Source organism: Bacillus sp. ISL-57, from assembly GCF_018613135.1.
Taxonomy (GTDB): Bacteria; Bacillota; Bacilli; order Bacillales; family DSM-1321; genus Peribacillus; species Peribacillus frigoritolerans.
In genome coordinates this window covers 358,670-473,076 of sequence record NZ_JAGGQV010000004.1, presented here as the reverse complement: position 1 = coordinate 473,076, position 114,407 = coordinate 358,670, and the positions used below count along the sequence as shown (strand labels likewise).

Sequence of the window (114,407 nt, the reverse complement as noted above, 5' to 3'; positions counted from 1 at the left end):
GCCCATCATCATGCCTGGTTGACCTCCGTTTTGGCCGCCCATCATCATGCCTGGCTGGCCTCCGTTTTGGCCGCCCATCATCATGAATCCATCTGATTCTACTGACTCATCATCAAATTGATATTGCATATCCATTCCCATCTGAGACTCGTTAGGTGACATCCCAGCGTATGGGGCCTGTTGCTGTGATTGAACGGATTGATATTGGTGATAATCCGGGTGGTGATGTGCATTGGCATCCATCCCTTGGTTCCCTTGATACTGCCCCTTCACTTCCGGTCCATAAGTTCCAAGTAGGCCCTTATTACAGCCGCAATCTTCCTCTTCCTCACCGGCAGTCTGTGAAAACTGAGGGAAGTTTTGATTGTAGGAAGGTGATTCGCCTGGTGACTCATAATCTTGTTGCATATATGAACCTGCTTGAGGTTGTTGATTCATCCCTCCATAATAATGGTGCGGAACCGGTGCGGAGGCTTGATATGGATAGTATTGCTGGCTTGGTGCATTCATGCTCGCCCCTTGGACAAATCCATGATCCATCATTTGCATGTCAGAAGATTCTTCCCAAATATCAGAACTCTCTTCCATCATTTGATAACCATGCATTTCCGGAGCCCCCTGATACCCTTGAACGCCTTGGTATGGGGCTTGCATGCCTTGCATGTGCATATGCGCCCACGGTGGCGGTTGAATGCAATAGCCGCTTCCAGGCAAGATTGGCGTTACTGGAATACAGTCATCCACTGGCTCATCCTGAGCTGACTGTACAGCTGGCTTTTTCTTCTTCTTTTTAGTGACTGCAGGCTCTTCTTTTTTCTTTGGTAAAGGCGGTGGTGCAGGAGGCTTTTGCACACTCATATTGGTCATGTTGGCCATATAATAATTATTGACATCGATCTCCGGAATTACCGGCATAGGCACCGGCATTTCTTTTGGAACGACTTTTTGCTTTTCTTTAATGATAGGCTTTGGCTGAATGATTTGCTGCTCTTTTTTTGGTTTTTGAACGATTGGTTGCTCTTTTATAGGCTGTTGAAATTTCGGTTGCTCTTTTACCGGCTGTTGAAATTTTGGCTGTTCTTTCACCGGTTGTTGAAATTTCGGCTGCTCTTTTACCGGTTGTTGAAATTTCGGCTGCTCTTTTACCGGCTGTTGAAACTTCGGCTGTTCTTTTACAGCCGGTTTTTGCATGTTTTGCTGCTCTTTCATAGGTGCTGGCTGAGCCTGATACGGTTGAATTTGGGATTCTTTCATTCCCGGCTGAATATTCACGTTTGGTTTACCCGTTTCTTTTATTACAGCTCCGGATGTCCCTGGAATTTTAATTTTCATTCCGGGCATCATCATGTCCGGGTTGCTCAATTGCGCGTTAACTTTTTTAAGTTCTTCAAAACTGACGCCGTATTTTTTGGCGAGTTTCCAAAGTGTATCGCCTTTTTGGACTATATGAATTTTCACGCTGTTAACCCCTCCTGTGCATATGTCCATATATTCTATGAAGCAGTGGGTGAAATGCTATTATTTTTATCATGAAAACTTATGCGTGAAAAATGACTTTTATGATTGGTTCAATGATTTAGGGACATGGAAGCTACTTTTTGGAGAAGAAATAAATGATATGACATCTTAAAAAAGGAGATTCCATTGCATTCATCCTAGAAAGGAAGCAATGGTTTTTTAGTTATGTTCTGAAATCCTTCTTTCAAGCTTCTGTCTAAACTTAGTGAGATACGGGTATAAGAAAGTAAATGGCCTAAGGCTTTGTCTTCAGGTACTTATCTTACATTCCTGGGGGGAATAATAATGAAATGGAAAGGTAGAAAGGGCAGCTCGAATGTCGAGGACAAAAGAGGGATGACTGGAAAAGGCATGGCAGGAATCGGCGGAGGGGTCGGATTGGTAATTGTCTTGATCGTAACTCTCCTTGGCGGTAATCCAAGTGATTTACTGGGCAGCTTGAATTCTACTGAACCGAACAATGGCAACTCTTATGTCGAAACGGATGAAGAGAAGGAGCTTGCGCAGTTCGTATCTGTCGTCCTTGCAGAAACGGAGCAGGTCTGGACAGAAGAATTCCGTAAAAATGGACTGGAATATAAGGAACCTACCCTTGTCCTGTATTCAGGAAGTGTCGAATCGGCATGCGGGATGGCAGCTTCTTCGGTAGGGCCATTTTATTGTCCTGGTGACATGAAACTATATATTGATCTCAGCTTTTATCAAGAGTTGAAGCAAGAATTCCAGGCACCCGGGGATTTCGCCATGGCCTATGTCATTGCCCACGAGGTCGGACATCATGTTCAGACACTTTTAGGAACAACGGAAAAGGAAATGCCAGATCGGTCAATGGTCAGCGAGACTGAATATAATAGGCATTCTGTCCGTCTTGAATTACAGGCAGATTATTTGGCTGGAGTTTGGGCAAATCATGTCCAAGGAAAGAATTTGCTTGAAGAAGGCGATCTTGAGGAAGCCTTGAATGCTGCAAGTGGTGTGGGAGATGACCGTATCCAAAAAAAGGCTCAGGGGTACGTGGTTCCAGACAGCTTTACGCACGGTACATCCGAACAGAGAAAACGGTGGTTCAATAAAGGATTTAAATCCGGTGATATGAATGAAGGCAATACTTTTAAAGCGAATAACCTTTAAAAGTGCTTACTTGTTCCGAAACATAAAAAAAGGGGGAGCTTGTCCCCCTTCCGCCGACTGTCTGCCAAGCGTCTATGGGTCTCGGCTAGCCAGTTATTCGGCAGGAGTGTCGCAAATTTCTTCAATCCTGAGTTTCACTTTAAAAAAGTAAAAATTACTCGGTCTTGATTTAAAATCATGGCAATAATCCCATGATAAAATTGCATTCGGGATAAGACCATTCAATCCTCATTAGGCCGGCTTACCAAACAGGCGTTCCACCCCTCTGTTTCTTATGATTCAAAGTCTTTTGCACTGACTCAAACGCGTTCCAGCATTCTGTTTAATGCTAGGATGGCATTATCCGCAATGTTCTTCTCCACTTTTATCGGATTGATGATGATACCTTCTTCAATGGATTCAAGCGCCCATAGCAGGTGAGGCAGATCAATCCGGTTCATTGTAAGACATGGACACATATTCGGATTTAATGAGATGATGTTCTTGTCAGGATTATTGGCGATAAGACGCTTGACAAGGTTCATTTCCGTACCAATTGCCCAAGAACTACCTGGTTCGGCTTTTTCAATCATATTTATGATGTACGATGTCGAACCCGCATAATCTGACAGGGCGACTACCTCGCGGCGGCATTCGGGATGAACGATGATATTCATTTCAGGCTGCTCCGCTCTAAGCGTTTCAATATTCGCCGTAGTGAAATTTTCATGGACTGAACAATGTCCTTTCCAAAGAAGTACCTTCAGATCTTCCAGTTCCCCTTCATAGATCAATTCATCCTTATGCGGGTCCCAGACAGCCATTTCATTCAATGGGATTCCAAGGTCAAAGGCGGTATTCCTCCCAAGATGCTGATCGGGAAGAAAAAGGATTCTTTCTTTTTGCGAGAGGGCCCACGAGACCATCCCTTGTGCATTGGAAGACGTCACCGTCGCCCCGCCATTTTTCCCTACAAAAGCTTTGATGGCCGCAGTGGAATTCACATAAGTTAGCGGAAGGATCGTATCGCCAAAAAGATCCTGAAGCTTTGTCCACGCCCGTTCCGTTTGTTCAATATCGGCCATATCCGCCATGGAGCAGCCTGCACGCATATCAGGAAGGATAACCGTCTGCCCTTCTTCCGTCAAAATATCCGCTGTTTCAGCCATGAAATGCACGCCGCAAAACACGATATAATCCGCTTCACGATTTTGCGCGGAAAGCTGGGCCAATTGAAGTGAATCCCCCGTTGAATCCGAAAATTGAATGACTTCCTCCCGTTGATAATGATGGCCTGGGATATACAGACGGTTCCCCAGTCGTTTCTTGATGCCATGGACCCGATTCTCCATCTCTTCCTTTGTCATCGTTTTATACTTTTCAGGCAATGTATTTCCTGCTGTTTTAGCCATCTCCAATATGTTCATTTCAATATCCCCTCCTGCTCTTTGACCTTTGCGCTAATATCCAGTGCTCTGACACTGTGCGTCAAGCTGCCCAACGAAATATAATCTACCCCTGTTTCCCGATATGAGGCTAGATTGTCTAAATGGATTCCTCCAGAAGCTTCAGTAATGATGTGGGCGGGAACCAATTTGATCAGTTGCTTGATTTCTTCGGGACTCCGGTTATCGAACATGATGATATCTGCACCGGCTTCCACTGCTTCAAGCACCTGTTGTGGTGATTCCGTTTCCACTTCCACTTTAGTGGTATGTCCCAGTTTGGATTTTACCGTTTGTACCGCTTTCGTTATGGACCCAGCGAAAGAAATATGGTTGTCCTTTATCATGACTGCATCATATAAACCATAACGGTGATTGAATGCCCCGCCTGAACGGACCGCATATTTTTCAAGCATCCGCAGGCCTGGTGTAGTTTTCCTCGTATCACAAGCTCTCGTCTTCGTCCCCGCTAATATCATGGCCGCTTTATGAGCCTGTGTCGCAATGCCGGACATACGCTGCACCAAATTCAAAACGACCCGTTCCCCTTTTAAAAGGGAGGCCATATCGCCGGTCATTTTTGCAAGCTGCTGTCCTTCTTCGAATACTTCGCCATCTTGAACAAAAAGGAAAACCTCTATTTGCTCATCCAGCAATGCAAACCCCGTCTTGATGACGTCCCCTCCACTGAAGACCCCGCCTTCTTTTGCGATGAATGTCAAGGTTCCTTGTTCACCTTGATCAAAAATCGTATCACTCGTTACATCGCATTCCCCTATATCTTCCATTAAAAATTGTTGCAGCATCTGCTTAAGCTTCAATATATTCATATAGTTGTCTCCCTTTCACTCGGTTTTTTACATCCGTGCAAGCAAGGATAACCGAATTATCAAGCCATTGGGTGTCATCTTCGCTTGGATAGTCACTGCGGAAATGACCGCCCCTGCTTTCCGTCCTGGTCAATGCGGATTCTGCAATCAGCCACGCCACAATAATGGCATTGATTTTCGTTATTTCCTGTATCGGTAATGCCGTCACTTCCATTTGCAGCAATTTTTCGATATTAAACGTTTCAAGATAATCCTTCAGTCGAGTTAAACCCGCTTCATTTCGAACGATTCCCGCCTCGTTCATTAATTTTTCCTGCAATGTCGTGAAATCAGGTAAAAAGGAAATTTGGCTGGAACACTTGTACTGCTCTTTTTCTTGCGGTATCGACCTTGACGCCACTTTAGCAAGGAAACGGCCTAGCGTATTTCCAAAAACCAGTCCTTCGAGAAGGGAGTTGCTTGCCAATCGGTTTGCACCATGTACACCAGTGCATGCCACTTCACCAACTGCATACAAAGAGGGTACTGAGGTTTGACCCGATTCATCCACTTCAATCCCTCCCATTAGAAAATGGTTTCCAGGTGCAACCGGAATTTTACCCAATTCAAGGTCCAGCCCGCTTTTTTCACATAATGAGGTAACTGTCGGAAAACGATTTTTAAAATCCTTAATCATCGAAATATCCAAAAATACCTTTTCACCGCGCTGTATATAAGAAAAGATCGTCTGTGCAACAACATGCCTTGGTGCTAGATCCTTCAAGCCATGGACATCCTCCATGATTGGCTTTCCCATTTCCGTCACTAATCTCGCACCATCCCCGCGAACCGCTTCAGAAACCAGGCCTTTCGCTTGGCCATTTACAAAAAGCAGAGTCGGATGGAACTGTATGAATTCCATGTCACGAACTTTTGCACCAGCCTTGAATGCAAGTGCGATTCCATCACCTGAAACCGTTTGTGAATTTGAAGTGAAATGGTATAGGGAGCCACAGCCGCCTGTTGCCAAAACAGTCTGTTCAGCATGATAGGTTACGAGTTCCCCTGCCCTATCAAGTGTTTTAACGCCTATGCAAGAATCATCTTTCCCGATAATCAACTCCACTGCAGTAACATTCTCCATCACAGTAACCGATGATTTTTTCAAGCAGCCTATAAGATGTTCCATGATGTACTTTCCGGTAGCATCACCGTGACTATGGAGGATTCTTCGTTCACTGTGGGCGCCCTCCATGCCAAGCAATAGAGTTCCGTCATGATCATGGTCAAATTGCATACCCGATTCTATAAGTTCAGCTATAACCGAAGGTGCCTCTTCGACGAGCTTTTCCACTGCCTTCACTTTGTTATATCTCTGACCAGCCGCCAGCGTATCTTTTTTATGTAAGGATACTCTGTCACGATCAGATATTGCAGCAGCAATCCCGCCCTGAGCTAAATATGAATTACCATGACGAATATTCGATTTTGTGATGAGTATCACATGCTTATGCTCACTTGCTTCCAATGCCGTTTTCAAGGCAGCAATCCCGCTGCCTATCACGATGATTTCCGCTTTTACCATTATTTCATTCCTCCTGTTTATGACAGGTGTCTTGACAACTATATTTACATATTATTAAACTATTATCAAGAGTTTTTTAAGATTAAAGGATGGAAGTGATTTCTTGATTTATTTGGATTACGCCGCTACAACACCGATTGACGAGGAGGCTCTCGACGTATTCAGCCAAGCATCCCGGAAGTTTTTCGGGAATGCGAGCAGTTTGCATGATATTGGCTCTGAAGCGGCACGTTTATTGGATATGTCACGGCAGCAACTCGCAGAAATGCTGAACATAAAAAAGGAAGGAATCATCTTTACGAGCGGCGGATCAGAAAGCAACATGCTTGCGATAAATACATTCATCGCTTCGAAACCATCCTGGCAGAACCATTTGATTGTAAGCCGGACTGAACATGCATCTCTTGCCAATTTCGTCGAAAAGCTTGAACAAGATGGCTTCGAGGTTACTTATTTACGGCATTTGGAAGATGGCCGTGTTGATATTGGACATCTGCAGGAATCCATGTCGGAGAGAACATGCTTAGTCATTGTCCAACATGTGAATTCGGAAATCGGGGTCATTCAACCCATTGAGCAAATAAGTGAAATCGTTCGAAAACACCAGGCTTTTTTTCATGTGGATTGCGTCCAATCATTTGCTAAATTACCGCTTGGCAAGATAGCCGCCTCATGTGATGGACTATCCGTTTCCAGTCATAAAGTTTATGGTCCAAAAGGGACCGGGGCCGTCATTTTCCCGGCCATCCATCAGTTGAAGGCTTCGGTACCGAATATCACTCATGAATATGGTTTCAGACCAGGAACAGTGGACGTCCCCGCGATAGCTTCCTTCGTGACCGCTGCTAAGAAATTAGGAGACATCATGGAAGATGAACGAAAACGGATTTCCGCACTTAGGACGCAATTGATTCAACGGCTGACGGATTTGAAAATCGATTTTCAAATCATCGAAGCAAAATACGAGCAATTGCCTCACATACTGGCACTGACCTTCGCAGGATTGCAAGGACAGTACATCATGCTGGAATTAAACCAGAAAGGATTCGCCGTTTCGACGGGAAGCGCCTGCCAAATCGGTAAACAGGATCCTTCAAAAACGATGATGGCCATTGGAAAAAGCGAAGATGAAGCCCATCAATTCGTCCGCTTTTCCTTTGGCAAAAACACGACAACCGGCGACATTCACAAGTTGGCGGACTGCATCGAAGGAATAGCTTCCATTCGATAAACCCCTCCAATCTGTGTTAGAATGTTTGTAATTAAAGAGGTGAATGTTTATGGAAAGAAAGAAACTACTTGGGGAAGAAAGACGGACGAAACTCTTACATTTATTGCAAACAAGCACGGAGCCTGTAACGGGCAGCGAGCTTTCGCAAATAACGAATGTAAGCCGGCAGGTTATCGTTGGTGACATAACCCTCCTGAAAGCGCGGAATGAACCTATCATTGCCACAAGCCAAGGCTATCTGTACCTACAAACGGGGAGCACGCAGAAGCCGGAAAGGATCATTGCTTGCCAGCACGATCCTTCCCGGACCCAAGAAGAACTATATTTACTAGTGGATATCGGCATCACGGTGAAAGATGTCAAAATCGAGCACCCCGTATACGGCGACCTAACCGCTTCCATCATGGTCAGCAGCCGTAAGGAGGTCCAGCAATTCCTTTCAAGGGTGACGGCAACGAATGCATCGTTTTTATCGGAACTGACGAGCGGCATCCATCTCCATACACTGAGCGCATCATCTGAAGAACTGCTCGACGAAGCGGAGTGCGCTTTGAGGGATGCCGGCATTTTAGTCGATTGAATGAACGAAAAATCCTCAAAAGATAGGGCTTTTGAGGATTTTTTTTATGGACTCTCATGCTCACTCAGCATTGGAGTTGCTTTCATTTGAGCTTCCATTCCCGGAGTTTTCATCTTCGTTACTTCTCAACTGCCCTATAAGGCTAATGACGGAACCGACCGCCTGTACCCAGCCCCCCACCACTTGAATTAATTCTGCATCAGATGGCTTCTCTTCCAAATTAGGATATTGATATTTTTGCTGTTCCTGCTCCTTATCTTGTTCTTCTTGTTCTTGATCCTTATCTTGGTCTTTTTCCAGAATGCTATTTTTAAGTTCGGCAATTCCACCCATCGCTTGCATCGAATTCCCAATCGCCTGCAACAAATTTCCCGTAGCATTGAAGGCCTGTTCCGGTTCATCCGGATTTTCGTATGCCCCCGCCAAAGCGGTTCCTCCTCCCAACGCTTGAATCAGATTGCCTTTGATGATTAATTCCTGTTTCGTTATTTCATCAAAATCAATGACTAAGCCTAAGATAACAGTCGAATTTCCGATTGCCTGTATTATATTCCCGAATTTATCTAGAGACCAGGTTTCTTCCGCGTCGGCCAATAAGGCATTTCCTGTTGCTTGAAGTTCATTTCCAATCAAATCCAAGTTATTACGAAATTCTTCGTCCAAGACATAGGAGGGTGTACCCGCTATAGCAGAAATGACAGTTCCTATCGCTTGAATCCAAGAACCGAAAGTTTCTTTGAATTGATTATCCATCTCTGCTGACCACCACCCTCTCCCCGCATTTTTGATTAAAAAGGTGCATCCACTGAATTAGTTTTCATAATATGTATTGCCAGTTCCACATGTGGCCCACCGAGATTTACTTATTGTATTTGCTTCCAGCACAATCGGTGTTTGTTTTTCATCCAGAATCATAGGCACTTTTTATCATGAAAAACTTCGCACCTTCCCAAAATCCAATAAACCTGCCTATTGCTATATATTTCATCAAATGACAGCCCACCATTTTAGGAACTTGTACACAAGGGAAATACAAATCTTAACGAACACAAAAAATGCCCTGGAAATAATTCCGGGGCACCCTTCTTATTCATTGTACTCAGCTTTTAACATTCATCGTTGCGGTACACCAGTTTGGACTTTAAAGCATGTATAGCTTCCCATGATCGATACCGTACATCCTAAGGCCTCGAGCTCAGAGATCGCTCCTGGGATGAGGACATCGTCAAGGGACATTTCGATGTCGATGATGAAGAAGTAATTGCCCAATCCTGTTTTCATGGGTCTTGATTCAATCTTGGAAAGGTTAAGTTTCCTCCAGGAAAAAGCGGAAAGCACTTGGTGCAGCTGCCCTGAATGGTCGGCAGGCAGTTGAATCATCAAGGTCGTTTTCTTGTCCCCTTCAACGGTCAAATGCCCTTCATAGTCGACTTCACTGTTGGATATGACGATAAACTTGGTGTGATTATGTTCATAATCGTGAATATTTTGTTTTACAATCGTCAAACCGTACTCCTCCGCAGCCATATCATTTGCAATCGCAGCAATATTGATATCGGGATTCTCCAACACCATCTTCGCAGCGGCTGCTGTGGATGTCACATACTCATACGGAATGCCCCTTAGCTCATTATGTAGGAATTTGCGGCATTGAGCGATGGCATGGGAATGTGAATAAACCATGTCAGGTTTGAAACCAGGATATGCATGATCCGGGTGCACCATATAATGCTGTTGGATTGGAATCGTCACTTCGCCTTTCATCGGCAATGTGACTTCATGGACTAAGTAATCCATCGTTATATTTACCGAACCCTCCAAAGCATTCTCGATCGGCACGAGCGCGTGATTCACTTCCCCGTCCCGAACAGCATCAAGGCAGTCCGGAATCGTGTTCATCGGTATTTTTATATCATTAGGAAATAGTCGCGATACAGCTAAATCCGTGAACGTTGCTTTTGGTCCAAGAAATGCAATTTTTGCTGTCATATTATAAACTCCTTCTCACGGAAAATCTATTGTTTATGTTATGCCATTTTCTGATTTTTTACAATAGTTAATCGTTAATTTCCTCTTACAAATGAAAACAGCCTGTACATGTGTAATGTACAGGCTGTTTTCATGCGCCGTTACCAATGATTTCGACTTTTTCGACGAACTCCATTTTACGCAGTTTAGTGAGCAGTTCATTAATATCCATCGTCATCCCACCCGTATTCAGGGATAGGGTGACATTTGCACGTCCCTGTAAAGGAATCGTTTGGTGGATGGTCATGATGTTGCAACCGGATGAGGCGACGAGCCGTAAAAGCTCCGATAGAGTACCAGAACGATCTTCAAGATAGAAGAACAGTGTAATCAGCTTTTCCTTAACAACTGTATGAAACGGAAAAACCGTGTCACGGTATTTGTAAAAAGCACTCCTGCTTAGGTCCACTCGCTGTACCGCTTCCCAAACTGATTCCGCTTTTCCCCGTTCGATCATTTCTTTTGCATCCAGCGTTTTTTTCATCGCTTCGGGAAGGACATCCTCTCGAACGAGGAAAAATTTCTGATCGGACTTATTCAAACTCCGCACGCCTCCTTTTGCCTGCCATCATGGTCTCCAATCAATCAACAAATTCAAATTCATATTCAAGGATACGGACGATATCGCCGTTTGTCGCACCTTTTTGGCGAAGGCCTTCGTCGACTCCGAATGAACGAAGCTGTCTGGCGAACCGACGTATGGACTCTTCACGGGTGAAGTCAGTCATTTTGAATAGACGCTCGATCTTGAATCCTGATACGGCAAAGCTGCCATCGGGTTCGCGTTCAATGTTAAATTCATCCGACTGTGATGTATGTTTATATAGTACCCGGTGGATTCCAGTATTCTCTTCTTCATGTTCAAGAGGGAACTCAGGGGTCTCTTCGATTTTATCAGCGATTGCATAAAGAAGCTCACGGATCCCTTCACGCGTCACGGCAGAAATCGGGAAGACAGGATAGTCTTCTTCCAGCTTTTCTTTGAAAGCAGCTAAGTTATCTTCTGAATCCGGCATATCCATTTTACTTGCTACAATGATTTGCGGACGTTCAGTCAAGCGCAGGTTATACTCTTCCAATTCTTTATTGATTGTTTGGTAGTCTTCATATGGATCCCGGCCTTCAAGACCCGACATATCGATTACATGAACAATTACCCTCGTTCTTTCAATATGGCGCAGGAATTGATGTCCAAGTCCCACTCCTTCTGAAGCGCCTTCGATCAGACCAGGTAAATCGGCCATGACGAAGCTGCGGTGATCTTCCGTTTCCACCATTCCGAGGTTCGGTACGATCGTTGTAAAATGATATTCGGCAATTTTAGGCCTAGCTGCGGATACGACAGAAAGCAAAGTGGATTTCCCTACACTTGGGAAACCAACCAAACCGACATCAGCCAACAGTTTCAATTCCATGACGATATCGCGTTCTTGGCCGGGTTCGCCATTCTCCGCGATTTCAGGTGCAGGATTTGCAGGCGTGGCAAAACGGGAATTTCCCCGGCCTCCGCGGCCACCTTTGGCGATAACGGCGCGTTGTCCATGCTCAACTAAATCAGCAATGACTTCCTTCGTTTTATCATCGATGACAACGGTGCCAGGTGGAACCTTGATGACCATATCTTTTGCAGCCGCACCATGCATGTTTTTGGACATGCCATGTTCTCCGCGAGGTGCCTTAAAGTGACGTTGGTAACGGAAATCCATTAATGTACGCAAGCCCTCTTCCACTTCAAATACGACATTGGCCCCATTACCGCCATCTCCGCCAGCCGGTCCGCCTTTAGGTATGAATTTCTCACGACGATAAGCAACTATCCCGTTACCACCGTCTCCGCCTTTTACATAGACTTTCGTTTGATCGACAAACATGCTATCACTTCCTTGTTTTCTGCAAGTCAATTCTTGCTGTATACTTCTCTAAAAGTTAATATCCATCTTAAAAAATATTTCATCCTCATTACATTCAAGAATTTCAATTGATTGCTCGGCCGTTAATGAACTTTCCAAAAACTCGATCACTGGGGATTGATCAATGAACCTGCCTTGCATATGAAATGTACAGTGCATATCGCTCACTTCTTTTTTACACATAGAAACAGCCAGTATATTTTCAAAAAACGGATCCAGGTTTTTATCCAGAATCTTGAAGAAATCGCATGTCCAGCGATACATCAGCCCGTCCATCTCGGTTGAGCCTTCGAAAACATCAATGATTTCATATTCGCAATAAAATGATCCATTATTCCAATTCGACGTCAACAGCATCTCGGTGAACTTAGGTAAATTCAAACTGGAAAGTCGTGCTTCATTCTGGGTTTCAACAATGATTTCATCAATGATGCCCTTGACACGATCAATTCTGTTCAACTCCAGATTCCCTTTGATGATTTGAATTTTATTCAGCCAGTCATGCCTGGTTTGACGCAGAGTTTCAATAGTCGTCCAATTTTTATCCATTATTAACACCTTCAATTATGATAAAGAAACTTTTTTCAGCTCTATCATGTTGAATACTTCCATTTGTACAGTATATCAAAAAAACAACAAACAGGAAATGAAGCTCGATTCACATGCCTTCACATGAAAGCCCCCGTCCAAAAAATACAGCCGCACACCCTGAGTTCTTTGGACGATGGTAGAGCCATTTGAACTAAAAAAGAGAATGGGCCTTATTTATGCACCAATTGGAGATATTATAGTTGAATTGGAGTGTCTATTTGGTTTAACCAAATCGGATGGATGAATAATCTTGGATTTCCCCCCTGAAAGTTTAAGAAAGCCCGCCTATTGGCGAGCCTTTTGTAAGTCAGAGGTTGTTTCCTTATACTAATGACTAAAGTCTCCTGCAAAATGCTGGTTCGTTCCTATAGTATAAATAAAGGGCCGGACCCCTTCATCACTATATAGCATACCATTATTAAAAATGACGCGGTATATAGTGTCTTGTAGAAGGAATCAGACCCTTTTGAGTCAGCCTCTGTTCAAAGATGCCAATTATGCTTCTTGTGCAACTGGATATACGCTTACTTTTTTACGGTCACGTCCGAAACGTTCGAATTTAACAACACCGTCTACTTTAGCGTATAGAGTATCGTCTCCACCACGGCCTACGTTCTCACCTGGATAGATTTTTGTTCCGCGTTGACGGTAAAGGATAGAACCACCAGATACGAATTGACCATCTGCACGTTTAGCGCCAAGACGCTTGGAGATTGAGTCACGTCCGTTCTTTGTAGAACCTACTCCTTTTTTCGAAGCGAAGAACTGAAGATCTAATCTTAACATTTGTTCCACCTCCTATTGGTTGAGGATAATTTTCATGTATTTACCATAATCACGTTCGATGGTTTGCAGTGATATGAGCATTCCGTTCAAAAGCAGCTGAACCTTCTCTTCCGATTCCGGCGAAAGATTCCCCGGAATGGCGCAGCGAAGATAGCCGCCTTCTCGCCCTTGCTCAATCTCAGGCTCTACGTCCGTTAAGGACATGATGGCATTGACTGCCCCGAAGGAAACAGCCGATACACCTGCACAAACGATATCAGAACCTTTTTTAGCAAAATTAGCATGTCCGCTTAAGGTGAACGAAGCAATCCGTTCCTGCGGAGCATCAAATACAACTTTGATCATCTAGAATCAGCCCTTACGCGTTGATTGCTTCGATAACAACTTTAGTGTATGGTTGACGATGACCTTGTTTTTTACGATTGTTTTTCTTCGCTTTGTATTTGAAAACAGTGATTTTCTTTTGCTTACCTTGTTTTTCGACAGTACCTGTTACAGTAGCGCCTTCAACTAGTGGAGCACCGACTTTCACGTCTTCGCCACCTACGAATAAAACTTTGTCAAATGTAACAGTTTCGCCTGCTTCTGCGTTTAATTTTTCAATGTAAACCGCTTCGCCAGCTGCTACTTTAATTTGTTTACCGCCAGTTTCGATAATTGCGTACATACTTGCACCTCCTTAAATGTCTCAGACTCGCCAATCACAGGCGTTTTACCAAAAAGGCAAAAGCTTAAAACCTGATGTTGAGCGGTTGTAGCACGGGTGCTACAAACATAACATTAAAATCCTACCATGAAACAGGAAAGGCTGTCAATATATTTATAACAATTCCCGCTCTTCACTCGAAAGCGCGCCCGATTTCCTGAATGCTTCCGAATCGCTTGATGGAATAGGCATTCGTCAAACCTGGGATAAAAGACAGGAATATCTTTTTAGCGATCAATTCCTCCAATGCCGGCCGATATGATTCCTTTTCACCAAGCAGCACGTCCGCCACCGCTTTACTGACCTCCACCCATACCGCTTCATCATCCGTCTTCCTGTGTTCCAGCAGTTCACGTTCCAACCGGAAGGCCACCGTTTCCGGGCTCTCGATTTTACCGCTTCCACTGCACACAGGGCAAGGCACCGTCGTCATTTCACTTAAAGACGGGGAGGTTCGCTTTCTCGTCATTTGTAAAATGCCCAGTTCCGTAAAACCGATGACCTGGATTCGCTTCTCATCCCTCATCGCTTCCTTTTTGACGATTTCGATGATTTCCTGCTTATGCCGGGACTGGTCCATATTGATGAAATCTATCAGGATGATTCCGCTGATATTCCTCAATCTCAGTTGACGGGCGACCTCTTTCGCCGCAGCCTGATTAACCGCAAACAATGTTGCTTCCTTCGCCACCTTGCCGGTGAACTTACCTGAATTGACATCGATTACGGTGAAAGCTTCCGTTTCTTCAAAAATTAAATATCCGCCATTATCAAGCCAAACGATTTTCTTGGCCATTTTCTCAACTTGCGCTTCCACATTCCATTCGGAAAAAATATTCTTGGTACCCGCTACATGGGATATTTCCCACTCCTTACGGTTTTCCTGTATCCACTTTTTCAACTCGCGATAGGCCTCGAAGTCATCGATGGCAAGTTCCCCGGTCACCGTTCCCGACATTTCGGAAATGATCATATCAAGGTATGCGTCCCTTTCATAGAGAAGGGACGGGGCCTTAAGGGACGCAGCCTTGACTTCAAGCCCTTTATGGAGCTCCCGCAATCCAGTTAACCTGTCAAGGAAGACCGATTCACTTTCGTTCTCCATCGAGGTGCGGACAATCAATCCTTCATCAGGATTTTTATGCTGCATGGCCGTTTCCCGCCATTGCTTCTGAAGACCGTCGTTTTTGAATTTCTTTGAAACACCAACATAATCTATTCCATGTATGTATACGAGGGACTCCGTTGAAAACTCGATCAGCCCCGTCAATTTAGCTCCTTTTGTTCCCGTTTCATCCCGCGTCACCTGAACTAGCAGCTTTTCTCCCTGACGGACAAATTGACCGATGGATGCTTTCCCATCACTTTTTTTTGTAAGCTGGAAAGAGGGAATCTCGTCACGGTGTAAAAAACCATTCTTCTCTGCACCATAATCAATGAAGGCGGCATCCATTCCCGGCAGCACCTTCGTCACCTTCCCAAGATAAATATTACCGACCGTACTGCGCTTTTGAGGCGGCATGATTTCAAGTTTACGTAAAACACCATTCTCAAGGACGGCCACTCTTTTTTCGCGTGAAGCCAGGTTCGCGATCATTTTTTTCATCAAAAAAAATCCTCTCCTCAATTTGAAGAAAGGATAACATATTTAATAAGAATATAATAGGTCGCCGATTTTCCCGTTCGTCATTTTCTCCGAAAAATAGGCATGAAGGATTTCCGTTTCATCCAACGAGCCGCTCTCTTTCCCGTTTTTCATGATGATGACGGGGTGTTTACAGCCGCGTTGAAACAGTTCCAGCACTTTATAAATCGGTTCTTGTGAATCCACCGATATCGGCTTCAGTTTCGCCAAATCATTCGTATGCCCGTAATGGCGCTGCAAAAGAAAGCGGATGAACGCGTAATACCTCTGCCGCCATTCCATGACGAGTGAGAGACTTATGAAAAAGATGATGAGCCAGATGTTCAAATTGAGCGGATCCAGTATGATCCAGGTCAAAAAAGCCAGGACAGCGAATACTGCAGAAAAATGAAGGGTATGTTTCTGTGCTTCCAAAAAGGTGCAGTATAGGGAAATACCGATGAATAACAAGCGTCCCCCGTCCAAGGGCCAAATTGGCAGCAGATTAAAAATCAGCAGCATGAGATTCATATACAAAAAGGGCTGATACAGCTCATATGGGATAATAGTAAAGAAATAGAGCAAAAAAGCTGCACCAATGAGCCAAACATGTTGAAGCGGACCGGCAAGCACCACCGCCAAATCCTCCTTCAAACTCTTATTTCCATACTCCTCAGTCTCGACAGCCCCGCCAAAAGGAAGCAGCTGGATTGACTTTATCCGCCATTTGAAGTGCTGGGCACAGACAGCATGCCCCATTTCATGAATGAAGACGATGAGCAGCAGCATCATCATTTCAACGAAATGGGCAGTGAGGATGGCGATGCCAATGACAAACCACAGTGTCGGGTGCACCCTGATTTTAAACAGTAACTTCGCATATTCACTCAAAGGAAATCACCTTTTTGGGATCGACGAAAGCATCATTTTCTTTTATCGCTAAATAAAATCTGCCCTTGGATCCATCTTCACTTAGTGTAACCTGTCCGACTTCATTGCCCTTTTTAACGAACTCATACAATTTCACATCAATTTCTTTCAGCTGCCCATACCAAGATTCAGTTTTATTGGCATGCTGAATGACTACCGTCTTTCCGATCCCCTCCTTTTCACCGGCAAAAATGACGACCCCTTCATTAACGGCCTCTACTTTTGAGCCTTTGCTCGTTTCCAATATGATTCCCTCACCGTTCGTCTCGAAGTTTTGGGCAATCTTCGCAGAAGCTGGCATTGCATATTCCTCATTCGAATCAACAGTTTCCGTATTGGCTTCATTCGGTAAAAAAGCGATTGGTTTACCAAACGCACTTTCGTACCAATTGGAGATTGAAGCGAACTGAAATTCCTTGTTCATGTTCTCCGTGACAAAACTTCTGGCAGGGTCCAGCCGCACAGAAGGGTGTTTGAACATCACCGCAACTATCAGGAACAGGCATACACTGGCAAGGATTTTAAAGAAAAAATATTCTTTCTTGAAGAGTGGATGATCTTTCTCGGAATACCCGTTATAAGAATCAATTCCATATGGTTCCTCATTGTTGATTTCCGTCCAACTGCCGCTTCCTGCCGGCTTATCATTAAACTTGCGTCTCTTGGCAATACGATTTCGGATATCTTTCCTGCGATCATCCATTCCAGATTCCCCTCCCTGCTCATGTCAAAGCGCTATATTACAACGTATGAGCAACTTGTCCAGACTATGACGGGGAAAAGCTGCACATCCTGAAAAATTTTTCCAATGAAAAAATCATCAGGAAACTAATGAATTTCCAAGGTGTTTCTGTATCGATTAAGAAAATCTAATAATTGAGATTGATATTGTTCCCTGAAATTTGTTATAATAAAGTGGTTTTAACATTATTGAGGGGGAACATTTTTTTATGTCAATCGAAATAGGCAGCAAAGTACAAGGTAAAGTAACAGGTATCACTAATTTTGGAGCATTCGTAGAATTACCAGGAGGCTCAACAGGTCTTGTGCATATCAGTGAGGTAGCAGATAGCTATGTAAAAGACGTAAATGACCATCTTAAAGTAGGCGACCAAATTGAAGTAAAAGTGATTAGTGAGAAAGACGGAAAAACTGCCTTGTCCATCAAAAAGGCTATAGATAGACCCGAAGGGCAAACCTCTTCTTATACCAAACGCCCACCACGCCAAGGGGATAGCCGTTCTAAAGATTTTCGTTCAAAAGGTAATTTCCAACCAAAGGAAAATTTCGAAGATAAAATGGTGCGCTTTTTAAAGACTAGCGAAGAAAATTTATCGACTCTTAAACGCAGCACTGAATCAAAACGCGGCGGCAGAGGCGGAAGACGCGGATAACCCGCTGCATTTCAGCATATAGAACAGGCAAGCCGGGATACGGCTTGCCTTTTTTATTTTCATGAAGTTCCATGCAAAAAAAAGCGAGGGCATCAAATGCTCCCGCTTCTTGACAAAAGAATATGGATTTACCGCACGCTAAAGAATTTTTTCAACTTGGACATGAAGCCCTTTGGTTCGCTGCCAATTGGAGTCAAGGGCACAGATTCACCAAGGATCCTTCTGGCAATGTTCCGATAGGCTAGCGAGACTCTATTGTCCGGATTGTAGGCAATGGGTTCCTTTTTATTCGCTGCCACAATGACCTGGTCATCATCAGGGATGACGCCGATCAAATCAATCTTAAGAAAATCGGCAACTCCATCGATATCCATTTCTTCATCCTCATGAAGCAAATGTCCGCGAATCCGGTTGATGATCAATTGAGGCGGTTCAATATGCTCTTCTTTTTCAAGCAAGCCAATAATACGGTCAGCATCCCTTACAGCCGGTCTCTCTGCCGTCGTAACGATAATCGCCTTGTCTGCCCCAGCTATGGCATTCCTGAACCCCTGTTCGATGCCTGCAGGGCAATCAATGATGACATAATCATAGTCAGGCTTCATATCGCTTATGAGTTTCCTCATCTGCTCTTCATTCACCACTGTTTTATCACTATTTTGCGGAGCTGGAAGCAAATAAAGCAAATCCTCGAAATGTTTATCCTTAATGAGCGCCTGGTGTATCTTGCAGCGCCCTTCGACCACATCGACCAAATCATAGATGATGCGATTCTCCAATCCCATGATCACATCCAAATTCCGAAGACCAATATCCGTATCAATCAAGCAAACCTTCTTGCCTAGAAGAGCTAAAGATGTTCCTAAATTGGCGGAGGTGGTCGTTTTCCCGACACCACCCTTACCGGATGTTATAACTATTGCCTCTCCCACGATTAGAGACCCCCTTCTAATCTATTTAAATTAGGTCTATATTTCTTTAAAACTTGCAGTTTTTCTATAATGATATTTTCTTCTTCATCCATGAAGGCACATTCCAAGTCATGTCCCCATTTTGAATATTGATCAGGAGATAAGTTCACTTGTCCGGCAATGCGCAGCTGGGCAGGCTTCATGACAGAGGCAGCTATGATGGCCTCATTATTCCCTTTATATCCGGCATGGGCTATTCCCTTTAGCTGTCCCATGATATATATGTTGCCACCCGCTCGAACCGTTCCGTCGGGATTGACATCCCCAATTAACAGTAAGTCGCCGGGAACTTCAAAAACCTGTCCCGACCTTATCACCTTTGTCACGGTCGTCACTTGGTTTTCTTCTTTCCATCGTTTCGCTTCATCCTTCGACAGGACATTCGAAATCATCTCAACCACGAAAAGCTTCTTCTTTTTATGGATGACCTCTTTAATCTTTTCTTCTTGTTGTTCATCAAGATAGCGGTTCCCTGTATGTACTTTTACGGAAATGGACGGGTCATTTTCTTGAAACTGATAGTTTGCCGAAAGCTTCACTTCTAACTCTTTCAATAATTCGGAAAAGGAGCAAGAATCATCGAGATGAAGCATAAACCCGTCTTTTGTTCCCTTAATCATGACATTTTGCTGAATTCTTTTATTCATGACGTTTGTTTCACCTCAATGAAATATAATTCGACATAGGAAAACAAATTTCCTTTTTCTACGTACACGGAAAAGAGAAAATACATTTCCCACCTGCTTCTTAAAGACACAGGAACGTTATTCCGTTTCTCCTTGCAAATCAAGCATTTCAATCATTCTCTTTAAAGGATAGCAACTGATGATAATGAATGCGAGATTCAATAATAATGTCGGAATCAATCTCCGTTCCGCAAATTCACCAAATCCCATATCTGCAAATGATAGGATGATATTCATCTGAAAGATGACAACCTCTAAAACTGCCGTGAATAAAAGCGCAGTAAGGCAGGCAATCAAAATATTATTTTGCAGGATTTTCATGCTTTTCGATATCAGATAGGCAAGAAAAGGCAGCAGGAACATGTAAATTCCAAGGATTTCCGTATATACGACATCATAAGTCAACCCAAGAATCGCCCCATAAAGCATACCCATTTTCCTGGACCCGTACATGGTCAGGAAAAAAACGAATATCATCATGAAATGGGGCACGAGGATTTTATCGGCCCCGAATGCATCTCCAGCGAACATCTGGGCGAAGATGCTTTCAAAAACAAAAAAAACCAAGGCTATGAAAGAAAGGATGAAATATCTCACTCAGCTTCATCCTCCCCTTCACTTTCTTTCTGTACACCGTCCACTTCACGCTGAACGACCATGACATTATTAATATCATAAAAATCCGTCGAAGGTTCGATATATGCAGTCTGGTTCAATCCATATTGATCCACTTTGACATCGACAACTTTCCCGATCAGCAGACCTTTCGGAAAGATTCCTCCATAACCGGATGTGATGACCAATGAATTTTTCTTGATCTTTTTATCGTAAGGAATCCGTTTCATCAGCAAAAGGTTCTTCTTATCATCGAACCCTTCAATCAAGCCATATGCTTTATCATCACCCTGAACGATGGCTGAGACACGGTTGGCTTTATCGATCGAACTTAAAAGTTGAACCGAGGCCGTGAAATCCGTCGCTGATTTCACCTTACCGACTAACCCATTGGAAGTGATGACAGCCATGTTTTTTTCTACCCCATTACGCTTCCCTTTATTGATCGTCAGCATTTCATGCCAGCGGTCGGGATTGCGGCCGATGACCGTCGCCTGAGTGGGCGAATACTTCCGCAGGTCATCTTCTTTTTTGAGGTTGTCGCGAAGTTCTTCATTTTCTTCCTTTAAATCTTGGACTTGGGTTTTCAATAATACATATTCATCCAAGCGGGCTTTCAATTTTTTGTTTTCATCGTATGTATGTTGAAGGTCTTTTAAGCCCCCTACAAAACCTGTTATACCCGATACTGGCTTATTAAACACATTTCCGACCCAGCCTGTCGTATCTTTCAGGAATTGCTCCGGCCAGGTCAACTCTTCTCTCTCCCTTAATGAAAAACCGATCAATGCCACGAGAACGATAATACTAACGAGCAAGAGAAGGAGCTTTTTATTAAAAAACTGTGGCATGGTGATTACACCTCTATCTAAAATTTACTCTATGGTTTTTAAAATTACACTATGGATTTAATGAAATAGCAAAACATAAGAAAACCGGCTCAAAATTGCACCTTTTGTTGAGCCGGCCCTATTTGAGAAGTAATGCTTATCGCGAATCTCTTGATTTAGTCTTGAATAAATGAATGTGGTCCAGCGCTTTTCCCGTTCCGATCGCAACGCAATCCAGAGGATTTTCAGCGATGATCACCGGCATTTGCGTTTCTTCACTGATGACTTTATCCAAATTGCGCAGCAAAGCACCCCCGCCTGTCAGTACAATGCCTCTGTCCATGATGTCAGCGGCTAATTCAGGTGGTGTTTTCTCTAAAGTGTTTTTCACGGAATCCACAATTGCAGAAACGGTGTCGCTTAATGCTTTGGATATTTCCTCAGCTGTAATTTCGATCGTTTTTGGTAATCCAGTCAATAGGTCACGGCCGCGAATTTCCATGTTTTCGACGCCTTCCGTGTCTCCAGCAGAACCAATTTCCATTTTGATCGCTTCAGCAGTACGCTCACCGATCATCAAATTGTAGTTCTTACGGATGTAGACGATTATGGCATCATCCATTTCGTCACCGGCAATACGGATCGATTGGCTTGTAACGATTCCGCCAAGGGAAATGATGGCCACTTCCGTCGTCCCTCCGCCGATATCGACGACCATGCTGCCTGTAGGCTCCCAAACGGGAAGGTCCGCACCGATCGCTGCTGCAAACGGTTCTTCGATAGGATATGCGTCACGGGCTCCAGCTTGTCTTGCTGCATCGATGACTGCACGCTGCTCAACTGCCGTAATTCCAGAAGGCACACAAATCATGACATATGGCTTGTTGCCGAATACGCCCTTCTTTTGAGCTTCCTTCATATAATACTTCATCATGGTAGCCGTCGTTTCATAATCGGCAATTACTCCATCCTTCATCGGGCGCAGGGCAACCACGTTACCAGGTGTACGGCCGATCATGTTTTTCGCATCGTTTCCGACTGCAACGATTTGCTTTGTATCTGTTTGCACCGCTACAACCGATGGTTCACGTACTGCGATGCCTTTTCCCTTCACATAGACAAGCGTATTCGCCGTTCCTAAATCAATCCCTATATCTCTTGCTCCAATTCCAAACATTATGGTATCTCCCTTTCGTAAACAAAAATGCCTTTTTATAAGTTCAAATAATAATTTGTCGTTTTTTGACAATAAGAGTTTTGAAAAAGTTTCCTCTTTTAAAAATCATAAACAATATTATATCGTATCGTCAAAAAATTTGATAGTGTCATAAATAACCTTTTTCCTTCAAGCTAACATATTTATGTTCCCCGATGATGATATGGTCCAATACTTCAATCCCGATTATTTTACCACATTCGACTAACCTTTTCGTCACTTCAATATCTTCTCTGCTGGGAGAGGGGTCTCCGGAGGGGTGGTTATGAAGACAAATGATAGAGGCAGCTGACCTTTTGAAAGCCTCTTTAAAGACCTCGCGCGGATGCACGATCGAGGCATTGAGGCTCCCGATGAATACAGTAGTTTTTTGTAGCACTTGATTTTTCGTATTTAAATAGAGACAGACGAAATGTTCCTGTGATAAAAACCGCATTTCCTCCATGCAATAATTAGCTCCATCTTCAGGAGATCGAATCACATAACGGTCTTGGTCATTTAAATTGTTAATTCTCCTGCCAAGTTCGACAGAGGCCAGGATTTGTATCGCTTTTGCTTCACCAATCCCTTTAATCACGGTCAGTTCTTCCACTGAGGCTTCTTTTAGCAAGCGCAGGCCCTTGAAGGAATTCATGAGCCTGCCGGATAGTTGCAGGACTGATTCTTCCCTTGATCCTGTCCTCAATAGCAAAGCAAGCAATTCCTGATTGGAAAGACTTTGCGGCCCGTCCTGGAGAAACCTTTCGCGCGGCCTCTCTTCTTTCGGGTAATCCCGTATTAACATTTTTTCGCTCAAAAGATCAACCCTTCCTTAGAAAAGGGAAGATGCCAGGGGAAATCAGATTATCCTAACTCTTCCTGCATCGCTTTAAGTTCCCGGGCCAGTCTTGAGACCGGAAGCCCGACGACTGAGAAATAGTCCCCTTTGATTTGTTTGACAAGAAGAGATCCGTATCCTTGAATCCCATAGGCGCCAGCTTTGTCAAAAGGTTCCCCGCTATCCAGATATCGTTCGATTTCAGCTTCTGGCAGCTCCCAAAATGTCACTTCCGTTTTTTCTGCGAATACTCTGCGATGCTTTCCGAACAGGATGGCGACACCTGTGTATACTTCATGTGTCCGTCCTGATAACATTTCCAGCATTCTTTTTCCATCCGCCCTGCTTACCGGCTTACCCAAAATCTTACCATCAAGGACAACAACGGTATCCGAGCCGATTACCCAGCTTTCCTGAAATTTTGCTGCGATGGCTTCCGCTTTACGGGATGCCAGTTCTTTCACCGCTGCATCAGGACACATGTTTTCATCAATACTTTCATCAACATTGGAATTCATGCTTTCAAAGGGGATTTGAAGAAATTGAAGAAGTTCTTTACGACGTGGTGATGAGGAAGCTAAAATCAATGGATGCATAATATAAAAGTCACCTTTCTTTACATAGGGAGATACATATCTATCCTATCAAATAATGGTGCAATCCACAATTATTGTTTACTAGGAATCGACAAATCCCTGTAAGTATTTCCCGGAAAATAAAAAAGGTGTCACAGATGGTTTCATATTGGGAGGCTTGTCCCATTAGGCAGCCCCCCTATTTCACTACTTTTGGTAATTCAATAAAAAATTCAAAAGACTTTCTTGAGCCTGGAATAGCTTTTCTTCATTTTTGGAAGTCTCATATTCATCAATCGACTTTGCCGCAGCAGTCAGGTCATCGTTCATCTTTGAAAACGCCGGCGATAATTTCCCCGCCTTCAGTTCATCCATGTTTTTTTTCAGGGTTTCCCCGTTTACCGTCCCTGCCTTTCCGCGGAGCTTTGTTGCGGATGTTTCTGCCAACGAAGCATATACTGCCTTCATCTTGTCGAGGGTTTTTTCATCTTCTTGGCTTGTCCCTGCCGCTTCAAAATTGATTTCCTTCCAATATACATCCACATCATATGACTTTAAGAACAAGGCCAATTCTTTACTTGCAGCTAGACTCTCTGCAGATCCCAGAAATAGATAATAGCTTTCTTCCAATTTGAAGATTTCAGCAGGAACCTGCTTTTCAATGATTTTCTTTTGAATTTGCCTTGCCGCATCCTCGCTGCTGAATACTCCCCCCTGTACAAGGAATGTCTTCAGCTGGTTTCCCGGTTCGGTCACTGCCGCTTTTTTATCTTCAACTGTGGCTTCAGTTGGAATCGGGGTCTCGACCGAAGATACTTCGGCTTTTTCCTTTGTAATCGTTTTAACGGCGATCAAGCCAAGAATCGACCCAAAAAACACAGCACAAATGACTGCGATCATGAATGTCTTGATCGGTCTTTTATCCGAGCTTTTCAGTGACCCGGTACCAAAACCGATGAGCTTCGGCATTTTCTTCTTTGGCGGTGTGGGTACCAATACGATCTTGCTTTCATTTGAATCCTCAGGGAGTATCCATTCGAAACTCTCATCAGTTTGTTCCTGTTCCTGCTCCTTACTCGCCGCCTCTTGACTTTCAACTTTTTTATCGGCAAATACTTTTTCTTCCCCATTTATTTTAATCGTTACACCCTTGCTTTCTTCCGGCTTGCCCAATTTTTTTCCTCCCCTCCAGATCATTTTTTTCATCCTATCATAGAGGGAAAAAAAAATAACAAGACTTTTGTCGTCTTGTCATTAATAGGTTTCGTCAAATTTCCCTATTCATATATCGGTAACAAAAAAGGAATTCCAGGTACTGGTACTATTGCTTCATGAACCCTTCCATATCACCTCTCACCAATTACATACATCCCTCTATCATTTCATAATCTCTTGCCGTCAAATGGGGATGGTTCCCTACTGAGCTATTGTTCAGGTGATTTTTTGACAAATTCCTCTTGAATCAGGATGGCCCTTTAAGCTCATCTTAAAAATGTTACATACCAATGTAATAGCGAATCGCCCCAAAAATAAGCAGTCAATGTCCCAAAAACGATATACGGTCCGAAAGGAATAAGGGTTTTCTTTTTTAAGATTCCGGTCAGCAACCCGGTGATGCCAAGCAATGCCCCATAAAAGCACGCAAAAAGCAACGATAACAGCACCATCTTCATTCCCAATACGAAGCCAATCACTGCAAACAGCTTGATATCACCGCCACCCATGCCCCCCTTACTCACGACCGCGATTGATAACAGCAGGCTAAAACCAACCGCTGCCCCGACAATTGAATCCCACCAGGGCGTCAGTGGAAATGAGACTCTTAAAACAATAAAAATCACTATAAAGAAAAGCAGTATTTTATCGGGTATGAGCATATAGGCGACATCAGTCACGAAGATGATCATAAATAATGAAATCAATATCCAGCCAACCAAAAGTTCGCCCGACCAGCCAAGGAATATCGGAGCAGAGGCAAACAAAACACCGGTCAGCATTTCCACGGCCGGATAAAGGGGGGATATCCTTGCTTTACAGCCCCGGCATTTACCGCCTTGCAACATATAAGAAATAACCGGCATCAACTCGAAGAATGTCAATGTACGCCCGCAAGAAGGGCAGGCGGAGCGACGATTCGCAAATGAATGGCCAGCTGGAACACTTAAACCGACAACGTTAAAAAATGAGCCTAAAATTAAGCCAAATACGAAAAGATAGATATGGATAGCCATCATTTATACAAAGTGCATGTGGATTCGATTGCCTTTCTTTGAAACCCTGATATAAAAGTCCCTTCCGCTATGTAGTTAACCATTGGGTTCTTCATGCTCATTCCTCCCGTCATTTAATTAAGCATATCCTACTATTCAACATTCATATGGAATGCAATATATAAACATATTTTAACAAATAAATTGGCTGGTTTGTTATCAATCATTCTATTGGAGTTTTTTCTTTTCAAGAGGCTCTTTAACAAGAGAAAAGGACCTTCGTAAAGATCCTTTCGGACTGTAGACAAACTCGATGAAAATCGAGTTTGTCTACAGTTTTTTTTGGCTTGTACAGATTTCCACTTCAGGCACTCGCTTTCCGCGGGCGGTCCGGGAGCCTCCTCGGCGCACTTGCGACTGTGGGGTCTCCCTTGGACTCGCTATTCCCGCAGGAGTCTCGTACACCCGCTCCAATCAACTATGTTTAAAATTTCAGATGGAACTCCTTTTGCCTATAGTCTTTTTTGTTTTAAAATAGAACTATTAAAACCTGAGGTGACATTATTCTATTCAGCGAGACCAACTTGAAATGATTACTTAGACCAACTGGTGCCGGCGAATCAGTTGGTTCGTAAAATTGAGGCTGCCATTGACTTCACTTTCATTTATGATTTGGTGAAAGATATATATTCAGAGATAGGAAGCCCAAGTATTGATCCAGTTATATTAGCCAAACTGACTTTCATTCGATTTCCCCCTCGGTATTCGTTCAATGCATAAAGCAATTGAAGAAGTTGAAACAAATATGGCTTACCGTTGGTTCTTAGGCTTTGGTTTCCATGATAAAATGCCTCATTACGGTAATGCACATTATTTAGGCATCTTCCCTGATTAGGAACTCCCTCACAAGTGAAAGGAAATGAAGGGACCCTGTAATGACAAGGATCTCTTTATCCCCCGTTTTCCTTTTGCCTTCCGTTATCGCCGCCTGCCAATCCTTGTTTATACTTTTATTTGGATGACTGCATTTTTCAAAAAGCGTTTTCGCATCCGCCGCCCGTTCATGGTCGAATTCGGTAATGATGATTTCCATTGCCCCCGTTTCCAGTCCATGAAGCATCTCGGAATAATTTTTATCTTTAAATGAGCTGAATACGAATCGGTACTTATAGTCGGGGTAATGCACTTTTAGCGTTTCCTTCAGTACGTCGATGCCGGCAGGATTATGTGCACCATCAATGATCACCAATGGCTCATCCGATATTTTTTCAAAGCGCCCATCCCATTTCGCTGCCCCTATTCCTTTAAGGATGCTTTTTTCATCGATATTTTCCATTCCAACTGTGACAGCAGCAATGGCCAGTGCCGCATTCTCCATTTGATGACGGCCCAGCATCCGCATTTCCACATTTTCGATTGACCTGTCGGCAAGTGAAAATGAGAAACTTTGCCCACGTTCACTTCGCTTCATATTGCTAACATGAAAGTCTTTACCCAATTGGTAATAAGGTACGCCTAAAGCTGACGCTTTTTCTTCAATTACTTTTGCTGGTTCCCCGGCTGTGACTCCGCTGATGACCGGCGCCCCGCTTTTTATGATGCCTGCCTTCTCAAAAGCAATTTCCCCAAGTGTGTTACCCAGGATGTTCGTATGTTCCAAAGAGATCGAGGTAATGATCGAAAGAAACGGCTGGATGACATTGGTTGTATCAAGCCTGCCTCCCAAACCGGTTTCCATTAAAACCAAATCGACTTCCTTTTGGCTAAAATAAGAGAATGCCATTGCAGTCAAAATTTCGAACTGGGTGGGACCATTCCCCTTGCTGTCCATCTCATGTATGATCGGACTAAGCTTACGGAAGACATCGATGAAATCCTGATCACTTATTTCATCCTCATTCACCTTCAGCTGTTCATTCATCCGTATTAAATAAGGAGAAGTGAAGGAAGCGACCCGAATCCCTTGGGCAAGCAGAATTCCTTTAATATATTGCAGTGTCGATCCTTTCCCGTTGGACCCTGCAATGTGAATATACTTTAGCTCCTTGTGCGGGTCGCCTAATTCAGTTAACAATGTTTCCATCCGTGACAGTCCAAAATTCATGCCCAATTGAACTTGGCGCCGTTCAAAAAATTGATTGATTTCTTTCATGGTTGTAACCATTATCGTGGAGCCTCCTCTTTCTTTATACCGCTCTTATGCGTTAAGATTATTTTATCAATATATGTACGATTAACCTAGATGAAAGGTAGTGTTTTACCATGAAAACTTCAGATTTCCACTGTTGGATTGTCGTCAACGGCTATTTACAGCATGATAAGTTTTCCAGTTTAGCTTTTTTCATTAAAGAGGCGGCTGAAAGGAAAGATATCATGGCAACCCTTATCCGCAATTCAGATCTCATGCCCATAATCGAAAAAGGAGTGCCGCGGCTGAAAGGAACCTTTGATAAGCTGCCGGATTTTGTTCTGTTCATGGATAAAGACATTCATTTGGCGCGCCATTTGGAATTGCTCGGCATCCCCGTATATAACAGCAGTGCAGCAATCGATATATGCGACAGCAAAGCAAAAACACATCAAGCCTTAACAGGGCATGGCATACCGATGCCGAAAACCATATTTCCCCCTTTTACGTACGAAGGGATTGAAAGGGTCAATATGGATGCTTTTATCCAAATCGGCAATGAACTCGGTTATCCTCTAATCGTTAAGGAAGCATACGGTTCTTTTGGGGAACAAGTATATTTAATCCAATCAGAAGATGATTTACTGAAGACGGGCCGTGATCTTGGCCACAAACCATTTATCATCCAGGAATTCATCGAGCACAGTAAAGGTCGGGATATTCGCGTGAATGTCGTGGGCAATCAAGTCATAGCAGCGATGCAACGTCATTCCGAACAGGACTTCCGAGCTAATATGACTGCCGGGGGGCAGGCTGCACCATATATACCCACCAGTGAAGAAGCACAACTTGCCATTCGATGTGCACAAATTCTGGGTGCCGACTTCGCTGGCGTCGATTTGCTGTTTGGTGAAGAAGGTCCGCTTTTGTGCGAAGTGAATTCAAATTCGCATTTATTGAACATTTATGAATGTACAGGCATCAACATCGCCGATAGCATGTTCGATTATATCTTGAAAGAATTAGGAAAAGGAAGTGCATCTGATGAAAAAACAAGCAGGCTGGTTGATTTATAACCGTGAGGATGCCTTGAAAAATAAAGGATACATAGATTGGATGCTTGACGAAGCCAGTAAGCTTGATCTTGATTTACACTTTCACTTTCGGGAAGACCTTAGGATCGGTCATCGTTTCAACAAGTTGTATGTGGAACATGAGATGCAGCCAATTTCATTGCCGGACTTTGCCATCGTCCGGACCATCGATCCTTTTTTCACAAAGCAACTTGAGCAATTGGGGATTGCTTGCTTTAACTCCTCCTTCGTATCGGAAATCGCGAATGACAAAGCAAAGACGCATCAATATTTGTCCTCGCTGGGGATTCCAATGGCCGATACCGTTTATTGTAACGGAAGGCCGAGTGCCGATGACATGGAGCTCCCTTTCATTGCTAAAGAAACTAGCGGCCGCGGCGGGAAACAAGTATTTCTAATCGAGCATGCCGATGATCTTGCCCAACTGAATGATGGGAATTGGATAATCCAAAAACCTGGCTTATTCGGTAGGGATATCCGCGTTTTTGTGGTTGGTAATAAAGTGAAGGCCGCGGTACTCAGGGAATCCGCTTCCAGTTTCAAGGCAAATTATACGCTGGGCGGATCGGCTTCGCTATATGAGCTGACGGCATCTGAATTAGCCCTTGTTGAAAGGGTAATGAGTTCATTTGATTTCGGCCTGGTCGGTATCGATTTCATATTTGCCCAAGATGGCAGCCTCATGCTGAACGAAATTGAGGATGTCGTCGGGAGCCGGACATTAAGTGCACTAAGTGATATGAATATCGTATGGGAGTACCTTACATTCATAAAAGAAAGCATATCCTCTTCTTAAATAGCATGTAAACAGAAAAAGGATGAACCGGCTTCAAGCTGGTTCATCCTTTTGTTTTACAGTTGTTTCAGTTCGCTGATCCTGTGGATTACAGAGTCGCGTTTTTCGCTATAGTCTTTTTCCTTGGCACGTTCTTCTTCGATGACGCTTGCCGGCGCCTTTTTAACGAAGCCCTCGTTGCCTAATTTTTTCTGTACACGCTCAACTTCTTTATTAAGTTTGTCGAGTTCTTTTTCAAGACGTTTCACTTCTTCGTCAATATTGATCAGTCCTGTAAGCGGAAGGATTAGTTCTACGCCAGTTACCACAGCTGTCATGGCTTGAGCAGGCTCTTCTACTTCGATTCCGATCGTCAATTGTTCAGGGTTGCAGAAACGCTCGATATAGCTGCTGTTTTTCTGTAATGTCGCTAAGATGGCCTCATCTTTCGCTTTTAAAATCAAATTGATTTTTTTGCTTAGCGGTGTGTTCACCTCAGCACGGATATTACGGACGGAGCGGATGATTTCAACAAGCAGCTTCATTTCCTCGGCGGCAGCTGTATCTGTCAACTCTTCATTCACTTCCGGCCAAGCGGCAACAGTGATGGACTCACCTTGATGCGGTAGGTTCTGCCAGATTTCTTCGGTAATGAATGGCATGAACGGGTGTAACAATCTCATTGTGTTATCCAGTACATACGCCAAGATCGAGCGCGTCGTTTTCTTAGCCGCTTCGTCTTCTCCATATAGTGGAAGCTTCGCCATTTCAATATACCAGTCACAGAAGTCATCCCAAATGAAGTTGTATAGCACACGGCCCACTTCACCAAACTCATAACGGTCCGCAAGTCTGGTTACGTTGGAAACCGTTTCATTCAAACGCGTCAAGATCCATTTATCGGCAACAGACTTCTCACCGCTTAAATCGATTTCGTCATACGTCATGCCATTCATGTTCATCAAAGCAAAACGGGATGCGTTCCAAATCTTATTGGAGAAATTCCAAACTGCTTCGACTTTTTCCGTACTATAACGAAGGTCCTGGCCTGGCGAGCTGCCCGTAGATAAGAAGTAACGCAGGGAATCGGCACCGTATTGATCGATGACATCCATCGGATCGACACCATTGCCAAGCGATTTACTCATCTTGCGCCCCTGTTCGTCACGAACCAGACCGTGGATCAGCACATCTTCAAATGGGCGTTCACCTGTGAACTCAAGAGCTTGGAAAATCATCCGCGATACCCAGAAGAAAATGATATCATAGCCTGTCACAAGTGCCCCGGTTGGATAGTAACGTTGGAAATCGACACTGTCCTTATCAGGCCATCCCATAGTCGAGAACGGCCATAATGCCGAGCTGAACCATGTATCAAGGACATCTGTATCTTGTTCCCAGTTTTCAGCGTCCGCCGGCTCTTCATGACCTACATACACTTCACCTGTTTCTTTATGGTACCAGGCGGGAATGCGGTGTCCCCACCAAAGCTGGCGGGAAATGCACCAGTCGCGGATATTTTCCATCCAATGCAGGTACGTTTTCTCGAAACGGTCCGGTACGAAATGAACTTTTTCCTCATCTGTTCCTTTTTGAAGCTCAACGGATGCATCAGCCAGCGGCTGCATCTTAACGAACCATTGCGTGGAAAGATATGGTTCAACAACAGCACCGCTTCTCTCTGAATGGCCTACTGAGTGAAGGTGATCTTCGATTTTGAAGAGTACTCCTTCTTCCTGAAGGTCCTTGACGATTTGCTTACGGCATTCAAAACGGTCCATGCCTTCATATTTACCGGCCTTTTCATTCATCGAGCCATCTTCATGCATGACAAGGATGCGCTCCAAATCGTGACGGTTCCCGATTTCGAAGTCATTCGGGTCATGAGCAGGAGTAATTTTGACCGCACCTGAACCGAATTCCATATCGACATAATCATCGCCGACAATCGGGATTTCCCGGCCTGTAATTGGCAGGCGGACCTTTTTGCCGATCAAGTGTTTATAACGGTCATCTTCAGGGTGTACGGCAACAGCAGTATCGCCAAGCATCGTTTCTGGACGGGTGGTGGCAATTTCAATTTCACCCGATCCGTCAACCAACGGATATTTCATATGGTAAAATGCGCCCTGCACATCTTTGTAAATGACCTCGATATCGGATAACGCCGTTTTCGTTGATGGATCCCAGTTGATGATGTATTCGCCGCGATAAATCAAGCCCTTGTTATAAAGCGAAACGAACACTTCACGCACTGCTTTTGAAAGCCCTTCATCCAGAGTGAAGCGTTCACGTGTATAATCAAGTCCAAGCCCAAGCTTTGACCATTGTTCACGGATATGGCTCGCATATTCCTCTTTCCACTTCCATGTCTCTTCCACGAATTTTTCACGCCCAAGGTCATAACGGCTCACGCCATCCGCACGAAGTTTCTGTTCTACTTTTGCTTGAGTGGCGATACCGGCATGGTCCATGCCTGGTAACCATAAAACATCATAGCCTTGCATCCTTTTCATGCGTGTCAATATATCTTGAAGTGTCGTATCCCAAGCGTGGCCAAGATGCAGCTTACCTGTAACGTTAGGCGGCGGGATGACAATCGTATATGGTTCTTTTTCATCGTCACCCGTCGTTTCGAAAAACTTTCCATCAAGCCACCATTTGTAGCGGCCTTTCTCTATCGTCTGCGGATCATATTTAGTCGGCATTGAAATTTGGTTCTCTTCCATATCATTTCCTCCTTTTTGGGCATAAAAAAAACTTCCATCATCACAAAAGGACGAAGGAAGTTGTTCGCGGTGCCACCTTTTTTCCGAAAAAGAAAAAGTCTCTTTCGGCTCTCAAATCGGATAACGGCTCTTCACCGGCCTTCGCTACTAAAAAATTCACGAAGACTGCTCGCGGACGACTTCGGATGCTGCTGCCTGGAAACCTCGCACCAATTTGGTTTCCTCTCTGAAAAGTGCATTTCATCTTACTATTTCCGGTCTTTGCATTGATTTATATTCATATGTAAAAACATTGAATGCATATAGTATATAGTACAAAAAACATGGGGCTCTAGTCAATCATCTTTTCCCTTACTTTCTCAGGAATCATCCCATTTGATGCATTCAAGTCCATTTTCTTTATTTTATCCTCCAGGAACAGTGAATGTGACGGCTGTTTCACCTTTTTCCCTGCCCACCCATAGAATATAAGAAGTCCTAAAAAGGAAGGTAATAATATGAAACGAAGATATACTCCCTATACTTTACCGCCTTGGATGAAGAAATTCCGCGGTGTCTGCCAGCAGTTCATCGTTCCCTTTATCGTATTCCAAGGATTACGCACGCTGATTTTCCCGACTTTCTTCGATATGCTCCTGCTAATCGCGTTTATTTTCCTGGCCATGTCTTTGTATTTCGAATGGATTTAATTATTCCCTTACAGCAAAAAAATATACATGACTGGAGATGATCCAATCATGTATATTTAGCTTGGGGGTGATTGTTCTTCTTTTGCAGCCTCGGCAGCAGCCTTTTTCTGCTGTTCGATTTCTTCGATTTTCATCACCATATATTCAATATTTTTCAAAAGCCAAAATTGCCGCTGTAGTTGCGTGACATTATCAAGCTCTGAACGATGGCTCCTGCCATCGGAATAACCCTTCACTAATTCCAAAGCTGATCCAGGGAATGCCAGATAACTTTGCATGAGAAGCAATTCTTCTTCTTTTAACGGAAAATAACGAAAATAGTTATATAGCCAGTCAACACAGTCATCGCATTGGACAGGATAGGTCCTGGCCGATTTAACGAGAAATGGCAGTAAATCGAAATGCGGCGGAGCCATATTCGAATTCTCAAAATTGATGAAGTAGCCATATCCCCGCTCATCATAAACAAAATGCTTCAAAGAAACCTTTCCGTGCGTTACCACGGTTCGAACCTTTTCACTATCCTTCGTTTTTTCATACCAGGTTTCAAACTTCTTGATCGAGTACTTCAACGCCTGTGAAATATCAGTATAGAAAGAACAAACCGTCAGTTCGAATGGAGACATATACCACTTCTTTTCACAGCTGACAATATACTCTTCTATAAATTCCTTTTCGTTATTCCAGGCATCAAGCGTCCGCTCAAAATGGGCTTCCCGTTCCTCAATATCCACTTGTATTTCCTTAACGGAAAGTGAATGCATCCGAGCAAGCTCCCTGAACATTTGCTTATTCTTTTCATCGCGCTCCCCGTCCCTTTCATCATTAAGCCAGGGCATCAGGTAATACAAACGTCCTTTATGAAGAACGGCGTAACGCTGGTCCATCGTTTGATAAATGGGAACGATTCGATTAAAGCCGCGCTGGTACAGTTTTTGAACATTTTTGATAAAATCAATGCCGTTCTGCGGTAACATGGATTTCAAGGCAAATGTACCGCGATCACTGTATATTTTTTTTACACGCCCGAAGTCCTCAATATATTGAACATACATGGCATATTCCTTCAATACGGTCTCCGTGTCCCGATCCCGATTGGCAGGCTGCTGATTCTCGTTTTCCCTCACGAGACTCACTCACTTTCTCTAAAAAAACTAAACAATCCGATTCCTCCAGCATTTAAAAAACAGGAGCAGAGCAAATGCCCTGCTCTCTGTCCCGGTCAATTCTTATACGCAACCGCCTTCGGTATATAAATGACTTGCCCTTCATGGACGTTCTGATTCGACTCCAATTCATTGCTGAAAAGGATCGATTGAACCGTAACATCATATCGCTGAGCCAAGTCATCAAGCGTTTCCCCTTGCTGAACAATGCAAACCTTCATCCTTACCAGTTCTTCTTCTTGTTTCCGTCCGAATAAATCCATGATGGAAAGCTGCTTTTCATCATGATCGGCCGTTTCTTTTTCATCACGTTCCGCTGCTTGTTTCCTGCCTTTGAAATTCTTACCTTCCTTAGCCGGAGGCGCAGGTCTTTCCCTCTTTTTGAATAGATCGCTTATGGATGAATTGGATTCCTCTTCCTGCTCCACCTTAACATTTTCATTAAGGATAGGACCCGCTGTAACGGCATCGTCTTCCTGCCGGATGACATCCTCGGTTTCTAAATTTGAAACTGGGCTACTTTGATGATTGGTTGCTTTACTTGGCTCTTCTTCTACTTCTTCTATGAATGTCACACGAGGAGTCTCCATGGAATCCTGCCTGCTTGGTTCTTCCTCCAATTTTGCCTCTCCCATGAAAGGTACCTTTTCCGAGGAGTCAGGCGGATCACCAATCACTTCTTCCTCTACAGCCTCAGCTTCTTCCTGTCTATGCACTTCCGTTTCCCACTCCTCCTCTTCAGGATATGGTGAAACGGGAATTTCAAAAACGGGAGCATTATGCTGATCGCTTAAATAAATCGGTTCTTCTTCTTCTTCTTCTTCATTTGCTTCAGAAACCCGTTTTGACTCTGCAGAAAAAGGCGCATATAACTCTTCTTCCTCCTCATCACGGAAAACGGGCTGAAAATCCGGGATTGGCGGCACTGCAGCTGCATAAGGAATGTATGACTCATTTTCCCCATCCGTTTCTTCCTGATCCTCCGTTTCCCCAACTTCCTGCTCAGTATCAAACCGTTCTTCCACATATGAATCATTATAGATTCCGGTTATCAAAAGGTCCGCCTGCAATTTCAAGCAGTTATGCTCTGGCATGGCATAATCAAAGCTTTGAATCGAGACATCGACCTCATCCAAAGAGGCAATCCGATTATTCGGAATCGTTATATCAACCGGAAAACGGTGTGTGAACTCATTAAGTCCATTGAGATGCCTCTCGACCTTTTGAACCGCTTTTGGCAAAAAGGTCTGCGAAAACTCCTCTTCTTCACCATTTTGCGAGTCTTTGTATTCACCGCTTAAATCTAACGAGCCTCGTATAAAAACATATTGATCACTTTCTTGAATCGACACATTTGGATCAAGGGAAATCGAATATAGCTCAGCCACTTCCTGTCCCTTCTGAAACCAAACGGATTCTTCTAAAGAAAATCGTAAATACGATTCATTTTCTTGCGACAAGACAACTCCTCCTTTCAGCTTCATGAAACGGTACCTATACCAATATCAATCTATGAAGGAAAGAAGCTGTTTATTCCTTAATTTCATTTGCAGCGCACTCCTTACATATTCCCTGAACCTTTTAAAAGAAGGGGGTTCAATTTTCAGGCTATATCAAGCGGGATTATCAAGCAGCATGAAAAATCCGACATGAAAACCATATATTCGGCCTACGGCCATATTAATTCCCCAACAGCCTATTAATTCTGCTTTCTACCAATTATTTAGACCTACCTCCAATTAATTCGGACGTGAACGTTAGATTCGATTCTTCCACGTACGGATTGAATTCAAAAAAACTGGCTGCCTTTCTCCAAAAGTTTTTGGAGAAATGGCAGCCAGTTCAAATTTATCATTATCGAATATCGCGGTAGCTCATGAAGCTTTGAATCATTTTTTTAATTTGGCAAAAGCCTGTTCTGCCGCTTCAATGGTTTTTTCGATATCTTCATCACTATGTGCAGTGGAAAGGAATAACCCTTCAAACTGTGACGGCGGCAAGTAAATGCCTTGATTCGCCATTTCCCTAAAGTAGGAAGCAAAGAACTCTAAATCGGATGTTTTTGCTGTATCATAGTTTACGACATCTTCATTAGTAAAGAAAAGTCCAATCATGGAACCGGCACGGTTGAATGTATGGGGAACTCCGTACTTTTCCGCTGCCGCTCCAATTCCTTTTTCGAGCATATCCCCTTTTCGGGTGAACTCATCATAAGATTCCGGAGTCAATTGGCTCAACGTTTCAAAGCCTGCCGTCATGGCAAGAGGGTTACCAGACAAGGTTCCCGCTTGATAGATTGTCCCACTCGGGGCAATTTGTTCCATGAATTCGCGCTTGCCTCCGAATGCTCCGACAGGCAAGCCGCCGCCAATTACTTTCCCAAGGCAAGTCAAGTCAGGTACGATGCCGAAATAGCCTTGTGCACAATTATAGCCGACACGGAATCCTGTCATGACTTCGTCAAAGATCAATAGAGCCCCATATTGGGTCGTCACTTCACGTAAACCTTCGAGGAAACCAGGTTGTGGCGGAACCACGCCCATATTCCCTGCAACAGGTTCTACTATGATACAGGCGATGTCTTCGCCAAATTGTTCAAACGCATATTTGGTTGCAGCAAGATCATTATATGCTACGGTAATCGTATTTTTTGCAATGCCTTCCGGTACACCAGGGCTATCCGGTAAACCTAATGTTGCAACGCCGGAACCCGCTTTGATCAGCAATGAATCGCCATGGCCATGATAGGAACCTTCGAATTTCAGGATTTTATCACGGCCTGTTATGCCTCGTGCCAGCCTTAGCGCACTCATCGTCGCTTCGGTTCCTGATGATACCATCCTGATCATTTCAATCGAAGGCACCCGTTCCATGACCAACTTGGCCAGCTCATTCTCAATCAGCGTAGAGGTTCCAAAGCTTGTACCTGACTCCGCTACTTTTTTCAATGATTCCACGACACGGTCATTCGTGTGACCCAGGATGAGCGGTCCCCATGAAAGAACATAGTCGATATATTCATTTCCATCGATATCATACATTTTCGAGCCTTTTCCACGCTCCATGAAAATGGGATCCATGTCCACAGATTTGAAGGCACGTACCGGGCTGTTCACGCCGCCTGGCATCAAATTTTTTGCTTCGGCAAACGCTTTTTTCGATTTTTCATATGACCGCATGATTCAATCCCCTTTTTCCATTACAGGTTATATTTTTTTATCATTGATTATCTTCGTTTATCCAGCGTGCTACCTCTTTTGAAAAATACGTGATGATCAAGTCGGAACCTGCGCGTTTCAAGCCTGTCAGCATTTCCATCACTATCGCTTTCTCATCAATCCAGCCGTTTTGGGCAGCAGCTTTGACCATTGAATATTCACCGCTGACATTATAGGAAACGATCGGAAGATTAAAGTTATTCTTAACGTCCCTGATGATGTCCATGTAGGAAAGGGCCGGTTTCACGATTAGGAAGTCCGCACCTTCAGCAACATCGGATTCAGCTTCACGAAACGCTTCAAGGCGATTGGCGGGATCCATTTGGTAAGTTTTCCTGTCGCCAAATTGCGGCGCACCATTCGCAGCATCACGGAATGGGCCGTAAAAAGCCGAAGCATATTTCACCGCATAGGACATGATCGGAATATCTTCATAACCCGCTTCATCCAGACCTGCACGGATGGCCGCAACGAAACCGTCCATCATATTGGAAGGCGCAATGATATCTGCGCCGGCCTCAGCCTGGCTGATTGCCGTTTTGGCAAGAAGGTCAAGAGAAGCGTCATTAAGGATTTTTTCACCTTCAACGACCCCGCAATGGCCATGGCTTGTATACTCGCAAAGGCAGGTATCCGCTATGACAATAACTTCGGGATATTGTTTTTTAATAAACCGGGTTGCTTCTTGCACAAGTCCGTTGTGATGAAATGCCCCTGTTCCCTGTTCGTCTTTATCATGATCAAAAGGGACACCGAATAAAATGACTGATTTAATGCCCAGACTCACGACTTCATCCATTTCGGCCCCCAGATTATCCATGGATAGCTGATAGATGCCTGGCATGGAGTTGATTTCATTTTTCACATTTTCCCCGTCGATGACGAAGATCGGATAAATCAAATCCTCTTTATGCAATTGTGTTTCACGGACTAAAGCCCTCATGCCAGCACTTGCGCGCAAGCGGCGGTGGCGATTGAATGGAATGTTTTTCATTTGAAAGTTCCTCCCTTTTTATTTCTTTTCAATATGAAGCGTATTAACTCCGCAACCATGGCATCCGTCGTATAAACATCTGGATAGACATCGACGGATAGCCCGTGTTTTTCTGCCGTTTTAGCGGCAATCGGCCCGATGCAGGCGATGATGATCCGGTCTATGTATGTATCCAATTCATGGCTTTTCATGATCTGTAAAAAATGATTGACCGTCGATGAACTCGTAAAGGTCATGATGTCGATTTCATGGTTCTTTATAAGCTGTACCAGCTTTTTTTCACTGCTTCGGGGAAGCACTGTATGATAAATTATCACTTCATCACAGATTGCTCCAGCTTCATTGATCGCCTCCGCAATAACCGCCCTTGCGAGATTTCCTTTTGCCAGCAACACGCGGGCACCCGGATCAAGCAGGGTATTGAACTCCGCCACGAACCCTTCGGCAACAAACTGAGCTGGAACGAAATCCGCCTTATATCCATGCCGTTTCAGGGCCATTTCTGTTTTGGAGCCGATTACGGCTATTTTCGGAAGCTTCAAAGGCGGGTTTCCAAGAAGCTTAAAGAAGAAATCCACCCCATTTTGACTGGTCAGAATGATCCATTCATATGTAAGCAACTCTTCAAACCGCTGTTGCACATCTTCCATATGATCTGGAAGAGTGAACTCAAGCAATGGCACAAGAAGCGGCGTTCCGCCATTTTTTTCGATCGACTCTTTTAAACCATCTGCCTGTCCTTTCCCTCTGGTGATTAATACCTGATAATCCTTAAGAGGTTGAACTGGGTTCATTACTGATCAAGCTCTTCTTTAACGCGATCGATCAGTTCTTTACCGCCCATTTCGCTAATCTGTTTGGCAGCGGCATGCCCAACCGCCACTGGATCAGCACCTTCAACCATTTCTTTATATATCACCTTTCCATCCGGGGCAGCGACCAAAGCCGTCAAGGAAACGGACCCATTATCTTTTGCCACCGCAAATCCGGCAATCGGCACCTGGCATCCGCCTTCCATTTTATCCAAAAAGGCACGTTCCGCTTCAACCGTCCTTTTCGTTTTTTCACATGTCAATTTCGCAAGTTCCGCAAGTAGTTCTTTGTCGTCTTCACGGCATTCAATGGAAAGAGCTCCTTGTCCCACTGCCGGTATGCAAATATCTTCATCTAAAAATTCCGTTACGATGTCCTGCTCCCAACCCATTCTTGATAGTCCTGCTGCCGCTAAAATGATAGCATCATAATCTTCCGTTTTCAGCTTATTCAGACGGGTATCGATATTTCCGCGAATCCATTTAATTTCAAGGTCCGGCCTTCTAGCCAAAATTTGCGCGCCACGGCGCAAGCTGCTAGTGCCTATGATGGAACCGGGCTTCAGTTCGGAAAGGGTTTCATGGTTCTTTGAAATCAAAGCATCCCGATGGTCCTCCCTCGGTGGTATGCAGCCAATCGTCAAACCTGGAGGCAGCACTGCCGGCATATCCTTCATACTATGTACGGCCATATCAATTTCTTTATCCAGCATCGCTTGTTCGATTTCTTTAACGAATAAGCCCTTTCCGCCGACCTTGGAAAGTGTTACATCAAGGATTTGGTCACCCTTTGTGACAATTTCCTTCACCTCGAACTCGTATGGGACCCCAAGTCCTTTAAGTTGATCGATAACCCAGTTCGTTTGGGTGATCGCTAATTTACTACGTCTTGAACCGACAATTATTTTTCTCATAGTTTCCTCCTATGTATTCCAAAAGTGGAATGTTGAAAGGCTTCCGAAAAGGAAAAAGTTAATTAACACAATCATGAAAGATCCAATATTCAGAAAGGCTAGCGTCCTTCCATACATTTGTTTCCGAATTTTCAAGTATAAAAACACACTGTAAGCAATAAGCAAAATAAATGAGCCGATGATCTTCATGTCCAGCCAGGATACTCCAGGGACTTTTATATAAGCCCATTGAATCCCCAGGATGAGGGAGACGACCAATAATGGAACACCTATAACTGCGAGGACATAGGACATATGCTCAAGCTTTGTTAAATCGCCGAGTCGAAGCAGGCGTTTTCCCCACTTCTTCCGTTTTAATAAATCATATTGAATTAAGTATAAAAGTGAAAAAACGAAAGAAAGAGTGAATGCCCCATATGATAGGATCGCAAAAGTGATATGTATGAGCAATAGCTCTGAAACCAGGCGCTGTGCAAGCACTTGAGATTCTATCTGAACAGGTGCAAAGGTATGGATGGCCATAACCATGAAACCTAATACATTCGTAAAAAAGACCGTAAAGTCGACCCTTAGCAATCGGTTAATGATCAATGATAGCGATATGAGGACCCATGCATAAAAATATAAGCCTTCAAAAATCGTCAATACCGGGAACCTTCCCGTTTTCAACACATACAGAAACAAAAAAATTGTTTGCAGCACCCAAACAATAGAAAGCAACCAGAAGGCGACCCTGTTCGCCTTCTGGTTATTATTAAGGAAATCAATAAAATATAAAAGCATACTGATGGCATACAGCAAAACAGTGGCTTCATGCAATCTTGTCATTAGTAATTCCATATCTACCTCATTACTGGACAGGAACTGGATTCAATAGGGATGACTTGGAGCTGTTCCGTTTTTTTTCATCCGCAACCAGCTGGTCTTCAATCAATTCCTCTAAATGGAAGATTTTCACGAAATTATTTAATTGCTCTTTTGCATTCGGCTCATCTGCCAGCTCTTTTGCATAAAGTATCGGATCTTTCAGCATTTGGTTGATGATGCTTTTCGTATGCTTGTTCAAGACTTTTTTATCACGTTCGCTCAAATGCGGAAGCTTTCTCTCGATGCTTTCCATCGTTTCCTTTTGTATCGATAGGGATTTTTCCCGTAAAGAAGAAATGACGGGAACCACACCAAGTAAATTGATCCACTGGTTGAAGTCCACGATTTCTGATTCGATCATCATTTCTATTTTCTCGGCAGCTTTTTTACGTTCTTCGATATTGGCTTGCACGATCCCTTCCAGATCGTCAATATCATACAAGAAGACATTTTCCAGCTCGGCCAATGTTGGATCGAGGTCACGCGGCACTGCGATATCGACCATGAAAATAGGACGGCCCTTACGAAGCTTATTGACGAATGACATCATTTCTTTTGTTACAAGAAGATCTTTTGCTCCAGTGGAAGTAATCAGGATATCGGTATCCACTAAAGCGCATTGCAACTCTTGCAGCTGTTTGGCCGTACCATTGAATCTCTCAGCCAGGTCGACCGCTTTCTGAAAGGTGCGGTTAATGACCGTAATGCTGTCGGCGCCATTGCTATGCAGATTTTGAATGGCCAGCTCACCCATCTTACCGGCCCCAAGAATCAAGACATTCTTGCCGTTCAGGCCTCCAAAGATTTTTTTTGCAAGCTCGACTGCCGCATAGCTGACGGAAACGGCATTGGTATTGATTTCGGTTTCCGAATGAGCTTTTTTAGCTAATGTAAGGGCTTGCTTGAAGAGATGGTTAAAAACGGTACCGATCGTATCTTCCTTCTGCCCTAACAAATAGCTTGAACGTACTTGTCCCAAAATCTGAGTTTCTCCCAGTATCATGGAATTCAAGCCGCAGGTAACTGAAAATAAATGCTCGACAGCCCCATCGCCTTCATAAATGAACAGATATTTAGAAAATTCTTCTTTATCGATGTTAAACCATTCCGAAAGAAATTCCTTGATATAATACCTGCTTGTATGAAGCTGGTCCCCGACCGCATAGATTTCCGTCCTGTTACATGTTGAAATAATAATATTTTCCAAGATGCTTTTTTTATTTTTAAGAGCTTTCATTGCCTCGGCAAGTTCGGCTTCGTTAAACGATAGTTTTTCCCGAATTTCTACAGGGGCAGTTTTATAATTTATACCAACCGCTAGAATATGCATCCTTTTGTTTTGCACCCCCAAAATTTTTCATGTAAATTAATTATACCATGTACTAAAATGGATTCACGCAAATAATATGAACAGTTTATGAAAACGTATGCTACCATGAAAAGACAGCCAAAACGCCTCAATGCTACAAAAGGTGTCTAAGCGGGATTTGTAAAGTTACATACATATTTCGACATTGTGTACAAAAGTACCATATCAAAAATGGCAAAAAACTTCAAGTAATCGAATTGCATAGGAGGATAAAATGAAAACGCATCGTATTTTCCCAGGAATCGTTTTAATCGGTTTCGGGCTCTATTTTTTTCTTGAACATTCCCAAATCGAAATCTTTCCGGGCTTTTTCAGCTGGCCCACTTTATTATGTATTGTCGGTGCCGCCTTCCTGATTCAGGCATATAGCGGTAATGAATATGAGTCCATCCTGCCAGGCGTCATCTTACTTGGGTTCGGGGCTCACTTCCACATCGCCGGGAACCTGGAGATTTGGCCGGATGATATAGGTATCTTTATTTTAATCATCTCACTGGGATTTATTCTCCGGGCACGTAAAACAAATTCTGGAATGTTTCACGGGGTGGTCATATTCATCGTCTCGATCACATTCTTATTCTATGATAAAATCACAACGTCTTTCGGGATTGTTGAAACAACCACCGCGACCTTCGAAAGGTTTTGGCCCTTTGCCTTGATGGCGATCGGCATTTATTTTTTGGTTCGAAAAAAGTGATGATTTTCGATTCCATAATGAAAAAGGGTATTCCAGATGCGGAATACCCTTTTCCTTTACATATATTTCTTAAGGACGCCCCATGCTTGTTCCTTACCTTCGCCTGTTTCACCAGAGAATAGAAGCAATTCATCTTCTTTTTCCATATTTAACGTTTGGCGCGTGATTTTCAAGTGTTTCTGCCATTTGCCTTTTGGAATTTTATCCGCTTTGGTGGCAATGACGATCCTGGGCAGGTCATAATGCTTCAGGAATTCATACATTGCGATATCATCCTTTGTCGGCGGATGACGCAAATCGACGATCAGAAGCGCAGCGCGGAGCTGGTCACGGGAAGTGAAGTACGTTTCGATCATCTTCCCCCAAGCATCACGCTCCGTCTTTGATACTTTTGCATAACCATAACCCGGTACATCCACAAAATGGAGTGCTTCATTTATGATATAAAAATTCAAGGTCTGCGTCTTACCCGGCTTAGAGGATGTGCGCGCCAAGTTTTTTCGATTGATCATTTTGTTGATGAAACTGGACTTCCCAACGTTGGAACGGCCTGCCAAGGCAAATTCCGGTATAGGAGTATTGGGATATTGTTCAGGCTTCACAGCACTGATGACAATATCTGAACTTGTTACTTTCATTCGTTCACACCTACCAATGCATGCTCAAGGACTTCATCGACGTGTGAAACTGGAACAAATGTTAATGCTTTACGGACACTTTCCGGGATATCATCAATATCCTTTTCGTTATTTTGCGGGATGATGATTTTCGTAAGTCCTGCGCGATGGGCCGCTAAAGATTTTTCTTTAAGCCCGCCGATCGGAAGAACCCGTCCGCGTAATGTAATTTCGCCTGTCATGCCTACCTCTTTTCTGATCGGCCTATTTGTAAGGGCCGATATTAACGCTGTTGCAATCGTGATGCCTGCAGAAGGGCCATCTTTTGGAACCGCACCTTCGGGGACATGAATATGAATATCATATTTTTCATGGAAGTTCGCATCAATCTGAAGTTTCTCGGTTTTTGAACGGACAAAACTGAAAGCAGCCTGGGCTGACTCTTTCATTACATCGCCAAGCTTTCCTGTCAGGATCAGCTTACCTTTACCTGGTGATAAGGAAACCTCGATTTGCAGCGTATCGCCACCTACCGACGTGTATGCTAAACCATTAGCTACACCGACTTGGTTCTCGACCTCCGCCTGTCCATAATGGAACATGGTTTTCCCTAAAAACTCCTCGACATTCTTTTCAGCAATGACGACCCGCTTTTTATCTCCGGACACGATGATTTTTGCAGTCTTCCGACAGATGCCTGCAAGCTGTCGATCCAGACTCCGAACACCGGCTTCCCGAGTATAGTAACGGATGATTTTTGTAAGAGCTTCCTCACGGACTTGCAATTGTGTCTTCAATAAACCATGGTTTTCAAGCTGTCTTGGCAGCAAGTGATCCTTGGCTATATGAAGTTTCTCTATCTCAGTATAACCTGCAATCGAAATGATTTCCATACGATCACGAAGCGGACCAGGAATCGATCCCAAATTATTTGCCGTTGCGACAAACATGACTTTGGAAAGATCGTAGGTTTCTTCAATATAATGATCACTGAAATTATGATTTTGCTCTGGATCGAGCACCTCAAGCATCGCTGCAGATGGATCTCCCCTAAAGTCATTGGACATCTTATCCACTTCGTCCAGTAAAAAGACCGGATTTATCGTTCCAGCTTTTTTCATGCCTTGAATGATCCGTCCCGGCATGGCCCCTACATATGTGCGGCGATGTCCGCGGATTTCTGATTCATCGCGCACCCCACCTAAAGATATACGGACGAAATTCCTATTCAGGGATGAAGCGATCGATTTAGCCAAGCTCGTTTTCCCGACTCCTGGCGGTCCCACCAAGCAAAGGATCGGTCCCTTCAATGATTTGGTCAATTGCTGAACGGCCAAATACTCAAGCACACGCTCCTTCACCTTTTCCAAACCATGGTGATCCCGGTTCAGGATTTTTTCGGCTTTATGAATATTCAAGTCATCTTTGGTCGCTTTGGTCCAAGGAAGAGAGATAAGCCATTCGATATAATTGCGGATGACAGAACTTTCGGCTGAGCTCGAAGGAACTTTTTCATAACGGTCCAATTCCTTTAATGCCGTTTCTTTGATATGCTCAGGCATATCCGCTTCTTCTATCTTTTCGTTCAGGACTTCAATTTCCCCTGTTTTTCCTTCTTTATCGCCCAATTCCTTTTGGATCGCTTTCATTTGCTCTCGTAAATAATATTCCTTTTGAGTTCGTTCCATCGAACGTTTAACACGCTGGCCAATCTTTTTCTCGAGAAAAAGAACTTCTTTCTCGTTATTGATGATCTCGATTACACGGCTAAGACGCTCTTTCATATCAATGGTCTCAAGCACTTCTTGCTTCTCCTTCAATTTCAAAGGCAAATGGGAAGCGATTATATCCGCTAATCGCCCAGGCTCTTCAATATCCGAAGTGGACGAAAACGTTTCACCGGTTATTTTCTTGGACATTTTTATGTATTGTTCAAAATAATCCAGTAGTGTGCGCATTAATGCTTGATGTTCAGCATCCTTTTCATCACTGTCTTCATATATTTTAATCTTGGCACCATAATGTGTCTCATAATCGTAAAATTCCATGACTTCTGCGCGGTTCAACCCTTCCACCAACACCCGGATTGTACCATTAGGAAGCTTCAACATCTGTTTTACCTTTGTTAAAGTTCCCATTGTAAATAAATCTTCTTCACCTGGTTCGTCCAACGAAACATCTTGTTGTGTCGTCAAAAATATAAGATGGTCTTCCACCATTGCTTTCTCAAGGGCTTGTACCGATTTATCTCGGCCTACATCTAAATGAAGCACCATCGTTGGATATACAAGCAGTCCTCTAAGCGGCAGGAGGGGGACGATGATTTCTTTATCAGTCATTTCCTGACACCTCCATCTAATTAGTATCGTCGTTGTAAACTATTTACCCATGTTCTCAACCTTTTAACAATTCTATCCTATTTATATAGAAGTGTCTATTCGTTTACCTTAACACGTTTCGACTGCTATTATTATCTCCAATATTAGATAAAAAAGCACGCCTGAATGCGTGTTTATTTTTTACGGCAGGCTTGCCGGGAACGCCAGTATGGTCCTTAAAATGCCCCGGTTCTATTTTTAGCCGGGGCATATCCTTTATACACTTTCTTTTTTTGATAGGTCCAAGGTTGTGAGGATTTGTTCCGACATCAATTCTTTCTTCAGTGCCTGATCGAGCACTTCTTTCACATTCGAAACAGGAATGATTTCTATATCCTTGATTTCTGATAGAAGCGGCTGCATGTTTTCGGCTGGGATGATTACCTTTTTTGCCCCGGCAAGTTTGGCTGCCTTAATTTTCGGAATGACACCGCCGATCGGTTTAACGCCGGCATGGATGCTTATTTCCCCAGTCATCGCCACAGTGTGGTCAACAGGGATTTTATATATGGCCGAGTATATGCCTGTGGCCATTGCAATACCTGCAGAAGGGCCATCCACTGGACTTCCGCCCGGAAAGTTCACATGGATATCGAATTGGTTGGCAGGCACTCCCATCGAACGTAATACCGTAATGACATTTTCAATCGAACCTTTCGCCATGCTCTTGCGTCGAACCGATTTGCCACTCCCGCCGCCGATACTTTCTTCCTCAACGATACCGGTAATGTTTATCGAACCTTTTTCATCAGAGGCAGCCATGACCGTAACCTCGATTTCCAGCAATGCCCCGCTGTTTGGACCATATACTGCAAGACCGTTGACAAGGCCTATTTTGGAATTCGATTCTATTTTCCTGTCCATTCTTTGAGTCAGCTGGCTGCTATGGGCCATCCAATCTATATCTTCTTCCCTGATGAAAGTCCTGTTTTCATTAATTGAGATTCCTGCAAGAGTCTGAATCATGTTGACAGCTTCCCTGCCATTTCGGGCATAATCCGATATCGATTGCAAGCCTTTATCACTGATGGTGATCCCTACTTTATCCGAGGCATTCTTGGCCACGGCGATTATTTCTTCCCGGTCCAGTTCACGGAAAAACACTTCTATGCATCTTGAACGTATCGCAGGCGCGATTTCATTTGGCGTTCTTGTTGTAGCTCCAATCAACCTAAAGTCAGCCGGCAGTCCATTTTTAAAAATATCATGGATGTGTGTGGGAATATTTTGATTTTCCTCTTGATAATAGGCACTTTCCAGAAATACCTTACGATCTTCCAATACCTTTAAAAGTTTATTCATCTGTATCGGATGGAGTTCCCCTATTTCATCTATGAACAGTACGCCTCCATGTGCATTGCTGACTGCACCCTGCTTTGGCTGCGGAATGCCTGCCTGTCCCATTGCCCCGGCTCCTTGGTAGATTGGGTCGTGCACAGAACCGATGAGCGGATCGGCAATCCCTCGTTCATCGAATCTGGCTGTGGTGGCGTCCAGTTCAACAAAAACGGCCGAATTCTTAAAAGGGGACTTGCCATTTTTCTTCGCCTCTTCCAAAACAAGTCTGGCAGCTGCCGTTTTTCCCACCCCAGGAGGACCGTAAATTATCACATGCTGGGGATTCGGCCCACATAAAGCAGCTTTTAAAGATTTAATCCCATCTTCTTGACCGATGATTTCATTAAATGTACTTGGTCTAACTTTTTCTGCCAATGGTTCTGTTAACGAAATCGATCTCATCTTCCGTAATTGGTCCATCTCCTTACGTGAATCACGGTCAATGGAAACCTTTTGTGTCCGCTGGCCTTTCAATAAGTTCAAAAAATACAATCCAATAATAATCCCAAAAAACAGCTGGATAAATAACGCCAATCCTGTCCAATTCATCGTATTCCCTCCTGCACTCTCCAAGTTTGTCATTTCTGTTAGTATCTCCTTTGGAAGGGCGATATTATCCAAGAAATTCGTGTTGAAAATTTTGGCGTTTTTATCCTAAATAACAACAATTAGAAAAAAGGGAAATGAAAAAAACTGCCCGGGTGAACTGGCAGTCTCTGACTGTAAACAAATCGATATTAACTGGTTTTACCTACTGTTTTGAGGTTTTAACGTTGATTTCCACTACAGGCACTCACTTTCCGCAGGAGTCCCATACCTTCCATTACAATCAACTTTGGTCTAAAAACAAAAAGACTGCCAGCATTAACTGGCAGTCTTTCTTTTCCTAATAAATCAAGCGGATGTTTTCTTTTCTTGTCCTTTGATGGTTGTACCGTCTTTAAGGACGAGCTTTGGAGATTCATTTTTCGAAATCGTGCTGCCTGTGATTACACATTTTGCAACATCATCACGTGAAGGCAGATCGAACATCACTTCAAGGATGATGCCTTCGATGATGGAGCGCAGACCACGTGCACCAGTTTTGCGTTCAATTGCCTTTTTAGCAATTTCACTTAGCGCTTCCTGTTCGAATTCCAATTCAACATCGTCAAGCTCAAGTAATTTTTGATATTGTTTAACAAGGGCATTTTTCGGCTGTGTAAGGATTTCAATCAAAGCAGCTTCATCCAATTGCTCAAGAGTCGCAATTACCGGAAGACGTCCGATGAATTCCGGAATTAATCCGAAACGAAGCAAGTCTTCAGGAAGGACTTTGGAAAGCAATTCTTTTTCTGCAATATCATCCTTTTTCACGTCAGAGCCAAATCCAATGACTTTTTGACCAAGACGGCGTTTGATGATCGGTTCGATGCCATCAAAGGCACCGCCGCAGATGAACAAAATATTGGTCGTATCGATTTGGATGAATTCCTGATGTGGATGTTTACGTCCACCTTGAGGCGGAACGCTTGCAACCGTTCCTTCAAGAATTTTCAATAAAGCTTGTTGCACACCTTCACCAGACACGTCACGTGTAATGGAAGGATTTTCCGATTTACGGGCAACTTTATCGATTTCATCAATATAAATGATGCCTTTTTCCGCTTTTTCCACATCATAATCGGCTGCTTGGATTAATTTGAGAAGGATGTTTTCAACATCTTCCCCAACATATCCAGCTTCCGTCAAGGAAGTGGCATCGGCAATGGCAAAAGGAACATTCAGTAAACGTGCCAATGTTTGCGCAAGAAGGGTTTTCCCGCTTCCCGTCGGTCCGATTAGGGCGATGTTACTTTTGGAAAGCTCAACATCGTCGACTTTGCTATTGGAATTGATACGTTTATAATGGTTATAAACAGCTACAGCCAAAGATTTCTTTGCCTGTTCTTGTCCAATTACATATTCGTCAAGAATTTCACGGATTTCCATAGGTTTAGGAACATCTCTGAATTCTACTTCTTCATCAGTTCCCAGCTCTTCCTCGACAATCTCCGTACAAAGTTCTATACACTCGTCACAAATATAGACACCTGGACCAGCAACCAGTTTACGGACTTGTTCTTGTGTTTTACCGCAAAAAGAACATTTTAACTGTCCTTTTTCATCATTAAATTTAAACATGTACGTTCACCCCTTTAAATACTCTTCCAACTCTATTACATAGCGGTACCTAATCGTAAAGAAAAAAAACTAGGTACACATCTGCTTAAACATTCCAAATTCCCTAGTATGTTTTGCATTTTATCATGTTCTTGGAAGTTTAGTAACAAAAATGCTCACGGTCCGAGTTGTTAAAAAAGTACAATAATCAATCAATATGTATTTGCCCTTTACCAGCATGCCCAAAACTCCGGATTTTTAAAAGCAGGATTTGCTGTATAAATATGTATATGCGGTATTAGAACTAATCTACACCGAAATCCAAAAAAAATCAATCAGGAAATAACCGATATTTAAAATTTACACTAATTCTCAATATGTATAAAACAAGGCACGATTACTCGCGCCTTGTTTTTTTAAGGAAATATTTAAATCTACTTATTTATAAAAATTATTTTGCGTCAACTGTTTTGCTGTTTTCTACCAAGAAGTCAATTGCTTTCTTAATTTTAAGATCGCCTTTGATTCCTTCCAAGTTTCCAAGAGCTTGTTTGATCGCGTCAACTTCCATATTGTACATAGTAGCCATTTGTGCAAGTTCAGCTTCTACATCTTCGTCAGTCGCTTCAAGTTTTTCAACTTCTGCGATTGCTTCAAGAGTTAGGCTCGTACGAACTTGTCCTTCAGCTTCTTCTTTCATTTGCGCTTTTAAAGCTTCTTCGTCTTGACCAGAGAATTGGTAGTAAAGTTCCAAATTAAGACCTTGAGATTGGATGCGTTGAGAGAACTCATTCATCATGCGGTCAACTTCGTTTGAAATCATTGCTTCAGGAACGTCGATTTCTGCACCTTCAACAGCTTTACCAATTACAGTGTTTTGGATGAAGTTTTCTTCTTCATGTTTTTTGTCATGCTCTAATTTATGTTTTGTTTTCTCTTTAAGTTCAGCCAAAGTTTCCACTTCGTCGTCGACATCTTTCGCGAACTCATCATCCAACTCAGGAAGTTGTTTAGTTTTGATTTCGTGAATTTTCACTTTGAATACTGCTGGTTTACCTGCAAGTTCAGCAGCATGGTATTCTTCAGGGAATGTAACTTCGATATCTTTTTCAGCGCCAGTTTCTAGACCTACAAGCTGCTCTTCGAATCCTGGAATGAAAGAGTTTGAACCGATTTCCAATGAATGGTTTTCTGAAGCTCCGCCTTCGAATGCTTCACCGTCAACGAATCCTTCAAAGTCAAGAACAACCGTATCGCCTTCAGCGACTTGTCCTTCTTCTTTAACGACAAGTTCAGCTTGACGCTCTTGTAAAGTTTTCAATTCGTTTTCAACATCTTCGTCAGTTACTTCAGTATTGAATTTTTCAACTTCAACACCTTTGTAATCTCCCAATTTAACTTCAGGCTTAACTGTTACAGTTGCAGTGAAGATCAGGTTTTCGCCTTTTTCCATTTTCTCGATGTCGATTTCCGGACGATCTACAGGCTGAATTCCAGCTTCTTCGACAGCATTTGCGTAAGCATCTGGAAGAATGATATCAAGCGCATCTTGGTAAAGTGATTCTACGCCGAATTTTTTTTCGAACATTTGACGTGGCATTTTACCTTTACGGAAGCCAGGTACATTTACTTGTTTCACTACTTTTTTGAAAGCTGCGTCTAAACCTTCGTTTACTTTTGCAGCGTCAACTTCAATTGTTAGTACGCCTTGATTACCTTCTTGTTTTTCCCATTTTACAGACATGTGTTTCCCTCCAAAAATCTATATACTTCAATAATAAGCATTGGATGATTATGCTTTGCAAGTGTTAACAAGTCATCCTTCAAATATACCCCCAAAATAATGGGGAAATCGTCAAAATTAGACGAATTATACATTACAACCACTACATTATACCACAGGATTAATCTGTTACAACAGCAATAGCTTAAATAATAGGATAAGAAATTTCTTCAATTTCTTTTATATAGGAAAGAATATCCGCAACGCTTTCCTCATCCGCCTGGTAAAGATCCGCTAAGTCCCTTACGGAAACCTCCCCGGTCATGTACTCTTCCGCCAAGGCATGGTAGGCAGCTGCCCATGCAGGCAAGCTTTCAGGCCCTGGTTCAAAAGGAAACAATAAAAAAGAATGACGTTCAATCAAACTATGGACCATTTCATATAAGCTCGGATTATCCTGACTGATTTCCTCTTCGGCCAGTCCGGTCACCCTCTTATAGAAGTCCGTCTCCTTCAAACTTTTCAATTCCCTTGGGATGACCGACTTCGATTGATTGAATTTCCTCACCGTCATTTCCTCGTTATACTCCTGGTCGATAAGGATGTTAAGGAGCATCGTTTTGAAGAAAGGATGTCCCTCATCTTTTTGTAGAAATTCTTCGATTTGAGGGCTAAATGGTCGAATATTGATATTCGTGAGTTTTGAAATGACCATAAGCATTTCATTATCCGTTTTCCCTTCAAAAAGTTCATCCTCCTGCATTTCCTCTGAAAGCTGTTGATCTTGCCTTTCTTTCTCTTCCTTTTTATCCTCAAGGGCCCTTTTACTGAACTGAAGCATCTTTTCGAAATGTTCCTCTTTATCAAAGGGAATTTGGTTTTCTTCAAATAGCAGTTCGATCGTCGTGACCATTTCCTGGTGCTCGCCTATTTGCAGCAGTACCATCAAATAAATATTGATCAGTTGAAAATAGTCGCCGATGCCTTTATTCAGCATCTCTATACACAACTCTTTTGCCTCCTGGTAATACTCAAGTTCAACTAGTGAGACCACCAGTCCCATGCAAACTTCATCATTTTCGGGCTCATACTCCCTGGCTTGGCTGAAAAGCTGTGCAGCCGCTTTAAAGTTCCTGTCGCCAAGCTCATCCAGTCCTCTTACAATCAGCCTCTCACCGAGATTCGGAAAGGCGATAATCTTTGTTTCTCCGGCCTTCTTTTGGTTGTTCTCATCATCCATCCTATTTTCCGCCTCACCGTTCGCTTTTTGAGAAACAGTTTAGCATGTAATAGCTGGAAACACAAAATTTATTCGGGCGGATTCTTTCTTCCCCGATAAAAAAAATCCCGCATCCTTTCAAATAAGAAAGGAGAACGGGAAATGACTTTTTTCTATTAAATACTCGATACAGCCTTTTTTTGAGATTCATAGGCAGAAATCTCTTTATCATATTGAAGCGTTATCGAAATTTCATCCCAGCCTTTGACGAGCATTTCCTTCCAATATGGATGAATTTCAAAGCTCGTTTCAAACCCTTGACCATCTTTCAATGTCTGATTGGGAAGGTCGATAGTCAGCTCATAATCAGGTGCCGACACTCTCTCCATTAAATAGTTTACTTCAGTCTGGGTCAAAGCGATGGGGACCATGCCATTTTTCATGCAATTACTTTTAAAGATATCAGCATAAGACGGAGCGATGATGATATCGAACCCGTAGTCTTTCAAAGACCAAGGGGCATGCTCACGGGACGAGCCGCAGCCAAAATTTTCACCTGCTATTAATATGGACGTGTTTTGATTATGGGGCTGATTCAATTCAAAATCAGGACGTTTCTTTCCAGTTTCATCAAAACGCCAGTTATAGAATAAAAATTCACCAAATCCGCTTCGCTCAATCCTTTTTAAAAATTGCTTTGGAATGATTTGGTCCGTATCCACGTTTTTACGGTCAAGTGCCGCAGCTCTTCCTTTATATATAGTAATGGGTTCCATTTTCTGCACCTCCGGTTAATTCATATTCTTATTGGACTTGTTCAGTTCTTTTCAAATTCCTAATATCGACAAATTTCCCATGAATGGCGGCCGCGGCAGCCATGGCCGGACTAACCAGGTGTGTTCTTGCTCCAGCTCCTTGCCTGCCTTCGAAGTTCCGATTGCTTGTGGAGGCACAATGCTCGCCGGCCGGAACCACGTCAGGGTTCATGCTCAGGCACATGCTGCAGCCCGACTCGCGCCATTCGAAGCCTGCAGATTTGAAAATTTCATCCAACCCTTCATCCTCCGCTTGCCTTTTGACGCTTTGTGAACCGGGAACGACCATCGCCCGAACCCCTTTTTGAACAGTTTGGCCATCGATCATTCCTGCGGCTTGCCGTAAGTCCTCAATGCGTGAATTGGTACACGATCCTATGAATACATGTTGTACGGGAATTTCCGTAATCGGCATCCCTTCCTCAAGGCCCATATACTCAATGGCTCGATTCAGTTCCTTAGGATCCATGATATCCTCTGCTAGGGTAGGTACTTTTCCGTCCACTCCACTAGCCATTCCAGGATTTGTCCCCCAGCTGACCATTGGTGAAATCAGGCTGCCATCAAGAATGATTTCTTGGTCATAAACAGCATCCTCATCACTGGAAAGTGACTTCCAGTCCTGAACACATCGCTCGAACTCTTCTCCTTTCGGCAAATATTTACGGCCTTTCAAATAAGAGAACGTTGTTTCATCAGGAGCTACAAGCCCTGCTCTTGCCCCGCCTTCAATCGACATATTGCAGACCGTCATTCTTTCTTCCATTGACATATCCCGGAAAACTTCCCCGCAATACTCAATGATATGTCCCGTACCGAAATCGACGCCGAATTTGGAAATCACATATAAAATGACATCTTTCGCCATCACGCCATGACCAAGCTTGCCATTAACCTCAAGCTTCAATGTTTTGGGTTTTGTTTGCCATAGGGTTTGTGTGGCCAAAACATGCTCGACCTCGCTCGTACCGATTCCAAATGCAATCGAGCCAAACGCACCATGCGTGGAAGTATGACTGTCTCCGCAGACAATCGTCATCCCTGGCTGTGTAAGTCCTAATTCAGGCCCGATAACGTGAACGATACCTTGATCAGGACTGTCTAAATCAGCAAGGCGGATACCGAACTCCTTACAGTTTTGCTCAAGCGCCTCTAGTTGTTTCCTTGCAATATCATCCTCGATGAAATAGCGATTAACGGTTGGCACATTATGATCCATTGTCGCGAAAGTACGATCTGGTCTCCTGACTTTGCGTCCTTTCAATCTCAATCCTTCAAATGCTTGCGGTGAGGTCACTTCATGAATATATTGAAGGTCTATATAAATTAAATCCGGTTTATTCTCCTCTTCATTTACAATATGGCGATCCCATATTTTCTCTATTATCGACTTACCCATCACTATCCCACCTCGATCAATCTTGTATTTTTTTTAAAAAACACGGCCTAAAGTTAGGCCGTGAAAGAAGTTTATGCGTAAGCTCCCATGATGTTGGAAATGGCTTCCTGGTCTAAAAGATTTGCTTTTATTTCTGCAATCATCTCTGAGGTAGAGGTAATTGTCGCTTGGCCATTTGCGATATCGCCTGTTCTCAAGCCATATTCAAGGACCGTTTCCACCGCCTGCTCAACTGCTTTCGCCTCATCTTCCATCCCAAAGGATAGACGCAGCATGGAAGCCGCCGATAAAATCGTCCCAATCGGATTAGCCAGGTTTTTGCCTGCGATATCCGGGGCAGAGCCATGAATCGGTTCATATAGATTAGGACCATTAGTTGAAATGGAGGCGGAAGGAAGCATTCCAAGCGAGCCAGTCAATACCGACGCTTCATCGCTTAAAATATCACCGAACATATTCTCCGTCACGATAATATCAAATTGTTTCGGGTTTTTGATCAATTGCATGGCTGCATTATCAACAAGCATATGTTCAAGGATTACATCCGGATAGTCCTTGGCAATTTCTTCAGCCGTCTCACGCCACATCCTGCTGGATTCAAGAACATTCGCTTTATCCACGGAAGTTACTTTTTTCTTGCGCTCCGATGCTAATGAAAAAGCAAGTTCGATGATGCGCTTCATTTCGCTTTTCTGATAGAAAAGTGTATCGACGACCGCTTCTTTCCCTTCTTTTTCAACGCGCTCACTTGGCTTTCCGAAATAAAGGCCGCCAGTTAGTTCCCTGACAATCACGAAATCCACATCTTCAATGAATTCCTTCTTAAGAGGAGAAGATTCCGACAAGCTGGAATAATAGCTGATTGGACGGATGTTAGCATAAAGGTTCAAATCTTTTCGGATTTTCAACAAACCTCGTTCCGGTCTTAGGTGCGCAGGCTGGTCATCCCACTTAGGTCCTCCAACGGCCCCTAATAATACCGCATCGCTGTTTTTACAAATCTCCACTGTTTCATCCGGCAGGGGTGAACCTGTGCTATCGATGGCCCCTCCGCCAATCTCACCATATTGAAATTCAAAATCGTGTCCATATCTTTGGGCAACGGCTTCGAGGATTTCTACAGCGCCTCTTGTTACTTCTTTCCCGATGCCATCTCCTTGAAGCACCGCAATATTCCTTTTCATCGAAATCTCCCCTTCCTATTGTAATACTGCTTTTTCTTCCAGTTCCTTCATGATGATCACACGGTTCACAGCGTTCAAATACGCTTTGGCGGATGCTTCCAAGACGTCCTGATCAAGACCCCTGCCGCTTGTTTCCACACCGTTATAATCAATTTTCACAAAAACCTGTGCGAGTGCATCCATTCCGCCACCCACCGATTGAATTCGATAGTCCAGCAAGTTGATCTCTTTGCCCAAACATCTCTCAAGCGTGTTATATAGGGCTTCTACACTTCCTGCACCTGTAGCCGCTTCCTGAATCTCTTCATTATCGCCTTTTTTCAGCGTGACCGTCGCAGTCGCCGTCTGATGGGTACCATGGGAAATCTGCAAGGAAATCATGTCATAGAAACTGATATCCGTCGCTTTCTCTTCAAGCACCAGTGCAACGATATCTTCATCCGTCATGGTCTTTTTATTATCGGCCAATTCCTTGAATTGGACGAATAATGAGTTCATTTCCTCATCCGTTACCGTAAAATTCAACTCTTGTAATCTTTCTTTGAAAGCATGGCGTCCTGAATGCTTTCCTAAAACGAGTGAATTGGACGAAACCCCGACGAGTTCAGGTGATATGATTTCATATGTCGTTTTTTCTTTTAACACGCCATCCTGGTGAATGCCTGATTCATGTGCGTAAGCATTGGCACCAATAATGGCTTTATTAGCAGGAACCTGCATTCCCGTAAGGCGGCTGACCAAATCACTGGTCCTTTTAATTTCATTCAATACAAGACCCGTTTCCGCTTGATAGAAATCTTTACGGATGTAGAGTGCCATGGCCACTTCTTCAAGTGCCACGTTACCGGCACGTTCACCAATTCCGTTGATTGTTCCTTCGACTTGCGTAGCCCCGCCTTCGATGGCCGCCAATGAATTGGCCGTCGCCATTCCAAGATCGTCATGGCAGTGTGCGGATAAACTAACTTTATCAATAGAAGGAACATGCTCACGAAGGTACCTGAAAATGTTCCCGTACTCGATTGGAGCTGCATACCCTACAGTATCCGGAATGTTAATGACCTTGGCACCAGCTTGAATGACCGCTTCAACGATTTCAGCCAAATAGTCAAGTTCCGTACGGCTTGCATCTTCTGCAGACCATTGTACGATCGGAAAACGCGCTGCTCCGTACTTAACCATTTCAACCGACCTTTCAATCACTTGCTGCTTAGACATTTTTAACTTATATTCACGATGAATGGGCGAAGTGGCGATGAACGTATGCAATCTTGGTTCTGCGCCGCCCCTTAATGAATCCCAAGCCGCATCGATATCTCCTTGTACAGCACGCGCCAGCCCTGTGACAGAGCTGTTTTTGATTTTGCGCGCGATTTCCTGTACGGAGTTGAAATCCCCTTTGGATGCTGCCGGAAAACCGGCTTCGATTATATCAACACCCAATCTTTCAAGCTGATATGCGATTTCAAGTTTTTCGGTAAAATTCAAATTTACACCAGCGGATTGCTCCCCATCTCGAAGTGTGGTTTCGAATATATTAATTTTTCGCAACGGCTACCACTTCTTTCTCTTTTTGTTGAGGTTTCACGAATGGCATCATTTTTCTTAATTCACGGCCAACCACTTCGATTTGATGCTGGTTTTCACGATTATTGATCGCATTGAAGACCGGACGATTCGCTTGGTTTTCCAAGATCCATCCTTTAGCGAACTCACCGTCTTGGATGTCTTTCAAGATCGCTTTCATTGCCTCTTTCGTAGTTTCCGTCACAACGCGTGGTCCAGAAACGAAATCTCCCCATTGAGCTGTGTCAGAAATGGAATAGCGCATGTTTTCCATACCGCCTTCATACATAAGGTCGATGATTAATTTAAGTTCATGCAAACACTCGAAATATGCTACTTCCGGTTGATATCCAGCTTCTGTCAAGGTTTCGAATCCAGCTTTCACAAGGGCAGTCAATCCGCCGCAAAGTACAGCTTGCTCTCCAAATAGATCCGTTTCCGTTTCTTCCTGGAAAGTGGTTTCCAAACCGCCAGCCCTTAAAGAACCGATTCCCCGAGCGTACGCAAGTGCCAATTCTCTTGCTTCACCCGTAACATTTTGATAGATGGCGAACAATGCCGGCACCCCTGCCCCTTGTTCATATGTACGGCGAACAAGATGTCCCGGACCTTTTGGAGCGACTAATAAAACATCTACATCTGCCGGAGGAACGATTTGATTGAAATGGACGTTGAATCCGTGTGCGAACATTAACGCTTGACCTGCACGCAATACCGGTTTGATTTCTTCTTGATATACTTTCGGCTGAGTTTCATCCGGTAATAGGTTCATGATCACGTCTGCCTGTTCAGCTGCTTCCTTCACTGTGTAAACATTAAAGCCGTCTTCCACCGCTTTATCGAAGGATTTACCTTTTCTGATTCCGATGATTACATCTACACCGCTATCACGTAGGTTTTGAGCGTGTGCGTGTCCTTGGGAACCATATCCGATGACTGCTACCTTTTTATTGTTGAAGAAATTCTCGTTTGCTTCTGCGTTATAATATACTTTTGCCATAATAATTACATCTCCCTTTTCATCATTGTTTTTGTTTTTGTTTTTGTTTTTGTTTTTGTTTTATACGATTGTCGCACTCTTTGCGTGTGCAATTTGCATTCCACGCGGGATGGCGGCAGTCCCTGTCCTTGCCAATTCCTTGATGCCATATGGCTTGATCAGTTCAATGAAGGCTTCGATTTTATCCGATTCCCCTGTGATTTGGACGGTCACGCTATCTTTACTGACATCAATAACTGAAGCTCGGAAGGGTTCGATGACTGAATAAATCTCGGCTCGGGTTTGTGTAGTCACCAATATTTTGATGAGTGCAAGTTCCCTCGCCACAATCGATTGATTCGTAATATCATATACTTTCAAAACATCAATCTGCTTATTCAGCTGCTTGGTGATCTGTTCAATGACAGCTTCGTCATCGACATCGACCACAAAGGTCATCCTTGAAATGCCATCCTGTTCGGAAGGTCCGACAGTCATGCCTTCAATGTTATAATTTCTTTTCGTGAACAGGTTCGTAATCCGATTAAGGACGCCTGGCCGGTTGTTCACGGTGAGGCTAAGAATTCCCTTCATTGATTAAACTCCTTCCATTTCATCTAGCCCTTTTCCTTGTGCTACCATCGGAAATACATTTTCGTTTTGTTTTACCCGGAAATCAATCAACACTGGACCATCAGTCTTTAACGCTACATCCAGACAGTTGCTTGCTTCTTCCTCCGTCGTCACCTTGTATCCCGGAATTCCATAAGCATCGGCCAATTTCACGAAGTCCGGATGCGATTGGAAAATACTGTGTGAGAAACGGTTATCATGAAAGAGTTCCTGCCACTGTCTTACCATCCCTAGTGCACCGTTATTGACGATGATGATTTTGATTGGCAGATTCATTTCGGCAATGACCGAGAGCTCCTGCAGGCACATCTGGAATCCACCATCCCCCGATATGGAAAGCACCGTCGCTTTCGGATTCGCCAGCTGCGCTCCGAGAGCCGAAGGTAAGCCAAAGCCCATCGTCCCCAATCCACCGGAAGTGACCCATGAATCCGGTTTGTTAAATGGATAGTATTGTGCTGCCCACATTTGATGCTGTCCAACATCCGTCGTAACAATGGCCTCCCCATTCGTTTTTTCATGAAGCATCTGGATGACCCGCTGAGGTTTCAATACGCCTTCTTCATGGGTATAACGCAATGGGAACTCTTCATTCCATGCAGTAAGCTGTGTTGTCCATTCATCAATTTCCGGCTTCTTGCCATTTTGCACAATCAATTCCGAGAGTGCTTCTTTGGCACTTCCGACGACTGGAATTTTTGTCGGCACATTCTTACCGATTTCCGCTGGATCAATATCGATATGGGCAACCGTTGCGTGCTGTGCGAATTTCGCTAGATTTCCAGTCAATCGATCATCGAACCTTGCACCGATATTGATTAATAGATCACATTTCGCTAATGCCATGTTTGCTGCATAGCAGCCATGCATACCACCCATTCCGATAAAGAGTGGATGTTCCGCCGGAAAGCCCCCAAGACCCAGTAAAGTGTGGACGACAGGAATGCCTTGCTGCTCGACATATTCCTTTAATAGATGGGAGGCCTTTGCATGCAGGACACCTGCCCCTGCAAGAATGACCGGTCTTTTCGCCCCGCTTACGGCTTCAACAAGCTTTCTGATCTGCAAGTAATTCGGCTTGGTCGTCGGCTGATAGCCGGGGAGATTCATTTCTGGCTCCTCATCCGTCGATACACCTTCCAAAATGGCCATGTCCTTAGGTATATCGATCAATACTGGACCGGGCCGGCCGCTGGAAGCGATATAAAACGCTTCTTTTATGATGCGCGGAAGGTCTTCCGGCTTCCTTACCTGATAGTTATGTTTTGTGATCGGGGTAGTAATCCCCAGTACATCCGCTTCCTGGAAAGCATCCGAGCCGATTACACTGGTAGCTACCTGACCCGAAATTACAACTAGCGGTAAAGAGTCGATCATTGCATCTGCCAAACCAGTGACGATGTTCGTTGCCCCTGGACCGGATGTGACGATGACCACCCCCGGCTTGCCGGTAATCCTGGCGTATCCTTCCGCTGCATGAATCGCACCTTGTTCGTGCCTTGTCAAAATATGAAAAAGTTCTGAACTGTAAAGCTTGTCATAAATCGGCAATACAGAACCTCCTGGATAACCAAAGATGACTTCAACATTTTCCTTTTTCAATGCTTCCAGCAGAAATTCGGCACCACTATAATGTGTCTTTCCACTTTTCCGATCAGCAACAACTGACTTTTGTGTCATTTTGTAAAAAACCTCCTTCGCTTTCCTAATTGAATGTTTTCTCAAAATTCAGAATTTTCAGCCTTTTGAGCATACAAAAAAGCCTTTTCACCCCAAATGTACTTGCACTCGGCAAGTTAAAGGGGTGAAAAGGCTTGATGAGCCACTCCACGGTACCACCCTTTTTCGCATGAAACTCCATGCGCACTTTGAATAGACTACACTATTCTCTGTTTTGGTAACGGGTACTGGTACGCACCCGTTCAGCTCTACTAGTCTGACGTTCAAGCTGAAACTCCAAGGTGAGTTCATCTTTCGGGACAATACCGGCTCTCAGCTACCCGGCTCTCTGTGACTGCCTTTTTAAAAGACTACTTATCCTCTTCAATGCTTTTCGCATTATTCATATTTTTCGAAACGCTTATGTTTGATGTCTTGTATTTGTGATTATCTTACGTGTATTTCAGGTAGTAGTCAACAGGTTTTTTTAAATTTTTTGATAATTCCAAATTGAAAGATTTGTTGTATCCGCTTACATACCTATCATGACCACATTTTATAAAATAAGTTTTTTCAATTTTTAATTTTTAAAAACATCGGATATCCCAATTAAATGATTGTCACGCATTACCCACTTGATGGCAGTCACTAGTATCGGGTTCCTAAAAAAGAATCATCCATTTTCCCTTTCAGCTTCATTTCACTGATTGAGGACGCCACTCTTGGTACAAGATTCGGCCGCCATCCCTTTTGAAGATCTCTCGTTGATAAACCGCCTGACATTCCAAGGTGCGGAAAATCACGGAACAATTCAAAATCCCCTCCCCAAACGAATCCCAGGGATTTTGCGATGGCTGCCACCCTTGTCCACTTTTCGCCCTCTGTCCACAGTGCCCGCCTGCCGTCATCACTAACGATGACAAAATCGGCTGCAAGGCCATAGTTATGCAAGGATTGCCCCCCTCTGGCATAAGTCACGATTGGCTTGGATTTATTCGTTCTGCCTCGTTCATACAGTTCATTTTGTTCTCGGAAACTTCGATAACCAGCCGTTATTTGAACAAATATCCCCGCTTCATAAGCTAATTTCACCACTTCGAGTATCGTCTCGTTCACGACCGGGTTCATACCGCTTCCCATATTTTCCTTTGCGCGATTCAATAGGGTTTGTAATTTGATGGCCATCCCAGCACCTCCCCTATATTTAATGCGAACATAACTGCAGGAGGAAAGGCTTTACCATTATTTTATTGGGGGTATAAAGATTATCTGAAAATGAAAAAGGGCTGAACATAGGTGATATTAATCATCCCCTAAGTCAGCCCTCCGGTTCATTTAGCCAATACATCCCCGTATTCTGCATTTTTTTCAAATTGTTTTTGAACGAACGAACATACCGGAACAATTTTCAGGTTTTCCTCCCTTGCGAATCCTATCACCTTTTCAACAAGGGCATTTCCTACCTTTTGCCCGCGAAGCTTGTCAGAAACAACGGTATGATCGACCGTGATCTCCTCATCACCTGATTTAAAGAATGTAATTTCCGCTAATTTCTCACCAGATTCTTCGACAAAAAAAGAACCTTCACCTTTTTTGATATCCACCATCACGATGACCTCCTTTTAATTCCTCTTTATCATATCTCACAAAAAAGGAAAATAAACAAATATTTAAAACGTGATTGAAATTGAATAAAGCAAGTACTTTCAAGGGTTATAAAGTTAGCATTACCCATGTGAAGTTTATTTACAAACCGATGATGGTTTATATTTTTTTAAGGAAGGCAAAAGACAAAATACCTTTAACTCCCTTAGTATCGATTCCTTGAATTTTATAACGAAGTTGATTGTAGAGAAGGTGCGAGACACCACAGGCGCACCCAGGCCGTCCGCGGAAAGCGAGTGCCTGGATCGGAAATCCACGGCCAAATTGTAACCGCCATAAAATTACAGGAAAACTCGTTTTCTTCGAATTTGTCTACAGTCTGAATGATTCTTTCATAACCTGAAATACAGTGTTTTTCAAGCTTTCGTTTTTTGATGACAATGAATTAATGGAATAAAACTTTCCGTAACAATGTAAGAATAAGTATATAATAGCAGAAACAGAAAAAACTGCCCTATTCAGTTTAGGACAGTTTTAAATGAAAACAAAATATAAAATGATCAACGATAACAATATGACCATAAAAACAGCGATTAGAATTACGTGAGCACTTGAAGGCTGGAACGTCCCTTCATTGATTTGCCGTTTCTTCTGAAGATAACCGATTGTCGCCAGTACGGTAATCACAAGTCCCAATGCACACGCAAACATCCCCAGCACGATGCTGATCAAGTCAATCCGGGCATCCCGATGCACACCAATCGTAAAATGCAGGCTTGTCGCAAGAAAACCAACTCCCACTATTGCAATCACCGTTCTTATCCACGCCAAGAAGGTGCGTTCATTAGCCAGGTGCTGCTGGGCATATTTCAATTGGTTTTTCTCCATGTCATCACCTTAATCGATCGTTTTTATCAAACGTAAAATCAGTCATCTTTTCAGGAGCGAAAAGGCCCTGAACATTGAACCGACAAACATTAGCCCTGCACCGCCGAACAATAAATATATACATAGAGTTTTATCAATAACATTCAAAGGATAAAGCAAGGCCCCCAGCGCCATGATTGCCCCGATCCCCGTTATGGTCCATCCTATTTTTTTCATTCGCGACTCCTAAGATTAATTTATTATTTAGTGAAGGTCCTTCACGGGTTTCCCCCTTTTTATAGATAGGCCCCCCATTACTAGCTTAAACCATTTAAAAACTTACAACAAGTGAGATCCACCGATTATTTTCCCACAAAAAAAGAGCCACAAATGACTCCCTGTTTTGAACACGCCCATTTCAGCCGTTCTTTTTATCCTTTTCCATATATTCTTTTATTTTTCTTTCTTCCCACTCAGACCCGAAGTTTCCTTGTGCAAGAATGGTAATTCCATGTATCAGAACACCAATCCCCCACCCTCCAAGGGGATAAAGGAACCACCAATAACCAGGATCCGTCAATAGATTAATCGCAATCAACATAACATTCACCAATACATACACCATTAGATGAATGTAGAATGACTTAAGGTTTTCAACCCTTTTTTTCGCCCGTAGATATCCATCTCCATTTTCCATCCCAGCACCTCCTAATCATTAACATTAAAATAAATTACCATCCGCTTCCATAATACCTTATTTTTCATAAAGAAATAAGAGTGAAATGCTTCAAAGGTAAATCGGCAGCTGGGAATCAAGGAGAATCTCTAAAGACCACCTACAAGTCAGCGGGTTTCATTCTATTGTATCCCCGTTCTTCGTAAGGCTGTATTTTTTCCAGCCACATTTCTTCAAGTTTTTTCAATTCCCGTTTAGCATCAAAAAATCCTGTTTCTTTTGGCTTCAATACCTCCAGTACCTCAAAAGAAAAAGCATCTTTCCCATATTGGTTCCACTCACTTTGCAGCACTTTATTGGTGTTTGTCCCGACTTCCAATTCAAATTGTTTCCCCTTCAACGTCTTTAAATTCCTGGTGCTTCCGATAAAGACTTTATTATTTACCGTATTTCTGATTTGGTATACCCCTGCTTCAACCTTCGTTTCTTTATATAATTGCTTCAATTCTTTTTTACGATCCATCTTTCTTGCCCCCAGTCATCATTTCTTCAGCCAATATTGGCTCCCATCAGGCTTTCTATCCAAGAATCCATATTCTATTAAGTATCTTCTCAAAAGAACATGATCATGATAAACGGCACCCAATATTTGATTGATTTCTTTTTCTTCGTATTTCCGCTCATTTTCAAAACGGTTCATAATTTCTTGGAGAATGATCAGCCTTTGTTTTTCCTTTGGCGGAAAAGATTTTAATGCATCCTGACTGCCTTTAGGGAAGTATTTTTTCAGTACAGTCATCTTTTCATCTTCAGTAACGTTATAACGATCATCGACCATCCTTGCTTTTTGATGAAGCGGGATAAATGCCGGCGCGTGTTCATCTTTATCTTTCAACAGTTCCATCAGGGCTAAAAACAACTTAGCCTGACGCTCTTTCTCTTTCAACACAAAACGATGGTTCCGAATGGTGGAAGGGCTGCCAATTCCGATTTCCTCCTGAACCTCCGCATCATTCTTCCCTTGGTAAAAAAGTCGAAGAAGACGGTTTTGATGGTCGGTGAGACCTGTAAGTTTTTTATCGAGGTCAATCAAGTATTCAAAAACCGAGCTGTGTGCATGTTCAATATGAATGCGCATATACCTCTCCGCTTCATAAAGAACTCCATCTTTCGGGTATACTATCCCCTTTTCAACTGCATTTCCACACAGCAAACAAACATATTGATTTTCACCTTCGATGTACCCTTGTTTAAGCTCATCCTGAGATGCGCTCCAAAATATTTCTGCGTCCTTCATTAAACAAACACTTCCCTATAAAGTTTACAATATAATAAACATAATATTAATTTGTTTGTATTATGTCAATGTTTTTTCTGTTTTTTTATAACTCCAGCAAATTATGCTTAGTAAGAGGGACTTCATGACATTAAGCTGACAAGGGATTTCACCTTCCATTAAACGGTCCCCATGGCACTATGCCGATATAGTATCCTGAATAATAAGCGGAAATTCCCCTATAATATGCTTTATAAACGTGAATAAGCTTTAGAGGGGATATCTTTATTGAAAGAGGAAAACGAGGCGATTCCATCAATCCATAACACCGATTACACAAGGCCTTACAACATATATCCGAATAATTCAAGGTCTCACTGCCAGAATTACGCGATACGATTGAATCACTTATACAAAAACAATCAATGCAGCTGAGTGAAGCAGATGATAAAAATTCGCCTGTCCAAGAATTAAATACGGCAATAATCAAAAACCGTGAATCATTAAAAATAATCTCCAAACCTTAAATAGAAAAAGGCATCCACGAATGGATGCCTCAGACTGTAGACAAAATTCGATGTAAGTCGATTTTACCTACAGTTTTTTTAGCTTGTACAAATTGAACGTTGCCTCCAGGCCCTCGGCGCACTTGCGCCTGTGGGGTCTCCCTTGGACTCGCTATTCCCGCAGGAGTCTCGCACACCCGATCCAAACAACTATGTTTAAAAATTCGGATAGAACTCCTTTTGCCTACAGTTTTTTATTTGAGAAAGTTGGAGTTGATTTCAGAAATCCGCTCCCTTTCCGCCGACTGTCTGCCAAGCCGCATCAAAGCAAGCATTTTTGGTATCTCGGCTGCCAGTTATTCGGCAGTAGCGCTGTGCAAATTTCTTCAATCCAGTGAGGATTACAGTTAAAACTATAAAGATCGGAGCAGTTCATCGACCTAAACCACACAATATTCGACCGTTCATGAATTTTTTTAACCCTCACCTCACCGTTCGGTCTCCGATTCCCATTTTGTCGCGAAGAATGTTTTATGAAATTCCTTATAAAAATCCTTCGCAGAGTTCATTAAGTATTAGCTAGGCACAAACTTAAGTATTCCTTCCAGATAAACACCTTTTTCTTTTCGTTTACATTCCCTCAACTTGATTCTTCCTTCTTTTTCTAACTCTTTGGCTAATTGGACCACTTCTGTTCCATCTTCGGTTATTTCGACTGAGAAGAAATTTCCCCGAGTGGAAGTTTGAATGAACTTGAATAATCTATCTTTATTCATTTAAACATCTCCTTATTTATTACAAGTTCGACATAAATGGTCATCCACCTGCGATAAATATGAAATAAAAAATTTCATGGTTAAAAGGATGCAAATCGAAATGACCCTCGTTAGCTTAAACAACCCAAAAAAGTAAAAAAGCCAAAACCTTTAGAAGGTTTTGGCTTTTTAAGTTAGTGTCCCAGGAGAGATTCGAACTCCCGACCGACGCCTTAGAAGGGCGTTGCTCTATCCAGCTGAGCTACTGAGACGTTTATGATATAAGTTGCGGTAAAACTTATGTATTACCTTAACTGTTCCCTTAGGACACTTCTTATTATAGTAGGATATCAAAAGGAAGTCAACGGTTTTTCAAAAAAAGTTTTTTCTTTTTTTTTAAGAACCAGGAAGCGGGGAAAAACGCTTCCTGTTCATTATACATGAAGTCATTCCATTTGATAAGCATTTTTTAGATCCTCAACGATTTTTCCATCAAGGTCATAATAGATGATTTCAAATTGGTCATTTCCAATCTCCAAAATGGCATAGGTTTTCTCTTTTCGTCCCCGCGGCTGCCGTATGCTTCCCGGGTTGATGAAGAGCTTGCCGTCAATCCACTCTGAGCCTGCAGCATGGGAGTGACCAAAGCAAATAATATCCGCCCCTGTCTCCTCACTTTTATAAGATAGGTTCATCAAGGTCATATTTATATTATAGAGGTGTCCATGCGTAACGAAGAAACGCTTGCCTGAGATGTTCTCCACAATATCATCCGGATATGCCGAATCATAGTCGCAATTCCCGCCAACGGCCAAAAACTCCGACATGTGAGGGTCATTTCTTTCCAACTCTGAATCACCGCAATGGATCATGGCGGCGACCTCTTGTTTATGACGGTCGGCAATCATGCTGATTTCATGAGTTAAGCCATGACTGTCACTCATTATTAGCACCTTCATCGTCACATTCCTTCTTCCCTTTTTAGAAATAGATCAAGTTTTTCATCTAGAGCCCTCAATGCGTTGGCACGGTGGCTGATTTGGTTTTTTTCCTCTTTTGTCAATTCAGCGTTTGTTTTGCCTTGTTCCTCTACAAAAAAGATGGGATCATAACCAAATCCATTCGTTCCTGAAGGCTGTTCCGTGATCAAGCCTTCCATCGTTCCCGATACCGTAATCGTTTCCTGGTTGGGTGACGCTAGTGCCAAGGCGCAATAAAATCTCGCCGTCCTAGCATCCTTTGGCACGCCTTCCAGTTCGCGGAGGACTTTTCCCGTGTTTGCTTCATCACTCTTGGCCTCTCCAGCATAGCGGGCAGAATATACGCCTGGACGGCCCTCCAATGCATCAACAATCAATCCGGAATCATCAGCAATGACAAAATGGCCTAGCTGATGGGCAATGGCCTCTGCCTTCAGGATCGCATTTTCTTCAAAGGTCGTGCCTGTTTCCTCCACATCAGGGGCATCCGGTACATCGAGAAGTGTTTTGACTTCATAACCTTTAGCAGAAAATAAGCTTTCGAACTCCTTGGCTTTCCCTTTATTTTTCGTTGCAATGATAACTGTCTTCATTTTTCATTTCACCCTTTTTCATTTTATCGGCACAGGGGCCCTTTTGGGGCTGGAAAGAATTTGCTGTCATTCGTCATATGTAAAAGCCGCTTCTTCTCCAGTGCCAACGGACGGATTCAGCCCTGCCTATCATGATCAACAACAGCCGCTGAATTTTCCAGATAAGTTAAGTCTAACACAACTCCCCCATCTGCAATAACCTGAAACTTATTAACTAACGTTTGTAATTTTCACTATGTTCAATATGGATTTTAACTTTTATGTTATTTATTGAAGTTTTATCAAAAGAATTAATAATTTTATTATCCCACTTATTGACATGGTATCTGTATGCCTTTTCACTTATGTTAAAAAGGTCTGTATTAATTTTTTCCCCCGTCTCCAATGTCTTCAAAATATCTTGCTTAATTTTTATTTCTACCTTTTTTTCGATTTTTTCCATATCCAAATTATCTATATTTTGTTTCAATATCCCATTTGCTTTAACATTTAAATCATATAAGGGTTTCTTTTGTTGTTCCAATACTTTGATGTTTGTTTTGGGCTCCATGATTTCAACACTTACCTTTTGTTTATTCAAGGAAAAAAACATGACTGTCGCCTTATTTTCAACCCATTTCATACCAATCAAATCTTGCTTACTTACGAACCCTTTATACTGTTGTTTTGATAAAACATAGCCGCCATTCAACGTCGGTATCTTTTTTTCTACCCCCTTCTCTGAGTAGTGATGCTCATTTATGACCATGGAGGGAATCAGAATGGAACCAACCGGTTGATAAAATTTCGAAACCAGTTCATTGAATTTTAACGGGGAAATGAAATAGTTCTCATCAATAACGGTCTCTGGCCTTTGAATGATCGTGAATAAGTTAGGAAGGTTAAAGAAACTATCACTGTCAAACACCTTTCTAATATCTTCGTTTGTAACAAACAGCCATGAATTGTATCGCAATAAGGGCTCTTTCCCTACATATTCAATGAAATCCTTCATTTTCTTCTTGATTACATTCTCACTTAAAACGAAGGAGTTAATATGCCCGATATAAAGTGGCAATGCTGCATTTTGTTCTAATTCAGTAAATGCCTCTTCGATACTTTCCCCTTTACCTTCCCCAATCAAAACTGAAGATTTTTCTTGTAATGCAGCAGCCCCCTCTTGTTTTGCTATATCCGCAAAATTCAATGCCTCAAAGTATAAGATGAATTCACCATCTTTATAATCGATCCCTAGAGCGGATCCATATGTTTGAGCTTGAATTTCCTTCATTCCCCAGCATCCTGTCGTCAGTAAAAGTTGACAGCCAATAACCAAGACTATAATTAGCTTTCTCATTCGTCCGACTCCTTTTGCGGTTCATTATCACTCGACTGTAGGGCTTGATTCCGCTGCCTTATCACCCCATACGGAAGCTTGAATAAGACTTTTAACATGTCGGATTTATTTGGTTTGGAAAATGGATTCACAAAAGGCTGTCCGAAACTTTCCAAGGAAACCACAACAATCAAGATAAGAAATAGTCCCATGAAGAATCCAAACAAGCCTAGAAAAGCTGAACATGCAAATATGAATAACCTTATAAGAACGATATTCCCAGCGATATTCTGATTGATCAAGGTATAGCTTGAGAGAACTGTAACAGCTATTACTACGAGCATGGAGGGTGAAGTCAGCCCTGCCCGAATCGCTGCATCACCTATAATCAATCCACCCAACACAGAAACGTTCGGACCTACAGCTTTTGGCAGGCGAAGACCAGCTTCTTTAAATAGTTCGAACAATATGATCATCATGAATGCCTCCAAAGAAGCAGGTATGGGTAATCCCTGTCTCGTGATTGAAATCGTAGCAAGAAGCGAAAAGGGAATTTGATCGAATTGATAGGAGACCAACGCTATAAAAAATCCCGGTAACGTAACCGTTACAAATAAGGCAACTACACGAATGATGCGCATGAAACTAATGTAAAAAAAGCTTGCATGTGCGTCATCAGCAGAATAAAGCAACTGATTAATACTCGTTGGCCCGATCAAGCCTGTGGGATTCCCGTCTACCAGGATGGCAAAGCGCCCTTGATTCAAGGAATCAACAACATAGTCAGGCCGACCGATATAATCCATTAAGGGGAAGATGGCAAATTGATTATCATATAAGAGTTCTTCAACTTGGTAGCTGCTTACTATGATATCAGCCTTTAATGAATCCAATCGTTTTTTAATATCCAAAAGAATCGAGGGATTGATAATGTCATCTATATAAAGCAGCAATATTTTAGTTTTACTTCTTTTCCCGATTGTATATTCTATACATTTAAGTGATGCCGTTTTTAACCTTTGGCGAATTAAAGACATGTTATCCGATATATTCTCAACAAATCCATCCCTAGGTCCCCGAATCGAAGATTCTATATTGGATTCTTCCGGACTGCGCTTAGGGGAATTGGATAATGGGGTATGGTAAATTTCATTGGAAGATTCATTAATGATGATCAGGTCTCCAGAAAAAAGAATGCTTTCCACTTCCTCTTTTAGATTGGAGCCCCTTTTTAGTGTACTGATCTCCATAATATTACTTAATTGATCAATTGTTAATTCCCCATTTTCTTGAACCGCATTTGATATTGTAGGCAGAATCATTTCATTGATGAATGGCATATCCACTAAGTTCGGCGCATATAAAAATCCCAACAGATAACGACCTTCATTATCAAAGGTTTTTGTTCTTAAAACAACATCGGAAGAATGTTCAAACCATTTTTGGATTTGGTCAATGTAAGAAGGAGTTCCATTCAATTTTCCCTTCTTCATAATGTTTCACCTTTTCCTTTCCCCTTTTTAAAAACAAGAAATAACAGGACAATTGCGGCACTCAAAAGAAATAGACTGCAGATTGGAAAGAAATATTTGTATATAAAATAATAAAATGAAGTAGCATCCCAATGGATTAGTGTTCCAATAACAATTAACAAGTATAGTGAAAGCAGTATCCACTTTTGATGTTTTGAATTTGAGATTAACTTATAGCCAATAAATAAACATAAACTTATTCGAATCACGGCACCTGAAAGCCATTGGAAAATGGAGAGGAAATCGAGTCGAGTAATATAATAGCCAAACCTTAACAACTTCCACTGTTCATAAGCAGGATTCCTCATTTTCACTGCTTCCGCCGAACCAAATTCTGCAATCGCTCCCATGAGGGGGCCTAACGTCAGCATGATTAAGATAATACCTACCAGTAAAAGCCACTTGGCTTTTAGCTTATTTTTGAGGTAAGGAGTTAAAAATAAAAAAACGATGATTTCTAAATATCCTGCACTCATATACATCATTCCATTTAAAGTATTGCGATACCCGCTTTCAAATACCGGGAACAATAATTCGTAATTCTTATTACTCGTGTTCCCCAGCCCTACAAATATCCCGAATAAAGTGACGGCCGGAAGAAATAGGAGAGCCAAAGTACTTATGGTGCGTATACCTTTATAACTTGCAAAAATACAAATAAAAGTGAATATGCTGACGACTACGATGTTTGGTATATCATGAGTATAATTGGCTTTTGCCCAAATCACTGTGAATTTAACGGTAATGAAGGCGTTAATTATAAAGTACAAGCCAAATGCTATCGTGAAAATAAATGTAACAAAAGGCGTAGACCATTTTTTCAGAAAAGTGATTATATCTTCTTTATCTAGTTTTTTATAAATATAATAAATAAATAGTGTCCAAACGATACAAGGAACAACACTTATTATGATACTTATCCATCCGTCGCGTTGGGATGCGGATAAGATATTGGGAAGGAGCAGGACATGTACCATGAACCCTGTATTCATGATGATTAAAACATAGATGTGTAAAGCCTGAATTACCTTTTGATCCATAATGCCCCCCCATTAATTACATATTTAAAAGTAATTTCCCCTTTTAAAAATTTATTTATGTAAAAACTTTCCCAAAACACGGGAAATTGCTTAGGGGTGGTATAGCTTTCAACTCTCTATCAGCGTGGTCATTCACTGGCGGAGGCAAAAAAATAAGAGGCAGCTGCAAGCTGCCTCATTGTTCTATTTCTAGATATATTTAAAAACTGCCTGTGTTGACTTTCTCTGGACGGACCACTGGTTCGGATAATTTTTTACCTTCTTCATTAAGAACATCTGCGCTGCCCTGCACTTGCACTTCAACGCTTTCAATTCCTTTCTGTTCCGTCAAGGAAAGGACCAAGGCATCAAGGACCTCCTGTGATACCTTTTTCTCTTTAAAGCTTCCAAGGATATTTTCGTTAAAATTCAGGCTGACCTTACCTTCTGCAACTTTAGGCTCGTCAAGTAAAGCTACATCACTCATGAACCCTGTTTGCAGGTTAGAACCTGAAGGGCTCTTCGTTAATTCCTGAATGACTGCTGTTACATTATCAGACACCGTTTCGCTGATCCTGCGCGTCACCGGAACATAATAAGTGTACTCCTCATCTCCGCCTACATAATAAACGGTCAGTGCTTTGGTATTGGATATGTCGACTACATCACTTGTATCGATATTGATTCCTGACGACCTTGAGATATTTTCATCTATCGGTGTGCCATTGACCGGCATTTCAGAAATATCTTCCCCATTGATTCTCATTTGAATTTTATCGACCGAGTCGAATTGTGTCAGGGTCCATGTGATGGCTTGAAGGATTTTAAGTTCATCCTCTTTCTGATAGTTTTTGAATTCCGGCGAAAAGTCCGCCACAGCCACCCCGTCTTTAATGTTCACGCTTATTTGGGTATCGGCAGGAATGACGGCCCTGAACCCATTTGGAAGTTTATCCGTGACTGGTCCGTTATTGACAAGGTAATCAAGGGCTTGTTTAGCGACAGCTTCCGATTTAGGAAGTTCCAATGTCTGTGGAACCACATACCCGCTTTTATCAATTAAATATAACTCCGTCTTCACCGTTTTCGATTCTACAGCGCCTTCTTCTCCCTCAGTCGCTGGCTTTTCCTCACCATTCGTTTCTGTTTCTTTTAATGAAGATTCATCCTCGACTAATGAAACATCCTTCGGGGGATCAATTTCCTTTTTCTCTTCACCGCCAAATAATCCGCAGCCTGAAAGCCAAAAAGAAGATGCCAGAATGGTCACAGCCATTGTTACTTTTGATTTATTGGACATAAAATCACTCCTAGGACAGTTTGTACTCCTATTTATACGAGCCCTAGGGGAAAATAGACCAATTATTTTTCCCTCCGATAATGGAGCTGGGCAATTTGCCCGTACTGATGCATCTTTTTCAGCTTCATAGGATTTGGGGAGACACTCGACTCCCACCCAAAGTATAACCGGAATGAGGGATAGGGTCATTTCATCCACCTGCGGGGAAAAGAGTGCCTCACGCTCCAAACATCGGCCAAATGTACAAGCCCAAAAAGACTGCAGACAAACTCCATTTTCATCGAGTTTGTCTGCAGTCTGAAATTTCCAAATGGAAGTCTTATAAGTGATCGATTTTAATTGTTTCGATGGTATTGGCATGAATACCGAGCCAGCTTGATGCGATGGAACCAAACATATCTCTTGAACCGGTTGTGTAAAAGCGATGAACTGGACGGAGCTTGCTTTTATTGATTAATTTATAGTAATCCAAAATGACACTTGCCTCCCGGGCCGTCTCTTCTCCAGAGGAAATGACTTGTACATCTTTCCCCATATAGGAAGAGATTACAGGCCCCAGCAGTGGATAATGGGTACAGCCAAGGATCAGTGTATCGATCTTCGTTTTCTTCAACGGGTTCAAGGTTTGTGCCACGACCCGATTGACGATCCCCCCTTGAAACTCCCCGCTTTCTACGATTGGGACAAATTTCGGGCATGCTAAACTATCTACTTTCACATCGGAATTGATGGAGGCAAGTGCATCGTCATAAGCTTTGCTTTTTACCGTGCCTTCCGTACCAATAACTCCAATATGCAAGGAATCGGATACTTTCAATGCCGCCCTTGCCCCTGGGTGAATGACACCCAACACAGGAATCGGAAGTATAGCCCTGATTTCATCCAAAACAGCTGCAGTCGCTGTATTGCAAGCAATGATCAGCATTTTTATATCCTTCTTCATCAAAAACCTCGTCATTTGCCATGTGAAGGTTTGGACATCTTTTTTTGTCCTCGGCCCATATGGGCATCTTGCTGTATCACCTAAGTAAATTATATTTTCATTTGGAAGCTGACGCATGACTTCTTTAGCTACTGTCAAGCCGCCTACCCCTGAATCAATGATGCCTATCGGTTGTTTCAAAAAACTCGCCTCATTTTTCTTTCATTTCTTGATGTAGTTTTACTAGAATCCCTTTGAGGGACATGATGTCAGATTCGTTAAAATTGACTAACACGCCATTCAAGTACTGCCTCCGTTTATTAATCACTTCTTCGATTATCCGTTCGCCTTCTTCAAGAAGGTGAATTCGAACCACACGCCGATCCTTTTCATCCCTGACACGCTGGACAAGCTGATGTTTCTCCATGCGGTCAATCAGGTCCGTCGTTGTACTGAAGGCGAGAAACATCTTCGTGGACAATTCGCCAATCGTCATGTCGCCTGATTCAAAAAGCCATTGCAAAGCCACGAATTGAGGAATGGTAATTTTATAATCATGGAGAATTTCTCTCCCCCTTTGCTTAAGCCATGACGATACATAGCGCAATTCCTTCTCGATATCGGCTACATATGCCGCCTGCTTCTCTTCATCCATAAACACAGCTCCCCACTTCATGAAACTTATCATACTACCATTTTGGATGAAAGTGAAATGATTTTCAAGATTGATTGACTGGAATCATAATGAAACCCCACCATAAAAATAAGCAGCATCCAAAGAAGTCAAAACACCCAAATTGTTTTGCCCTTCCTTATATGCTGCCAATGAACGGGAGAGAAATTATTTATAAGGCTTACGTATTAAGAGTTAACACTTAAAGCTTAAGTTCTCCCATACGAAGGAGTTCTATGACTGCCTGCGAACGTCCTTTAACTCCAAGCTTCTGCATCGCATTCGAAATATGGTTTCGAACTGTTTTTTCGCTAATAAACAATTCACCTGCGATTTCTTTTGTTGTTTTGTCTTGTACTAGTAACTCAAATACTTCTTTTTCTCTTTTGGTGAGTAATGGCTTATGAGTGAATTCGTTCTCCTTCAAGTAATGTTACCCTCCTTGCCTTCACCAGCATAAAACCCGGAGTGGGTGTCTATTTAGTCAAGATATAGTATGTCGGCTGGGGCAATGGAGTGACTCTTTTACTTGTCTAAATGGAAATATTTTTAGGAATGTTCCAGCACAGTATGCAGCATCGAACGCTTCATGTCTTCCGTCCAAGGTACCGGCTTCCCAGTGGCCTTGGACACTTGCACAATCGTCCCCCTGCCCGTTAAACAAATTGAACCATCTTGTTTAGTCCCCATATAGTGTAGATCCACTGAAGAATTTCCGATATGGTCAGCTTTCACATGGATTGTCAATTGATCATTGAAAAACATCTGCTTAAGGTAATCACACTGTAAATTGGCAACAACCGGCATCTCACCACATTCAGACGAGGTCCAATCCTTCATGAACCCCATACTGTTGAAATACTCAATCCGAGCTTCCTCAAAATAAGTAAAAGGAATCGTGTTATTCAAGTGCCCAAACATATCAGTTTCTGAAAAACGGACCTTAATCTCATGTTTAAAAGAAAAATCATTGATCCACTCCGTTATATTATCGATATATGATATTCTGCCCATCTTGGCACACCCTTTCTGAATTGAATGACTATTCACTCATTTTATAAGAAAACAACGATATTGAAAAGGATTTTATACTTATTACAGGTTAATTCGCTTATTGCTCACTTCATTAATCAAATCCTTCAGCCTTTTTGCTGGGTGCCTCAATTCCATTTCGCTTCGATCCCAGTTATCATCGGTGCCCGACCAAGTCTGCGTATGTAAAACATGAAAAAAAGAACCCATATCATAAGATACAGGTTCTTTCATGTTCATGATTAAACTTCATCACTGCCGAAGAAGTTACGGAATTGTTGGATCGTAGTATCACGGTTCAACGCTGCAATCGAAGTCGTTAATGGAATACCTTTAGGGCAAGACTGCACGCAGTTTTGTGAGTTACCGCAGTTTGCAAGTCCTCCATCACCCATGATCGTATTTAAACGTTCAGCTTTGTTCATTGCACCAGTTGGATGTGCATTGAATAAACGGACTTGTGATAATGGTTGTGGCCCAATGAAGTCTGAATTGCTGTTTACGTTCGGACAAGCTTCCAAACATACACCGCAAGTCATACATTTAGATAACTCGTAAGCCCATTGACGTTTCTTTTCTGGCATACGCGGTCCTGGTCCAAGGTTATACGTTCCATCGATTGGAATCCATGCTTTTACCTTTTTCAATGAGTCGAACATACGGCTGCGATCGACTTGCAGGTCACGAACAACAGGGAATGTACGCATTGGCGCTAGACGAACCGGCTGCTCCAATTGATCGATGAGAGCTGTACATGATTGTCTTGGTTTACCATTGATAACCATTGAACAAGCACCACATACCTCTTCAAGACAGTTCATGTCCCATGCGATTGCTGTAGTGTGCTTGCCTTGTACCGTTACTGGATTACGACGAATTTCCATTAGAGCGGAAATTACGTTCATATTCGGACGGTACGCTAATTCGAATTCCTCATCATAAGGAGCTGAATCCGGTGTATCTTGACGAGTGATTATAAAACGGACTGTTTTAGTCTCAGATTTAGTTTCAACCATTTTTTTGCTCCCCCTCTTTAGTGTTTCGTAGTGTAGTCACGTTTACGCGGTGCGATCAGTGATACATCAATATCTTCATAATGGAATTCAGGTGCTTGATCCAAGCCTTTGAATGTTGCCATAGTAGTTTTCATGAATTCCTCATCATTACGTTCTGGGAAATCAGGTTTGTAATGCGCTCCGCGGCTTTCATCACGGTTTAACGCACCAATTGTGATTACACGGGCCAATTGCATCATGTTTTGCAGCTGTCTAGTGAATGCAGCTCCTTGGTTACTCCATTTTGCCGTGTCATTGATGTTAATTTTCTTGTAACGTTCCATCAGCTCAAGAATCTTGTTATCCGTTTCTTTCAGCTTGTCATTGTAACGAACTACAGTAACATGCTGAGTCATCCACTCACCAAGTTCTTTGTGAAGGATGTACGCATTTTCGTTACCATCAAGAGACATGACTTCATTCCATTTCTCTTGTTCTTGTTTTTCGTACCCTTCATACAATGAAGAAGGAATGGATTCTGAAGTTTTAGCAAGGCCTTCAATATATTTAACGGCATTCGGTCCAGCGACTGAACCACCATAAATTGCAGAAAGAAGTGAGTTGGCACCAAGACGGTTACCGCCATGTTGTGAATAATCGCACTCACCTGCAGCGAATAAACCTTTGATGTTAGTCATTTGGTCATAATCAACCCAAAGTCCGCCCATAGAATAGTGAACGGCAGGGAAAATTTTCATTGGAACTTTACGAGGATCTTCACCCATGAATTTCTCGTAGATTTCAATGATTCCGCCAAGTTTAATATCAAGTAATTTAGGATCTTTATGTGATAGATCCAGGTAAACCATGTTTTCACCATTAATGCCAAGCTTCATGTTCATACATACGTCGAAGATTTCACGAGTCGCGATATCACGAGGTACTAGATTACCATAAGCAGGGTATTTTTCTTCAAGGAAATACCAAGGTTTCCCGTCTTTATATGTCCAGATACGTCCACCTTCACCACGAGCGGATTCACTCATTAGACGAAGTTTGTCATCGCCAGGGATTGCTGTCGGGTGAATTTGAATGAACTCACCATTAGCATAATTTACACCTTGCTGATAAACGATGGAAGCTGCTGAACCTGTATTGATCATTGAGTTCGTTGATTTACCGAAAATGATTCCAGGGCCGCCGCTCGCCATGATGACTGCGTCTCCAGGGAATGATTTGATTTCCATTGAAGTCAGGTTTTGTGCTACGATACCGCGTGCTGTTTGCTCATCATCGATAACAGCTCCAAGGAATTCCCAGCCTTCGTATTTCGTTACAAGGCCTTCAACTTCATAACGGCGAACCTGCTCGTCCAAAGCGTAAAGTAATTGCTGACCAGTTGTTGCACCCGCGAATGCTGTACGGCTATGTTGAGTACCACCGAAACGACGGAAATCAAGAAGACCTTCCGGAGTACGGTTGAACATAACACCCATACGGTCAAACATATGAATGATTGATGGTGCTGCTTCGCACATCGCTTTAACCGGCGGTTGGTTAGCCAAGAAATCTCCGCCATATACTGTATCGTCGAAGTGGATATATGGAGAATCCCCTTCACCTTTTGTATTTACTGCCCCGTTGATTCCGCCTTGGGCACAAACTGAGTGAGAGCGTTTAACAGGCACTAAAGAAAATAAATCAACCTGTTGTCCCAGCTCTGCTGCTTTGATCGTAGCCATTAAACCAGCTAGACCTCCACCAACGATAACTATTTTACCTTTACCCAATTCTGTCACTCCCTTATTTCCATTAGCCAAGCTATGTTTTTCCTAATTCTTATAAATGAACTCTATCTTCTTATACGAATGCGAAAATTGCGCTGATTCCGATATAAGTAAGAAGAACGAAAACGATCAATGTAAAGTAAGTCATGATTCTTTGCGATCTTGGTGAAACTGTAAGACCCCAGCTCACAGCAAATGACCATAATCCATTAGCAAAATGGAAGATTGCCGAGGTAACACCGACAATATAGAACACAAGCATGAATGGACTAGAGAAAATCTCTGCCATCATGTCAAAGTTAACTTCAGCACCCATGGCTGCTTGAATTCTAGTTGCCCATATATGCCAAACAAGGAAAATCAACGTTATGATTCCAGTTAGGCGTTGTAGCATGAACATCCAGTTACGGAAGAAACTGAATCGGCCTAAATTGTTTTTTGCTGTAAAGGCAATATAGATTCCGTACACAGCATGGAAAATGAGCGGTAGATAGATGACGACCCATTCTACCAAAATCTTCACGGGCGTAAACTCAATTAAATGAACTGCCCCATTAAAAGTTTCTTCTCCTTTTGTTGCCATAAAGTTTACCGATAAATGAAAAATTAGGAATAGACCAATTGGAATTACTCCTAGAAGTGAATGAAGCCTGCGATTCCCAAACTCACGATTTTTTGCCACTAAGTGCCCCCCCTTAATTTGTGAAAAATCATGCAAAGATAAACTGGTGGCTACCTTTTATCTCCGCGTGAAAATACAGTATAGAGTCAAAAAACTCCTCTATACTTCCTTTACAATTATGTGACATGTCCATTTTACTCCTGACTTCTATGTGCGTCAAGAAAACGGATACAAGAAATCTCTTTTTCAGAATAGATTTTTTTGGATTATATTGGGTATTTTTTGTTTGTCAAGATGATATTTTGAATAAATTTCTAATTTAACTATTAATATCTCGGTATAATTTCTCATTTTTTTCCAATTGCGATTTAAATATATAAAAAACAGTATAATTTGCAAAAGAAATACGTTTATAATAGATTTACAGAAAGAGGCGATAAATTATGAAAAAAAATATTGCTGCTGCGATAGAAGAAGAGATTCAAACTGAAGAAATTCAAACTGAGGAATTCCAAGTTCCAGCTTTCGGATACGAATTAATCAGAGAAGTTCTGTTGAACGATATTCTCGGAAAAGACTCTAATCAAATCCTCTATTGGGCAGGTAAACAATTAGCAAGAAAATTCCCATTGAATGGCGATCAGGAAGTGATTGAATTTTTCCAAAGCGCTGGATGGGGCAATCTGGAAATCTTGAAGTCTACGAAACATGAGATGGAATTATCCCTGACAGGTGAAATAATCAGCCGCCGCCTGGATTTACACCCAGATTGTCACTTCCAACTTGAAGCCGGTTTCCTTGCAGAGCAGTTTACACTGCAAAAAAAATTCCTCAGCGAATCAACGGAAGAAATCAAACGCCGCGCAAAAAAAGTGATATTCACCATCCAATGGGATCCCAGAGATCCAATCTAATGAGCCCTGAAAACAGACTTACCCTTTTTACCGGAAGTCTGTTTTTTTATTGGACTCCTGACACTTAAGCTAGCACATTAGCATGCTGACCGAGTTTAAATGCTTCATGAAGGGATTCAACCGCCTTCACCATTTCCTTTTCATTGACGACGGTCGAAACTTTAATCTCCGATGTGCTGACCATTTTCACCTGGATGCCTGTATTGGCCATCACTTCAAACATTTCGGCAGCCACTCCCGGATTGGATACCATACCAGAACCGACGATGGACACTTTGGCCAACCCGCTCTCCGTTTCGACCCGGTCGAACCCCAATTGTTCTTTATTATTTTCCAGCACGATCAAGGCCGCTTCCGTATCTTCACTTTTTGTGGAAAAAGATAGATTCGTCGTATCCTCGGCAGTCATGCTTTGAATGATGATGTCCACATTGATCCGGTTTTTCGCAAGCGTCGTGAAGATTGTGGATAATGCACCAAGTGATTGGGGCAAACCATATATTGTGACCCTCGTAATACTGTCTTCAAAAGCAATGCCGCGTACAATTAAGTTTTCTTCCATAGTTGCTTCCTCCTCTATGATCGTACCTGATTCTCTCTCCATGCTTGAACGGACTTCAAGCGGAATTTGATAATTCTTTGCATATTCGACAGCCCTTGGGTGAAGGACGCCCGCCCCCAGGTTGGCAAGTTCCAGCATTTCATCGTAAGAAATGGATTGGAGTTTTCGCGCGCCTTTTATGTAGCGTGGGTCCGTTGTGAAAACACCCGTTACATCTGTATAAATATCGCATCTATCCGCATTCAGCGCCGCAGCGATGGCAACTGCCGTCGTATCGGATCCGCCCCGCCCTAAGGTAGTGATTTCCCCATTTGCATCGTTACCCTGGAAACCGGCTACGACCACTATTTTCTTCTCCTGAAGCTGAGCTTGGATCCTCGTGGCATCGATATTTAAAATCCGGGCATTCCCATGAACGGATTCCGTTTGCATGCCAGCCTGCCAGCCAGTATACGAAATGGCTTCATGTCCTTCTTCAATCAATGCCATCGTTAACAGGGAAATCGTTACCTGTTCCCCAGTCGTCAAAAGCATATCCATTTCCCTCTTGCTCGGGGATCCGGAAATATCACGTGCCATGGAAACCAATTGGTCCGTTGTTTTCCCCATAGCTGAGACAACGACGACAACCTCATTTCCATTCTCCGCTTCCTCGATTACCCGATTGGCAACATTTTTGATTTTTTCTACGCTACCGACGGACGTTCCGCCGAATTTTTGAACGATTAATGCCATCCTCATGCACCCTCTCTACTTTTTAGGCAATAAAAAAAGCAATGAGAAATATCTCATTGCTGTGGTCACATATCTTAATACTGTAATCACAGTGAGATAGCTCTCCAAGGTATAAACCCTGACAATCCGCCATTTATTAAATGTCGGACCAGGAGGACAAGGTATGAGTCTTGTCTTCCTTCGGCGGCGTCCCCTTTCAAAACCTTTCATGGAAGCTCATACTTCTCCAGGTTTTTACTCTTGAATTCCGCACCTCTATCAGCACTTTTAAGTTGTCTAGTTAAAAATTCCTTTTAATCATAGCATAGAGATTTATCGGTAGCAAGATTATTCTTGTAATTTTCTAACGATTCCCTCGGCTACCCCTTTTGGCATGCCAGCTTCCATGATTTCCTCGGCCGTCGCCTCTTTGATTTTCTTCAATGATCCAAAATGCCTTAATAATTGCTTCCTTCGTTTTTCCCCGACTCCTGGAATATCATCAAGCTGGGAGTGAACCGCATTTTTCCCGCGTAGCTGGCGATGGAACGTAATCGCGAACCGATGCACTTCATCCTGAATTCTTTGCAATAGGTAAAATTCCTGGCTCCTTGAATCAAGAGGTACAAGTTCAAGCGGATTTCCGATCATCAATTGCGAGGTCCTATGCTTTTCATCCTTAATGAGGCCTGAAAGTGGAATATCCAAGCCTAATTCATTTTCCAGAATATCCCGCACCGCTTCGACATGTCCCTTTCCGCCATCAATGATGATCAAGTCCGGAAGCGGCAGTCCTTCTTTCAATACTCTTGAATACCTTCTTCTGACCACTTCACGCATCGATTCATAATCATCCGGTCCCTGAACCGTCTTGATCTTATATTTTCGGTACTCCCTTTTTTCCGGCTTCCCATCAATGAACACGACTAAAGCGGAAACGGGGTCACTTCCCTGGATATTGGAGTTATCGAAAGCTTCAATTCGATGCGGGGTGTAGATACCCAGTTGTTTCCCGAGGTTTTCCACCGCATTGATCGTTCTTTCTTCATCCCTTTCAATCAAAGAGAATTTTTCCTTAAGGGCGATGGAGGCATTTTCATTCGCCAATTTAAGCATGTCTTTTTTCGCTCCCCGTTTTGGGTGAATCGTTTTGACACCAAGCAGCCCTTCGGCCATTTCGGCATCCACAGATTCAGGCAGCAAGATTTCCTTTGGTTTAAAGTGGTTCGTAATCTCGTAAAACTGACCGAGGAATGTAAGAAGTTCCTGTTCGGGTTCATCGTAGACCGGAAAAAGCGAAACATCCCTTTCTATCAATTTACCCTGCCGGACAAAAAATACCTGAACGCACATCCAGCCTTTATCATAGGCAAAGCCAAATACATCCCTGTCGATGAAATCGGTCGTCATCATTTTCTGCTTCTCCATCGTAATATCGATGTGGGCAATTTTGTCACGGAACTCCTTAGCCCTCTCGAAATCGAGTTCTTCCGATGCCTCCAACATTTTTTCAGTCAGTTCTTTTTTTATTTCAGTATGCCCGCCGTTCAAGAACCGGTTGATATCATCGACCATTTTTTTATATTCCTGTTCCTCTACATCATATACACATGGGGCCAGGCACTGACCAAGGTGATAGTAGAGACAAACGCGATCCGGTAACGTATTGCATTTTCTTAGGGGATAGATGCGGTCGAGCAATTTTTTCGTTTCGTTAGCTGCAAATGCATTCGGATAGGGACCGAAATATTTCCCTTTGTCTTTTTTGACTTTTCTCGTAATGATTAGACGCGGGTGGCGTTCCGCAGTCAGCTTGATGAAAGGATACGTCTTATCATCCTTTAGCATGACATTATATTTTGGGTCATGTTTTTTGATTAAGTTCAACTCTAAAATAAGAGCCTCGATATTGGAGGAGGTGACGATGTATTCGAAATCCTCAATCTCGTTCACGAGTCGAAATGTTTTCCCATCATGAGATCCCGTAAAATAAGAACGGACACGGTTTTTCAACACTTTCGCTTTGCCTACATATATGATCGTTCCCTGACGATCTTTCATTAAATAACAACCAGGTTGATCGGGAAGAAGGGCAAGTTTATTCTTTATTTGTTGATTCATGCTTTCAGCCTCCTGTTCTCCCATTTTTACAATCATTATATATCAAGATAGCGAAAAAAGCTTCAAGTCCGCAGACTTGAAGCTTTTTTTAGCTAACTTACTATTACGCGTGTTTTGCAATAAGTTCAGCAAGTGCTTCTTTAGGTTGGAAACCAACAACCTTATCGACCACTTCACCGTCTTTAAGGACGATTAATGTCGGGATGCTCATCACACCGAATTTCCCAGCTGTTTCTTGGTTTTCATCTACATCCACTTTTACGATTTTTGCTGTATCGCCAATTTCAGTATCAAGCTCTTGAAGAACAGGAGCGATCATTTTACAAGGTCCGCACCATGGAGCCCAAAAGTCTACAAGAACGACACCTTCGCTAGTATCTGTTGTGAAAGTTTGGTCAGTTGCATTTACAATAGCCATATATATTTCCTCCTAAAATTTACTCAAATAACTAAAAACAGTATACCACTGTTGCTCAAATCGATGCTAATATTTTGCTTCAGTGGTAGGATGTCCAAAAAAAAAGTAACTATGCAGGCAAAAAAACCTCCACATTAGCGCAAACAAAGGGGCAAGACATGTATCGGCTTATGCCGAATGTCTTGCCCCTCATCTGTATTATTTCTATTACGCGTTAACTTTAAGTTTTTTGAATTCTTCCGTAAGTAATGGAACGACTTCGAAAAGATCTCCGACAATTCCATAATCAGCCACATTGAATATGTTAGCTTCCGGGTCTTTATTGATGGCAACGATAACCTTGGAGTTGGACATTCCCGCTAAATGCTGGATCGCACCGGAAATTCCGCAGGCGATATAAAGATCAGGTGTTACGACTTTACCCGTTTGCCCGATTTGTAATGAGTAATCGCAATAGTCTGCATCACATGCTCCGCGGGAAGCTCCTACCGCTCCGCCAAGAACCTGTGCCAGTTCCTTTAATGGTTCGAAACCATCTTCACTTTTCACGCCACGGCCACCCGCGATGATTACTTTCGCTTCTGAAAGGTCGACCCCTTCACTGGCTTTTCTAACAACATCCTTAATGATTGTCCGTAAGTCCTTAATATCCACACTTAAAGTAGAAACATCACCAGAGCGTGACTCATCTTTCGCTAATGGTTCGATATTGTTCGGACGGATTGTCGCGAAAATAACGCCATCTGTAACGATTTTCTTTTCAAATGCTTTACCAGAGTATATCGGGCGGGTGAAAACGATATTTCCGCCCTCTTCTTCAATGGATGTAACGTCGGAAATCAATCCTGATTCAAGTTTTCCAGCCAATTTAGGTGCTAGGTCTTTTCCTAAGGCTGTATGTCCAAAGAAAATCCCTTCCGGTTTTTCCTGCTCGATGACGGCAAGCAAGCTTTGCGCATATCCATCAGAAGTATATTGTTTCAATTGATCATTTTCGACTGCAATAACCCGGTCTGCACCATACTGAATCAATTCATTACCGAAATCCTGAACACTGTCACCGACTAAAACACCAACGATTTCCCCGCCATCCGCTGCAAGCTTAGCCGCACCGATAGCTTCAAATGATACATTTCTTAGTGAACCATCACGAACTTCGCCCAATACAAGAAACTTTCTAGCCATTATAAAAACCTCCTGTGCACTATTTTTCTTTTTGTCGTGTGTTGTTGTTTTGAAAAGTACCGTTTCGATTAAATCACTTTTGCTTCACTGCGTAATAATTGAACAAGCTCGGTAACTTGAGCACTGATTTCTCCGTCCAAAACTTTTCCAGCTTCTTTTTTAGCAGGAAGGTAAATTTCAATCGTTTTCGTTTTGGCCTCAACATCGTCCTCTTCCAAGTCCAGGTCATCCAATTCCAATTCCTCAAGCGGTTTTTTCTTCGCCTTCATGATTCCTGGCAATGAAGGATAACGTGGCTCATTTAGCCCTTGCTGCGCTGTCACCAATAATGGAAGAGAGGCTTCGATCGTTTCGGAGTCCCCTTCGACATCACGGATAACGCTTACATTTCCATTTTCTATGTCCAATTTAGTAATGGTTGTAATATAAGGAATTCCTAAAATTTCGGCAACGCGTGGTCCAACTTGACCAGAGCCGCCATCGATTGCAACGTTCCCTGCAATGATTAGATCGGCATTTTTATCTTTTAAGTATTCGCCAATAATTTTGGCAGTCGTGAATTGGTCGCCATTTTCTATGTCGTCTTCTATATTGATCAATACAGCTTTGTCAGCACCCATTGCCAGCGCTGTGCGTAATTGCTTTTCAGCCTCTTCCGTTCCGACGGATATAACCGTCACTTCGCCGCCTTGTGCATCACGCACCTGGATTGCTTCTTCAACTGCATACTCATCGTATGGATTAATGATGAATTCTGCTCCATCCTCATTGATTTTCCCGTTGGATAGTGTAATTTTTTCTTCTGTATCAAATGTTCTTTTCAGCAGTACATAAATGTTCACGATAATACCTCCCGAATAATTTGAGTTTTGAAGATTATGAATTTTATTGATATATAGTAATGTTCTACAGATTTCACCAAAATCCTGCATGATATATAAAAATAGTTATTTAAACCGAAACATCATTTCCCTTTGAATACAGCTTCCCTTTTTTCAATGAAAGCGGCGATTCCTTCTTGTGCATCAGCAGTATCGAAAGCCTGGCCAAAGAGGGCAGCTTCCCTTTCCACACCTTTATGGTAGGAATCATGCTTGGAATAATTCAATAACTCAATGGCCGACTTTAATGCCAGTGGGCTCTTCTTGGCAATTTTATTAGCTAGATCCTTAGCTTTTGGAATCAGTTCTTCATCCGTGAAGGCATGATTCGCCAATCCGCATTGCACGGCTTCGGTGCCTGAAATCGGTTCACTTGTAAACAGCATTTCAGCTGCCTTTGCCATGCCTACGTAACGAGGAAGACGTTGGGTCCCAGCAAATCCGGGGATCAATCCCAACTGCAGCTCAGGCAAACCAAGTTTAGCCCTTTCGGTGACTAAGCGGATGTGGCAGGCCATAGCCAGCTCCAATCCTCCGCCAAGCGCCGCTCCATGGATGGCTGCAATGACCGGTTTTGGAAAAGATTCGATTTTCTCAAATACAGATTGACCATTCTTGGTCAGCTTCTCGAAAGCTTTCCCGTTTTTCACTTCCGTAAACTCTTTAATGTCCGCTCCTGCAGAGAAGAATCTTCCTTCACCATGAAGAAGGACAACCCGTACGGCTTCGTCTTTCACAATTTGATCGAATGCCTGTGAAAGCTCTCCGATGATAGCCGAGGAAAGTGCATTTGCTGGTGCATGATCAATCGTTATAAAAGCCACATGATTTTCGACAGAAAGCTTAAGATATTCCATATCAATCCCTCCAGGCATGCTAGTCAAACTTTTTTGATAATTCTATATGTATCACTTCCGGTTAAAGCTGGAAGCTGAATTAACCGATTCTTTCGAGGATGGCTAGCCATCCTCTATTTAAATCGTTAACTTTTAGAGGCCACAGCCGCCAATCAGCAGGCGGTGAACGTCTGGTGCAAGGTCAGGAAGCGAATACTTTTGCTCATTCATGACCCAAGTCGTCACAGTTTCATCAATCGTTCCAAAAATCATCTGCCTGGCAAGTAAATTATTTAAATCAGGCAGGAATTCGCCGTTCTCTTTTCCTTCTATAATGATCTGATCGATTAAATTTAAATACCCTCTTAACACATCATTAATCCTAAGGCGCAATTCTTTATTCGACTGTCTTAATTCCAACTGAGTGACAATTGCTAAATTCACGTCTTCTGAAAGGTTTTGAAAATGTTTTTGGATGAGCACATGCAATTTTTCCGAAGCAGTGGTCTTTCCTTTTATCTCTTCTTCGATCTGTTCCACAAAATAGCCCATCTTTTCATGGAATAATGATATTAAGATATCTTCTTTATTCTTAAAATAAAGATAAATGGTGCCATCCGCTACGCCTGCCTGTTTGGCGATTTTGGATACTTGGGCTTGATAGTAACCGTTTTGGGCAATGACGATAACGGCCGCATCAATAATTTGATTATACTTTGGTCTGTTGCTTTTCACTGGATGTCCCCTTTCAGAAAAATGAATGAACCATCATTCATATTTCTATCATAAAATGACGACCCTTTACTGTCAAGCAAAACCTTATATAAGGCTCCTGACATTTCACTTCTGTTCATTGTACAGCCACCATCCATAGCTTGTCCAGCTGTTCTGCAAAACGGAGCCCTCTTCCGCTGCTCCGTTAAAAGGGGGTGCTTGTTTAAGCTTCTTTTCTTTCCTCGGATATTTTTTTCTTTTCTTCCTCGATAAGGACTCTCCTCAGGATCTTTCCTATCGTCGTTTTAGGAAGTTCATCCCTGAATTCATAGCTTCGCGGAACCTTATACGAAGCCAGGTTCTTTCTGGCAAATTCATTCAATTCCTCTTCAGTGACCCTGGCATTCTTTTTCAGGACGACATAGGCCTTGACGGTCTCTCCTCGATATGGGTCAGGGATGCCTGCCACAACTACTTCCTGTATGGCCTCATGCTCGTATAGCACCTCTTCCACCTCACGTGGATATATATTGAAACCGCCTGCAATGATTGTATCCTTTTTCCTCTCGACGACATAAAAGAACCCCTGCTCATCCATATAACCCAGATCGCCAGTAAGCAGCCAGCCATTTTTAAAGGTTTTTTCCGTTTCATCCGGACGGTTCCAATAACCTTTCATTACCTGCGGTCCTTTTATGGCAATCTCGCCTATTTCATTCGGAGGAAGCTCTTCATCGGTTTCCAGGGACAGAATCGCCGAGTCAGTGTCCGGCCATGGCAGTCCAACGCTACCTTTTACACGCGGCTGATCCCAAATGAAATTAGCATGTGTCACAGGTGAGGTTTCTGAAAGTCCATAGCCTTCAACAAGCTTCCCGCCGGTAATTTTCTCAAACTGCTCTTGAACCTCCAAGGGCAATGATGCAGAACCGCTAATACAGGCATTGATGGAAGATAGATCATATTTAGCGATATCCGGATGGTTCAAGAGGCCGATATACATCGTTGGCGCTCCTGGAAACATCGTCGGTTTCTGTTTTTGGATGGTTTTAAGCGTCGCTTCGACATCGAACTTCGGCATGATGATCATGGTGTTCCCTTCCATGACGGAAAGAACCAAGACCGTAGTCATACCGTACACATGAAAGAAAGGCAGAATCGCAAGGATCCTTTCCTCACCGCGCTTATTTTTATAAAGCCATGCATTGCACATTTTCGTATTGGCCAGCAAGTTCTTATGAGTAAGCATGACCCCTTTGGGAAAGCCAGTTGTCCCACCTGTATATTGCAAAAGGGCAAGATCATTATTGACATCGATCGATACGGTGCCGACTTCTTCAGTGATCTTCCGTTTCATGATTTCGGAAAATAAATGATGATTCCCTTCATGCTCCACATTGATGACAATGCCGTATTGCTTTTTTTGAATAAAAGGATAGATAAGATTTTTCGGGAATGGCAAATATTCCTTGATAGCGGTTACAATTATATGTTCTATATCCGTTCTTGATGCCACTGCAGAAACACGGGGGAATAAAATATCCATCGCTAAAATCATTTTCGCTCCGGAATCTTTCATTTGATATTCTAATTCACGTTCTGTATAGGTTGGGTTCGTTTGAACCACGACTCCTCCGGCCATCAATATCCCAAAAAAGCTTATGACACCCTGAGGGCAGTTAGGAAGCATGATGGCAACGCGTTCACCTTTTTGAAGTCCGATACTTTTTAAATAGGCTGCAAACTTTAAAGCAGATTCATGCACTTCCCGGAAAGTTAATTCTTTTCCCTGGAAATGAATCGATACTTTATCAGGGAATTCTTCGGCTGATTCCTTTAAAAAAGAATAAAGAGGTTTATCTTCGTACGACAAAACAGCTGGTATCTGTTCCGGATAAATAGCTTGCCATGGCTTATTGCTCATTTGCCCCCTCCTTCTGAATATTCTCAATACTCTTAATCATTATAATACAATCGGGATTTTCTTACAATTGCCGAATTTAAGAGTATAAAGACCTTATGATGAAAAGCTGGATAGTATATATATCTTATCCAACTACAGGGAATGTTGGATGAAACATATAAAAAGGGAAACAAAAAAAAGAGTGGTTATACTCCTTTCAGAATGTAGACAACCCTTTTATCATCATTTTTTTCTTTTAAAAAAGTTCCAGCTGATTTCAGAAATCCGCTCCCTTTCCGCCGACTGTCTGCCAAGCCTCCTCGACGCAAGCGCCTGCGGGGTCTCGGCTAGCCAGTTATTCGGCAGGAGTGTCGCAGATTTCTTCCATCTAGAGAGGTTCATTCATTTAATCAAGTAAAAAAACATAAAGGATATTCAAATTTTCTTTATGATTACTGATCGGGGTGAGAGCATTCCGATCCTCCTTTTGTCGTCTACTGAAAAGAGGCGTTCTACTTCTTGGTTTTAATTCTATACCAATACTTATATTTTTCTTCAAATCCTAATTTCCCGTACAAGCTTAAAGCAGGTGCATTCGTTTCTATCACCTGAAGTTAAGCTTTTTTTTGCTCCATTTTCTTTACCCCAATGCAATAGATTACGAATGAGAATTGCACCATTGCCTTGATTTCGAAAATTATCATGGGTAATGATATTGTACAGGCCTATGTATTCGTCTTCCAATACACCCAGTCCACTTGCTGTCACGGTTCCACCTTCATAGAACCAAATAAAAGAAGCGGCACACTGGCCGCTTCAGTTGAACAATGTCATATAAATGATTCCAAACAGAAAAAAGATTCCGCAACAAACGATTAAGACTTTTGCAAGTTTCTCCACAGCTTACTCCCTCTCATGAAGGGCATCAAGAAATTCCGGCGCCGATGACAAAAGATAATGCGATTGATATGATCATCGATAGGAATCCAACTGCCCGATTATCTTTTTGTATTTCTTCATCTATTTTAAATCCAGGAGTCATAAATTCAAAAATGAAATAACCGATCAACAGCAGGACAAAACCGTAGACGCCCCAGCCAATCATGGTAAGAAGCGAATTCTGATGGAGAATGGACTGTTGGAATACATAGGCGATCCCAAAAATTTTACCACCTGTTGCCAACGCGACAGAAAGGTTTCCCTGTTTGATCTCCTCCCAGTTCTTGTACTTTGTGACAAGTTCAAAAATGGCTAAAAAAACAATCATGCACAGAATAACGACACTGTAACGAGCAGCTATATATACATATTCATTTTCCCACATATTCTCCATGGTCCAACTCCCGAATGGTAACTAGCCACCCGGCTTGGCTGAATTGCCGGAATGACCGCTTTCCTTTATTTAAATTCCACCACCGTAACACCTGTTCCGCCTTCACCGGCTTCGCCGAAGCGAATCCTTTTGACAGAGCGGTGATTTTTCAAGTATTCCTGGACCCCGGACCGAAGAGCACCCGTCCCTTTACCATGAATGATGGAGACACTCGAATAACCGGCCAAAAGAGCATCATCAACGTATTTTTCCACTCTTGATATGGCATTTTCGAAGCGTTCTCCACGAAGGTCAAGTTCGACGCTAACATGATAATCGCGGCCTTTGATCGTGGTAAGCGGCTTTGTTTCTTTTACTTTTGTGCTCTTGATGAATTCCAGGTCAGACTCCTTCACTTTCATTTTCATGATGCCGATCTGAACCTGCCATTCATTATTTGAGACCTTCTCAATCAAGTGACCTTTTTGACCAAAGCTTACGACCTTTACTTCATCTCCAGGTTTCAAGCTTTTATCCAGCGGCCTCGCAGCTTTATTCGTTGTTTTTTTCACTTTAGGCGCTGCTTCTTCAAGCCGTTTTTTGGCATCGATCAGTTCATGCTCTTTAACATCGGCATGCTTTTCAAGTCGCAGTTTACGTAAGTCTGCAATGATCGCTTCCGCTTCCCTTTGTGCATTTTCAACGATTGCCGCTGCCTCTTTAGCTGCCTTTTCAACCATGGCATCCCGTTCTTGATGGTACTCATCAATTTGCTTTTGAAGGTCTTTATGAAGAATTTCCGCCTGTTTCAGGTGATTCTTGGCTTCCAATTCCTCTTCTTCAGCCTTCTTGCGGCTGTCTTCAAGGGACGCTATCATATTTTCAACTTTATTCGTATCCTCGCCAATATGGCTCCGGGCGTTGCTGATCACGTTTTCTTCCAAACCAAGGCGCTTGGAAATTTCAAACGCATTACTCCGGCCTGGTACACCAATTAATAGTTTATAGGTGGGACTCAAGGTTTCCACATTAAATTCGACGCTTGCATTAATGACGCCTTCCCGATCATATCCATACGCTTTTAATTCCGGGTAATGTGTCGTTGCAATCACACGTGCTCCGCGCTTATACACTTCATCCAAAATGGAAATGGCCAGAGCTGCACCTTCCTGTGGGTCAGTTCCCGCTCCAAGCTCATCGAATAAAACAAGACTGTCATAATCGACATGCTTAAGGATATCGACAATATTGACCATATGCGAAGAGAATGTACTTAAGCTTTGTTCAATCGACTGTTCATCGCCAATATCGGCATAAACAGAGGAAAACACAGCCGTTTCGGAACCATCCAGCGCAGGGATCTGCAGACCGGACTGGGCCATTAACGTACAGAGGCCAATCGTTTTCAGGGTAACCGTCTTACCACCTGTATTCGGACCGGTGATGACGATTGTCGTAAATTCATCACCAAGAAAAATATCATTGGCCACGACGACATCATTCGGAATGAGCGGGTGTTTCGCTTTGAATAATTTTACGCGCCCCTCATTATTCAGAATCGGCTTGGATCCTTTTATCGCTTTCGCATATTTTGCCTTGGCGACAAGGAAATCGATTTGTGCCAGCACTTTGATATTATGAAGCAATTCAGGGGTGAACGCACCGACTTTTTCCGATAGTTCGACCAATATCCGTTCTATTTCCTGCGTTTCCTTCACTCGGGTTTCCTGCAGGACATTATTCAGCTGAACGATTGCCTGCGGCTCAATGAACAACGTCTGCCCTGATGATGATTGATCATGAATGATCCCGCCATACACACTGCGGTATTCCTGTTTAACCGGGATGACGAATCGGTCATTCCGGATGGTGATGATGGCATCGGATAACATTGTTGTTGCATTGGAAGAACGGATCATACTTTCCAGTTTTTCCCTGACGCGACTTTCGTTCGTCCGAATTTGGTTTCTTAGAGTACGAAGCTTGTCGCTGGCAGAATCCATCACTTCGCCATGTTCGCTTATTGCATACGTAATTTCCTGCTGCAAATCAATCAATGGATGAAGGGAATCGATATATTCGGCTAAAAGCGGAACATCAATCTCCTGCTCTGCCAGTTCTTCGAAGAAGCGGCTGAGGATCCTGCCGGCACGAATCGTGCTCGCAAGTTCCATCAGTTCCATCGGTGAGAGCATACCGCCAATCTGTGCCCTTTTTGCATGTGGTCGGATATCGAAAATTCCGCCCAATGGCAAGTTACCTTTCAACCGGACGATTTTGGCTGACTCATCCGTTTCTTCCTGCCATCTCGACACTTCTTCAAAATCCGTGGAAGGCATCAATTGCTCTGCCTTCTCTTTTCCTATGGATGAGGAAGCGTGTGAGATTAATTGTTCTTTTATTTTATGAAATTCCAATGTCTTTAAAGCTTTATTATGCATGGAGTGAAAGCTCCTCCTTATTTATGGGCAAATAGTTAATCATTTCTCTTTAAAAATGCTAATAATCCATCCGTGTCCCTTGCATTAAGAACCGTGGATTCTTTAATCCAGCCCTTTTTGGCTGATGAGACCCCCACAGGCATATGTTCAAGCATGTCGATGCTGTGGGCATCCGTATTGATCACGATCGGAACGCCTGCTTCCTGAGCCTTGCGCAGATGCGGAGGTGCCAAATCCAATCTGTTCGGATTCGCATTCAATTCCAAGGCCGTATTCGTTTCGCGGGCCAGTTCGATCAGCATTTCTATATCCACATCATATCCGGTGCGTCTGCCGATGATCCTTCCCGTTGGATGGGCGATGATATCTACATGCGGATTATTCAGAGCCGTTTTTAAGCGCTCCATGATCGTTTCCCGAGGCTGTGAAAAACTTGAATGAATCGATGCAATCACCAAATCCATCTCTGCAAGCAGCTCATCGTCATAATCAAGTGTCCCATCAGGAAGTATATCCATCTCTATCCCGGAAAGAACGGTAAAGTCAGTGTATTTTTCATTAAGTTCATGGATGATCCGTTTTTGTTCACGTAAACGTTCAGCGGTCAAGCCGTTCGCCACTTTCAGATATTGCGAATGATCGGTGATGGCCATATATCGATACCCTTTTGCACGGCATGCTTCAATCATTTCTTCAATTGTATGAGCACCATCACTCCATGTGGTATGCATATGCAGATCACCTTTAATGGCCTCTAAAGATATGAGAGGTTCATTAGCATCATAATGCTCCACTTCCGTTCCGTCTTCACGCAGTTCTGGCGGGATGAAAGGAAGGCCAAAATGATTATAAAATTGTTCTTCCGTTTCAAACGTCAATACATCACCGGTTTCAGTCACTTCCACCCCATATTCGCTGATTTTCTCTCCGCGATCTTTGGCAAGCTGGCGCATCCGCACATTGTGATCCTTCGAACCTGTAAAATGATGAAGTGTCGTGATGAATTCCTTATCCTTAACGATTCGGAAATCGACGGAAATGTCATATTCATAATCAAGCACGACCGATACTTTTGTATCACCGGCCGCAATCACCTGTTTTATCCCTTTTATTGCAAGCAGTTGATTTTTAACCTCTTCGGGATGATCTGTCGAAATAATGAAATCGAGGTCCTTGATCGTTTCCCTCATACGCCGGATGCTGCCGGCCCTGGATGAACGGATGATGTATTCCATGTTAGCAAGGGCCGTTTCAATATCAGCCGCAATCGGTCTCATGAAGGCAAGGGGAAGTCGATCGGGCCTTGAACCCGCCTCAGCAATTGCAGAAAGGATCTTCTCTTCCGTTTTTTTGCCGAAACCGGCAAGCGCCGCGACCCTGCCTTCTTCACAGGCGATTTTAAGATCATTCACATCTTTGACATGCAGCTCTTTATGAAGCTTGGCAATTTTCTTCCCGCCCAAACCTTGAAGCTGCAGGAGCGGAATCAATCCTTTTGGCACCTGCTCCTGAAGCTCTTCAAGTACAGTCGATTTCCCCTCATTTATATACTCTTCGATGACGGATGCCGTTCCTTTCCCGATTCCATTCAAAGCGGTAAAATCTTCAATCTCCGACAAGCTCCGGTCATCCGTTTCCAAGGCGCCTGCTGCCTTTCGGAAAGCTGAAACCTTGAACGGGTTCTCTCCTTTTAATTCCATATATATTGCAATTTTTTCTAATAATTTAATGATATCTTTTTTATTAATCGTCATTTAATTCACCGCCGAAAAAATTAGTAGGGTGTCCCATGTTCACTTTCTTAAAGATACCTTTCTTGGAGGTAAAGTACAAGCAGTCAGATTCTTAACCTTCGAATCAATTAGAAGGAAGTTACATGCCGCTACATAAAAAGGGGCCTCCCCCGTGTTCAAAGTATAGGAATCCAGGACTTTGAACACGGGAGGCAGGCCCTCTTATACTGACATTAAGATTGTTTTACATCATGAAACCAAAGTTCCTTCACCTGCTCGGAAAGGAACGGCGTATGTTTCACGATCGATTCTGCCAAAAATGAGCCAGTTAATGGTTTCTGGATGGAATCCATTGGCAGCATGGCAGCTATATATAATATAATAAACATGATAAGATAGACTTCGAGAAAACCCAATATCCCTCCGCCCCAGCGATTCAGCTGTTTTAATATCGGTAGATGGGTAATGAAATTGAGCATGGATCCTATCATTTGCCAAAGAATCTTGGCAGCAAAGAAAATGATTGCAAAGGCAATTGCATTGTAATACGCCGTATCAAGCCCGACTGTATCAAAAAACATATTAAGGGTCGAGGAATCACCCATCGTTGGGAACGGAATCCATAATTTCAAATTGGGAGCAAGATCTCCGTAAAATACATAGGCGGCGATGAAGGCTACAATGAACCCAGTCATATGAACCGCTTGTAAAATGAAGCCACGCTTTAAACCGATTAATAAACCGATTAAAAGAATGGCCAGAATTGCTAAATCAAGCATGTACTCAGTCCTTCTCTCTCTTTAATTCCAGTTGAAGCTGGTCTAGTTCATCTTTTAATTTAATATATTCATGGATGGTATTCACGGCCGTTAACACCGCTAGCTTGCTTGTATCCAAGTATGGATTTTTCATCCTGATCTCTCTCATTTTTTCGTCAACCATCGAAGCGACCAGGCGCATATGACTTGCGCTTTCTGTGCCGACAATTGTATATGGCTGTCCGTATATATCAACTGTTGTTTTATTTCGTTTATCGTCTGACAAAATGATGCCCCCAATCTAAACAATCCTAATTCTATCATATCATGAAGTTTTTCGTCATGAAAGAGAGTACATCGTCATTTCTTGCATTAAAATTTCAATAATTTGTCAAACGATATCGAATTCAGGAAGAAGATTACCTAATAAACAAAATGAAGTTAGGAGCTAACCCATTATGTCCCATGTTGTTTTACTTATCAGTCCTGAACAAATAAAGGCGATGAAGTCCCATTATTCTTCATCCTTGGCCGCCAAGCAGCCGCCGGGGAGCATCTTTTCCGCCAAACCGCCGCTATGTACGGTGACGGCCTATAAATCCGGGAAGGTCCTTTTTCAAGGTAAGAATGCCGAAATAGAAGCGGTAAAATGGCAAAAAGGTACCACTGCTGCGGCTCCAAAGAAAAAAGCGGCAGCCTCTGCATCGGTCAACGTCCATCGATATTCACCGCCTGCAAATATCGGAACCATGTCAGTGATTGGTTCAGACGAGGTCGGAACAGGAGACTATTTCGGCCCGATGACCGTCGTAGCCGTATATGCCAAGAAGGAGCAACTCGCTCTTTTAAAGGAGCTTGGTGTCCAGGATTCCAAAAATCTGAAAGACCCACAGATCATCGACATTGCCAAACAGATTAAGGATGTAGTGCCCTTCAGCCTGCTCACCTGCGACAACCCGAAATATAATGCGCTGCAGGCAAAGGGAATGTCACAAGGAAAAATGAAGGCACTCCTCCATAACCAAGCAATCAAGCACCTCATGCAAAAAATCCAGCCAGAACAAGCGGAAGCCGTCCTTATTGATCAATTCGCTCAACCAGAGGTATTTTTCAATTACCTAAAAGGCCAAGAACTATTCCAAGCTAATGCCACCTATCTATGCACAAAAGCGGAAGGCATTCACCTTGGAGTGGCAGCCGCATCCATCCTGGCCCGATATGCATTCGTCAAACGCTTTGACTTGCTGAGTGAGAAAGCCGGATTCAAAATCCCTAAAGGTGCAGGATTTGCAGTCGATGAAGCGGCCGCAAGATTGATTCATGAAAAAGGAATCGATTCATTACACGAATTCACGAAAACCCATTTTGCCAACACAGAAAAAGCGAAGCGACTCTATCAACAGAAATATCATAAATAGAAGAAAGCGGCTGATCTTCCTGAACAGCCGCCTTTTTCTCGTGAGTTCACGCCGTTTACTCGTGAGTTTGCGCGGTTTACTCGTGAATTCACGCCATTTTCTCGTGAGTTTACGCCATTTTCTCGTGAGTTTGCACCTTTTACTCGTGAATTCACGCCATTTTCTCGTGAGTTTGCACCTTTTACTCGTGAATTCACCTTTTACTCGTGAGTTTGCTCCATTTACTCGTGAGTTTGCACCTTTTACTCGTGAATTCACCTTTTACTCGCAAAATCAAAAAAGACAGCTCCCCAAGATTCAGGGAGCTGTCTTTTTGGTTTTATCCTCTTAGCTCTGCGCCGGCGTTTTCTTTAACGGCTTCAAGCACTTTATCATGTGCTTTTGTAATGTCTTCGTCCGTCAGGGTACGTTCCGGGTCGTAGTATTTCAGTGAGTAGGCAATGGATTTCTTGCCTTCCTCCATTCTTTCACCTTCGTATAAGTCGAAGATGTTTACTTCTTTCAGCAGTTTGCCGCCGGCTTCTTCAATAATGTTTTGAATGTCCCCGGCTTTCGTGGCTTGATCCACAACGAGCGCGATATCGCGTGTGGTTGATGGATAGCGCGGAATCGTTTGGTATGCTATCGGCGCGACTTCTGCTTCGGCCAATGCTTTTAAGGATAGTTCGAAAATGTATGTTTCTTTAATGTCCAAGTCTTTTTGGACAGTTGGGTGCACTTGGCCGATAAAGCCAATTACTTCACCATTCAATAGTACTTCCGCTGTCCGTCCTGGATGCATGTCGTTGATTTCCGCTTGGCGGTAACTTATTTGATCGGCTAATCCAAGTGTGTCGAATAATGCTTCGATAACGCCTTTGGCTACAAAGAAATCCACTGGTTTCTTTTCACCTTGCCATAGATGTGACTCCCATAGGCCTGTGATCGCTCCAGCAACATGTTCTTTTTCTTCAGGAAGTTCTTGTTCGTCTCGCTTAAAGAATACCGAACCGATTTCATACAGTGCCAGTGAATCAATTTGGCGGGCATTGTTATATTTCACGACTTCCAGCAATTGAGGCACGATGCTTAAACGCAGCTGGCTTCTTTCCTCACTTATTGGCATTGCCAATCGAATGGATTCTCTTGCTTCCAATGCGAATTGGGACGCTTTTTCCTCGCTTGTCAGTGAATAGGTCACCGCTTGATAAAGGCCTGCGCCTTCAAGTGTACGGCGTGCCTTCCTCCGTTTAATTTGATAGTCTGTCAATTGTCCTGGTGTAGCAGAACCGATCGGCAGTGTAACGGGGATGTTATCATATCCATATAAACGTGCAGCCTCTTCGACTAAATCGGCTTCAATCGTAATATCACCACGGCGCGTAGGGACAGTGATCGTGAATGTTTCATTGTCAAGTTCCACGCCGAATTGCAGACGTTTGAAGATTGACTCCACAACCGATACGGTCATGCTTGTTCCAAGGAGTGTGTTGATTTTTTCAAGCGTGATGCTAATGACCGCAGGTTCCATTGACAATTCGTCAACTTCTGCTGCTCCTTGTAAGACTGTTCCGCCTGCATATTGTGCAATCAATTGTGCAGCACGTTCCCCTGCTTCACGAACACGTGCCGGGTCGACGCCTTTTTCAAAGCGGGCACTGGCTTCACTGCGTAATCCATGGTCCTTGGAAGCTTTGCGAACTACTGTACCTGCAAAATATGCACTTTCAATAATGATGTTCGTCGTATCATTTTTGACTTCGGAATCCGCTCCGCCCATCACACCAGCAATTGCAACTGGCTCACTGCCATTCGTGATCACTAAATGGTCAGGTGTCAAAGTGCGTTCCGCTTCATCTAATGTTACGATTTTTTCAGCATCCTTCGCTCTGCGGATGACGATTTCCTTCGAACCAAAGCGGTCATAATCAAAGGCATGGAGCGGTTGGCCGTATTCAAGTAAAATGTAGTTCGTGATATCCACCACATTATTATGTGGTCGGATACCTGCAGCCATCAACCTAGTCTGCATCCAAAGCGGTGAAGGTCCGATCTTAACATCCTTGATGATTTTAGCCATGTATATCGGGTTATCTTCTTTCGCTTCCACTTTGACACTGATATAATCAGTTGCTTTTTCAGCTGCCTCTTCTTTCTCGATTACCGGCCATTTCACTTCCCGTCCTAGAATGGCTCCCACTTCGTATGCTACTCCAAGCATACTCAAAGCATCGGAACGGTTTGGAGTCAGTCCAAGTTCCAGCACTTCATCACTTAAACCAAGTTCCTCCAATGCATCTTTCCCTACTTCCACATCATTGGGGAAGACGAAGATTCCTGTAGCATAATCCTTGGAAACGAGTTTGGATTCGAAGCCCAATTCTTGAAGCGAGCAAATCATTCCGTGCGATTCTTCTCCGCGAAGTTTCGCTTTCTTGATTTTGAAATTACCTGGAAGGACTGCGCCAACAGTAGCGACTGCGACTTTTTGGCCTTTATCGACATTCGGTGCCCCGCAGATGATCTGAACGGGATTTTCGGCCCCGATATCAACTTGGCATTTATTCAATTTATCCGCATTTGGATGTTGTTCACGTTCTAAGACATGCCCGATGACGACCCCTTTTAGCCCTTCACTTTTCTTTTCCACCCCTTCAACCTCAATGCCGCTTTTCGTGATTTTGTCAGCTAGCTCCGTCGCATTGATGCCTGAAAGGTCAACATAATCTTGTAACCATTTATAAGACACAAACATGGTAGGTCCTCCTTTTTAAAATAAAAATTTATGCTTCGTGATGGTTGAATTGTTTTAAGAATCGAACATCATTCGTATAGAAATGACGGATATCGTCCACACCGTACTTCAACATGGCAATCCGTTCCACGCCCATTCCAAATGCGAATCCAGAGTATTTCTTGGAATCGAAGCCAGCCATCTCAAGGACGTTCGGATGAACGATCCCAGCGCCAAGCACTTCGATCCAGCCTGTTTTTTTACATACGCTGCAGCCTTTACCGCTGCAGATTTTACAAGAAATATCCACTTCGACGGAAGGCTCGGTAAATGGGAAGAAACTTGGACGAAGACGGATTTCACGGTCTTGACCGAATACTTTTTTCGCAAATACGTCTAGCGTTCCTTTCAGGTCGCTCATGCTGATGTTCTCATCGATTACCAAGCCTTCAATTTGCTGGAATTGATGGGAGTGTGTCGCATCATCGTTATCTCGGCGATATACTTTTCCTGGGCAAATGATTTTTACAGGGCCTTGACCTTTATGTTTTTCCATCGTTCTGGCTTGAACCGGTGAAGTGTGCGTACGCATCAGGATTTCATCTGTGATGTAGAAAGAATCCTGCATATCACGTGCCGGATGGCTTTTTGGCAAGTTAAGTGCCTCGAAGTTGTAGTAGTCGCTTTCGACTTCAGGACCTTCCGCAACGGTATAGCCCATCCCGATGAATAAGTCTTCGATTTCTTCCACGATTCGAGTTAATGGATGAAGATTCCCCTTGTTTACCGGACGTCCTGGAAGTGTGACGTCAATCGTTTCAGTTGCTAGCTTGGCATTGACTGCCGCGGTTTCAAGCGCTTTTTGTTTCTCCTCGATCTTTGTTGCGATCGCTTCACGTACGTCATTGGCTAGTGCCCCGATTTTCGGGCGTTCTTCAGCAGATAATTTACCCATGCCGCGCAATACCTCCGTGATTGGCCCTTTTTTCCCTAAATAAGCAACACGGACTTCATTCAGTTCTTTTAATTCGGAAGCGGCGGCAACTTTTTGCAACGCTTCTTCCTGCAGTTCTAGTAAACGTTCCTGCATCATGTCTTCCTCCTTTATTTTCCTTTTGTAAAAATGAACACAAAAAAACCCCGATCCCTAAAGGGACGAGGTTTATGTATCGCGGTACCACCCTTATTAGTGCACAAACAAAAAAACTTCTGCACTCACTTCATTAAAAATAACGGCTCTTCACCGGAACATTTTTCAGACAATCTGTCTTCCCAATGCCAACTCGAAAGGTGAATTCACTTAAGCAGTGCCATAAAAATGCTTTCAGTCAAGGCATTTTCTCCCTGGATATGGTTAACTTTAAGCTACTACTCTTTGTCATCGTTGTTTTCATTATAAAATTCTGTTTTATTATATTATAATTCTTCGGCCGTTTCAAATCGATTTTCGTAAATGGTACATTAAAATCCCGGCAGCGATCCCCACATTCAAAGATTCACTTTTTCCGTAGATGGGAATATAGAGGTTTTTAGTCGTTTTCTCCAGTAATTCCTTCGATACTCCTTGGCCTTCATTACCGACCAGCAGGGCAAATCGGGAAGACTTTTCCACTTCTTCAAATGGCGATGCCCCTTCTAATGCCGTGCCATAAACCGGTGTTCCGCTTTGCTTCAGCTCATCGATGATTTCGGATAGGTTCCCTTTAATGACAGGCATATGGAAAAGGCTCCCTTGCGTCGAACGGACCACTTTGGGATTATACAAGTCAGCACACCCTTCCCCGAGGATGACCGCATCTATTCCCGCTGCATCAGCTGTCCTGATCATCGTTCCAATATTCCCAGGATCTTGGACGGCATCGATCAACAATAATTTATCCGGATTGATCGACGCCATGCTCGTTGATTTCTGTTCACAAACCGCAGCAATTCCCTGCGGTGCTTCGGTATCGCAAATCGCCTTCATAATATCATTTTTCACATAAATGAGTTCTGTGCCTTCCACCTTAAAATGGGCAGGCATTTCAGTTTCTTCATTGATGATCACTTCCAAGACGATTTCCTCTTTTAAGGCTTCTTCAACTAGGTGAAAACCCTCGACTAAATATTTACCTGTTTTATCTCGTTCTTTTTTGGTCAAAAGTTTTTTCCATTGCTTAACTTGCGGGTTTTTTACGGATTCGATATATTTCAAGGGTAAACGCTCCTTTAACTTCACACTGATTTTCCTATTATAACGCAATTCACATACATATTGCATGCGAGTTTGTGAAATGCTATTAATGTCAGTCATTATGTGTTAGAGGAGGAATAATTATGAATTTAAACTTACGTAATGCGATCATCCAAAATGTATCTGGAAATACGCAAGAGCAGCTGGAAGACACGATTGTCGATGCCATACAAAATGGCGAGGAAAAAATGCTTCCTGGTTTGGGAGTATTATTCGAGGTCATCTGGCAAAATTCATCCGAGCAGGAAAAACAGGAAATGATCACTGCCCTCGAAGCAGGATTAAAAAAATAACAGCCTTCAAAGGCTGTTATTTTTTTAATCTCGCTTCGCCAGCCTTCAGTTCTTCAATGGAGACTTCTTCATCAAGCAGCAAGATGAATTTCTTTGCTTTTACTTCTTCAAGCATCGCTTTTGCCTCAGCAAAAGAGTAGCCGTATTTCGTGAAAAAGCTGCGTAAATCTCCAGATCCTTCATCTGTGAAGTAATGGAAGATTTTCAAAAAAAGAGTGTCCTCCTTATCCTGATTGGCGATGATCAGTATATCCGTATGTTCATTTCCAAGCTGCACATAATTTTTTATATCAGCTGCCACTGTCATTTGGGTGCCAGATATGCCTTTTGCTTTTAAGTCTGAAATTGCAGCAAGTAGTTCCGGATTAGAGTCAAAAACACCATATACGTTTTTTTCCATGTTTCTCCCCCTCCTTGTTACTCTACTTAAAATAAAATTCCTTTGTCATTATACCTTGCCGCTTTATCAATAAACAAGCAAATAGTCCATGGAGACGCACAAGGGAACCCTCTGCCTAAAGGGTTTTTATAAAAATAAATAGCCTGTAGCAAACTCTTAGTTTTATTAAAAAACGTTGCAGTTGATTTCAGAAATCCGCTCCCTTTTCGCCAACTGTCTGCCAAGCCACATCAAAAAGCGGCTGCGGTGGCTCGGCTAGCCAGTAATCCGGCAGGAGTGTCGCACATTTCTTCAATCCAATAACGACTACAGTAAGAAAACAAACAAAAACAGCCCTATGCAGGCTGTTCTTGTTGTGTATTACAGATTGTCGGTATTGATTCGATTTTTGATGTATTCATCTTGTAAGCCTATCTCTTGCTGTCCGCTGCCTGCCGGTCTCGCGGTCCGATCCAGTGATCCTTGAACGTCAAGGTTTTCGTCCGTATCCGCATAAATCGGGTCTTCATGATTCCTTGATTTTTGCTTCTTGAATTTTTCTGTGGAGTTTCCCCAGATTTCCCTTTCTTGAGCTCGCTTCGCATCCATCTCTTCATTTTTATAGATGTTGGCGGAATTTCCATGAAGCTCTTCGCTTCTTCCTGGCTGTGCTTCCATTTCCCTTGTTTGAAAGGCATTCGCGGTTGTTTCCGGAAAAAGGTTCGGGTCCGGATTGTTCACCACACCTGTTTTAAGCGGATTCACTAAAGGTTCGTCCGTATCCTCGATGCGATTGGAAGTTGTGTTTTCACGTGCTGTTACGGTTTCCGATTCATCTAAAAGTATCAGGAATTTTCCGGCCTCCACTTCATTTATATAAGCGGTTGCTTCACTATCGGCAAGCCCTAGCTCACCTAGACGGTTCCTTATATCTTCGGAACCCTCGTTCAGGAAAAATTGTTTCATTTTATCAATGAAGGATTCCTCGTTATAGTTAGTAACGACGTCGACATCCGGATCATGCTTTTCATTGACGAAATCCAAATCTTCTTTCTTATCAGCCATTACCGTTATTTCCCCTTCATGAACGCCCTTTTCCTTGAGGGATTGTATAGCCTGGATCATTTCTCTTTCCGTATCAAAAACACCATATAATGTTTTTCCCATGCATCTTCCTCCTCCTTTTTCCGATATTTCTTCTTATGTGTATTTATACCCTGATGGATGCCAATTAAACAAAAAGGTTTGCCTTCCCTAAGCTCGGACCTTTAAACAGTCCTTATAACCAAAAGGAAACCTGCAGTTTTAAACTGCAGGCCATTTCCTTCACTCTTAGAAGCGGTCGGTTCTACGTTCAGCTGCCTTTTTCTCATTCACGATCGATTCATCTGTACTATCAAGCTGGATATCTTCCTTTTTAAGAGTATCCTGAACTTGTTCCGTTTCTTGTACAGCATGTTTCTTGATGACAATTTCATCTGTGACAACCGGTTTTTTCGAAACTTCCAGTTTTTCTTCAACAACCGGGATTCGTAATGTTTCCCCATCTTCAATGGTTCCGGTTTCCCGATTCGCTTCACGTCCTGAAACCGATCTATGCTCAACTGTCACTTCTTCGTGTTCAACCGGGACATTGATCGTTTTATGCTGTTCATTGACTTCTTTATTAATGACGACTTCTCCTGTCTGAACTCTTTCTTTGTCAATGTTCAGCTGTTCTTCCCGAAGTGTAAGTGTCCTTTCATCTTCTGGCAATTCACGGCCTTGTCCATTGACTCCATAAACATCTTCTTTATTTAATGGATCGGTTTTTTCCGTACCATTATATAGTGGGTTGGTGGAGTTAGTATCAAGCCTTGTACCGGCAGTGTCCATTGTTCCGGTCGTGAATTTATCTCTTGCCGTTCCAAGATGGCCTTCACCTTCTTCAACCAGAACCAGGACTTTTCCATTTTCTACATCAAAGACATGTTCAGCCGCATCGCTATTCGAAAGGCCTGCATTCGCCAATCTTGTTGAAAGGTCTGCCGTATCTTCCGGCATGAAGAAACGTGCCACCTTGTCCATAAACGATTCATCGTTAGGAACATTCGTCATTGTGTGAACATCCGTTTCACGTTGATGGTTCGTGAAATCCAATGTTTCTTCCTTATCTGCCACGACCGTAATATCGTCCCCTTCAAAACCCTTTGCCTTAAGTGCATTAATTGCTTGGATCACTTCTGCATTTGATTCATATACTCCATATACTGTTTTATTCATTTTACATTCCTCCTTAGGTTTTGTTGTTTCGTTTAGTGGATGCTATATATAAACAATACCCGCCATGTTCCTAAGTAAACGAGGAATCCATATTTCATTTTTGTTATATCATTTACAATTCGTTCTCAGCACAGAACGCATTTTTAATTGAGATCAAGCCTTTACAAGGGTTTCCCCCTTTATAAAAATGTAATGTTTAACCAAATCATGCCATTTCATTTTTTCATGAACTGCTTGTGATCTTTTTTCTTCTATTATAATGCCACAGCCTTTATTAGCAGGTCCGCAATATGCACCGCTTTTGTGCATTCCCCCAAGTTTTCCCGCTCGATCCCCAATTGCATTTGCAACAGGCAGCCAGGGTTTGCCGTGACAACAATATCGGCCTGTGTCGATTTCGTGTGCTCCATTTTAGAGTCGAGAATGTTCATGGACATCTCTGATTCAACAATATTATATATCCCAGCTGAGCCGCAGCAGCGATCGGCATCCTTCATTTCCCTGAAATCGATTCCTTCTATTGATTGAAGGAGGATTCGCGGAGCCGAGGAGGTGTTCATCACATTCCGTAAGTGACAGGAATCCTGGAAAGTTACGGATTGAGCTGGCAGTTTCAGGCGAACTTTTTCCTGAAAACGCAAATCAACAAGGATCTGGCTGATATCTTTCAACTTATTTTTAAATGAGATTGCTCGGTCGTGCCATTCCTGTTCATCTTGGAGCAGATGGTCATAATCTATGAGAAAAGCGCCACAGCCGCCGGCATTCGTAATGATATAATCAACTCCCTCCGTTTCAAAGGCTTCAATATTACGCTTGGCCAGTTGCTTTGCACCTGCTTTTTCACCACTGTGCCCATGCAGCGCCCCGCAACAGGCCTGGGATTTCGGAATGACGATTTCACATCCGGCCAGCTGAAGAAGCTTTAGTGTGGCCTTGTTCGTTTCCAAAAACATCGTATCCATCAAGCAGCCGGAAAAGAAAGCCACCGTTTTGAGCGGCGTTCCGATTGCAGGCAGCTCGGTTGGCCGATTTTTCATTTCTGCTTTTTTCGGGACTTTCGGCAGCACTTTTTCCATGGCTGCCAAATTATCCGGAAGCATGTTGAGGACTCCCGTTTTACGGGCCATGTATTGCAGGCCTGATTTCTGATAGAAGCCAAGCAAACTTGTCATGGTCTGCATTCGCTCCTGGTGCGGGAATAGTCCACTGAAAACGGCCTTGCGGATCGTTTTTACAGGGAAACTGTGTTTTTTATTCTGATGGATGATATCCCTTGCTTCTTCAAGAAGGTGTCCGTATTTCACACCTGAAGGGCACACAGGTTCACAGGCCCTGCAGCCGAGGCAAAGACTCAACGACCGTTCTACATCCCTATCTGGCTCAATCACGCCATCCGCCACCGCTTTCATAAGTGCAATCCGGCCCCTTGGTGAATGGGATTCCTTCAGGCCCGATTCTATGTATGTCGGGCAATGGGGTAAGCAGAAGCCGCAGCGCATACAATTCAACAATTCATCTTCATTCATTTTTTTCGCGAATTGAATGGCAATGGTTTCCCTTTCCTGTACTGTCGTCATGTAGAAACCACCACCCTTTTCCTGGTTTCCTTGGCAAATACTTTGCCGGGATTCATGATGTTATTGGGATCGAAAGCCTGTTTAATCGCCCTCATGGCATCAATCCCTTCTTTCTTCAGCTTCCATTCAAGATACGGGGCCTTCATCGCTCCTACACCATGTTCACCGGTTATCGTCCCGCCAAGGTCGATAGCTGCGGCAAAAATGTCGGCAAAAGCGAGCTCCACCCGCTCCATTTCCTCATGATCACGAGCGTCGGTAATGCATGTCGGATGCAGATTCCCATCCCCAGCATGACCGAACGTGCAAATGTCCACATTATGCTTGTCAGCGATCTCATTAATCGCTCTAACCATTTTGGCAATTTTCGAGCGAGGAACGGTGGCATCTTCCAAAATGGTCGTCGGCTTGAGACGGGCCAGTGCGGAAAGTGCTGTCCGTCTTGCCGTTTTCAAGGCGACAGCGTCAGATTCCGTTTCGGCAATTTCCACGGAAACCGCCTTTTCCTCTAGACAGATATCGGCCATTCTTTTCATATCACGTTCCACCACTTCAGGCGGTCCATCCTGTTCAATCAGCAGGACGGCTTCCACATTAGTAGGCAAACCGATTTTCGCGAAGTCCTCAACCACGATCAACGTCGGCCGATCCAGAAATTCCAATGTCACAGGAATGATTTTATTTGAAATGATTTTGGCCACTGACTGGGCTGCAGCATCCAGATCTTGATATAAGGCAAGCATCGTCTTAGTCGTTTCCGGCATCGGGATCAGCTTTAAGGTCGCTTCCGTAACGATGCCCAAGGTCCCTTCCGACCCGACAAAAAGTTTTGTTAAATCATATCCGGCTACATCTTTGGCAAGCTTGCCCCCTGTTCGAATGATGTCCCCATTCGGAAGGACCACTTCAAGCCCGATGACATAATCACGGGTGACTCCATACTTTAAACCTCGCAGTCCACCAGAATTCTCATTAATGTTGCCGCCAATCGTGGAGATTTTCATCGAACTTGGATCCGGCGGATAAAACAATCCCTTCTCTTCAACTGCTGAAATCAAGTCCAAAGTGATGAGCCCAGGCTGTACGGTCGCCGTTAAGTTCTCCTCATCTATTTCAAGTAATGAATTCATTCGATTGAATAAAAGGACAAGCCCCCCCTCTGTCGGGCATGTGCCTCCGCTTAAATTCGTCCCAGAACCGCGCGGAACGATCGGAACATTGTATTCGTTGCAAACTTTGACGATGGCTGCGACTTCAGCTGTGCTGCCCGGTTTGATGACAGCATCCGGCATCGCTTGAAACCCAGGCGTTGCATCATATGAATAGACCAGACATTCCACTTTCGAGTCATCGTAATTCTCCTGACCTACGATGGTAAGAAGTAGCTGCTTAACCTGCTTTGTTAACATGTACATCCTCCTCATATAAACATAGGAAATTCGAGACTTTTTTATATGATGTAAGTATAAGAAAAAAAACACTCGGCCTTCTATGTACGAACATATAAAATTTTGAGCTTTACAAAGAATTAATTTGTATGTTTATCCAATACACATACTGCTAGATACATCGTGACTAAATCGGCTAGCTTCCTAGGATTCAGCCGGGTCAAATCCTCTATGCGCTTGAGCCTGTAATGGAGGGTATTGATATGGATATGCAGGGCTCTAGCGGTCTCTTTTAAGGATAGATCACATGCAAAATACATGGTAAGGGTTTTAAGCAGCTCCTCATTAGGAAGCAACTCCTGAATTGTCCTGGATAAATATTCCTGCCTTGTTTCAGCGGTAACTTCATCAAGCAGGACCTCAAGTTTCAAGTCTTCGTCAAATATGATACCTGATGAAGAAGACGCGATTTTCAAGGAACGTTCCGCTTTAAAAAACGCTGGCCTGAAAGCGGTTCCTGATGCACGCGAACTAACTCCTGCACACACTTTATAACCCGAACTCTCTTCCAGCTTTTTTTGCAGTTTACTTAGTTTCTTATATTGCTGGTTTTTTGAACCGATGAAATCGGCCATCGAAAGAATGACGAATCGGTTCCTCCCCCAACGTACTGCGATGTCATTGGGATGCTGCTGTCTTATGAATATCTGAAGCGTTCTCCATACATGCGGTTCAATGATTTCCTCAGTCTTGAATTCACCAAGGGTGATGATCCGGTCCGCATGAACATCAATCCCAAGCAACTTTGCCTTCTGAAGGAAGTGCTCATTGAACGTCTGCAGCTGATGCCATTCAAATACAAAGAATTCCATCAGACGTGATTGGGATTCTGCTTGTTCAATATGATAGCTTTCCTGGATGAACATCTCCGTCATTTTCTTTAATAGTTCCGCATAAGGGGAAACATGTTTGGGGTCACCTGTAATTCCAATGACACAAACGGCTTCCTGATTGAAGAAAATAGGCAGGTTTATCCCTGCCTTCACTCCTTTCCAACTTCGTTCATCCTGTTTATTTATGATCAATTTCTCACGATTGTTGAAAGCGTGGATGGCCCCTTCATGAAAAGATCCAATACGGCTGCCATCGGTGCTGGCGATAATCATGCCAGCATGATCAATAATGATGATCTCCTCATCAATCAGTTTTCGAACCTCATGCACCAATTTTCCTGCCACAGCTGCCAATTGCATGATATGTCCTCCTTTTTTGAATGGACTTGAAAATATTTCGAGGCTCCCCGATGAAAAGAGAGCCTCATTCTACTTATGGAATCATCCAGGACAGGACGCCATTTTGCAAGAAGGTAATCACACAAACAAGCAGCAATAAAAATATGCTATGTTTGAGCGTGAATCTCAATAATTCCGATTCCCTGCCGGCCAATCCTACGGCAGCACAAGCAATCGCTATCGATTGGGGGGAAATCATCTTTCCGGTGACCCCTCCGGAAGAGTTCGCCGCCAACGCCAGGACTGGTTCCATCCCCACTTTAAGCGCAGTCACTTTCTGCAGACTGCCAAATAAGAGGTTGGCTGATGTATCCGATCCGGTAATGAACACACCCAGCCAGCCGAGAACCGGTGCGAAGAACGGAAATAAATCACCCGATTTTGCCAGGGTCATCCCTAATGTTGTCGACATGCCTGAAGCATTCGTCACATAAGCAAAAGCGACCACGGTAGAAATCATCAAGATTGGTTTGGCCAACTCTTTCATCGCTTCAACAAAGGTTCCATAAAAGTCTTTTGCAGACATGTGTGCGATGAACTTCGTTACGATGGCAGCCAGTAAAATGGCCGTCCCGGCTGCTCCGAGCAGTTCTATTTTATAGAAAGCCGCAATCGGCAATCCATTGCTTCTGATTATCTCATTATGCAGACCTGGCACTTCGATTTGGAAGGTTAATAGTTTCCCGATTTCATTGATTCCGCCAAGCAGCACATTGTTGCCTTCATAATGTCCGGATAGCGCCGGCTTTATTGGGTTCATCCCCCATATTGTGATGAAAAGCGTTAACAGAAGGAATGGCGACCAAGCATGGAATATCTGCCATTTCGTATATTTCGTTTCCGTTTCGGCTGTATATAATGGTTCGACAGCAGCCGCCGTTTCCTCTGATGCAAAGCGAAAGATCGTTTTAGGTTTCCAGAATTTAAGGAAAATCGCCAATGCAAACAGTGACACTAACGCGGATAGGATGTCGGGTAATTCGGGACCAAGAAAATTCGAACTTAAGTATTGTGTGATGGCAAAGGAAACTCCGGAAACCAAAATTGCCGGCAAGACCTCAAGCGACCTTTTCCACCCAGTCATGATCAAAATGAGATAAAGCGGAATGAAAGCAGAAAGGAATGGCAATTGGCGGCCGACCATTTTTGAGATCTCCATGGCGGCTATGCCAGTAGGGCCTTCCATGGCGATGATCGGTATTCCAACCGCCCCGAATGCTACCGGAGCGGTATTCGCAATCAAACAAATCCCGGCTGCATATAGCGGGTTAAAGCCGAGACCGACTAAAAGCGCGGCTGAAATGGCGACCGGTGCTCCAAATCCCGCAGCACCTTCTAAAAAGGCCCCGAAAGAAAATGCCACCAATAATGCCTGGAGGCGCCGATCTTCCGTAAGCGAAAGCACAGATGAACGAATGATATTGAATTGTCCGCTTTTGACAGTCATCTTGTACAAAAATACGGAAGTGATGATTATCCATCCGATTGGGAGCAGCCCATATACGCCTCCTTGTGAAGCGGACATCACTGCTTTTCCTGCAGGCATCCCATATATCAATACAGCCACTGCAAGAGCTACAAGCAACGTCGTTATACCTGCCATGTAACCTTTCATGCGTTTGATGGTAAGCGCCCAGAAAAAGTAAAGAATTGGAATGAGTGCGGCAAGAGATGATAAAACTAAATTATCGGTGATCGGCGTAAAGTTTTGTGTCCATGTCATTCATTTCGACTCCTTTTTCTATAAACTTTTTAAAAAATTCAGAAATTTAACCCTAATTGAAACCCCTTACATATCCAAATATTCAAAGTCATCAGATGACTTGATGAGTACTCATTTAAATTAAATGATTGAAAATATAAAATCAAGATTTTTTTTATTTTTTGTTGATTTTTTAACTCTTCTGGAAGTGTCAAAGATCATTTGTGTTATATAATATTAACTAGAGAAACTCATAGAAAATAGAGGTGCTACTACTTGGTATATAAAAAAATAAAGCCGAAAAAAATTTATGAAGAAGTCAGCGATGAACTTTATGAAATGATTCGGTCAGGCAGCCTGAAACCAGGTGAACAATTGGATTCCATTCAGCAGCTTGCGGAAAATTTCCAAGTCGGGCGCCCGGCCATCCGCGAAGCATTAAGTGCATTGAGTTCAATGGGTCTTATTGAAATAAAACAAGGTGAAGGAACATTCGTCAAAACCTTCGATCCCGCCATCATGAACCATCCCTTGTCTGCCGCCCTTTTGATGGATCAAGACAATATCAAGCATTTACTGGAAGTTCGGAAAATCCTTGAGTCCGGTACGGCGGAAGTGGCAGCGAAGAAGAGAACGGAAGAAAACCTTATCGAACTCAAGGACATGCTTTCTAATATGGAAATGGTCTCGGATGATGAAGAACTAAGTGATAAAGCGGATATCTCCTTCCATGTTGCCGTGGCAAATGCATCACAAAATGAGCTGCTGATTACATTGATGAACCATGTTTCAGAATTAATGACGGAAAAGATGCGTGATATCCGTCGGGTTGCGCTTTATTCCGAAGAGATGACACTCAAGCAGCTTTACCAGCAGCATGTCAGGATATATGATGCAATCGTGGCACAGGATGAAGACGGAGCCCGCAGTGCCATGCTGTTTCATCTTCAAAGCGTCGAGGAATCGCTGGACCGGGTCATCCAAAAAAATCAGCAAAAGAATCATTGACATTCCTTTAAATTTCAAAAATACCCTATACAAAAAACGATTAAATTGATATATTATTTTGAAAACGATCACTTCATTTAAAAAATCTTGGAAATTGGTATCTTCTCTTAGCCATTTCCTTTTTCCATTTTCTAGTCATCAGATGACCTGTTAACTTATTTTGAAAAAGGAGGAGTTCAGATTGAAAGTTACTCTCTTTGCAACATGTTTAGTGGATTTGTTTCAATCCAATGTCGGCAAAGCGACAGTGGAGCTACTCGAGAGATTAGGCTGTGAGATCGATTTCCCGGAGTCACAGATATGCTGCGGACAGCCGGCATATAATAGCGGGTATACGAAGGAATCGAAGGACGCCATGAAAAAGATGATTAAAACGTTCGCAGATGCTGAATACATCGTAACCCCTTCCGGTTCCTGTGCAGCGATGTTCAAGGAATATCCGGTTCTTTTCAAAGGCGATGCCGTATGGGAAAGGAAAGCGGCATCATTAGCGGCTAAAACATATGAATTGTCCCAATTCATCGTGGATGTCTTAAAAGTGACCGACGTCGGGGCGACCCTCAAGGGAAAGGCCACTTATCATACTTCATGCCATATGACACGGCTGCTTAAGGTGAAGGAAGCACCTGCCATTTTATTAAGCCATGTCAGGGGGCTGGAAATGACACCACTTCCGGATGCCCAAAACTGCTGCGGGTTCGGGGGGACCTTTTCGGTTAAGATGGGTGACATTTCCGGGCAGATGGTCGAGGAGAAGGTATGCAATATTGAAGCTACAGGTGCCGACTTTTTAATCGGCGGGGATGCAGGATGTTTGATGAATATCGGCGGACGGATCCAAAGGAAGGGGCAACCGGTGAAAGTCCTTCACATTGCGGAAGTCCTGAATAGCATTTAAAGAAAGCGAGGAGGGAAAAACTTATGGCTATGAAAACCAGCTCTGCCAAATTTAAAGACCGGGTGGATGAAGGAATACATAATGACTTTATGCGATTGGCCGTATCCAGTGCCCAAGAACGATTACACGGACGGCGGCTGACTGCCGTTGATGAATTGGGAAGCTGGGAGGATTGGCGTTCCCTTGGGGAAGAAATCCGGCAGCATGTGCTCAGTAACCTTGATTTCTATTTGCACCAGCTTGCCGAAAACGTTTCGAAAAGGGGCGGTCATGTCTTCTTCGCTGAAACCGCTGAACAAGCAAGCGGCTACATCAAGGATGTCATTGTAAAAAAGAATGCCAAAAAGGTCGTGAAATCCAAATCGATGGTCACGGAAGAGATCAATTTGAATGCAACCCTTGAGGCAGTTGGCCTCGATGTCGTTGAAACGGACCTTGGAGAATACATTTTACAAGTGGATGATCATGATCCCCCTTCCCATATCGTCGCACCTGCCCTCCATAAAAATAAAGAGCAGATTAGGGATGTTTTTAAAGAAAAGCTTGCCTATACGCAAACTGAAAAACCGGAAGAGCTTACCGCCCATGTGCGGGGCATTCTGCGGAAAGATTTCTTAAGCGCCGATGTGGGCATTACCGGCTGTAATTTTGCGATTGCGGAAACAGGCTCGATCGGACTGGTGACGAATGAAGGAAATGCCGATTTGGTCACTGCCCTCCCAAAAACGCAAATCACCGTGATGGGGATGGAACGGCTTGTACCGACATTCGATGAATTCGAAGTCCTTGTCAGCTTATTGACAAGAAGCGCTGTCGGCCAAAGATTGACCAGTTACATCACCGCGCTTACCGGTCCGCGTGATGAAGGTGACGTAGACGGACCCGAGGAGTTTCACTTAGTGATCGTGGATAATGGACGCTCCTCCATCCTAGGAACCGAGTTTCAATCCGTTCTTCAATGCATTCGCTGTGCTGCCTGTATAAATGTCTGCCCGGTCTATCGCCAGGTTGGCGGTCATTCAT

The 114,407-nt window shown here is 43.1% G+C and carries 110 protein-coding genes, 1 tRNA gene, 1 pseudogene, 1 riboswitch and 4 other annotated features (1 of these 117 cut by a window edge); of the genes and pseudogenes, 17 read left to right on the top strand and 95 right to left on the bottom strand.

The window, feature by feature from the left end; genetic code table 11:
* Positions 1-1,458, bottom strand: a 1,458-nt coding sequence (gene safA / locus J7I90_RS10705) for a SafA/ExsA family spore coat assembly protein (protein ID WP_214771273.1), incomplete at its 3' end; no start/stop codon positions are given.
* Positions 1,459-1,803: 345 nt separating this feature from the next.
* Here safA and ypfJ point away from each other — a divergent pair.
* Positions 1,804-2,649: a KPN_02809 family neutral zinc metallopeptidase gene (gene ypfJ, locus J7I90_RS10700; protein WP_214771269.1), complete on the top strand. Its 846-nt coding sequence runs from the start codon at positions 1,804-1,806 to the stop codon at positions 2,647-2,649.
* Positions 2,650-2,948: 299 nt separating this feature from the next.
* On the opposite strand, the gene nadA is transcribed toward ypfJ, so the two are convergent.
* Genes nadA through nadB form a run of 3 tightly spaced genes read right to left on the bottom strand, consistent with a single transcriptional unit; the run spans position 2,949 to position 6,467 of the window.
* On the bottom strand, positions 2,949-4,055 hold the full coding sequence (nadA, locus tag J7I90_RS10695; protein ID WP_214771267.1) for a quinolinate synthase NadA: 1,107 nt from the start codon (positions 4,053-4,055) through the stop codon (positions 2,949-2,951).
* The gene (gene nadC, locus J7I90_RS10690; protein WP_095395143.1) at positions 4,052-4,903 is read right to left on the bottom strand and encodes a carboxylating nicotinate-nucleotide diphosphorylase; all 852 of its coding nucleotides are present in this window, start codon (positions 4,901-4,903) and stop codon (positions 4,052-4,054) included. The genes nadA and nadC overlap by 4 nt, the downstream gene beginning before the upstream one ends.
* On the bottom strand, positions 4,884-6,467 hold the full coding sequence (gene nadB / locus J7I90_RS10685; protein ID WP_214771265.1) for an L-aspartate oxidase: 1,584 nt from the start codon (positions 6,465-6,467) through the stop codon (positions 4,884-4,886). The genes nadC and nadB overlap by 20 nt, the downstream gene beginning before the upstream one ends.
* 103 nt (positions 6,468-6,570) lie before the next feature.
* On the opposite strand from nadB, the gene J7I90_RS10680 reads away from it, so the two are divergent.
* Together J7I90_RS10680 and J7I90_RS10675 are read left to right on the top strand one after the other, a co-directional pair.
* Entirely contained in the window at positions 6,571-7,698 is a 1,128-nt protein-coding gene (locus J7I90_RS10680) for an IscS subfamily cysteine desulfurase (RefSeq protein WP_214771263.1), read from the top strand.
* Positions 7,699-7,747: 49 nt separating this feature from the next.
* The gene (locus tag J7I90_RS10675; RefSeq protein WP_053535832.1) at positions 7,748-8,278 is read left to right on the top strand and encodes a transcription repressor NadR; all 531 of its coding nucleotides are present in this window, start codon (positions 7,748-7,750) and stop codon (positions 8,276-8,278) included.
* Between the two features lie 60 nt (positions 8,279-8,338).
* Here the strand turns inward: J7I90_RS10675 and J7I90_RS10670 are convergent, their stop codons facing one another.
* The 11 genes from J7I90_RS10670 to J7I90_RS10620 form a co-directional block, all read right to left on the bottom strand.
* A complete protein-coding gene (locus J7I90_RS10670) occupies positions 8,339-9,031 on the bottom strand; it encodes a DUF6944 family repetitive protein (protein WP_214771261.1) in 693 nt (230 codons plus the stop codon).
* A gap of 360 nt (positions 9,032-9,391) precedes the next feature.
* Complete coding sequence (gene pheA, locus J7I90_RS10665; protein WP_214771259.1) at positions 9,392-10,267, bottom strand: prephenate dehydratase; 876 nt, start codon at positions 10,265-10,267, stop codon at positions 9,392-9,394.
* A gap of 130 nt (positions 10,268-10,397) precedes the next feature.
* A complete protein-coding gene (locus J7I90_RS10660; protein ID WP_034308837.1) occupies positions 10,398-10,847 on the bottom strand; it encodes an ACT domain-containing protein in 450 nt (149 codons plus the stop codon).
* Between the two features lie 40 nt (positions 10,848-10,887).
* Positions 10,888-12,177 carry a GTPase ObgE gene (gene obgE / locus J7I90_RS10655; protein ID WP_048688961.1) on the bottom strand — a complete coding sequence of 430 codons (1,290 nt, stop codon included), beginning with the start codon at positions 12,175-12,177 and terminating at the stop codon, positions 10,888-10,890.
* A gap of 48 nt (positions 12,178-12,225) precedes the next feature.
* Positions 12,226-12,765, bottom strand: a complete 540-nt coding sequence (locus tag J7I90_RS10650) for a Spo0B domain-containing protein (RefSeq protein WP_214771257.1) — start codon at positions 12,763-12,765, stop codon at positions 12,226-12,228.
* A 537-nt stretch (positions 12,766-13,302) separates the two neighbouring features.
* Complete coding sequence (rpmA, locus tag J7I90_RS10645) at positions 13,303-13,593, bottom strand: 50S ribosomal protein L27 (RefSeq protein WP_048688955.1); 291 nt, start codon at positions 13,591-13,593, stop codon at positions 13,303-13,305.
* A 12-nt stretch (positions 13,594-13,605) separates the two neighbouring features.
* The gene (locus J7I90_RS10640) at positions 13,606-13,938 is read right to left on the bottom strand and encodes a ribosomal-processing cysteine protease Prp (protein ID WP_048688952.1); all 333 of its coding nucleotides are present in this window, start codon (positions 13,936-13,938) and stop codon (positions 13,606-13,608) included.
* Positions 13,939-13,951: 13 nt separating this feature from the next.
* Positions 13,952-14,260 (bottom strand): 50S ribosomal protein L21, encoded by a 309-nt coding sequence (rplU, locus tag J7I90_RS10635; RefSeq protein ID WP_034308849.1) that lies wholly within the window; start codon positions 14,258-14,260, stop codon positions 13,952-13,954.
* Positions 14,261-14,273: 13 nt separating this feature from the next.
* Positions 14,274-14,357, bottom strand: a sequence feature (ribosomal protein L21 leader region).
* A 75-nt stretch (positions 14,358-14,432) separates the two neighbouring features.
* On the bottom strand, positions 14,433-15,905 hold the full coding sequence (locus J7I90_RS10630; RefSeq protein ID WP_214771254.1) for an Rne/Rng family ribonuclease: 1,473 nt from the start codon (positions 15,903-15,905) through the stop codon (positions 14,433-14,435).
* Between the two features lie 42 nt (positions 15,906-15,947).
* Positions 15,948-16,814, bottom strand: coding sequence for a M50 family metallopeptidase (locus J7I90_RS10625; protein WP_034308855.1), 867 nt, complete (start codon positions 16,812-16,814; stop codon positions 15,948-15,950).
* Entirely contained in the window at positions 16,807-17,556 is a 750-nt protein-coding gene (locus J7I90_RS10620; RefSeq protein ID WP_214771252.1) for a M23 family metallopeptidase, read from the bottom strand. The genes J7I90_RS10625 and J7I90_RS10620 overlap by 8 nt, the downstream gene beginning before the upstream one ends.
* A gap of 247 nt (positions 17,557-17,803) precedes the next feature.
* Between J7I90_RS10620 and J7I90_RS10615 the strand changes: the two genes are divergently transcribed.
* Complete coding sequence (locus tag J7I90_RS10615) at positions 17,804-18,247, top strand: S1 domain-containing RNA-binding protein (RefSeq protein ID WP_034308861.1); 444 nt, start codon at positions 17,804-17,806, stop codon at positions 18,245-18,247.
* A 128-nt stretch (positions 18,248-18,375) separates the two neighbouring features.
* Here J7I90_RS10615 and minD read toward each other — a convergent pair whose 3' ends face one another.
* From minD to J7I90_RS10570, 9 genes are all read right to left on the bottom strand, one after another.
* The gene (gene minD / locus J7I90_RS10610; RefSeq protein ID WP_034308862.1) at positions 18,376-19,179 is read right to left on the bottom strand and encodes a septum site-determining protein MinD; all 804 of its coding nucleotides are present in this window, start codon (positions 19,177-19,179) and stop codon (positions 18,376-18,378) included.
* A gap of 2 nt (positions 19,180-19,181) precedes the next feature.
* Positions 19,182-19,865: a septum site-determining protein MinC gene (minC, locus tag J7I90_RS10605; RefSeq protein WP_214771250.1), complete on the bottom strand. Its 684-nt coding sequence runs from the start codon at positions 19,863-19,865 to the stop codon at positions 19,182-19,184.
* Positions 19,866-19,982: 117 nt separating this feature from the next.
* Positions 19,983-20,501, bottom strand: coding sequence for a rod shape-determining protein MreD (gene mreD, locus J7I90_RS10600; RefSeq protein WP_096337838.1), 519 nt, complete (start codon positions 20,499-20,501; stop codon positions 19,983-19,985).
* Positions 20,498-21,370 carry a rod shape-determining protein MreC gene (gene mreC / locus J7I90_RS10595; protein WP_214771248.1) on the bottom strand — a complete coding sequence of 291 codons (873 nt, stop codon included), beginning with the start codon at positions 21,368-21,370 and terminating at the stop codon, positions 20,498-20,500. Before mreC ends, mreD begins: the two co-directional genes overlap by 4 nt.
* Positions 21,371-21,506: 136 nt before the next feature.
* Positions 21,507-22,526 (bottom strand): rod shape-determining protein, encoded by a 1,020-nt coding sequence (locus tag J7I90_RS10590; RefSeq protein WP_034308871.1) that lies wholly within the window; start codon positions 22,524-22,526, stop codon positions 21,507-21,509.
* 148 nt (positions 22,527-22,674) lie between these two features.
* Positions 22,675-23,349, bottom strand: a complete 675-nt coding sequence (gene radC / locus J7I90_RS10585) for a RadC family protein (RefSeq protein ID WP_214771365.1) — start codon at positions 23,347-23,349, stop codon at positions 22,675-22,677.
* 59 nt (positions 23,350-23,408) lie between these two features.
* Positions 23,409-23,978, bottom strand: coding sequence for a Maf family protein (locus J7I90_RS10580; protein ID WP_214771246.1), 570 nt, complete (start codon positions 23,976-23,978; stop codon positions 23,409-23,411).
* A 186-nt stretch (positions 23,979-24,164) separates the two neighbouring features.
* Complete coding sequence (locus J7I90_RS10575) at positions 24,165-25,130, bottom strand: hypothetical protein (RefSeq protein ID WP_214771244.1); 966 nt, start codon at positions 25,128-25,130, stop codon at positions 24,165-24,167.
* 308 nt (positions 25,131-25,438) lie between these two features.
* Positions 25,439-26,191, bottom strand: a complete 753-nt coding sequence (locus J7I90_RS10570; RefSeq protein WP_214771242.1) for a prepilin peptidase — start codon at positions 26,189-26,191, stop codon at positions 25,439-25,441.
* Between the two features lie 565 nt (positions 26,192-26,756).
* Here J7I90_RS10570 and J7I90_RS10565 point away from each other — a divergent pair.
* Positions 26,757-27,026 (top strand): annotated as a pseudogene (locus tag J7I90_RS10565) (transposase); the annotation flags it as partial.
* 15 nt (positions 27,027-27,041) lie between these two features.
* Here J7I90_RS10565 and J7I90_RS10560 read toward each other — a convergent pair.
* A complete protein-coding gene (locus J7I90_RS10560) occupies positions 27,042-28,331 on the bottom strand; it encodes a bifunctional folylpolyglutamate synthase/dihydrofolate synthase (protein ID WP_214771240.1) in 1,290 nt (429 codons plus the stop codon).
* A gap of 98 nt (positions 28,332-28,429) precedes the next feature.
* Between J7I90_RS10560 and J7I90_RS10555 the strand changes: the two genes are divergently transcribed.
* On the top strand, positions 28,430-29,371 hold the full coding sequence (locus J7I90_RS10555; protein WP_214771237.1) for an ATP-grasp domain-containing protein: 942 nt from the start codon (positions 28,430-28,432) through the stop codon (positions 29,369-29,371).
* The gene (locus J7I90_RS10550; RefSeq protein WP_214771234.1) at positions 29,340-30,185 is read left to right on the top strand and encodes an ATP-grasp domain-containing protein; all 846 of its coding nucleotides are present in this window, start codon (positions 29,340-29,342) and stop codon (positions 30,183-30,185) included. Before J7I90_RS10555 ends, J7I90_RS10550 begins: the two co-directional genes overlap by 32 nt.
* Before the next feature lie 56 nt (positions 30,186-30,241).
* Here the strand turns inward: J7I90_RS10550 and J7I90_RS10545 are convergent, their stop codons facing one another.
* Complete coding sequence (locus J7I90_RS10545) at positions 30,242-32,893, bottom strand: valine--tRNA ligase (protein ID WP_214771231.1); 2,652 nt, start codon at positions 32,891-32,893, stop codon at positions 30,242-30,244.
* 43 nt (positions 32,894-32,936) lie between these two features.
* Positions 32,937-33,164, bottom strand: a binding site (T-box leader).
* A 226-nt stretch (positions 33,165-33,390) separates the two neighbouring features.
* Between J7I90_RS10545 and J7I90_RS10540 the strand changes: the two genes are divergently transcribed.
* A complete protein-coding gene (locus tag J7I90_RS10540; protein ID WP_101222799.1) occupies positions 33,391-33,582 on the top strand; it encodes a hypothetical protein in 192 nt (63 codons plus the stop codon).
* Between the two features lie 56 nt (positions 33,583-33,638).
* Here J7I90_RS10540 and ysxE read toward each other — a convergent pair whose 3' ends face one another.
* The 8 genes from ysxE to hemA all read right to left on the bottom strand — a co-directional run bounded on the left by ysxE (position 33,639) and on the right by hemA (position 42,883).
* A complete protein-coding gene (gene ysxE, locus J7I90_RS10535; RefSeq protein WP_311315263.1) occupies positions 33,639-34,709 on the bottom strand; it encodes a spore coat protein YsxE in 1,071 nt (356 codons plus the stop codon).
* Between the two features lie 95 nt (positions 34,710-34,804).
* Positions 34,805-36,208: a LysM peptidoglycan-binding domain-containing protein gene (locus tag J7I90_RS10530; protein WP_214771228.1), complete on the bottom strand. Its 1,404-nt coding sequence runs from the start codon at positions 36,206-36,208 to the stop codon at positions 34,805-34,807.
* Between the two features lie 429 nt (positions 36,209-36,637).
* A complete protein-coding gene (gene hemL / locus J7I90_RS10525) occupies positions 36,638-37,927 on the bottom strand; it encodes a glutamate-1-semialdehyde 2,1-aminomutase (protein WP_214771225.1) in 1,290 nt (429 codons plus the stop codon).
* A 40-nt stretch (positions 37,928-37,967) separates the two neighbouring features.
* Positions 37,968-38,960, bottom strand: a complete 993-nt coding sequence (hemB, locus tag J7I90_RS10520; RefSeq protein WP_072273336.1) for a porphobilinogen synthase — start codon at positions 38,958-38,960, stop codon at positions 37,968-37,970.
* Positions 38,957-39,754, bottom strand: coding sequence for a uroporphyrinogen-III synthase (locus J7I90_RS10515; RefSeq protein ID WP_214771222.1), 798 nt, complete (start codon positions 39,752-39,754; stop codon positions 38,957-38,959). The genes hemB and J7I90_RS10515 overlap by 4 nt, the downstream gene beginning before the upstream one ends.
* Positions 39,754-40,686 carry a hydroxymethylbilane synthase gene (gene hemC, locus J7I90_RS10510; protein ID WP_214771219.1) on the bottom strand — a complete coding sequence of 311 codons (933 nt, stop codon included), beginning with the start codon at positions 40,684-40,686 and terminating at the stop codon, positions 39,754-39,756. The genes J7I90_RS10515 and hemC overlap by 1 nt, the downstream gene beginning before the upstream one ends.
* 9 nt (positions 40,687-40,695) lie before the next feature.
* Positions 40,696-41,514 (bottom strand): cytochrome C assembly family protein, encoded by an 819-nt coding sequence (locus tag J7I90_RS10505; protein WP_251025198.1) that lies wholly within the window; start codon positions 41,512-41,514, stop codon positions 40,696-40,698.
* Positions 41,515-41,536: 22 nt separating this feature from the next.
* A complete protein-coding gene (hemA, locus tag J7I90_RS10500; RefSeq protein WP_214771360.1) occupies positions 41,537-42,883 on the bottom strand; it encodes a glutamyl-tRNA reductase in 1,347 nt (448 codons plus the stop codon).
* Between the two features lie 253 nt (positions 42,884-43,136).
* Here hemA and J7I90_RS10495 point away from each other — a divergent pair, with 253 nt between their 5' ends.
* Complete coding sequence (locus J7I90_RS10495; protein WP_214771216.1) at positions 43,137-43,619, top strand: LiaF transmembrane domain-containing protein; 483 nt, start codon at positions 43,137-43,139, stop codon at positions 43,617-43,619.
* Between the two features lie 56 nt (positions 43,620-43,675).
* Here J7I90_RS10495 and yihA read toward each other — a convergent pair whose 3' ends face one another.
* The 24 genes from yihA to J7I90_RS10375 form a co-directional block, all read right to left on the bottom strand.
* Complete coding sequence (gene yihA / locus J7I90_RS10490; RefSeq protein ID WP_034308918.1) at positions 43,676-44,257, bottom strand: ribosome biogenesis GTP-binding protein YihA/YsxC; 582 nt, start codon at positions 44,255-44,257, stop codon at positions 43,676-43,678.
* Positions 44,254-46,575 carry an endopeptidase La gene (gene lon, locus J7I90_RS10485; RefSeq protein ID WP_214771213.1) on the bottom strand — a complete coding sequence of 774 codons (2,322 nt, stop codon included), beginning with the start codon at positions 46,573-46,575 and terminating at the stop codon, positions 44,254-44,256. Before lon ends, yihA begins: the two co-directional genes overlap by 4 nt.
* Before the next feature lie 255 nt (positions 46,576-46,830).
* On the bottom strand, positions 46,831-48,501 hold the full coding sequence (gene lonB, locus J7I90_RS10480; protein WP_214771210.1) for an ATP-dependent protease LonB: 1,671 nt from the start codon (positions 48,499-48,501) through the stop codon (positions 46,831-46,833).
* Positions 48,502-48,846: 345 nt separating this feature from the next.
* Positions 48,847-50,115: an ATP-dependent protease ATP-binding subunit ClpX gene (clpX, locus tag J7I90_RS10475; RefSeq protein ID WP_034308926.1), complete on the bottom strand. Its 1,269-nt coding sequence runs from the start codon at positions 50,113-50,115 to the stop codon at positions 48,847-48,849.
* 430 nt (positions 50,116-50,545) lie between these two features.
* A complete protein-coding gene (tig, locus tag J7I90_RS10470) occupies positions 50,546-51,838 on the bottom strand; it encodes a trigger factor (protein ID WP_034308928.1) in 1,293 nt (430 codons plus the stop codon).
* A gap of 184 nt (positions 51,839-52,022) precedes the next feature.
* Positions 52,023-53,057, bottom strand: coding sequence for a tetratricopeptide repeat protein (locus J7I90_RS10465; RefSeq protein WP_214771207.1), 1,035 nt, complete (start codon positions 53,055-53,057; stop codon positions 52,023-52,025).
* Between the two features lie 155 nt (positions 53,058-53,212).
* Positions 53,213-53,812, bottom strand: coding sequence for a 3-isopropylmalate dehydratase small subunit (gene leuD / locus J7I90_RS10460; protein WP_034308930.1), 600 nt, complete (start codon positions 53,810-53,812; stop codon positions 53,213-53,215).
* Positions 53,813-53,840: 28 nt separating this feature from the next.
* Positions 53,841-55,250, bottom strand: a complete 1,410-nt coding sequence (gene leuC, locus J7I90_RS10455; protein ID WP_214771205.1) for a 3-isopropylmalate dehydratase large subunit — start codon at positions 55,248-55,250, stop codon at positions 53,841-53,843.
* Positions 55,251-55,321: 71 nt separating this feature from the next.
* Entirely contained in the window at positions 55,322-56,434 is a 1,113-nt protein-coding gene (leuB, locus tag J7I90_RS10450) for a 3-isopropylmalate dehydrogenase (RefSeq protein WP_214771203.1), read from the bottom strand.
* Positions 56,435-56,449: 15 nt separating this feature from the next.
* Positions 56,450-57,985, bottom strand: coding sequence for a 2-isopropylmalate synthase (locus tag J7I90_RS10445; RefSeq protein WP_214771201.1), 1,536 nt, complete (start codon positions 57,983-57,985; stop codon positions 56,450-56,452).
* Positions 57,972-59,000, bottom strand: coding sequence for a ketol-acid reductoisomerase (ilvC, locus tag J7I90_RS10440; protein WP_048688871.1), 1,029 nt, complete (start codon positions 58,998-59,000; stop codon positions 57,972-57,974). Before ilvC ends, J7I90_RS10445 begins: the two co-directional genes overlap by 14 nt.
* 60 nt (positions 59,001-59,060) lie before the next feature.
* Entirely contained in the window at positions 59,061-59,573 is a 513-nt protein-coding gene (ilvN, locus tag J7I90_RS10435; protein WP_214771199.1) for an acetolactate synthase small subunit, read from the bottom strand.
* Between the two features lie 3 nt (positions 59,574-59,576).
* Positions 59,577-61,292, bottom strand: a complete 1,716-nt coding sequence (gene ilvB, locus J7I90_RS10430) for an acetolactate synthase large subunit (protein WP_214771197.1) — start codon at positions 61,290-61,292, stop codon at positions 59,577-59,579.
* A gap of 117 nt (positions 61,293-61,409) precedes the next feature.
* Positions 61,410-61,668, bottom strand: a binding site (T-box leader).
* Positions 61,669-61,919: 251 nt separating this feature from the next.
* Complete coding sequence (locus J7I90_RS10425; RefSeq protein ID WP_214771192.1) at positions 61,920-62,456, bottom strand: M15 family metallopeptidase; 537 nt, start codon at positions 62,454-62,456, stop codon at positions 61,920-61,922.
* 146 nt (positions 62,457-62,602) lie between these two features.
* Complete coding sequence (locus tag J7I90_RS10420; RefSeq protein WP_214771189.1) at positions 62,603-62,878, bottom strand: GNAT family N-acetyltransferase; 276 nt, start codon at positions 62,876-62,878, stop codon at positions 62,603-62,605.
* A 532-nt stretch (positions 62,879-63,410) separates the two neighbouring features.
* Positions 63,411-63,764 (bottom strand): YidH family protein, encoded by a 354-nt coding sequence (locus tag J7I90_RS10415; RefSeq protein WP_214771187.1) that lies wholly within the window; start codon positions 63,762-63,764, stop codon positions 63,411-63,413.
* 42 nt (positions 63,765-63,806) lie between these two features.
* Complete coding sequence (locus J7I90_RS10410; RefSeq protein WP_214771184.1) at positions 63,807-63,980, bottom strand: hypothetical protein; 174 nt, start codon at positions 63,978-63,980, stop codon at positions 63,807-63,809.
* Positions 63,981-64,161: 181 nt separating this feature from the next.
* A complete protein-coding gene (locus tag J7I90_RS10405; RefSeq protein ID WP_214771181.1) occupies positions 64,162-64,440 on the bottom strand; it encodes a 2TM domain-containing protein in 279 nt (92 codons plus the stop codon).
* A 139-nt stretch (positions 64,441-64,579) separates the two neighbouring features.
* A complete protein-coding gene (locus tag J7I90_RS10400) occupies positions 64,580-64,942 on the bottom strand; it encodes a GIY-YIG nuclease family protein (RefSeq protein ID WP_214771178.1) in 363 nt (120 codons plus the stop codon).
* A gap of 18 nt (positions 64,943-64,960) precedes the next feature.
* Positions 64,961-65,716 (bottom strand): DUF2087 domain-containing protein, encoded by a 756-nt coding sequence (locus J7I90_RS10395; protein ID WP_214771175.1) that lies wholly within the window; start codon positions 65,714-65,716, stop codon positions 64,961-64,963.
* 1,060 nt (positions 65,717-66,776) lie between these two features.
* Complete coding sequence (locus tag J7I90_RS10390) at positions 66,777-66,977, bottom strand: hypothetical protein (protein ID WP_034308956.1); 201 nt, start codon at positions 66,975-66,977, stop codon at positions 66,777-66,779.
* Positions 66,978-67,154: 177 nt separating this feature from the next.
* Positions 67,155-67,228 (bottom strand) — tRNA-Arg (locus J7I90_RS10385).
* 174 nt (positions 67,229-67,402) lie between these two features.
* Positions 67,403-67,915, bottom strand: coding sequence for a metallophosphoesterase (locus J7I90_RS10380; protein WP_214771172.1), 513 nt, complete (start codon positions 67,913-67,915; stop codon positions 67,403-67,405).
* Between the two features lie 2 nt (positions 67,916-67,917).
* Positions 67,918-68,529, bottom strand: a complete 612-nt coding sequence (locus J7I90_RS10375) for an XTP/dITP diphosphatase (protein WP_214771169.1) — start codon at positions 68,527-68,529, stop codon at positions 67,918-67,920.
* Between J7I90_RS10375 and J7I90_RS10370 the strand changes: the two genes are divergently transcribed.
* Entirely contained in the window at positions 68,513-68,728 is a 216-nt protein-coding gene (locus J7I90_RS10370; protein ID WP_214771166.1) for a hypothetical protein, read from the top strand. The genes J7I90_RS10375 and J7I90_RS10370 overlap by 17 nt on opposite strands.
* A 15-nt stretch (positions 68,729-68,743) precedes the next feature.
* Here J7I90_RS10370 and J7I90_RS10365 read toward each other — a convergent pair whose 3' ends face one another.
* The 12 genes from J7I90_RS10365 to J7I90_RS10310 form a co-directional block, all read right to left on the bottom strand.
* Positions 68,744-69,865 carry a Ger(x)C family spore germination protein gene (locus tag J7I90_RS10365; RefSeq protein ID WP_214771163.1) on the bottom strand — a complete coding sequence of 374 codons (1,122 nt, stop codon included), beginning with the start codon at positions 69,863-69,865 and terminating at the stop codon, positions 68,744-68,746.
* Complete coding sequence (locus J7I90_RS10360) at positions 69,862-71,337, bottom strand: spore germination protein (protein WP_214771161.1); 1,476 nt, start codon at positions 71,335-71,337, stop codon at positions 69,862-69,864. The genes J7I90_RS10365 and J7I90_RS10360 overlap by 4 nt, the downstream gene beginning before the upstream one ends.
* Entirely contained in the window at positions 71,334-72,416 is a 1,083-nt protein-coding gene (locus J7I90_RS10355; RefSeq protein ID WP_214771159.1) for a GerAB/ArcD/ProY family transporter, read from the bottom strand. Before J7I90_RS10355 ends, J7I90_RS10360 begins: the two co-directional genes overlap by 4 nt.
* 199 nt (positions 72,417-72,615) lie before the next feature.
* Entirely contained in the window at positions 72,616-73,695 is a 1,080-nt protein-coding gene (locus tag J7I90_RS10350) for a GerMN domain-containing protein (RefSeq protein WP_063594348.1), read from the bottom strand.
* A 319-nt stretch (positions 73,696-74,014) separates the two neighbouring features.
* Positions 74,015-74,818, bottom strand: coding sequence for a glutamate racemase (gene racE, locus J7I90_RS10345; protein ID WP_214771157.1), 804 nt, complete (start codon positions 74,816-74,818; stop codon positions 74,015-74,017).
* A 10-nt stretch (positions 74,819-74,828) separates the two neighbouring features.
* Positions 74,829-75,293, bottom strand: coding sequence for a MarR family winged helix-turn-helix transcriptional regulator (locus tag J7I90_RS10340; RefSeq protein ID WP_214771155.1), 465 nt, complete (start codon positions 75,291-75,293; stop codon positions 74,829-74,831).
* 199 nt (positions 75,294-75,492) lie between these two features.
* The gene (locus J7I90_RS10335; RefSeq protein ID WP_028392149.1) at positions 75,493-75,717 is read right to left on the bottom strand and encodes a helix-turn-helix domain-containing protein; all 225 of its coding nucleotides are present in this window, start codon (positions 75,715-75,717) and stop codon (positions 75,493-75,495) included.
* A gap of 122 nt (positions 75,718-75,839) precedes the next feature.
* Entirely contained in the window at positions 75,840-76,304 is a 465-nt protein-coding gene (locus J7I90_RS10330; protein ID WP_214771153.1) for an acyl-CoA thioesterase, read from the bottom strand.
* Between the two features lie 81 nt (positions 76,305-76,385).
* The gene (locus tag J7I90_RS10325) at positions 76,386-76,562 is read right to left on the bottom strand and encodes a hypothetical protein (RefSeq protein WP_214771150.1); all 177 of its coding nucleotides are present in this window, start codon (positions 76,560-76,562) and stop codon (positions 76,386-76,388) included.
* A 2-nt stretch (positions 76,563-76,564) separates the two neighbouring features.
* On the bottom strand, positions 76,565-77,338 hold the full coding sequence (gene sdhB / locus J7I90_RS10320; RefSeq protein ID WP_034308984.1) for a succinate dehydrogenase iron-sulfur subunit: 774 nt from the start codon (positions 77,336-77,338) through the stop codon (positions 76,565-76,567).
* A 17-nt stretch (positions 77,339-77,355) separates the two neighbouring features.
* Positions 77,356-79,107 carry a succinate dehydrogenase flavoprotein subunit gene (gene sdhA, locus J7I90_RS10315; protein WP_034311432.1) on the bottom strand — a complete coding sequence of 584 codons (1,752 nt, stop codon included), beginning with the start codon at positions 79,105-79,107 and terminating at the stop codon, positions 77,356-77,358.
* 70 nt (positions 79,108-79,177) lie between these two features.
* A complete protein-coding gene (locus J7I90_RS10310; protein ID WP_214771147.1) occupies positions 79,178-79,786 on the bottom strand; it encodes a succinate dehydrogenase cytochrome b558 subunit in 609 nt (202 codons plus the stop codon).
* A gap of 383 nt (positions 79,787-80,169) precedes the next feature.
* Here J7I90_RS10310 and J7I90_RS10305 point away from each other — a divergent pair, with 383 nt between their 5' ends.
* Positions 80,170-80,640, top strand: a complete 471-nt coding sequence (locus tag J7I90_RS10305; RefSeq protein ID WP_214771144.1) for a YslB family protein — start codon at positions 80,170-80,172, stop codon at positions 80,638-80,640.
* 64 nt (positions 80,641-80,704) lie between these two features.
* Here J7I90_RS10305 and J7I90_RS10300 read toward each other — a convergent pair whose 3' ends face one another.
* The 10 genes from J7I90_RS10300 to J7I90_RS10260 form a co-directional block, all read right to left on the bottom strand.
* Positions 80,705-81,937 (bottom strand): aspartate kinase, encoded by a 1,233-nt coding sequence (locus J7I90_RS10300; protein WP_048689012.1) that lies wholly within the window; start codon positions 81,935-81,937, stop codon positions 80,705-80,707.
* A gap of 89 nt (positions 81,938-82,026) precedes the next feature.
* Positions 82,027-82,203: riboswitch (Lysine riboswitch) on the bottom strand.
* A gap of 61 nt (positions 82,204-82,264) precedes the next feature.
* Positions 82,265-84,037 (bottom strand): excinuclease ABC subunit UvrC, encoded by a 1,773-nt coding sequence (uvrC, locus tag J7I90_RS10295; RefSeq protein WP_214771141.1) that lies wholly within the window; start codon positions 84,035-84,037, stop codon positions 82,265-82,267.
* Positions 84,038-84,140: 103 nt separating this feature from the next.
* Complete coding sequence (trxA, locus tag J7I90_RS10290) at positions 84,141-84,455, bottom strand: thioredoxin (RefSeq protein ID WP_034308995.1); 315 nt, start codon at positions 84,453-84,455, stop codon at positions 84,141-84,143.
* 207 nt (positions 84,456-84,662) lie between these two features.
* A complete protein-coding gene (locus J7I90_RS10285; RefSeq protein ID WP_214771138.1) occupies positions 84,663-85,640 on the bottom strand; it encodes an electron transfer flavoprotein subunit alpha/FixB family protein in 978 nt (325 codons plus the stop codon).
* Positions 85,641-85,708: 68 nt separating this feature from the next.
* Positions 85,709-86,482: an electron transfer flavoprotein subunit beta/FixA family protein gene (locus J7I90_RS10280; protein ID WP_057276670.1), complete on the bottom strand. Its 774-nt coding sequence runs from the start codon at positions 86,480-86,482 to the stop codon at positions 85,709-85,711.
* A gap of 122 nt (positions 86,483-86,604) precedes the next feature.
* Entirely contained in the window at positions 86,605-87,378 is a 774-nt protein-coding gene (locus J7I90_RS10275) for an enoyl-CoA hydratase (protein ID WP_214771135.1), read from the bottom strand.
* A 132-nt stretch (positions 87,379-87,510) separates the two neighbouring features.
* Entirely contained in the window at positions 87,511-88,092 is a 582-nt protein-coding gene (locus tag J7I90_RS10270) for a fatty acid metabolism transcriptional regulator FadR (protein WP_214771132.1), read from the bottom strand.
* A complete protein-coding gene (locus J7I90_RS27760; protein ID WP_262983582.1) occupies positions 88,089-88,211 on the bottom strand; it encodes a hypothetical protein in 123 nt (40 codons plus the stop codon). The genes J7I90_RS10270 and J7I90_RS27760 overlap by 4 nt, the downstream gene beginning before the upstream one ends.
* 83 nt (positions 88,212-88,294) lie before the next feature.
* Entirely contained in the window at positions 88,295-89,995 is a 1,701-nt protein-coding gene (locus tag J7I90_RS10265; protein WP_214771129.1) for a long-chain-fatty-acid--CoA ligase, read from the bottom strand.
* Between the two features lie 534 nt (positions 89,996-90,529).
* Entirely contained in the window at positions 90,530-90,742 is a 213-nt protein-coding gene (locus tag J7I90_RS10260; RefSeq protein ID WP_311315234.1) for a GNAT family N-acetyltransferase, read from the bottom strand.
* Here J7I90_RS10260 and J7I90_RS27330 point away from each other — a divergent pair.
* The gene (locus J7I90_RS27330; RefSeq protein WP_251025220.1) at positions 90,677-90,853 is read left to right on the top strand and encodes a hypothetical protein; all 177 of its coding nucleotides are present in this window, start codon (positions 90,677-90,679) and stop codon (positions 90,851-90,853) included. The two genes, J7I90_RS10260 and J7I90_RS27330, sit on opposite strands and share 66 nt — an antisense overlap.
* A gap of 46 nt (positions 90,854-90,899) precedes the next feature.
* Here the strand turns inward: J7I90_RS27330 and J7I90_RS10255 are convergent, their stop codons facing one another.
* From J7I90_RS10255 to zapA, 5 genes are all read right to left on the bottom strand, one after another.
* Positions 90,900-91,307: a DUF350 domain-containing protein gene (locus J7I90_RS10255; RefSeq protein ID WP_034309012.1), complete on the bottom strand. Its 408-nt coding sequence runs from the start codon at positions 91,305-91,307 to the stop codon at positions 90,900-90,902.
* A gap of 65 nt (positions 91,308-91,372) precedes the next feature.
* Complete coding sequence (locus J7I90_RS10250) at positions 91,373-93,727, bottom strand: endonuclease MutS2 (RefSeq protein ID WP_214771125.1); 2,355 nt, start codon at positions 93,725-93,727, stop codon at positions 91,373-91,375.
* A 35-nt stretch (positions 93,728-93,762) separates the two neighbouring features.
* The gene (polX, locus tag J7I90_RS10245; protein WP_214771122.1) at positions 93,763-95,481 is read right to left on the bottom strand and encodes a DNA polymerase/3'-5' exonuclease PolX; all 1,719 of its coding nucleotides are present in this window, start codon (positions 95,479-95,481) and stop codon (positions 93,763-93,765) included.
* 212 nt (positions 95,482-95,693) lie between these two features.
* The gene (locus J7I90_RS10240) at positions 95,694-96,239 is read right to left on the bottom strand and encodes a CvpA family protein (RefSeq protein WP_214771119.1); all 546 of its coding nucleotides are present in this window, start codon (positions 96,237-96,239) and stop codon (positions 95,694-95,696) included.
* 4 nt (positions 96,240-96,243) lie between these two features.
* A complete protein-coding gene (gene zapA / locus J7I90_RS10235) occupies positions 96,244-96,504 on the bottom strand; it encodes a cell division protein ZapA (RefSeq protein ID WP_048678967.1) in 261 nt (86 codons plus the stop codon).
* A gap of 172 nt (positions 96,505-96,676) precedes the next feature.
* On the opposite strand from zapA, the gene rnhC reads away from it, so the two are divergent.
* Entirely contained in the window at positions 96,677-97,636 is a 960-nt protein-coding gene (rnhC, locus tag J7I90_RS10230; protein WP_214771116.1) for a ribonuclease HIII, read from the top strand.
* A 319-nt stretch (positions 97,637-97,955) separates the two neighbouring features.
* Here rnhC and pheT read toward each other — a convergent pair whose 3' ends face one another.
* The 3 genes from pheT to J7I90_RS10215 all read right to left on the bottom strand — a co-directional run bounded on the left by pheT (position 97,956) and on the right by J7I90_RS10215 (position 102,543).
* Positions 97,956-100,370, bottom strand: a complete 2,415-nt coding sequence (gene pheT / locus J7I90_RS10225) for a phenylalanine--tRNA ligase subunit beta (RefSeq protein ID WP_214771113.1) — start codon at positions 100,368-100,370, stop codon at positions 97,956-97,958.
* A gap of 28 nt (positions 100,371-100,398) precedes the next feature.
* Complete coding sequence (gene pheS, locus J7I90_RS10220) at positions 100,399-101,439, bottom strand: phenylalanine--tRNA ligase subunit alpha (protein WP_214771110.1); 1,041 nt, start codon at positions 101,437-101,439, stop codon at positions 100,399-100,401.
* A gap of 58 nt (positions 101,440-101,497) precedes the next feature.
* Positions 101,498-101,740 (bottom strand) — a binding site (T-box leader).
* Between the two features lie 44 nt (positions 101,741-101,784).
* Entirely contained in the window at positions 101,785-102,543 is a 759-nt protein-coding gene (locus J7I90_RS10215) for a TrmH family RNA methyltransferase (protein ID WP_063232763.1), read from the bottom strand.
* 122 nt (positions 102,544-102,665) lie between these two features.
* Between J7I90_RS10215 and sspI the strand changes: the two genes are divergently transcribed.
* Positions 102,666-102,875, top strand: a complete 210-nt coding sequence (gene sspI, locus J7I90_RS10210) for a small acid-soluble spore protein SspI (RefSeq protein ID WP_034309032.1) — start codon at positions 102,666-102,668, stop codon at positions 102,873-102,875.
* A gap of 16 nt (positions 102,876-102,891) precedes the next feature.
* Here sspI and J7I90_RS10205 read toward each other — a convergent pair whose 3' ends face one another.
* The 7 genes from J7I90_RS10205 to J7I90_RS10175 form a co-directional block, all read right to left on the bottom strand.
* Positions 102,892-103,275 carry a general stress protein gene (locus J7I90_RS10205; RefSeq protein ID WP_214771106.1) on the bottom strand — a complete coding sequence of 128 codons (384 nt, stop codon included), beginning with the start codon at positions 103,273-103,275 and terminating at the stop codon, positions 102,892-102,894.
* A gap of 360 nt (positions 103,276-103,635) precedes the next feature.
* Positions 103,636-104,421, bottom strand: coding sequence for a YflT domain-containing protein (locus J7I90_RS10200; protein WP_214771103.1), 786 nt, complete (start codon positions 104,419-104,421; stop codon positions 103,636-103,638).
* A gap of 165 nt (positions 104,422-104,586) precedes the next feature.
* Positions 104,587-105,516, bottom strand: a complete 930-nt coding sequence (locus J7I90_RS10195) for a YsnF/AvaK domain-containing protein (protein WP_214771100.1) — start codon at positions 105,514-105,516, stop codon at positions 104,587-104,589.
* A gap of 254 nt (positions 105,517-105,770) precedes the next feature.
* The gene (locus J7I90_RS10190) at positions 105,771-107,096 is read right to left on the bottom strand and encodes a (Fe-S)-binding protein (protein WP_214771097.1); all 1,326 of its coding nucleotides are present in this window, start codon (positions 107,094-107,096) and stop codon (positions 105,771-105,773) included.
* On the bottom strand, positions 107,093-108,505 hold the full coding sequence (glcD, locus tag J7I90_RS10185) for a glycolate oxidase subunit GlcD (protein ID WP_214771095.1): 1,413 nt from the start codon (positions 108,503-108,505) through the stop codon (positions 107,093-107,095). Before glcD ends, J7I90_RS10190 begins: the two co-directional genes overlap by 4 nt.
* A gap of 119 nt (positions 108,506-108,624) precedes the next feature.
* The gene (locus tag J7I90_RS10180) at positions 108,625-109,737 is read right to left on the bottom strand and encodes a PucR family transcriptional regulator (RefSeq protein WP_214771093.1); all 1,113 of its coding nucleotides are present in this window, start codon (positions 109,735-109,737) and stop codon (positions 108,625-108,627) included.
* A 73-nt stretch (positions 109,738-109,810) separates the two neighbouring features.
* Entirely contained in the window at positions 109,811-111,499 is a 1,689-nt protein-coding gene (locus J7I90_RS10175; RefSeq protein WP_214771091.1) for an L-lactate permease, read from the bottom strand.
* A gap of 255 nt (positions 111,500-111,754) precedes the next feature.
* On the opposite strand from J7I90_RS10175, the gene J7I90_RS10170 reads away from it, so the two are divergent.
* The 3 genes from J7I90_RS10170 to J7I90_RS10160 form a co-directional block, all read left to right on the top strand.
* Complete coding sequence (locus J7I90_RS10170; RefSeq protein ID WP_214771089.1) at positions 111,755-112,486, top strand: FadR/GntR family transcriptional regulator; 732 nt, start codon at positions 111,755-111,757, stop codon at positions 112,484-112,486.
* A 181-nt stretch (positions 112,487-112,667) separates the two neighbouring features.
* Positions 112,668-113,384 carry a (Fe-S)-binding protein gene (locus J7I90_RS10165; RefSeq protein WP_034309052.1) on the top strand — a complete coding sequence of 239 codons (717 nt, stop codon included), beginning with the start codon at positions 112,668-112,670 and terminating at the stop codon, positions 113,382-113,384.
* Positions 113,385-113,407: 23 nt separating this feature from the next.
* Positions 113,408-114,407 carry the 5' portion of a LutB/LldF family L-lactate oxidation iron-sulfur protein gene (locus J7I90_RS10160; protein ID WP_214771087.1) on the top strand. 431 nt of this gene lie beyond the right edge of the window, so only the first 1,000 of its 1,431 coding nucleotides appear in the window; its start codon is at positions 113,408-113,410; the stop codon falls past the right edge of the window.

What these genes read in the sequence shown, in the direction of transcription:
- J7I90_RS10330 (WP_214771153.1), bottom strand. Translation starts at nt 76,304, where the DNA reads ATGGGCAGAATATCATATATCGATAATATAACGGAGTGGATCAATGAT.
- hemA (WP_214771360.1), bottom strand. Translation starts at nt 42,883, where the DNA reads ATGCATATTCTAGCGGTTGGTATAAATTATAAAACTGCCCCTGTAGAA.
- tig (WP_034308928.1), bottom strand. Translation starts at nt 51,838, where the DNA reads ATGTCTGTAAAATGGGAAAAACAAGAAGGTAATCAAGGCGTACTAACA.
- sspI (WP_034309032.1), top strand. Translation starts at nt 102,666, where the DNA reads ATGAATTTAAACTTACGTAATGCGATCATCCAAAATGTATCTGGAAAT.
- leuC (WP_214771205.1), bottom strand. Translation starts at nt 55,250, where the DNA reads ATGGGTAAGTCGATAATAGAGAAAATATGGGATCGCCATATTGTAAAT.
- J7I90_RS10300 (WP_048689012.1), bottom strand. Translation starts at nt 81,937, where the DNA reads ATGGCATTAATCGTTCAAAAATTCGGCGGAACGTCCGTCGGTAGCGTA.
- polX (WP_214771122.1), bottom strand. Translation starts at nt 95,481, where the DNA reads ATGACGATTAATAAAAAAGATATCATTAAATTATTAGAAAAAATTGCA.
- J7I90_RS10640 (WP_048688952.1), bottom strand. Translation starts at nt 13,938, where the DNA reads ATGATCAAAGTTGTATTTGATGCTCCGCAGGAACGGATTGCTTCGTTC.
- J7I90_RS10400 (WP_214771178.1), bottom strand. Translation starts at nt 64,942, where the DNA reads ATGGATCGTAAAAAAGAATTGAAGCAATTATATAAAGAAACGAAGGTT.
- radC (WP_214771365.1), bottom strand. Translation starts at nt 23,349, where the DNA reads ATGTTAATACGGGATTACCCGAAAGAAGAGAGGCCGCGCGAAAGGTTT.
- J7I90_RS10615 (WP_034308861.1), top strand. Translation starts at nt 17,804, where the DNA reads ATGTCAATCGAAATAGGCAGCAAAGTACAAGGTAAAGTAACAGGTATC.
- J7I90_RS10250 (WP_214771125.1), bottom strand. Translation starts at nt 93,727, where the DNA reads ATGCATAATAAAGCTTTAAAGACATTGGAATTTCATAAAATAAAAGAA.
- hemL (WP_214771225.1), bottom strand. Translation starts at nt 37,927, where the DNA reads ATGCGGTCATATGAAAAATCGAAAAAAGCGTTTGCCGAAGCAAAAAAT.
- rplU (WP_034308849.1), bottom strand. Translation starts at nt 14,260, where the DNA reads ATGTACGCAATTATCGAAACTGGCGGTAAACAAATTAAAGTAGCAGCT.
- J7I90_RS10205 (WP_214771106.1), bottom strand. Translation starts at nt 103,275, where the DNA reads ATGGAAAAAAACGTATATGGTGTTTTTGACTCTAATCCGGAACTACTT.
- ilvN (WP_214771199.1), bottom strand. Translation starts at nt 59,573, where the DNA reads ATGAAGGGAATTCTTAGCCTCACCGTGAACAACCGGCCAGGCGTCCTT.
- nadC (WP_095395143.1), bottom strand. Translation starts at nt 4,903, where the DNA reads ATGAATATATTGAAGCTTAAGCAGATGCTGCAACAATTTTTAATGGAA.
- J7I90_RS10515 (WP_214771222.1), bottom strand. Translation starts at nt 39,754, where the DNA reads ATGAACCCAGTTCAACCTCTTAAGGATTATCAGGTATTAATCACCAGA.
- J7I90_RS10650 (WP_214771257.1), bottom strand. Translation starts at nt 12,765, where the DNA reads ATGGATAAAAATTGGACGACTATTGAAACTCTGCGTCAAACCAGGCAT.
- lon (WP_214771213.1), bottom strand. Translation starts at nt 46,575, where the DNA reads ATGACTGATAAAGAAATCATCGTCCCCCTCCTGCCGCTTAGAGGACTG.
- rpmA (WP_048688955.1), bottom strand. Translation starts at nt 13,593, where the DNA reads ATGTTAAGATTAGATCTTCAGTTCTTCGCTTCGAAAAAAGGAGTAGGT.
- ypfJ (WP_214771269.1), top strand. Translation starts at nt 1,804, where the DNA reads ATGAAATGGAAAGGTAGAAAGGGCAGCTCGAATGTCGAGGACAAAAGA.
- J7I90_RS10340 (WP_214771155.1), bottom strand. Translation starts at nt 75,293, where the DNA reads ATGAAGTGGGGAGCTGTGTTTATGGATGAAGAGAAGCAGGCGGCATAT.
- obgE (WP_048688961.1), bottom strand. Translation starts at nt 12,177, where the DNA reads ATGTTTGTCGATCAAACGAAAGTCTATGTAAAAGGCGGAGACGGTGGT.
- lonB (WP_214771210.1), bottom strand. Translation starts at nt 48,501, where the DNA reads ATGAATTGGACAGGATTGGCGTTATTTATCCAGCTGTTTTTTGGGATT.
- J7I90_RS10555 (WP_214771237.1), top strand. Translation starts at nt 28,430, where the DNA reads ATGAAAACTTCAGATTTCCACTGTTGGATTGTCGTCAACGGCTATTTA.
- J7I90_RS27760 (WP_262983582.1), bottom strand. Translation starts at nt 88,211, where the DNA reads ATGAACAGAAGTGAAATGTCAGGAGCCTTATATAAGGTTTTGCTTGAC.
- J7I90_RS10570 (WP_214771242.1), bottom strand. Translation starts at nt 26,191, where the DNA reads ATGATGGCTATCCATATCTATCTTTTCGTATTTGGCTTAATTTTAGGC.
- J7I90_RS10420 (WP_214771189.1), bottom strand. Translation starts at nt 62,878, where the DNA reads ATGGTGGATATCAAAAAAGGTGAAGGTTCTTTTTTTGTCGAAGAATCT.
- pheT (WP_214771113.1), bottom strand. Translation starts at nt 100,370, where the DNA reads ATGTTTGTGTCTTATAAATGGTTACAAGATTATGTTGACCTTTCAGGC.
- J7I90_RS10325 (WP_214771150.1), bottom strand. Translation starts at nt 76,562, where the DNA reads ATGAACATGAAAGAACCTGTATCTTATGATATGGGTTCTTTTTTTCAT.
- J7I90_RS10195 (WP_214771100.1), bottom strand. Translation starts at nt 105,516, where the DNA reads ATGAATAAAACAGTATATGGAGTATATGAATCAAATGCAGAAGTGATC.
- J7I90_RS10175 (WP_214771091.1), bottom strand. Translation starts at nt 111,499, where the DNA reads ATGACATGGACACAAAACTTTACGCCGATCACCGATAATTTAGTTTTA.
- J7I90_RS10590 (WP_034308871.1), bottom strand. Translation starts at nt 22,526, where the DNA reads ATGTTTGGAATTGGAGCAAGAGATATAGGGATTGATTTAGGAACGGCG.
- J7I90_RS10495 (WP_214771216.1), top strand. Translation starts at nt 43,137, where the DNA reads ATGAAAACGCATCGTATTTTCCCAGGAATCGTTTTAATCGGTTTCGGG.
- J7I90_RS10240 (WP_214771119.1), bottom strand. Translation starts at nt 96,239, where the DNA reads ATGCTTGATTTAGCAATTCTGGCCATTCTTTTAATCGGTTTATTAATC.
- J7I90_RS10395 (WP_214771175.1), bottom strand. Translation starts at nt 65,716, where the DNA reads ATGAAGGACGCAGAAATATTTTGGAGCGCATCTCAGGATGAGCTTAAA.
- J7I90_RS10275 (WP_214771135.1), bottom strand. Translation starts at nt 87,378, where the DNA reads ATGGAATATCTTAAGCTTTCTGTCGAAAATCATGTGGCTTTTATAACG.
- hemB (WP_072273336.1), bottom strand. Translation starts at nt 38,960, where the DNA reads ATGAAAAACATTCCATTCAATCGCCACCGCCGCTTGCGCGCAAGTGCT.
- J7I90_RS10425 (WP_214771192.1), bottom strand. Translation starts at nt 62,456, where the DNA reads ATGGCCATCAAATTACAAACCCTATTGAATCGCGCAAAGGAAAATATG.
- minC (WP_214771250.1), bottom strand. Translation starts at nt 19,865, where the DNA reads ATGAATAAAAGAATTCAGCAAAATGTCATGATTAAGGGAACAAAAGAC.
- J7I90_RS10375 (WP_214771169.1), bottom strand. Translation starts at nt 68,529, where the DNA reads ATGAAGACAGTTATCATTGCAACGAAAAATAAAGGGAAAGCCAAGGAG.
- J7I90_RS10265 (WP_214771129.1), bottom strand. Translation starts at nt 89,995, where the DNA reads ATGAGCAATAAGCCATGGCAAGCTATTTATCCGGAACAGATACCAGCT.
- J7I90_RS10560 (WP_214771240.1), bottom strand. Translation starts at nt 28,331, where the DNA reads ATGGTTACAACCATGAAAGAAATCAATCAATTTTTTGAACGGCGCCAA.
- yihA (WP_034308918.1), bottom strand. Translation starts at nt 44,257, where the DNA reads ATGAAAGTAACAAGTTCAGATATTGTCATCAGTGCTGTGAAGCCTGAA.
- J7I90_RS10465 (WP_214771207.1), bottom strand. Translation starts at nt 53,057, where the DNA reads ATGGATGATGAGAACAACCAAAAGAAGGCCGGAGAAACAAAGATTATC.
- pheA (WP_214771259.1), bottom strand. Translation starts at nt 10,267, where the DNA reads ATGACAGCAAAAATTGCATTTCTTGGACCAAAAGCAACGTTCACGGAT.
- J7I90_RS10180 (WP_214771093.1), bottom strand. Translation starts at nt 109,737, where the DNA reads ATGCAATTGGCAGCTGTGGCAGGAAAATTGGTGCATGAGGTTCGAAAA.
- J7I90_RS10505 (WP_251025198.1), bottom strand. Translation starts at nt 41,514, where the DNA reads ATGACAAGATTGCATGAAGCCACTGTTTTGCTGTATGCCATCAGTATG.
- hemC (WP_214771219.1), bottom strand. Translation starts at nt 40,686, where the DNA reads ATGAGAAAAATAATTGTCGGTTCAAGACGTAGTAAATTAGCGATCACC.
- J7I90_RS10380 (WP_214771172.1), bottom strand. Translation starts at nt 67,915, where the DNA reads ATGAAGGTGCTAATAATGAGTGACAGTCATGGCTTAACTCATGAAATC.
- J7I90_RS27330 (WP_251025220.1), top strand. Translation starts at nt 90,677, where the DNA reads ATGGGTAATGATATTGTACAGGCCTATGTATTCGTCTTCCAATACACC.
- J7I90_RS10200 (WP_214771103.1), bottom strand. Translation starts at nt 104,421, where the DNA reads ATGGGAAAAACATTATATGGTGTTTTTGATACGGAAAGAGAAATGATC.
- ilvB (WP_214771197.1), bottom strand. Translation starts at nt 61,292, where the DNA reads ATGACACAAAAGTCAGTTGTTGCTGATCGGAAAAGTGGAAAGACACAT.
- J7I90_RS10350 (WP_063594348.1), bottom strand. Translation starts at nt 73,695, where the DNA reads ATGTCCAATAAATCAAAAGTAACAATGGCTGTGACCATTCTGGCATCT.
- J7I90_RS10305 (WP_214771144.1), top strand. Translation starts at nt 80,170, where the DNA reads ATGAAAAAAAATATTGCTGCTGCGATAGAAGAAGAGATTCAAACTGAA.
- uvrC (WP_214771141.1), bottom strand. Translation starts at nt 84,037, where the DNA reads ATGAATCAACAAATAAAGAATAAACTTGCCCTTCTTCCCGATCAACCT.
- J7I90_RS10255 (WP_034309012.1), bottom strand. Translation starts at nt 91,307, where the DNA reads ATGGAGAATATGTGGGAAAATGAATATGTATATATAGCTGCTCGTTAC.
- leuD (WP_034308930.1), bottom strand. Translation starts at nt 53,812, where the DNA reads ATGGAACCCATTACTATATATAAAGGAAGAGCTGCGGCACTTGACCGT.
- J7I90_RS10285 (WP_214771138.1), bottom strand. Translation starts at nt 85,640, where the DNA reads ATGGCTAGAAAGTTTCTTGTATTGGGCGAAGTTCGTGATGGTTCACTA.
- J7I90_RS10550 (WP_214771234.1), top strand. Translation starts at nt 29,340, where the DNA reads ATGAAAAAACAAGCAGGCTGGTTGATTTATAACCGTGAGGATGCCTTG.
- glcD (WP_214771095.1), bottom strand. Translation starts at nt 108,505, where the DNA reads ATGTTAACAAAGCAGGTTAAGCAGCTACTTCTTACCATCGTAGGTCAG.
- J7I90_RS10405 (WP_214771181.1), bottom strand. Translation starts at nt 64,440, where the DNA reads ATGGAAAATGGAGATGGATATCTACGGGCGAAAAAAAGGGTTGAAAAC.
- J7I90_RS10370 (WP_214771166.1), top strand. Translation starts at nt 68,513, where the DNA reads ATGATAACTGTCTTCATTTTTCATTTCACCCTTTTTCATTTTATCGGC.
- J7I90_RS10620 (WP_214771252.1), bottom strand. Translation starts at nt 17,556, where the DNA reads ATGGATGATCGCAGGAAAGATATCCGAAATCGTATTGCCAAGAGACGC.
- nadA (WP_214771267.1), bottom strand. Translation starts at nt 4,055, where the DNA reads ATGAACATATTGGAGATGGCTAAAACAGCAGGAAATACATTGCCTGAA.
- J7I90_RS10360 (WP_214771161.1), bottom strand. Translation starts at nt 71,337, where the DNA reads ATGAAGAAGGGAAAATTGAATGGAACTCCTTCTTACATTGACCAAATC.
- J7I90_RS10365 (WP_214771163.1), bottom strand. Translation starts at nt 69,865, where the DNA reads ATGAGAAAGCTAATTATAGTCTTGGTTATTGGCTGTCAACTTTTACTG.
- J7I90_RS10670 (WP_214771261.1), bottom strand. Translation starts at nt 9,031, where the DNA reads ATGGATAATCAATTCAAAGAAACTTTCGGTTCTTGGATTCAAGCGATA.
- sdhB (WP_034308984.1), bottom strand. Translation starts at nt 77,338, where the DNA reads ATGGTTGAAACTAAATCTGAGACTAAAACAGTCCGTTTTATAATCACT.
- J7I90_RS10545 (WP_214771231.1), bottom strand. Translation starts at nt 32,893, where the DNA reads ATGGAAGAGAACCAAATTTCAATGCCGACTAAATATGATCCGCAGACG.
- rnhC (WP_214771116.1), top strand. Translation starts at nt 96,677, where the DNA reads ATGTCCCATGTTGTTTTACTTATCAGTCCTGAACAAATAAAGGCGATG.
- trxA (WP_034308995.1), bottom strand. Translation starts at nt 84,455, where the DNA reads ATGGCTATTGTAAATGCAACTGACCAAACTTTCACAACAGATACTAGC.
- J7I90_RS10415 (WP_214771187.1), bottom strand. Translation starts at nt 63,764, where the DNA reads ATGGAGAAAAACCAATTGAAATATGCCCAGCAGCACCTGGCTAATGAA.
- J7I90_RS10190 (WP_214771097.1), bottom strand. Translation starts at nt 107,096, where the DNA reads ATGACGACAGTACAGGAAAGGGAAACCATTGCCATTCAATTCGCGAAA.
- J7I90_RS10580 (WP_214771246.1), bottom strand. Translation starts at nt 23,978, where the DNA reads ATGCATCCATTGATTTTAGCTTCCTCATCACCACGTCGTAAAGAACTT.
- clpX (WP_034308926.1), bottom strand. Translation starts at nt 50,115, where the DNA reads ATGTTTAAATTTAATGATGAAAAAGGACAGTTAAAATGTTCTTTTTGC.
- ilvC (WP_048688871.1), bottom strand. Translation starts at nt 59,000, where the DNA reads ATGGCAAAAGTATATTATAACGCAGAAGCAAACGAGAATTTCTTCAAC.
- J7I90_RS10630 (WP_214771254.1), bottom strand. Translation starts at nt 15,905, where the DNA reads ATGAAAAAAATGATCGCGAACCTGGCTTCACGCGAAAAAAGAGTGGCC.
- J7I90_RS10355 (WP_214771159.1), bottom strand. Translation starts at nt 72,416, where the DNA reads ATGGATCAAAAGGTAATTCAGGCTTTACACATCTATGTTTTAATCATC.
- J7I90_RS10410 (WP_214771184.1), bottom strand. Translation starts at nt 63,980, where the DNA reads ATGAAAAAAATAGGATGGACCATAACGGGGATCGGGGCAATCATGGCG.
- leuB (WP_214771203.1), bottom strand. Translation starts at nt 56,434, where the DNA reads ATGAAAAGGAATATTGCGGTGCTTCAAGGAGATGGCATCGGGAAAGAA.
- nadB (WP_214771265.1), bottom strand. Translation starts at nt 6,467, where the DNA reads ATGGTAAAAGCGGAAATCATCGTGATAGGCAGCGGGATTGCTGCCTTG.
- J7I90_RS10675 (WP_053535832.1), top strand. Translation starts at nt 7,748, where the DNA reads ATGGAAAGAAAGAAACTACTTGGGGAAGAAAGACGGACGAAACTCTTA.
- J7I90_RS10540 (WP_101222799.1), top strand. Translation starts at nt 33,391, where the DNA reads ATGAAACGAAGATATACTCCCTATACTTTACCGCCTTGGATGAAGAAA.
- J7I90_RS10390 (WP_034308956.1), bottom strand. Translation starts at nt 66,977, where the DNA reads ATGAATAAAGATAGATTATTCAAGTTCATTCAAACTTCCACTCGGGGA.
- pheS (WP_214771110.1), bottom strand. Translation starts at nt 101,439, where the DNA reads ATGCAGGAACGTTTACTAGAACTGCAGGAAGAAGCGTTGCAAAAAGTT.
- mreC (WP_214771248.1), bottom strand. Translation starts at nt 21,370, where the DNA reads ATGCCACAGTTTTTTAATAAAAAGCTCCTTCTCTTGCTCGTTAGTATT.